This is a genomic window from uncultured Alistipes sp. (assembly GCF_949296715.1).
GTDB lineage: Bacteria > Bacteroidota > Bacteroidia > Bacteroidales > Rikenellaceae > Alistipes.
The window spans coordinates 1-86,969 of record NZ_CASFQD010000059.1; the positions used below are offsets into that span (position 1 = coordinate 1).

Here is an 86,969-nt window from a genome sequence, read left to right on the forward strand (position 1 = left end):
CTCGACGCGGCGGGCCTGCCCCCGACGGGCAGCCCGGCGGGCGGCGTGCCCTTTGAGATCGAACGGGCGCGGGGCGATGCCGACGAGGTGGCCTCGCCCGAACAGCTGAACCTTTTCTGATTGCCTGCGTGCAGGTCTTGCGACGATGGATACGACGGTGAAACCCCTCTTTCTGGTGGGATACATGGGTTGCGGCAAGAGCTCGCTCGGGCGGCGTCTGGCGCGGCGTCTCGGTGTGGAGACGGTCGATACGGATGCGCTCATCGAACGGCTGGAGGGAGCCTCCGTGGCGGATGTCTTCCGCTACGAGGGCGAGGAGCGCTTCCGCGAGCTGGAGCGCGAGGCGCTCGAGCGGATCGTGGCCCGGGGCGAACGGGTCGTGGTGGCGACGGGCGGCGGCCTGCCGACGTGGCGCGACAACATGACCCGCATGAACGCGACCGGCGCGACGGTCTACCTGCGGCGCACGGCCGAACAGATCGCCTCGCGGTTGAGCCCCTACGGACGGCAGAAGCGGCCCCGTCTGCGGGGCCTGTCGGACGCGGAGCTCGTGGCCTTCATGACGCGCGACATGGCCGTGCGCGAATCCTTTTATGCGCAGGCGCAGCTGACGGTCGACTGCGCGGCGATGTCGGACGACGAGGTCGTCGACCATATTCTGAAGTGGTTGGAAGATGGCGAATAATGCTCCCATAGGCATCTACGACTCGGGACTGGGCGGGCTGACCGTCTGGCGCGAGGTGCGGCGTCTCTTGCCGCACGAGACGCTCGTCTACCTGGGCGACGGCAAGAACTGCCCTTACGGCTCGCGGCCGAAGGAGGAGATCCGCGGGCTGGCCGATGCGGCCGTCGGTACGCTGGTCGCCGCGGGCTGCAAGCTGGTCGTCGTGGCCTGCAACACGGCCACGGCCGCCGCGATCGACTTCCTGCGGGCGAAGTATGCGCCGCTGCCGATCGTGGGCATGGAGCCCGCCGTCAAGCCCGCCTGCCTGGCGACCCGCAGCGGGGTGGTGGGGGTGCTGGCCACGGAGCGAAGCCTCGACGGTGACCTCTTCCGCCGCACGGCCGCGCGTTACGGCCGCGGCATCGAGGTGCTGACGGTCCCGGGCCGCGGCTTCGTCGAGCTGGTCGAGCAGAACCGCGAAGAGACCCCCGAAGCCGAGGCGTGCGTGCGCGCGGCCGTCGGGGGGATGCTTGACCGGGGCGTCGACCAGATCGTCCTCGGATGCACGCACTATCCCTTCCTGCTGCCCGTGCTCGACCGCGTGCTTGCCGGGCGCGACGTGACGGTCGTGGACCCCTCGCCGGCCGTGGCGCGCCGCGTGGCGCAGCTGCTCGACGAATACGGCCTGCGGACCGCCGACGAGGGCCCCGGCAGCTGCCATTTCATGACCTTCGCCGACGAGGCATACCGTTTGCGGCTGGAACAGAAAGCGATGGGCTCGCTCGCCTGATTTTGTCGCCCCGATTCGCTCCTTCCGAAGCTGGATTTTCGAAAAAAATTGCGTAACTTCGCTCGGTAAATTTTCCCCTGACGAAACATGGCATCCACGACCAATACATCCTCCCCGAACGGACGGCAGAAGGTCCGGCGCTCCAACGGCGACAGCATCCGCTGGGCGGTCGGTCTGCTGCTGCTCTGCGTGGGCGTATACGCCGCTTCGGCGGTCTTTTTCTCCTTCTTCAGCTGGGCCTCGGACCAGAGCGGCCTGCTGATGAGCACCGAGGAGCGCGCGATGCAGAAGATCGAACCCGAGAACCTCTGCGGCTGGAGCGGCGCGAAGCTCGCCCGCCTGCTGGTGGACAACTCGTTCGGCCTGTTCGGCATCCTCATCCCCGTGATCGTCATCCTGGCCGGCGTGCGGATCATCCGCCGGCAGCCGCTGCGTTTCAACCGCTCGTTCCTGCCGCTGCTGATGGTGACGCTGCTCGGGTCGCTGACCCTCGGTTTCTGCTTCGCCGACCGCTGGAGCCTCTGCTGCTCGACGGGGTGGGGCGGGACGTTCGGCATCGAGACCGCGGCGCTGCTGCGCATGTACATCGGCACGTTCGGCACGCTGATCCTGCTGCTGGGCTGCTGGATTCTTACCGGCGTCTTCATCAACCGCAACTTCATCAATACGGTCAACTCGGCGGGCAACGCCGTCGTCGACCGCAGCGAAAAGATCGTCGAGATCGTCCGCCACAAGGTCGCTCCGGGCCATGCGCCCGACAGCCCCGCCGCCGACCTCGCCGATACGCCCGCGCCGGTACGGACAGCCGCAGCGGACGAGCCTGCTGCCCCCGTGCGCCGCGAGGCGGAGGGGCCGCTGCGTCCCGACACCCCGCCTGCCGAACCCTCGCATCCGGCCCCTGCGCCGCAGTCCGAACACGTGTCGGACCGCCCGGCGGGAAATGTGCGGCGGGGCGAGTCCCGCCTGGCGGAGCCCGATCCCTTCGTGGAACTCACGCCCGACGGACAGCCCGTTGCTCCGGAGCCTGCCGGACCCGAGCCGGTGCCCGCGCCTGCCGTCGATCCGGGACCCTTTACCGAGGTGGACCTCCGGCCTGCGGAAGGTCGCATCGTTATGGGACGCGGGGGGCTGGTCGAGCTCGAACGCCCGGCGCCCCGTCCCGCCGCGGCTCCTGCTCCTACCGGTGATGCGGCCCAGGCGGAGACGGACGACACGGCGGCCCGAACAGCCGAAGAGCGACGCCCGGCAGGCCGGACAGCCGACCCGGATGATCCCTTTACGGAGTTCATTGTCGGCGACAAGGAGCCTGCTGAATCGGCTTCTGCCGCGCCCGCGCCGGTTGAGGCGCAGCCCGCTGCCGCGGAGCCGGAAGGGGTGGTCGTCACGGTCGAGGCCAACGAAGCCCGCCTGGTCGACGAGCGCAAAATCCCGACCGAGAGCTACGACCCGCTCAAGGACCTGGAGAACTACCGCAAGCCGCCCGTGACGCTGCTCGAAGACTACATTTCGGATTCGGAGGTCACCGACGAGGAGATTTTCGACAACAAGACCCGCATCGAGGAGACGCTCAAGAATTTCGGCATTCCGATCGTGCGCATCAAGGCGACCGTGGGCCCGACGGTCACGCTCTACGAGATCGTGCAGGCGCAGGGGGTCAAGATTTCGAAGATCCAGGGCCTGCAGAACGACATCGCCCAGAGCCTCAAGGCCGAGTCGGGCATCCGCATCATCGCGCCGATCCCCGGGCGCGGCACCATCGGCATCGAGGTGCCGAACCGCAACAAGCAGGTCGTGTCGATGTATTCGGCCGTGCGGTCGCTGCGCTTCCAGGAGTCGAAGGCCGAGCTGCCCGTGGTCATGGGCCGCACGATCCAGAACGAGAACTACGTCTTCGACCTGGCGAAGATGCCCCACCTGCTGGTGGCCGGCGCCACGGGACAGGGCAAGTCGGTGGGTCTGAACGCCATCATCACGTCGCTGCTCTACCGCAAGCATCCGGCGCAGCTCAAGTTCGTGATGATTGACCCCAAGATGGTCGAATTCTCGCTTTACGCCCGCATCGAGCGCCACTTCCTGGCCAAGATGGAGTCCGAGGACGAGGCAATCATCACCGACCCGAAGAAGGCGGTCTATACGCTCAACTCGCTCTGCATCGAGATGGATAACCGCCTGGAGATGTGCAAGAACGCCGGGGCGAAGAACATCAAGGAGTACAACGACAAGTTCGTCTCCCGGCGGCTCAACCCGCTCAAGGGACACCGCTACCTGCCCTATATCGTGGTGGTGATCGACGAGTTCGCCGACCTGATCATGATGGCCAAGGAGGTCGAACTGCCCGTGATCCGGCTGGCGCAGAAGGCGCGCGCCGTGGGCATCCACCTCATCATCGCCACGCAGCGTCCGTCGGTCGACGTCATCACGGGCAAGATCAAGGCCAACTTCCCGTCGCGCATCGCCTTCCGCGTCGTGCAGCGCATCGACTCGCAGACGATCATCGACCAGCCCGGAGCCAACCAGCTTATCGGCCGCGGCGACATGCTCATCTCGAAGGACGGCGAGCTGACGCGCGTGCAGTGTGCCCTCGTAGAGACGGCCGAGGTCGAGCGCATCGTGGAGTATATCTCCAAACAGCAGGGCTACACGTCGGCCTACGCCCTGCCCGACTACACGCCCGAGGGCGGCGAAGGTGCCGGATTGGGCAGCGAGGAGGCGTCGGCGCCGATGAAGTACGACTCGCTCTTCGCCGAGATCGCCCGCGAGGCGGTGTCGAGCGGCAGCATCTCGACGTCGATGATCCAGCGCAACTACGAAGTGGGCTTCAACCGCGCGGGCCGCATCATGATGCAGCTCGAACGCGCCGGCATCGTCGGCCGCCAGCAGGGGGCCAAGCCGCGCGACATCCTGTTCCACGACCTGCCGTCGCTCGAGGCGAAGCTGCAGGACCTGGGCGTCTTCTGATAAAACAATGCCGTATGAAACCGCAGATTCTCCTCCTGTCGCTCCTGCTGCTGACCGTCCGGCCTGCCGTGCGGGCGGAGGTGCAGGCTCCCGAATCCCGGGCCGATGCCGCCACGGGTGCCACGCTGGCGACCCAGACCCCGGGCCGGGCCGAAAAACTGCTCGAAGAGCTCGCCGCCGGATTCAAGGCTCTGGGTTCCTATACCGTGACGTTCGAGATCGCGGCCGGGGGGACCGACGACATCGCGGGCAGCTATACGGTCCGCGACGGCGGCTACCTGCTCACGATAGGCGAGGCCGAGGTCTTCTTCGACGGCGGGGTCCGCTACGAGGTGGACCATGCGCGCCGCGAGGTGACGGTCAACTCCGTCGACACGACGAGTCGCAACATCCTCGACAACCCCATCGGGGCGTTCGACTTTCTCGACGGGCTCTACCGCCCGACACTGCTCGGCGAGCGCGACGGCCATGCGGCCGTCCTGCTGACCCCGACCGACGGGGACGCCGCCGCGGGGGCCGTTACCGTGACCCTCTCGCTCAATCCCGTGCGGCCGCTGCGCGTCGCCTACGACTACGACGGCGAGCAGATCACGGTTTCGGTCCTTTCGATCGAACCCTTTGCGGGGACCCTGCGCCGCTTCGATCCGAAGGCCTGCGCAGGCTACGAGATGATTGACTTCCGCTGACGCCCGGGCCGGGATGCAGGCCGGAGGTTCGGCCGCGCTGCCGTCTCTTTTTATGTCGTATTCTCCGGACAGCCCGGCTGTCCCGATTCCGATTTTTTCCGATCCATGCAAAAACTGCTGACTTTCATTTTCTGCCTTCTCTGCGGCGCCGCCCTGGCCGCGCAGCCGCTCGTCTGCACCGAACCCGGTACGGTGCTCGAATATGCCCAGTATGACGAATCGGGACGCCTGACGGGCTACTCGCGGCATACGGTCCTCTCCTGCGGGCCCGACAGCCTCGGCCGCACGCAGGTCGTGACGCGCTGCGAAGCGCTCGATACGCTGCGCAATGCCATGACGATGGAGATCAACGACCGCCGTCAGGCTGTCGTGACGACCGACCGGACCGAGGTCCGCGCATCGGAGATGGTCACGCAGATGGGCGCCATGTTCGAGGAGCTGCTCGCCGCGGCGCTCTCTTCGGAGGAGCGCGGGCAGCTGGACTTTTCCACCGAAGGGGACGAATACACCGTGCCGTTCGCGCTGGAGACGAAGCGGAAACTTCCCGATCTGAAATTCGCCCTGCGCTTTGCGGCCGAGGGACGGTCGTTCCGGATGCGCATCGGGGTCTCCGACCGGCAGGTGCTCGGACGGCGGCGCATTGTGACCCCTGCCGGGGAGTTCGAAGCCGTGGGGCTCTCCGAGAAGATGAGTTTCGGCCTCTTCGTTATCCGGGTCTCGATGCGCCGGCAGACGTGGTATGTCCCGGGATTGGGCGCCGTGCGCGAGGAGGAGCAGACCAAGAGCGGCAAAACCGAAGGGTGGTCGGAGCTTGTCTCCGTCACCCGGCCGTAACCCCCGGTTGTGCCTCCCCGGTCGTGATTCCCGGCAATAAATTCCGGTTGTAATTCCCGGCGCACACCGCGGCACCGATATGGGGACTGTCTCGTCCCGATCCCGATTTATGTCCGCGTCCCCGCCGACACTTTTGCCCGGAGCCCCGCACTTTTCACTTTTACTTTTTACCTTTCACTTTTCACCTTTCACCTGAATTTTCCCCGCCCCTCTGTCGGGAGAAAAAATTTTTGCTGTCAGATCGCCTGAAAAGGGGCAAAAATGGCCGTTCGGCCGACAAAACTTGCACGGGACGGATACTTTTCACCGCCCAAAGTTGTCAGGATCGGAAATAAATCGTATTTTTGTTCGTTAAAAGACGTGTAATTTCGGATTCAAGAATGTTAACGGAAGAAGAAAAGAATGCCGGTTTGGTGGGGCGGATCATCCCCATCAATATCGAAGAGCAGATGAAGTCGGCGTACATCGACTACTCGATGTCGGTGATCGTCTCGCGCGCCTTGCCCGACGTGCGCGACGGCCTGAAACCCGTACACCGCCGTATTCTCTACGATATGAGCGCGGAGCTCAACCTCTACTCCGACAAACCCACCCGTAAGTCGGCACGTATCGTCGGCGACGTGCTCGGTAAGTTCCACCCCCACGGCGACTCGTCGGTCTACGACGCCATGGTGCGTCTGGCCCAGGAGTGGTCGATGCGCTACCCGCTCGTCGACGGCCAGGGCAACTTCGGTTCGATGGACGGCGACTCGCCGGCCGCGATGCGTTATACCGAGGCCCGCATGAAGAAGATCACCGACGAGGTGATGGCCGACATCGACAAGGAGACCGTCGACTGGACGCTCAACTTCGACGATACGATCCCCGAACCGACGGTCCTCCCGACGCGCATCCCGCTGCTGATCGTCAACGGCGCGAGCGGCATTGCCGTCGGCATGGCCACGAACATGGCGCCGCACAACCTCTCGGAGGTGGTCGACGCCTGCTGCGCCTATGTCGACAACCCCGACATCACGGGCGAGGAGCTGCTGCACTACGTCAAGGGCCCCGACTTCCCGACGGGCGGCATCATCTACGGATACGAAGGCGTCAGGGAGGCGATGCTCACGGGCCGCGGCCGCGTGATGATGCGCGCCAAGACCGAGATCGAACATACCCCCTCGGGCCGCGAGTGCATCGTCGTCACGGAGATTCCCTACATGGTCAACAAGGCCGAGATGATCAAGAAGATCGCCGACATGATCAACGAGAAGAAGATCGAGGGCATCTCCTACATCAACGACGAGTCGGACCGCAACGGACTGCGTATCATCATCATCCTCAAGCACGACGCCGTGGCGAGCGTGGTGCTCAACACGCTCTTCAAGAATACGCCGTTGCAGACGTCGTTCGCCGTGAACAACATCGCGCTGGTCAACGGACGCCCGCAGCTGCTGACGATGCGCGACCTGATCCGCCACTTCATTGACCACCGCCACGACGTCGTCGTGCGCCGCACGCGCTTCGACAAGCGCAAGGCCGAGGAGCGGCTGCACATCGTGCTGGGTCTGCTCATCGCGCAGGACAACATCGACGAGATCGTGCACATCATCCGCTCGTCGCAGACGCCCGACCTGGCCAAGCAGGCGATGATCGAGCGCTTCGACCTGACGGACATCCAGGCGTCGGCCATCATCGAGATGCGCCTGCGCGCCCTGACCGGTCTGGAGCGCGGCAAGCTCATCGCCGAGCGCGACGAGCTGACGAAGCTGATCGCCCACCTGACGGAGGTGCTCGAGAACGTCTCGATGCAGATGCAGATCGTCAAGGAGGAGCTGCTCGAGATCAAGGAGAAGTACGGCGACGAGCGCCGCTCGGAGATTGTCTACGCCTCCGAGGAGTTCAATCCCGAGGACTTCTACGCCGACGACGACATGGTCATCACCATCTCGCACATGGGCTACATCAAGCGCACGCCGCTGGCCGAGTACCGCACGCAGAACCGCGGCGGCGTCGGCGCCAAGGGCAGCGCCACGCGCGACGAGGACTTCATCGAGCACATCTACGTCGCCTCGATGCACAATACGATGCTCTTCTTCACGGAGAAGGGCCGCTGCTACTGGCTCAAGGTCTACGACATCCCCGAAGGGGCGCGTTCGTCGAAGGGCCGTGCGATCCAGAACGTCATCCAGATCGAGCCGGACGACAAGGTCCGCGCCTACATCAACGTCAAGCGGCTCAACGACGAGGAGTACGTCAACAACAACTACATCATCATGTGCACGAAGGACGGCACGATCAAGAAGACCCGTCTGGAGGCCTACTCGCGTCCGCGCCAGAACGGCGTGAACGCCATCGTCATCCGCGAGGGCGACCAGCTCATCGAGGCCAAACTCACGAGCGGCGGGGCCGAGGTGATGATCGCGGCGCGCGAGGGCAAGGCGATCCGCTTCAACGAGAATACGGTGCGTCCGATCGGCCGTGTGGGCGCCGGCGTGCGCGGCATCTCGCTCGACGAGGGCGACGAGGTCGTGGGCATGATCTGCGTGGAGCCCGACTCGAAGCAGGACGTGCTTGTGTTGAGCGAGAACGGCTACGGCAAGCGCACCGATCTGGACGAGTACCGCATCACGAACCGCGGCGGCAAGGGCGTCAAGACGATCAACATCACCGAGAAGACCGGCAAGCTCATCTCGATTCAGGCCGTCACGGACGACAACGACCTGATGATCATCAACCGTTCGGGCCTGACGATCCGCACTTCGGTGTCGCAGATCCGTCTGGCGGGCCGTGCCACGCAGGGCGTGCGGATCATCAACCTGCGCGAGGGCGACGCCATCGCTTCGGTGATGGCCGTACCGTCGGCCGGTGACGAGGAGGTGCAGCCGGCGGATGCGGCGGAGACGCCGGAACAGGCCGTGGACAGCGAAAACGGGGCTCCCGAAGCCGGACAGCCCGCGGAAGAATAAAAGTGACAGTCAGTAAAACCTAAAATTATCAGTATCATGAAAAAAATGTTTTTGACGGCTTTTGCGGCGCTGCTCGTGGCAGTTCCCGCCGTGCAGGCCCAGAAGGTGAACAGGGAAGCCCTGCTCTCCAAGATTGAGAAGAGTGACGCCGACATCGCCGATGCGAAGAAGAGCGCCAAGGCCTCGACGTGGATCAACCGCGGCAAGGCATTCTACGATGCGGCTGCCGAGCCTACGAAGAGCCTCTTCATCGGCATGGATGCGGCGATGCTGAAGCTCGCCGTGGGCGATCCGAAGTCGACGGAGCCCGCCAAGATCAACGACGTGAACTATGAAGCGTGGGCATATCCCTACTTCACGGTCTACATCAAGGACGGCAAGGTCGCTACGTGGAAGCAGACCAAGTGGGTGGTGAAGGATGCCCCCGAGAAGGCTATCGAGGCCTACAACAAGGCTTACGAGCTCGACCCCAAGACCGCTTCGAAGGTGAAGGCCGGCCTGCAGCAGGTGAGCGACCTTTGCTCGCAGATCGGTAATGCTGGTCTCGATTCGGGTGACTATGTGGGTGCATCCGATGCCTATGCTACGGCCTACGCCGCACAGCAGAGCCCCGCTTTCGGCGGCGGCGATCCCGCGCTGCTCTACTATGCCGGCTATCTGCGCACGGTCGACGGCTCGACGAATCCCGAGTCGTTCGTGCTGGGCGGCAAGTACCTCAATGAGGCTTTGGAGAAGAACTATGCCGACGAGGAGGGCAACATCTACTACTACTTGTTCCACTGCTACTATGGCCAGAAGGAGGCCGATGCTGCCAATGTGCTGAAGGCCAAGGATGTCCTGCTGAAGGGCATGGAGAAGTTCCCGAAGAACTCGCGCATCCTGGAGGGTCTCATGCAGCTCTACACGACGGAAGAGGGCGTGGGTGATCCCGCCGACCTGGTGTCGATGATCGACAAGGCGCTGGCCGAGCAGCCCGAGAACGTGGACCTCTGGTTCGGTCGCGGCCGTATCTTCTATGCACTGAAGAATCCCGACGAGAGCATCGCCTCGTTCCTCAAGGTTGTCGAGCTGCAGCCCGACCTGTTCGAGGGCAACTATTTCCTCGGTGTATTCTATACGATCAAGGCTGAGAACATGCTCATGGAGCTCAACTCGAAGCAATACAGCAGCCAGGCCGCCTATGAGGAGGACCTGAAGGTTGTGAATGCCGTTTACAAGGAGGCTATTCCCTGGCTGGAGAAGGCTCACGAGCTCAATCCGAAGGATGTCAATGCCCTCGAGCTGCTCAAGTCGCTCTGCTTCCGTCTGCGTGACGACGATCCCGAGCTGAACAACAAGTACGAGATCTACAACGAGCTCTTCAAGCAGGCTCAGGCCCAGTAGGCCCGGCCGGCGGCATGTGCGCACGGTCCGTCGGGACCCGGTGCGCGATGAGAAAACCCCGAAGCGGAGAGCTTCGGGGTTTTTCGTTGGGAGCGGCTGCAGCCCGGGCATGTTGCCGTGACGGCGGGGCGCTCCGATGGGGTGTATGCCTGCTGCCTGGGCGGCGGGTCTGTACGATGGGGCGTTGCCAACTGCCGACGGCGGATTCGCGGCTCCGGGTCAGCGGGCGATGCGGCCCGAGACGGAGCCTTCGGCCAGGGCCGTGACCTCCTCGGCCGTGAACCGGTTGTAGTCGCCCGGCACGGTGTTCTTCAACGCGCAGGCCGCGGCGCCGAAGTCGAGTGCCCGCTGCGGCTCGTCGGGGTGTACGGCCAGCCCGTAGATCAACCCCGCGACAAAGGCGTCGCCCACGCCGACGCAGTCGACCACGTCGTCGATGTCGTAGACGCGCGTGCGCAGCGACTGACCGCCGACGTGAAGCGTGCCCGAGATGGTGTGGTGGTTGGCCGACAGGACGTTGCGCAGGGCGAAGACGCAGGCGCGGCAGCGGGGGAAGCGGTGCATGACCTCGCGGGCCGCGGCTTCGTAGCCCGCCATGTCGGGGGTGTATGCGGCGTCGCGGGCCGTAAAGGCGGGCAGGCGGATGCCCAGCACCTTTTCGTATTCGTCGTCCGTGCCGAAGAGGATGTCGCACGCCTCCATCAGCGGAGGCAGCACCTCCTCGGCGCGTTTGCCGTAGCGCCAGAGGTTCTTGCGGTAGTTGATGTCGCACGAGACGGTGAGGCCCATGCTGCGGGCTGCCGCCACGGCCTCGGCGCAGACGGCCGCCGTCTCGGCCGAAACGGCTGCGGCGATGCCCGACCAGTGGAACCAGTCGGCATCGGCGAAGAGCGCCTGCCAGTCAATCATTCCCGGGCGGAGCGTGTCGAACGACGAGCCGGCCCGGTCGTAGACGACGTGCGACGTGCGCATGGCCACGGCCTCCTCCATGTAGTAGAGCCCGAGCCGGTCGCCGCCCCGCAGGATGTGCTCCGTCCCGACGCCGCAGCTGCGCAGGTCGTCCAGGCAGGCTTCGGCGATACGGTTGTCCGGAAGGCAGGTCACCAGTTCGCTCCGCAGGCCGTAGTTGGCGAGCGATACGGCCACGTTGGCCTCGCTGCCGCCGAAGTTGACGCGCAGCACCTCGGTCTGGTTGAAACGCAGCTTGTCCGGGGGCATGAGCCGCAGCATGATTTCACCGAAAGTTACGATTTTCTCTCTTTTCATCTCTTCCGAATTTTTAAGTCTTCCCGTAATCTGCAATGAAGAAAGCCCGGCGCGAACCGGGCTTTCGTGGGGTTGGTGCGTGGGATTCCGCGATTAGCGGACCGTGACCTGCAGGGGCGTCGTTGCGGCGGCAACCTCTTCGTTGACCTCCTCGAGCCACTCCTCCATGTCCTCGACGCCGCCCTGGCTCCAGCCCGAACCGGCGTAGTAGATGAGCGGCTGGCCCGGCTTCACGCTCTTGACGGCCAGTGCGTGCGAGAGCATGTCGGGCAGAATCTCGGCTCCGGGCAGTACGACGGCCGTGTAGATGTCGCCGTCACGCACGGGGTCCTTCGTGTCGGACGCCGGCTCGCAGAAGGCCACCCAGCCCTCGCCCGTGAGCGTCTGCTTCACGTCGTGGCGCACGAAGCCCGCAGCGACGGGCAGTTCGGTGAACGTGCCCGAGTAGGTGTTCTCCATGCGGTTGAAGCGGCGGTTGGCATCCAGCGAGATGATCTTCGTCGTCGAGACCTCGCTGCCGTTGACCTCGTAGGGGGCGTAGGTCAGCTTCACCGTGGTGCGGATCGGGCCGTTGTCGAGCGTCTCGGCCGTCAGGTAGTTGTGGGGCATCAGCTGCAGCTCGCCGTTCACGAACGGTACGGCCGAACCGCCGCCGAGCGTGCGGCCCACCTTGTAGCAGTCCATGCCGTCGCCGTAGTTGTGGTGGTAGTCACCCTTGGCGTACCACTCGTTGATGACCAGTTTGTCGGTGCACTTCACCCAGATGTCGATGCCGGGCGTTACGAGCTGCTCGGGCGAGGTCTCCAGCGCCGGGCCGTAGAGGCGGTAGGCCACCTTGTTGTTCTCCCAGGCGTAGTCGTCGTAGCGCTCGGGAACCTGGCGTCCGTAGGCCTCGGCGGGGTAGGCCTCGCGCGTGCCCGTGACGATCGTGAAGTGTTCGGTCTGCATCGCGTCGGCGTCGACCTGGAAGATGAGCGACAGCGGCTCCGTGCCGCCGAAGTAGATGACCTGTGAGGGAACCTGCTCCCCCTCGTCGTCGAGTACGACGACGTTTTCGGGCGTCACGCCCTTGAGGGCTTCGATCTGCGACCAGGTGATTTCGACGGTTTCGTCGTCGCGGTCGATCTGCGTTGTGTTGGCGACATCGACCTTCAGGCTTTGCGTGCAGGAGGCCATCAGCACGGCTGCAATCCAGAGAATAGTGTTTTTCATAGATGTGTTGTTAGAAGTTTTTTCCTTTTTATTAGGCAAAATTACGATTTTTTCGTATATTGGTCAACCAAAGTGGCAAATAATCTACTTAATTCGGTAATTTTTTATACTCCGAATGGTGGAAAGTTGCTAATTTTACATTGTCGAAAAGGCCCCGTTCTTGCGGACCCGCCGACTTGAAACGATACGGAACCGAAATTCTGACCAAACAACAAGATGAAACAGTTTAACGACGACAATTTCCTGTTGCAGACCGAGACGGCGCAACGGCTCTACCACGAGCATGCGGCCAAGATGCCGATCATCGACTACCACTGCCACCTGATTCCCGAGTATGTGGCCTCGAACCACCGTTTCGACAACCTGTCGAAAATCTGGCTCGAGGGCGACCACTACAAGTGGCGCGCCATGCGCACGAACGGTGTCGACGAGCGCTACTGCACGGGCAAGGATACGACCGACTGGGAGAAGTTCGAGAAGTGGGCCGAGACGGTGCCCTACACGATGCGCAACCCGCTCTACCACTGGACGCACCTCGAGCTGAAGACCGCCTTCGGCGTGACGAAGCTGCTCAATCCCTCGACCGCGCGCGAGATTTACGACCACTGTACGGCGCTGTTGCAGCAGCCCGAGTACTACGCCCGGGGGCTGATGCAGCACTACAACGTCGAGGTGGTCTGCACGACGGACGACCCGGTCGATTCGCTCGAACACCACCTGAAGGTGCGCGAGGACGGCTTTGCGGTGAAGATGCTCCCGACGTGGCGCCCCGACAAGGCGATGGCCGTGGAGAATCCCGCCGAGTTCCGCGCCTACATCGAGAAGCTGTCGGAGGTTTCGGGCGTCTCGATCTCGAAGTTCGCCGACGTGATCGACGCGTTGCGCGTGCGCCACAAGTTCTTCGAGTCGGTGGGCTGCCGCCTCTCGGACCACGGCATCGAGGAGTTCTATGCCGAGGACTACACGCAGGCCGAGATCGACGCCATCTTTAATAAGGTGTACGGCGGCCAGGCGCTGACGCGCGGCGAGGTGCTCAAGTACAAGACCGCGATGCTCTACGAGTTCGCCGTCATGGACCACGAGACGGGCTGGACGCAGCAGTTCCACTACGGCGCCATCCGCAACAACAATTCGCGCATGTTCGCGCAGCTGGGCCCCGATACGGGCTTCGACTCGATCGGCGACTTCACCGTCGGCAAGCAGATGTCGAAGTTCTTTGACATGCTCGACCGCGAGGACAAGCTCACGCGCACGATCATCTACAACCTCAATCCGCGCGACAACGAGCTCGTCGCCACGATGCTGGGCAACTTCCAGGACGGCCGCTACGGCGCCGGGAAGATCCAGTTCGGCTCGGGCTGGTGGTTCCTCGACCAGAAGGACGGCATGGAGAAGCAGATGAACGCCCTCTCGACGCTGGGGCTGTTGAGCCGCTTCGTGGGCATGCTCACCGATTCGCGCTCGTTCCTCTCGTACCCGCGCCACGAGTACTTCCGCCGCACGTTGTGCAACCTCGTGGGCAACGACATCGAGCAGGGGCTGCTGCCGGCTTCGGAGATCGACTTCATCGGCCGCGAGATCATCGAGGGCATCTCGTACCGCAACGCCAAAAACTATTTCAATTTCTAAATAAACGCATCTGAACCATGAAAATCGTAACATTAGGTGAAATCATGCTGCGTCTCTCGACGCCGGGCAACACCCGTTTCGTACAATCCGACTCGTTCGACGTCGTCTACGGCGGCGGTGAGGCCAACGTGGCCGTATCGTGCGCCAACTACGGACACGAGGCCTACTTCGTGACGAAACTTCCCAAACACGAGATCGGCCAGTCGGCCGTCAATGCACTGCGCAAGTACGGCGTGAAGACCGACTACATCGCCCGCGGCGGCGACCGGGTCGGCATCTACTACCTGGAGACGGGCGCCTCGATGCGTCCCTCGAAGGTGATCTACGACCGGGCCCACTCGGCCATTGCCGAGGCCGATCCGCAGGACTTCGACTTCGATGCCATCATGGAGGGTGCGCAGTGGTTCCACTGGTCGGGCATCACGCCGGCCATCTCGGACAAGGCGGCCGAGCTGACGCGCCTGGCCTGCGAGGCCGCGAAGCGTCACGGCGTGACGGTGTCGGTGGACCTGAACTTCCGCAAGAAGCTCTGGACGAAGGAGAAGGCCCAGTCGATCATGAAGCCGCTGATGCAGTATGTCGACGTCTGCATCGGCAACGAGGAGGACGCCGAGCTGTGCCTGGGCTTCAAGCCCGATGCCGATGTCGAGGGCGGCGAGACGAATGCCGAGGGTTACAAGGGCATTTTCCGCCAGATGGCCGAGACGTTCGGTTTCAAGTATGTGATCTCGACGCTGCGCGAGTCCTTCTCGGCCACGCACAACGGCTGGAAGGCCATGATCTACAACGGCAAGGAGTTCTACGAGTCGAAGCGTTACGACATCAACCCGATCATCGACCGCGTGGGCGGCGGTGACTCCTTCTCGGGCGGCATCATCCACGGCCTGCTGACCAAGCCGACGCAGGGCGAGGCCCTCGAGTTCGCCGTGGCCGCTTCGGCGCTGAAGCACACGATCAACGGCGACTTCAACCTCGTCTCGGTCGAGGAGGTCGAGTCGCTGGCCGGCGGCAACGCCAGCGGCCGCGTGCAGCGTTAGCACACGGAGATTCCCGGCGGCGGGCGGTGTTTTCGGATGCCGCCCCGCTTCCGTTGGATGACGCAGAAAAGAAAAATTCAGATAAAAATACCAATAGATTATGGCTCGTTTCAATAAAATGCAAGTGATGGAGGCCATTGCCAGGACCGGCATGGTTCCCGTATTCTACCATTCGGATGCCGAGGTGGCCAAGCAGGTTGTCAAGGCGTGCTACGAGGGCGGCGTGCGCGCCTTCGAATTCACCAACCGCGGCGATTTCGCCTCGGAGGTCTTCATCGAGGTGATCAAGTTCGCCGCGAAGGAGTGCCCGGAGATGGTGCTGGGCGTCGGTACGATCGTCGATGCACCGACGGCCGCCATGTACATCCAGTACGGCGCCAACTTCGTCGTAGGTCCCTACCTGAACCCCGAGGTGGCGAAGGTCTGCAACCGCCATCTGGTCCCCTATACGCCGGGCTGCGGTTCGGTGACCGAGATCGGTCTGGCCCAGGAGCTGGGCTGCGACCTGACGAAGGTCTTTCCGGCGGGCAACGTCGGCGGTCCGTCGTTCGTCAAGAACGTCAAGGCGCCGCTGCCCTGGTCGAACATCATGGCTACGGGTGCCGTGGAACCCACCGAGGAGAACCTCTCGGCATGGTTCAAGGCCGGTGTCTTCTGCGTGGGCATGGGCTCGCAGCTCTTCCCCAAGGAGGTGGTCGCCGCCAAGGACTGGAAGGCCGTTACCGAGAAGTGCCGCTTCGCACTGGACGTCATCGCCCGCACGAAGAAGTAATGATCACTCACACGAACTAAAACCTAACGTATGACAAATACCTCATCAACCTCTGCAAAACTGATGACCAACTGGCGCTGGTGGATGTGCGTGCTGCTGTTCGTCGCCACCACGGTCAACTACCTGGACCGCCAGGTGCTGTCGCTGACGTGGAAGGACTTTATCGCACCCGAGTTCCACTGGACCGATGCCGACTACGGCACCATCACCGCCGTCTTCTCGCTCGTCTATGCCGTCTGCATGCTCTTCGCCGGCCGCTTCATCGACTGGATGGGCACGAAGAGGGGCTATCTGTGGGCCATCGGCGTCTGGTCGGCCGGCGCCTGCCTCCATGCCGCCTGCGGCTGGGCCACGATGCACATCGAGGGCTTCGAGTCGGTCAAGGCCATGACGTCGGTCGAGGCGGGATCGGCCGTGGCGCTGGCCGTCGCGTCGACGAGTGTCTGGCTCTTCCTTGCGGCGCGCTGCATCCTCGCCCTCGGCGAGGCGGGCAACTTCCCCGCAGCCATCAAGGTGACGGCCGAGTACTTCCCGAAGAAGGACCGCGCCTTCGCCACGTCGATCTTCAACGCCGGTGCGTCGGTGGGCGCGCTGGTCGCTCCGGCCACGATTCCGCTGCTTGCGCAGTACTTCAAGGATCAGGGTGTCGGCGGCGGCTGGGAGATGGCCTTCCTGATCATCGGTGCACTGGGCTTCCTCTGGATGGGCTTCTGGCTCTTCATGTATGAGAAGCCCGAGAAGTCGAAGCATGTCAACGAGGCCGAGCTGGCCTACATCCATCAGGACGACGCCGCGGATGCCGCCGCTTCCGCCGGTGCCAAGACCGAAAAACCCGAGAAGATCATTCCCTTCTGGCAGTGCTTCACCTACCGTCAGACCTGGTCGTTCATCACCGGCAAGTTCTTCACCGACGGCGTGTGGTGGTTCTACCTCTTCTGGGCTCCGGCCTACTTCTCGGACCAGTACGGCTACTCGTCCAGTTCGAGCATGGGCATTGCGCTGATCTTCACGCTCTATGCCATCGTGACCGTGCTGTCGATCTTCGGCGGTTACCTGCCGCGTCTGTTCGTCGACCGCAAGGGCATGAACCCCTATGCCGGACGTATGCTGGCGATGCTGATCTTCGCCTTCCTGCCGCTGCCCGCCCTCTTCGCGCAGAGCGCCGGTACGGTGTCGGTATGGTGGCCCGCGATCATCATCGGTCTGGCCGGTGCCGGACACCAGGCCTGGTCGGCCAACCTCTTCTCGACGATCGGCGACATGTTCCCCAAGTCGGCCATCGCGACGATCACGGGTATCGGCGGCATGGCCGGCGGTGTGGGTTCGTTCCTCATCAACAAGGGGGCCGGTGCGCTCTTCACCCACTCGGAGAAGATGGGCGAGGCCTTCCGCTTCATGGGCTTCGACGGCAAGGAGGCCGGTTACATGATCATCTTCTGCATCTGCGCCGTGGCCTATCTGGTGGCATGGCTCATCATGAAGACGCTTGTTCCGAAGTACAAACCGATCGTATTGGAATAGTCTAAAATTCTGACATACAATGATTAAGCAGTTGAATAAGTCGACCGTCGAAAAGGTCGACCGCCCCGTCCGCATCCTTCAGTTCGGCGAGGGTAACTTTCTCCGCGCCTTCGTGGACTGGCAGATCGACATCGCCAACGAGAAGGGCGTGATGAATTCGGGCGTGGTCATCTGCCAGCCGATCCTCGATCCCGAGCACAAGGTGCTGGGCATGATCGACCTGCTGCACAAGCAGGACAACATGTACCACGTCTACCTCGAGGGCATCGAGAACAAGCAGCCCAAGAAGGACGTGCGGCTGGTGCGGAGCGTCATGGATTCGTTCAATCCCTATGTCGAGTACGAGAAGTACGAGCAGTATTTCCTCTCGCCGGAGCTCAAGGTGACGATCTCGAACACCACCGAGGCGGGCATCCGCTACGAGGAGGGCGACGACCTCGAGGCGCGTCCGCCGAAGTCCTACCCGGCGAAGATGACGGCGCTGCTCTACAAGCGTTTCAAGCACTTCAACGGCGATCCGACGAAGGGTCTGTGCATCATCTGCTGCGAGCTGATCGAGAACAACGGCTCGACGCTGCACGAGTATGTGATCCGCCACGCGATGTACCACGGCCTGGGTGCCGACTTCATCGACTGGGTGGAGCGCAACTGCCACTTCTGCGACACGCTCGTCGACCGCATCGTGCCGGGCTTTCCGCGCGACACGATTGCCGAGATCAAGCAGGAGCTGGGCTATGACGACAACCTCGTCGTGAAGGCCGAGCTGTACCACCTGTGGGCGATCGGCGGCCCGGGTTACAAGGAGGTGATGAAGGAGCTGCCGCTGGACAAGGCGGGCCTGCACGTGATCTTCATGCCGTCGATCAAGCAGTTCCGCGACAAGAAGGTCCGCATCCTGAACGGCTCGCACACGGGCATGGTGCCCATCGCCCTGCAGATGGGCTGCGAGACGGTGATGGACGCCTTCAACACGCCCGACATCGAGAAGTTCGTCAACGACATGGTCGCCGAGGAGGTGATCCCGATGATCGAGGAGGACCAGGAGGAGCTCAAGCAGTTTGCCGCCGGCATTCTGGAGCGCTTCTACAACCCCTTCATCAAGCACATGCTGCGGTCGATCTCGCTCAACTCGCTGTCGAAGTGGGAGGCGCGCAACTACCCGACGGTCAAGGACAACTGGTTCAAGGCGCAGAAGGTGGCCACGCACGAGTGCTTCACCTTTGCGGCGCTGCTGTCGCTCTACGGCCCGAAGAGCGGCTTCGAGCCCGACGACACGAAGGAGTTTGTGGAGTACATCCGCACGAACTGGAACCCGGCCGACCTGGAGGGTACCGTGCGCAGGATCGTCTGCGAGAGCGGCATCTTCACGGTGAACTTCTCGGAGGTTCCGGGCTTCGTTCCGGCCGTTGCCGCCTACCTGGCCGACATCGAGTCGCTGGGCATGGCCGCTGCGCTCAAGAAGTTTCTCAACGCATAGCGCGGGTGCCGTTGCGGCGCCCCGATGAGCGAAACAAGCACATGTTTCAAGACCGGGCGGAGCCTCTCTGCGGACGCTCCGCCCGTTTTTTCAGATCACAAGACGACCATGAAACGATTTTTGAAAATCAATGCCGCGGACAACGTGGCCATCGCGCTGGCCGATGACCTGCATGCCGGCGAGACGCTCGACGTCGACGGCGTGCGCGTGACGCTGCGCGAGGATATCGCCCGCGGACACAAGTTCGCGCTGCGCGATCTGGCCGAAGGGGAGAACGTCGTCAAGTACGGCTATCCGATCGGCCACACGACGGCCGCCGTGTCGCAGGGCGCGTGGATCCACTCGCACAACCTGAAGACCAACCTGCACGACGACCTCAAGTACACCTATGCACCGAAGGTCTACGACATCGACACGCCGAAGAGCGATGCGAAGGTGATGGGCTACCTGCGGCGCAACGGCACGATGGGTATCCGCAACGAGCTGTGGATCGTGCCGTCGGTGGGGTGCGTCAACGGACAGGCGCAGGCCATTGCCGAGCGTGTGCGGCGCGAGTGCGACTGCTCGCACCTGGACGACGTGCGCGTCTATACGCACAACTACGGCTGCTCGCAGCTGGGCGACGACCACGTAAACACGCGGCGGGCCCTCGCGGCGCTGGTCAAGCACCCCAATGCCGGTGCCGTGCTGGTGCTGGGTCTGGGCTGCGAGAACAACCAGGTCTCGGCCCTCAAGGAGGAGATCGGCGCGTGGGACGACGAGCGCGTGAAGTTCCTCATCGCACAGGAGGTCGAGGACGAGATCGAGACCGGTTTCGAGATCTGCCGCGAGCTGGTCGAGCGCACGAAGGCCGACCGGCGTGAGCCGCTGCCGCTCTCGTACCTCAAGGTGGGGTTGAAGTGCGGCGGTTCGGACGGCTTCTCGGGCATCACGGCCAACCCGCTCGTGGGGCTCTTCTCCGACTGGCTCATCGCGCAGGGCGGCACGACCGTCCTGACGGAGGTCCCCGAGATGTTCGGTGCCGAGACGATCCTCATGAACCGGGCGACGGACCGTCCGGTCTTCGACCGGACGGTGCACCTGATCAACGACTTCAAGGGCTACTTCCGCCGCTATGACCAGCCGATCTACGAGAACCCCTCGCCGGGCAACAAGAAGGGCGGCATCACGACGCTCGAGGAGAAGTCGCTCGGATGCGTGCAGAAGGGCGGCGCGCAGCCCGTCGTAGACGTGCTCCGCTATGCGCAGCCGATCGGGCGGCAGGGTCTGAACCTGCTGCAGGCCCCGGGCAACGACCTCGTGGCCGCCTCGGCGCTGGCTCTGTCGGGCTGCCAGCTGGTGCTCTTCACCACGGGACGCGGCACCCCCTTCGGGTCGTTCGTCCCGACGATGAAGATCGCGACCAACTCGCAGCTCGCGCGCTTCAAGTCCAACTGGATCGACTTCAATGCCGGGACGCTCGTCGAGGACGAGGCGCCGCAGGCCGTGCTTGCCCGCCTGATCGACAAGGTGCTGGCCTCGGCCAACGGCGAACACCTGCACCACGAGAAGACCGGCTTCAAGGAGATTGCCATCTTCAAGACGGGCGTGACGCTGTAGTCCGGCCCCGATTTTTGCGGCGGGCGGGCCGGGAGGCATCCCGGTTCCGCACCGCCGTTTTTCGTTGAATACGGTTTTTACCGATTATACCGACAGTCATGAAACGGTTTCTGTTGATTCTTGCCGCGCTCTGCGGCGCATGGCACTCCGCCCGGGCCGCGGAGGAGGTCTATACGGTCGACTGCCGCGGCGGCGGGCAGTTCCGTAGCGTGCAGGAGTGCTTCGACGCCCTGCCGTCGAAACCCGCGGCGTGGCGCACGGTCGTCATCCGCCCGGGTACCTACCGCGAGAAGGTGACGCTCGACGTCTACAAGGACAAGGTGTGCATCGTGGCGGCCGAGGCCGGGACGGTGCGCATCGTCTGGGACGACTACTCGGGCAAGGTGGTCGACGGACGCGAGCTGACGACCTACGACAGCTACACGATGTCGCTCCAGGCCGACGACGTCTTCATGCAGGGCATCACCGTCGAGAACGATGCCGGACGGGTCGGCCAGGCTGTGGCCCTCGAGACGCGCGGCGACCGCATCCACCTCTGTGACTGCGCGCTTGTGGGCGATCAGGATACCTTCTTCACGAAGGGCTACGTCTCGCGCATCTACGTCGAGCGCTGCCACATCGAGGGAACGACCGACTTCATCTTCGGCCCCTCGATCGTGCTTTTCGACGACTGCACGATCCACTGCAAGGCCGACAGCTTCATCACGGCGGCCTCGACCACCGAGCGCAACCTCTATGGCTATGTCTTCCGCCGCTGCCGTGTCACGGCGGCCGAGGGCGTGACGAAGCTCTACCTCGGGCGGCCGTGGAAATCGACGGCCCGCACCGTCTGGATCGACTGCGAACTGCCCGCGGCGATCCGCCCCGAGGGGTGGCGCGACTGGCACGACACGGCGCGCCGCGGCACAGCCTTCTATGCCGAGTACCGCTGCACGGGCCCCGGTGCCGACCGCTCGGGCCGCGTGGCGTGGTCGTGCGCCCTGACCGACGAGGAGGCTGCCGCTTACGTCCCCGAACGCATCTTCGCCAAGAAGACCGGCTCGGAGCAGTTCCGCGACGACTGGCACGTCACACCCGCCTCGAAAAAAGAGGAGCCCGCCTCGAAAGTCGGGCCTGCCTCGAACACCGTCCCCGCATCGAAATAATCCCGTTTCCCGCCATGAAAACCCTGCTGCTGACCTGCGCCGCGCTGCTCGGTGCGGCGACACTGGCGGCCCGGGAGCCGCAGGCCCCCTGGACCGCTGACCTCGGCGACGGCACCTACCGCAATCCGGTGCTGTGGGCCGACTACTCCGATCCGGACGTCATCCGCACGGGCGACGACTACTGGATGACCGCCTCGTCATTCGCCTGCGTGCCGGGGTTGCAAATCCTCCACTCGACGGACCTCGTCAACTGGGAGATCGTCGCCGCGGCGCTGCCGCGCCTCTACGACGGGGCGTTCGACGCCCCGAGCCACGGCAACGGCGTCTGGGCCCCGGCCATCCGCTATCACGAGGGCTTCTACTACATCTACTGGGGCGATCCCGACCGGGGCATCTACATGATCCGCAGCCGTGACCCGCGGGGCGAGTGGTCGGCGCCGCATCTGGTGAAGGCCGCGCGGGGGATGATCGACCCCTGCCCGCTGTGGGACGACGACGGCCGTGCCTACCTCGTGCACGGCTGGGCCGGGTCGCGGGCGGGCTTCAAGAGCGTGTTGAGCGTCTCGGAGATGTCGGCCGACGGCGGGCGTCTGCTCGGCGAGGAGGTGCTCGTCTTCGACGGACACGACGCCAACCCGACGGTCGAGGGCCCGAAGTTCTACAAGCGCGACGGCTGGTACTACATCTTCGCCCCGGCGGGCGGCGTCAAGCCGGGGTGGCAGCTCGTGCTGCGCGCCCGTTCGCCGTTCGGCCCTTACGAGTGGCGCCGGGTGCTGCATCAGGGCGATACTCCGACGCCCGGACCTCATCAGGGCGGCTGGGTCGAGGATGTCGCGGGCCGTTCGTGGTTCCTGCACTTTGTGGACGAGTATGCCTACGGGCGCGTCGTGCACCTCCAGCCCATGACATGGTCCGATGACGGCTGGTGCCTGATCGGTGAGGACAGCAACGGCGACGGCGTGGGCGAGCCCGTTGCGCGGTGGCGGAAACCCGCTTCGCGCATCCCGTCGGCGCTCCGCATGCCCGTCATGAGCGACCGGTTCGACGGCCGCACGCTGGGGTTGCAGTGGCAGTGGGCGGCCAATCCGGCGGCAGGGTGGTATTTCCACCATCCGGCGGCGGGGTGCCTGCGCCTGATGTGCGTGCGGCGTCCCGACGGGTGGCGCAACCTCTGGGACACGCCCAACCTCCTGCTGCAAAAGGTTCCCGGGCCCGACTGCACCTTCACGGCGAAGGTCCGCTTCCGCGGCGCCTACGACGGCGACCGGGCCGGGCTGGTCGTGATGGGGGAGGATTACGCCCTGCTGGGGCTGGAGCGGCGCGACGGGACGACGCTGTTGACGCTCGCGCGCTGTGCGGAGGCCGATGGCGGTGCCGCGGAGCAGTCCGAAGTCTCGGTCGTGGCGCCCGACGGGGAGGTGTGGCTGCGATGTCGCATCGAACGGCAGCGCAACGACGACGGCACGCCCCGCATGTGCTGCCGCTTCTCGTTCAGCCGCGACGGCCGCCGGTTCGATCCCCTCGGCGAACCCTTCGTCGCGCAGGCGGGCCGCTGGATCGGCGCGAAGGTGGGCCTTGTGGCCGAAGCGGCGCAGCAGCGCAACGACGGCGGCTGGCTCGACGTCGACGAGTTTCTGGTAACGGAATAGACGGTGTCGGAGCGGGCCTGCGCCGGAGCGGATGCCCCGGCCGGGCCGAAGCCCGGCGTCGACCGGGACGGTGACGGCAGCACCCGGGTGCGGCGGGTCAGTTGCCCGCCTTGGCGCGGATCGTCCCGAGGCGGTCGGTCATGATGTATTGCAGCACCCCGCGCAGGAACATGTAGAGCGTGAAGGCGAGCCACAGGGCGTTGTTGCCGATTAGCGGGCGCCCGAGCCAGAAGATGGCGAAGTAGGCCGCCGTGGCACCGAACATCGAGTTGCGCATGACGCGCGTCTCGGTGGCGCCCACCATGATGCCGTCCATGATGAAGGGCATGGCCGATGCCACGGGGATGAGGATGACCCACACGACGTAGTGCCCGGCCAGCTCGGTGAGCGCCGCGGCATTGGGCGCCGCGGGGTCCATGAAGAGCCCCACGAGCTCGCGCCACCAGACGAGGTATACCCCCACGAAGAGCAGGGCGATGGCCGTGCCCCAGGCGAGGCAGCGGTGCAGGCAGGCACGCAGCGACGCGCCGTCGCGTGCGCCGATGAAGCGCCCGGTGAGGGCTTCGGCGGCGTAGGCAAAGCCGTCGTTCATGTAGGAGAAGAGCGTGAAGAGCTCCAGCAGCAGCGTGTTGACGGCCAGCAGCGCCGGGTCGTCCATGCGGGCCGACGCCCCCGTGAAGAAGGTGTAGACGGCCACGATGCAGAACGTGCGCAGGATGATGTCGCGGTTGATCCGGAAAAAGGTCTTGAGCGGTGTCATGTCGAGCACCTCGGACCAGTCGACTGCCGTGAGCAGGCGGCGGTAGCGCACGAGAAGCAGCACGGCCGAGAGCACGACGCCCGTCCACTGGGCGATGACCGAGGCGTAGGCGATGCCGACGATGCCCAGGTCGAGCCCGAAGGCGAACCAGAGGCTGCACAGCATGTGGACGATGTTGACCGTGACGGCCGTGCACATGGGGATCACGGCGTTCTGCATGCCCGTGAACCAGCCGTTGAAGCCGAAGAGCAGGATACCCGCCGGCACGGCCCAGATGCGCGTGTAGAAGTACTCGCGGGTCATCTCCGAGCCGTTGAGGGCCCACAGCGCCGCCTCGCCCACGGGGTATTGCAGGACGACCATCACCACACCCATCACCACGGCCACGGCCAGCGCGCGCATCAGCATGTTCGTGCATTCGCGGTAGTTGCCCGCGCCGAAGGCCTGCGCCGTGAGGCCGCTCGTGCCCATGCGCACGAACGAGCAGTTCCAGTAGATGAAGTTGAAGATCGAGACCCCGATGGCCAGCGCGCCGATCGTCGCGGCGGTGTCGGCGCCCCAGTGCCCGGCAATGGCCGTCGAGACGATGCCCATCAGGGGCACGGTGATGTTCGAGACGATGTTCGGCAGCGCAAGGCGCAGTATTTCACGGTTCATGCTCATACGTGACTGCAAAGATAGCATTTTGGGGCGGATTTGTGTCGGCCGGCGTTATTTCCCGATTAATTCCTGCCGGCGATGCGCACAATACGGAAAAATGGATTACCTTTGCCGCGTCATTTGCAATCATATACAGACACCAAGATGAAAGAGATCAAAAACGACACGACCTCCGTGCTTTCGCGCTTCGGCCGCGACAAGCGCACCCGTACCGTGACGGCGACGGCGGAGCGTGTCGAGCGTCGCCCGCGTTTGCAGCGTGAGGCTGCCGATTCGGAGCACCCGAACCATACGGAGCATGCGGAACGCCGCGCTTCGTACAATCCCCACTTTACGGCGGACAACCGTCCCCGCTTCGAGAAGCCGCACCGCGAGGAGGGCGACCGTCCGCACCGCACCTACGGCGAGCACTCTGCACACCGCGACGGCGAGCGCCGCGGACAGGGCGCCTACGGCGACAAGCCCCGCTACGAAGGGGCCCGCGCGCGGCAGGACGAGGAGCGCCCGCGCCGCAGCTACGGCGACAAACCCGCCTACCGCGGCGAGCGTGACGGCGAGGAGCGCGCAGCGAAGCGCTATGGTGCCGAGGGCCGCCGCAGCGGGGAAGGCCGCCCCTACGGCGAGAAGCGCTACGGCGAAAGGAAATACGGCGAGAAGAGGAGCGGCGAGAAGAAGTACGGCGGGAAGCCCGCCTACCGCAAGCGTGCGGAGGCCCCGGCCAATTACCCGAAATACAATCCTGAACGTCAGACGGGCGAAATCCGCCTGAACCGCTTTATCGCGCAGTCGGGCATCTGCTCGCGCCGTGAGGCCGACGACTTCATCACGGCGGGACTGGTCTCGGTCAACGGCGTGATTGTCACCGAACTCGGCACGAAGGTGAAGCCCACCGACGAGGTGAAGTTCAACGACAGCCGCGTGCAGGGCGAGAAGAAGGTCTATCTCGTGCTGAACAAGCCCAAGGGCTATGTCACGTCGCTCGACGACCCGCACGCCGGGAAGACGGTCATGGAGCTGGTCAAGGGGGCCTGCACGGAGCGCATCTACCCGGTGGGACGCCTCGACAAGAACAGCGTGGGGCTGCTGCTCTTCACCAACGACGGCGACCTGACGCGCCAGCTGACGCACCCCTCCTATAAGAAGAAGAAGGTCTACCAGGTGTCGCTCGACAAGCCGCTGACGCGCGCCGACATGGACCGCATCGCCGAGGGCATCACGCTCGGGGACGGCGAGATCTATGCCGACGAAATCTCCTACGTCAAGGAGAACAAGCAGGAGGTGGGCATCGAGATTCACTCGGGCCGCAACCGCATCGTGCGCCGCATCTTCGAGTTCCTGGGCTACAACGTCACGAAGCTCGACCGCGTCTACTATGCGGGCCTGACGAAGAAGAACCTCAAGCGTGGGGCATGGCGTTTCCTCACGCGCGAGGAGGTCGAGCGCCTCAAGTCGGGACAGTACGAATAACCGTCGGTCGGGGCCGGAGAACCTCCCCTTGTCTTGGGGCTTATCCTTGCCGCGGAGGTTTGTCCCGATTGCTCCGGGCCGTATGAAAAAGCGATTCTTCCCACACCGGGAAGAATCGCTTTTTTGTCGGGATAGTGTCGTTGGGTGCGGGCCGCAGCGGGGGGGGAGAACCTGTCGAGGGAGGACCTGCCGGGGACGGTGTTGTTGGGGAAGGTGCTGCCGGGGTGCCTGCCCGCCGGGACCGTGCCTGCCGGGAGTGCCTGCAAGGAAGAGTCCGCGGAAAAGCCTGCCGAGGGCATCTGCCGGGAAAACGTCTGCCGGAAGATATTTGTCCGGGTCCGTCGGAAAAATGCCTGTCGGGGGCATCTGCCGGGAAAAACGTCTGCCGGAAGATACTTGCCCGGGGACCGTCGGGAAAATGCCTGCCGGGAAAATGCCTGCCGGGGGAATGCCCGTCCGGGAAACGTTCGTCGGCCAAACTCCGCAGCGTCCGGCGTCCGGTCTTTCGTCGCCCCCCCCCTCCTGGCTGCTTTACCTTGTGTTTGTCGCCTGCTCCCAGGCCGTCTGCTCGTAGTACTCCTGCAGCCGCAGCGCGGGTTTGCTGGTCGAGACGCCCGAATAACTGGTGATGGGGTTCAGCCGCCCGTTGTAGGCCGAGTAGAACGACGGGGTGTTGAGGCGGCACTCCGCGGGGAAGGCCTCGTCGAAGCGTGTGCCGAATTCCGAGAGCAGGGCCGCATCGGAGCACGACAGCGAGACGTAGTGGCCCAGGTCGTAGAAGATGTGCGACGAGAGCCCCTCGTAGCTCTGCAGCGTGTTGAGGTCGAAATTCTGCCGCGCGGCAGCGTAGAGACGCCGCACGACATCGTCCAGCCCCGGCCGGCCGTCGCGGCCGTCGAGTGCGGCGGTGACGCAGAGCGAGATGCAGCCCGACTGCTCGTTGTAGGGGACGCTCTGCCAGTCGTTCTGGTAGAAGTCCCAGAAGGCGCGGCACACCTGCGTGAGCCGGTCGCCGATGCGCTCCCCGGTGAAGAGGTATGGCACGGTCCGGTCGTAGGGGAACCCGGCGGCCATGATCTCGCACGGCGAAGCAACGATGTAGTCGAAGCCGCCGCGCAGGTCGTAGAGCGTCTCGATGTTGGCCATGAAGCAGGCGTCGAAGATCAGGTAGTCGAACCGGTAGGGCAGCGCCTCGATCGCCGCGGCGAACTCCGCGATGTCGATCTCGTAGCCCGTGTCGCCGAACGAACGGGTCGGCTTCGCATCCGGAAGCGGCCGCCACAGGTTGTCGCTCACGGCCGCTGCGCCCGGCGCCGTGCCGTACTGCACACTCGCCGAGTAGATCGAGCCTGCGGCCTTCGGGACCCAGGCCTTGCCGTGGCAGCCGATGATGAGCCCGTACTCCTCGGCCGGGGCGTATTCGGCCACGTCGGCGAACATCTCCGCCAGCGACTGCGGCGCCGCGGCCGAGAACGACGCATACTCCTTGAGGGTCTCGACGGTGCTGCCGCCCGAGGCGTAGTCGTAGCGGACCTCCTGCAGCAGGGCGGCGTCGTGCCCCTGCGGCTGGTAGCAGACGAGGATGCGGCTGTCGCCCGGCACCTGTGCCGTGACGGCCTTGCGGATGCCGTCGATGTTGGTCTTGTAGTAGGAGAGCAGCGAACGCCCCGGCATGTAGAGCAGCATCGTGCGGGGTGCCGTGGCGGGGCTCTGGCATACCTCGAGGGTGCGCTCCGCACCCGAACTGCCCGTTCCCGTGCGGAAGGTCACCGTGCCGAGCGTGCGGCGCAGGTGCTCCCCGTTCTCCTGCGTGGCGGTCACCGTGACGACGGTCTCGCCCCGGCTGCCCGAGACGGGCGTGATGTCGAAGCCGCTGCCCGCGACGGTCAGCTCCCATGCTCCGTTGGCCGTTACGGTGACGGAGGCTTCGCTCCCGGCGGCCCCCTGAAGCACGACCTCTGCGGCCGAGAGTTCGAGCCGCGACGTCGGGGTCTTCTCCCTGCTGCAGGCGGCTGTCAGCAGCACCGCGCAGAGCAGCAGTGTATGTCGGATCGGTCGGATCATGGTCTTCTATTTATAGGTGCGGGGTTTGAGGTTGTTGAACTGCCACGTGCGGTCGCGCTTGTAGGTGTAGCCTTCGGGCTTGTTCCAGTAGATGCGGCTGAAGTCGAAGTAGAAGCCCTTGCGCTTTTTGCCGTCGACGACGTAGGGAACGGTCAGCGGCACGAACTCCACCGAGCGGCTGACGACGCGCGCCTTGTCGTAGGAGAGCCCGTCGGCCGTGAGCAGGTCGAGCGCATGGTCGAACATCAGGATGTGGCGCGGGGTCTTCTGCGTGAGGCCGTCGCCCGACTGGTTGATCGCCCGCAGCACGCCGTTCATGCGGTTGAAATAGGCGCGTTCCTCGTTCCTGTCGCCCAGCGCCCCGTAGGCGTAGGCCATCAGGTTGAGTATTTTCGGACTGAAAGGGTCGTGCTTGAGTGCCGCACGTCCCGTCTGGACGATCTCCTCCAGCCGCTCCACGGTGGGGTGGTCGGGATCGAGCCCCGAGGCGAGCAGCAGCAGCCGGTCCAGCTCGGGGTTCGTCTGCAGGGGCTTGTACTCCTCCTGATAGGCATAGCCGTAGTAGAGGTAGTGGTAATCCTCGTCCGTGAGGGTTTCGTCCCCGGCGTTGTAGCGCATCATGAGCGACGTGTAGTAGTAGGGCGACGAGGCGTCCATCGTCCGGTCGATGATGTCCTCCTCGTCGGGGACCTTGGCCGCGGCCGTGCGGGGCAGGGCCAGGAGCAGGGCCATCGTGACGAGCAGCATCGTCCGGACGGAGCGCCGCCGTGTGTGCCGGCAGTCGGCGTGGTGGGGGAATCGTATCATGGTCTTTTTTTGCACGAACGTATTTTCAGCGCAAATCGTATTCGGCGATGAGCTTTTCGAACCGTGCACGCAGGGCTGCCGTGCCCGGCACGAGCGGCAGGCGCATCGTGTCGCCGATGAGCCCCATGACCGAAAGAGCGCACTTCACGCCGACGGGATTGCCCTCGGCGAAGAGCGCTTCGACAGCCTCCTTCAGCGAGCGGTACTCTTCGTCGGCGCGGTCGAACTCCCCCTTTTTCGCGAGGTTCACGCACTGCATGAACCTCCGCGGGAAGGCGTTGGCCGCCACGGAGATCACGCCGTCGCCGCCGCGCCGCATCAGCGGAATGGTCATGGCATCGTCGCCCGAGAGGACGAGGAACCCTTCGGGACGGTTGTCCAGGATGCGCTGCATCTGTTCGATGTCGCCCGACGCCTCCTTGATGCCGATGACGTTCGGCACCTCGCGCGCCAGGCGCAGCGTCGTCTCGGCCGTCATGTTGACGCCCGAGCGGCCCGGGATATTGTAGAGGATCACCGGCAGGGGCGAGTGCTCCGAGACGGTGCGGAAATGCTGGTAGAGTCCCTCCTGCGACGGTTTGTTGTAGTAGGGCGTGACGCTCAGGATGGCGTCGGCGCCCCGCAGGTCGAATTCGCGCAGCTGGTCCAGCACCTCCGAGGTGGAGTTGCCGCCGCAGCCCATCACCAGAGGCACGCGCCCGGCGATCTGGTTGGTGATGAACATGGCGATAACGGCGCGCTCGGGCATGTAGAGCGTCGGGGTCTCGGCCGTGGTGCCCAGGGCGACGATGTAGTCCACACCGCCGTCGATGACGTAGTCGATCATGCGGGCCAGTGCCTTGTAGTCGACCCGGCCGTCGGGTGTGAAGGGGGTAATCATGGCGGCGCCTGCGCCTGCGAGTTTGGATTGCAGCATATATGTCGTTGTTTGTTTATATTATATGTATCCGTATGCAAAAATAGCAAAAACTTTGCAGGATCGGGCCCGAACCGCAAAAAAGCGGCTCCGGATCGTGCGAACCCGGCAGCGGGACCGGCCTGTCAGAAGAGGCTTCCCTGTGTGGCGCCGCCGTCACGACCCTGCGTCTGCTCCGCGGCGGCGGATGCGGTGTCCGGCGTGCCGTTGTCGTGTTCCTGCGTCTGCTCCGCGGCGGCGGATGCGGTGCCCGGTGTGTCGCCGTCCGGCGTGGGCAGCTCGTCGCGGACGGGCTGCCGGCCGGCGGTGTCCTCGCCGATCATCTCCATGAACTCCTCCTCGGAGAGGATGCGGATGCCCAGCTTTTCGGCCTTCTTCAGCTTCGCGGGGCCCATGTTCTCGCCCGCCAGCAGGTAGTCGGCATTGCCCGAGACGGCGGCGAGGTTGCGCCCTCCGTGCAGTTCGATCAGCTCCTTCAGCTCGTCGCGGCTGTGGGCGGTGAACTTCCCGGAGATGACGATCGACTTGCCGGCGAGCGAGTCCGAGGCCCGCTGCCGTTCGGCCGATTCGAACTGCACGCCTGCGGCCCGCAGCCGTTCGATGATGCGCAGGTTGCGCTCGTCGGCGAAGTAGTCGAGGATCGCGTCGGCGATCTTCCCGCCGACCTCGTCGGCCTGGGTCAGCTCCTCGTGCGTGGCCTGCATCACGGCCTCCAGCGAACGGAAGTGCTCGGCCAGGTATTTGGCCGTCGTTTCGCCCACGAAGCGGATGCCCAGGGCGAAGAGCACGCGGTGGAACGGCACCTGGGTCGAGCGGCGGATCGACGCGATGATGTTCTCGGCCGACTTCTCGCCCAGGCGCGGCAGCGGCGCCAGCTGCTCGGCCCTGAGGTCGTAGAGGTCGGCGGCGTCGTGCAGCAGGCGGTTGTCGTAGAGCAGTTCGACGGTCTCCTCGCCCAGCGACTCGATGTCCATCGCCTTGCGGCGGATGAAGTGCAGGATGCGCCCGAGAATCTGCGGGCGGCAGCCGCTCTGGTTCGGGCAGTAGTGCTTGGCCTCGCCCTCGTAGCGCACCAGCGGCGTGCCGCACTCGGGGCAGCGGGTGATGTAGCGGAACGGCACGCTGTCGGCCGGACGCTCCGAGAGCTCCACGCCCGTGATCTTGGGGATGATTTCGCCGCCCTTTTCGACGTAGACCATGTCGCCCGGGCGGATGTCCAGCAGGGCCATTTGCTCGGCGTTGTGGAGCGTGGCGCGCCGCACGGTGGTGCCGGCCAGCAGCACCGGCGCAAGGTTCGCCACGGGGGTGATCGCTCCGGTGCGCCCGACCTGGAAGGAGATGCTCTCGAGGCGCGTGAGCGCCTGCTCGGCCTTGAACTTGTAGGCTACGGCCCAGCGCGGCGCCTTGGCCGTGAAGCCGATGCGGCGGCGCACGGCGAAGTCGTTGACCTTGATGACCACGCCGTCGGTCGGGAAGGGCAGCTCGCGGCGCGCCGTGTCCCAGTAGGCGATGAAGTCGTCGATCTCGGCGCGCGTGTGGCAGATGCGCATCTTGCCGGAAACCTTGAATCCCCACGTGCGGGCCTTCGCGAGGCTCTCCCAGTGGGTCGTGAAGGGCAGGTCGTCGCCCGCCAGCTGGTAGAGCGTGCAGTCCAGCCCGCGGCGCGCCACGACCGCCGAGGCCTGCTGCTTGAGCGTGCCTGCCGCGGCGTTGCGCGGGTTGGCCAGCAGCGGCTCGCCCGCGGCCTCGCGCTCGGCGTTGAGGCGGTCGAACGAGGCGTAGGGCATGAGTATCTCGCCCCGGATTTCGAAGTAGTCGGGCCAGTCGTCGCCGTGCAGCACGAGCGGGACGCTGCGCACCGTGCGGACGTTGGCCGTCACGTCGTCGCCCGCCGTGCCGTCGCCGCGCGTCACGGCGCGCAGCAGCCGTCCGTGTTCGTAGGTGAGCGAGATGGCCGTGCCGTCGAACTTCAGCTCGCAGACGAACTCCGTGGGACCGGCTTCGCGCTCGATGCGGTCGATGAACTCGTGCAGCTCGTCGAGCGAGTAGGTGTTTCCGAGCGAGAGCATCGGGAAGCGGTGGCGCACCGTGCGGAACTCCGACGTGAGGTCGCTGCCCACGCGCTGCGTGGGCGAATTGGGGTCGGCGCATTCGGGGTGGGCCAGTTCGAGCTCCTGCAGTTCGCGCATCATCGCGTCGAACTCGAAGTCGGAGATCTCGGGCGCGTTCTCGACGTAGTATTTGTGGTTGTGGTATTCGAGCTGGCGGCGCAGCTCCTCGATCCGTTGCTGGTACATGGTCATATACAGTGGCTTGGCATCCCTCTTCCGGTACGCCGGGCTTCCGGAATTGCCCGTGCGGCGCATGCTGCGGAGCCGTGTCCCGGCCCGGAAAACGGGTGCATACGTTGTGTAAAGGTACATATTTTATGCGGAACGGCGGTGCAAAACAAAAAAAATGCAAAAAAAAATTGGAGATGTGGTGCGGTATGCAAATTTTATTTATACTTGCAGAAAATTTCGAAGCACTACTATGGCTAAACAGAATACGACGAAGAAACATATCGTAACGAGCTTCCATAATCTGACGCCTGACCTGCAGGAAGCGGTCCGGGCCCTGTATCCGTTGGGATTCACCGATGCGATGATGCGCATCGACAAACCCAACGGCGATTTTTTCTATGCCGTGCCGTTCGACACGGACGAGGTGGCCTACCTGGTGAAGATCGACGTGAAGATCGACGACAACGCCCAGGACGACGATACGCCCGATTACTACGACGACGAGATCAAGGGGGCCGACGAGCTGCAGGGCGCCGATGACGACGCTTCGGGCGACGCGATGGAGCCCACCGACGACGACGTCGACATCTGATGCCGCCCATGCCCGGCCGACCCCGCATCTTCCGGTTCGGCGCGCTCCGCATGGCGCCGTGGCTGCTGTCGGCCGCGGTTCTTGCGGCCTGCGGCCTGGTCGACGACAGCCGCGAGGAGCAGAGCAGATACCAGTACATTGTCTTTTCCGACAAGGCTTTCGAGAGTTACTGCCTCGAGACGTGGGATTTGAACGGCGACGGCCGCATCTCGCGCTACGAGGCGCAGCGCGTGCGCCGCATCGACTGCCCGGACCGCGGCATCGCGTCGCTCTTCGAGATCGGGGAGTTCGGGAACCTCGAACGTCTCGACTGTTCGCGCAACGCCATCGCCACGCTCGACGTCTCGCCGCTCGCGCGGCTCGAGGAGCTCGACTGCTCGCAGAACCGCCTTACGTCGCTCGATTTGGGCAGCCTGCGCGGACTCGTGCGGCTCGACTGTGCCGGCAACCGGCTTGCGTCGCTCGATCCTGGGAGCTGCACTTCGCTGGCGGAGTTCGACGGCCGCGACAACCGCTATCCGACACTCGACGTGAGCGGCTGCTCGTCGTCGCTTGCGGCCGACCTGACCCAAAATCCGCAGCTTACGCTCGTCTACGCCCGCCCGGGGCAAAGCGTCCGCGCCGAGGGCGCGACCGAGGTGGTTTACCGCTGATCCCTTCCGCCGCGAAGTTCCGGCCGGTCCGTTTCTGTCGGGCCGGTTTCGTTTTTTTTGCCGCCCGGGATGCCGCCGTTTCTGTCGGGCGGTTCCGTTTTTTGCCGCCCGGGATGCTGCCGTTTCTGTCGGGCGGTTCCGTTTTTGCCGCCCGGGTGCCGCCGTTTTCGTCGGCCCGGTCTTGTTTTTTGCCGCCCGGGATGCTGCCGTTTCTGTCGGGCCGGTTTCGTTTTTTTGCCGTCCGGGATGTCGCCGTTTCTGTCGGGCCTGCTCCGTTTTTTTGCCGCCCGGGATGCCGCCGTTTCTGTCGGGCCTGCTCCGTTTTTTTGCCGCCCGGGATGCCGCCGTTTCTGTCGGGCCGGCTCCGTTTTTTTTCGCCCGGGATGCCGCCGTTTCTGTCGGGCCGGCTTCGTTTTTTTGCCGCCCGGGATGCCGACGGCGCATTCCCGCCGTCCGGCGAAGGATGTTGCGTCGCCGGGAGTGTTCATTTTCGATTCTTTGTTGAAAAGTCCCCGGGGCGAATTTGGGGATTACGCCAAATTTTTTGTACCTTTGGATGCAAAAAATGTCTTTTGCAGCATTAAACAAACCGGATACAATGAAAAAAGTAGACGTGATCCTCGGCCTGCAGTGGGGTGACGAGGGCAAGGGAAAGGTCGTGGATGTATTGACGCCCCGCTACGAGGTCGTCGCACGTTTTCAGGGCGGTCCCAATGCCGGTCACACGCTGGAGTTCAACGGCGAGAAATACGTGCTCCGCTCGATCCCCTCGGGAATTTTCCAGGGCGGCAAGACCAACATCATCGGCAACGGCGTCGTGCTGGATGCCATTCTCTTCCGCGCCGAGGCCGAAGAGCTGGCCCGCAGCGGCCACGACCTGACGCGGCAGCTCTGCATCTCGAAGAAGGCCCACCTGATCCTCCCGACGCACCGCATCCTCGATGCGGCCTACGAGGCGGCGAAGGGCAGCGCCAAGATCGGCACCACGGGCAAGGGCATCGGTCCGACCTACACGGACAAGGTGAGCCGCAACGGCATGCGCGTGGGCGACCTGCTCGATCCCGATTTCCGCAATATCTACGCGGCGGCGAAGGCCCGCCACGAGACGATTCTGCGCGGGCTCGGCTACGAATACGACATCACCGAGCTGGAGAAGCAGTGGTTCGAGGCCGTGGAGTACCTCAAGCGCTTCCGCATCGTCGACAGCGAATATTTCATCAACGAGGCGCTCCGCGACGACCGGAGCATCCTGGCCGAAGGGGCCCAGGGCACGCTGCTCGACGTCGACTTCGGGTCGTATCCCTTCGTCACGTCGTCGAACACCGTCTGCGCGGGTGTCTGCGTGGGCCTGGGCGTGGCGCCGAACCGCATCGGCGAGGTCTACGGCATCTTCAAGGCCTACTGTACGCGCGTGGGCAGCGGTCCGTTCCCCACGGAGCTCTTCGACGAGACGGGCGACCGCCTCTGCTCGCTCGGCCACGAGTTCGGCGCCGTCACGGGACGCCGCCGCCGCTGCGGCTGGCTCGACCTGGTGGCGCTGAAGTATTCGATCATGATCAACGGCGTCACGCAGCTCATCATGATGAAGTCCGACGTGATGAACGACTTTGACACGATCCGCGTGGCCACGGCCTACGAGATCGGCGGCGAGCGCACCACGCACTTCCCCTATACGATCACCGGCGACCTGCGTCCGGTCTACACCGACTTCGAGGGGTGGCGCTGCGACCTGCGCCACTGCCGTACCTACGATGAGTTCCCCGCCGCGTTCAAGCGTTACGTGGAGTTCATTGAGCGCGAAACGGGTGTGCCGGTGAAGATCATCTCCGTCGGCCCGGACCGCGGCGAGACGATCGTGCGGTAGGGCATGCGTCCGCCGCAAAACGAAGCATGTAATCTGTAACCTTATACAACAGTAATGAAAGAAAACCTTAAAATTGTCGTATTGGCCAAGCAGGTGCCCGACACCCGCAACGTGGGCAAGGACGCGATGACGCCGGAAGGAACCGTCAACCGCGCGGCGCTGCCGGCCATCTTCAATCCCGAAGACCTCAATGCCCTTGAGATGGCGCTCGCGCTCAAGGACCGCGTCGCGGGCGCGACGGTGCACATCCTGACGATGGGCCCGCAGCGCGCCGCCGACATCATCCGCGACGCGATGTTCCGCGGCGCCGACGGCGGCTACCTGCTCTCGGGCCGCGAATTCGCCGGTTCGGATACGCTGGCAACCTCCTATGCGCTCTCGTGCGCACTGAAAAAGATCGCTCCCGACGTGATCTTCGCGGGCCGTCAGGCCATCGACGGCGACACGGCGCAGGTAGGCCCGCAGGTGGCCGAGAAACTCGGGCTGCCGCAGGTGACCTATGCCGAGCAGATCGTCGAGATACGCCCCGCATCGCTTGTCATCCGTCGTCGCCTGGCCAACGGCGTCGAGACGGTCGAGTGCCCCGTTCCGGCCGTCATCACGGTCAACGCCTCGGCTCCGGCCTGCCGTCCGCGCAACGCCAAGCGCGTGATGACCTACAAGTGCGCGCTGGCCAAGTCGGAGGTCGCCGCAGCGCCCGATTCGGAGGCTGCACGCCGCGTGGCCGCGAAACCCTATCTGCAGATCGTCGAGTGGGCTGCCGCGGAGGTCGATCCCGATCCCGCACAGCTGGGCCTGCAGGGCTCGCCCACGAAGGTCAAGAAGATCGAGAACGTCGTCTTCGCCGCCAAGGAGGCCAAGCGCCTGACGGCCGACGACGCGCAGATCGATTCCCTGATGAAAGAACTCATTGCGAGCCACACGCTCGGTTAATAGCCTTTGAATCCCGTTATGAACAACATATTCGTATATATCGAGCTCGAGGGCGGCAAGATCGCCGACGTAAGCCTCGAGCTGTTGACCAAGGGCCGCGAGCTGGCTGCGAAGCTGGGCGTGAAGCTCGAAGCCGTGGCGCTGGGTCACAACCTTTCCGGCATAGAAAAAGAGCTGGCCAAGTACGGTGCCGACACGGTGTGGGTGGCCGACGACGAAATCTTCGCGCCGTTCCGCACGCTGCCCCACACGGCCGTGCTGTGCGGCCTGATCGAGCAGGAGAAGCCGCAGATCGCCCTGTTCGGCGCCACGCCCGTGGGCCGCGACTTCGCACCGCGCGTCTCCTCGGCGCTGCACAGCGGTCTGACGGCCGACTGTACGCAGCTCGAGATCGGCGACCACAAGGACGCCAAGACCGGCAAGGAGTACACCGACCTGCTCTACCAGATCCGTCCCGCCTTCGGCGGCAACATCATCGCCACGATCGTCAACCCGGACCACCGTCCGCAGATGGCCACCGTGCGTGAGGGCGTCATGCGCAAGGAGTGCGCCGCGCAGCCCGCAGCGGGCGAGGTGAAGGCGATCGACTGGCGCAGGTTCGTCAAGGATACGGACCTCGTGGTGAAGATCGTCGACCGCGAGATCGCCGAGAGCAAGATCGACATCAAGGGCGCGAGCGTCATCGTGGCCGGCGGCTACGGCATGGGCTCGAAGGAGAACTTCAAACTGGTGCACGAACTGGCCGACGTGCTGGGCGCCGAGGTGGGTGCGAGCCGTGCGGCCGTTGATGCGGGCTTCACGGAGCATGCGCGCCAGGTCGGACAAACCGGTGTCACGGTGCGCCCGAAACTCTACATCGCCTGCGGCATTTCGGGCCAGATTCAGCACACGGCCGGCATGGAGGAGTCCGCGATGATCATTTCGATCAACACCGACCCCGATGCGCCGATCAACAAGATCGCCGACTACGCCATCACGGGTGACGTGAACGAGGTAATTCCCAAGATGATCAAGTACTACAAACAAAATTCGAAGTAATGGCTAATTTCTTTTCAGATAACAAGGATTTGCAGTTCCACCTCGGGCATCCCGCGATGCGCAAGATCGTGGAGCTGAAGGAGCGCGGCTTCGCCGAGAAGGACCTCTACGACCATGCGCCGCAGAATTTCGAGGACGCGATGGACTCCTACCGCCGGGTGCTTGAGATCGCGGGCGAAGTCTGCGGCGACGTCATTGCCCCGAATGCCGAAGGCGTGGACCACGAGGGCCCGCGCGTGGTGAACGACCACGTGGAGTATGCCTCGGGTACGGTTCAGAACCTCAAGGCGATCGTCGATGCCGGATTGAGCGGCCTGACGCTCCCGCGCAAGTACGACGGCCTGAACTTCCCGCTCGTCTGCTTCGTCATGGCCAACGAGATGGTGGCCCGTGCCGATGCGGGCTTCGAGAACATCTGGGGCCTGCAGGACTGCGCCGAGACGCTCAACGAATTCGCCTCGGAGGAGCTCAAGCAGCTGTTCCTGCCCCGCGTGTCGGCGGGTGCGACGTGCGCCATGGACCTCACGGAGCCCGATGCCGGTTCGGACCTCGGTGCCGTGATGCTGAAGGCCACCTGGTCGGAGGAGCGGCAGACGTGGCTGCTCAACGGCGTCAAGCGCTTCATCACCAACGGTGACGGCGACATCTCGCTCGTGCTGGCCCGCACGGAGGAGGGAACGACCGATGCGCGCGGCCTGTCGATGCTCGTGCACGACAAGCGCGACGGCGGCGTCAAGGTGCGCCGCATCGAGAACAAGCTCGGCATCAAGGGCTCGCCGACGTGCGAGCTGGTCTTCACGAACGCCCCGGCCCGGCTGGTCGGCGACCGCAAGATGGGTCTTATCAAGTACGTGATGTCGCTGATGAACGCCGCCCGTCTGGGTATCGGCGCGCAGTCGGTGGGTCTGTGCGAGGCTGCCTACCGCGAGGCGCTGAAGTATGCCCACGAGCGCGAGCAGTTCGGCAAGCCGATCGTGCAGTTCGCCGCCGTGTCGGAGATGCTCTCGAACATGAAGGCCAAGCTGCAGGGCGCCCGCGCGCTGCTCTACGAGACCACGCGCTTCGTCGAGATTTACAAGCAGTACGGCCACATCGCCCAGGAGCGTTCGCTCGAGGGTGAGGAGCGCCAGGAGATGAAGTTCTACAACCGCCTGGCCGACGGCTTCACGCCCCTGGTGAAGCTCTTTGCATCGGAGTACGCCAACCAGCTGGCCTACGACGCCATCCAGATCCACGGCGGTTCGGGCTTCATGAAGGACTACCCCTGCGAGCGGCTCTACCGCGACGCCCGCATCATGAACATCTACGAGGGCACCTCGCAGCTGCAGGTCGTGGCGGCGATCAACGCCGTGACGAAGGGCACGTTCATGGAGCAGATCGGACGCTATGCCGAGGCGGAGTATGCCGAGCCGATGCAGCCCGTCGTGGCGAAGCTCCAGGAGCTGACCGCGAAGCTCGCGGAGATGATCGCGCATGTCGAGGCCGGCGAGAAGGAGAAGGCCGGGTTCAAGGATTTCCATGCCCGCCGTCTGGTCGAGACCTCGGGTCATATCATCATCACCTACCTGCTGGCGCGTCAGGCCGGCGAGTGCGCCGAGTACGAGGCGTCGGCCCGCATCTTCTGCAAGCTGGCCGAGGGCAAGATCGCCGAGGCGTACAACTACGTGATGAACTCCACGACCGAAGATGTCGACCTGTTCCGCCAGGTGATCCGCACGGAGGAGTGCTGATCCCGCCGGATTTCCGAAAAAAGGGCCTGCTTCACATGAAGCGGGCCCTTTTTCGTTGCGGGTGTCGGGACCGGACGGCGCTCCGGTGGGGGAGGCTGCCACTCCTCGTGGGGAAGGTCAGGCCTTGACGGCTTCGTGTACCGCGGCGCGCGGAGCGTCGAAGAGGTTGAGGCCGAGCTGTGCGGCGATGTCGGCCAGCGCCCGCTGGGCCTTCACGGAGTTGCCCGCCGAATCGAGCGGCGGAGCGAAGGCCGCCACGCCCATGACGCCCGGCACGACGCCCATGATGCCGCCGCCGACCCCCGTCTTGGCCGGGAGCCCCGTCGTGAAGAGCCAGTCGCCCGTATGCTCGTAGAAGCCGACGGTGGCCATCATGGCGGTGATCTTCGGCGTCAGCTCCGCGCGGAAGACCTCCTCGCCCGTCACCGGGTTGCGTCCTCCGGCGGCGATCGTCGCCGCAAGGGTTGCCAGCTCTTTGGCCGTGATGCCGATCGAGCACTGCCGTGTGTAGAGGTCGAGCGACAGGTCGGGGTCGTCGTAGATGCGGTTGTAGTTCTTAAGCAGCCAGGCAATCGAGCGGTTGTTGAAGTTGGTCTCCGACTCCGAACGGTAGAGTTCGTCGATCACCCCGACCTGCGCACCGCAGAGCGCCTCGACGAAGCGGAGGATCGACTGCCACTTGCCGTCGCGGTCGCCCACGGGCTTGATCAGCGAGCAGGCCGAGATGGCCCCGGCGTTGACCAGCGGCGTCGAGGGGTGGTCGTTTTCGAGCAGGATGGCGATGATCGAGTTGAATGGCAGCCCCGTGGCGTCGGCGCCGATGCGGTCGAGCACCTCCTGCGCTCCGTACTGCTGCATGGCCAGCAGCGCCGTCGGGACCTTCGAGACCGATTCGATGCCGAAGCGGTACTCCGTGTCGCCCACGGCGACGACGGTGCCGTCGGTCAGGCAGGCCGCGATGCCGAAGAGCGTCGAGGGGACGTTGGCCAGGTAGGGGATGTAGTCGGCGTTCTTGCCGCCGGTCGTGTTCTTGACTCGGTCGTAGGCCCCGCGCAGGGCCTGTGCGACGTGCTGTCTGTCGATTTTCGGTGTCATGGTTGTCGGTTTGTTTGTTATTTGGTCGGTTGTTTCTCTTTTCCCGGATTCCCGGCGGAAGCGGGCTTCGGTTGTGCTTTCCTCGGAGCGGCGGCCGGGGCTGCCGATGGGGCCGGCGAAGCAGGGGCTGCCGGAGCGGTTCGTGCGGACGAAGTTGTCGGGGCTGTCGGGGCAGCCGGGGCCTCCCAGTGGAAGGGGGCGAACTCGGCGGCGGCCTGCGGGTCTCGCCACGAGGGCTTGCGCATGGCATAGATGATGAACGGGATGCCGACCACGATCACACAGCCGATGATGAGCACCGAGAACCAGACGGTGCTGCTGCCCGTGGCGATCTGTCCGGGCGGCACGAAACTCAACACGAAGGCCAGCAGCGAGCCGCTGAAGCCCATCGCGCCGAGCAGCCACATCACGCCGTTGCCGCTGCCCTTGCCCAGGCGGAAGGGTCGCGGTGCGGACTTCATCCTGTAGCGCAGGACGATCGCCGCGGCGAACATGAGCATGTACATGATCAGGTAGAGCAGCACGGTGAGCTGCGAGAGGATCTGGTAGAAGGACTGCACCGAGGGCATGACGACGAAGAGCAGCGCCAGCAGCGTCACGATGCCGCCCTGGATGAGCAGGATGTTGCGCTGCACGCCGATGCGGTTGGTCTTCTGGAAGAAGGGCGGCAGGTAGCCCGCCTTGCCCACGGCGAAGATACCCTTCGAGGGGCCGGCCACCCAGGTGAGCACGCCGGCCAGCACGCCGAACATCAGCGCCACGGCGATGACGGGCCCGGCCCACGAGACATGCAGGTAGCGGAAGTAGTTGTCGAAGCCGATGAGCAGCGACTGCGTGAGGCTGATGTCCTTGGCCGGGATGATGAATCCGAGCGAGAAGGTGCCCAGCACGAAGATGCAGACCGTCACGAGCGATCCGATGATGATCGCCCGGGGGTAGTTGCGCGAGGGGTTCTTCACCTCCATGACGTGGATGCCCATCATCTCCATGCCGGCGTAGAAGAGGAAGATGCTGCTCGCCAGCACGAGGTTGTCGAGCTTGCTCAGGTCGGGGAAAAAGCCCTGCGACATGTCCATGTTGTTGTGGCCCCCGGTGGCGATGTAGACGGCGCCGAGCACGATGAGCAGCCCGGCGGGGATGATCGTGCCGATCATGCCGCCCCACTTGCTGATCTTGCCGACCCAGTCGAGCCCCTTCAGTGCGATGAAGGTGGCGATCCAGTAGATGGCCAGCACCATGACCAGCGTGAAGACCTTGTTCGAGGCCAGCGCCATGTCGTGCGGTTCGTTCGTGCCGATGAAGGCGATCGACACGGCACCGAAGGTCAGCACCGTGGGGTACCAGATTGTCGACTCGATCCATTGCAGCCAGATGGCCAGGAAGCCCGTGCGGGCGCCGAAGGCCTCGCCGACCCAGCGGAAGACGCCGCCCTGCTTGTCGGAGAACATCGCCGCGAGCTCGGCGGCGACCATGGCCGTCGGGATGAGGAAGACGATGGCGGCGAACAGGTAGTAGAAGGCCGACGAAGGCCCGTAGACCGCCTCGGCGGGCAATCCGCGCAGGCTCACGACCGCCGTCACGTTCATGATGGCGAGTGTCATGACACTCAACTTGAAACCCGTACTTGCGGTGGTTTTCTTTACATCCATAGTGTTTGATTTTTTGTTTTGACCTCCCGAACGGTGCAACTACCGTGCAAATCCGTCACGGGATGCGTTTCGGGCTTCGCCGATGCGGAAATCTTCCCGAAAAAACGTATCTTTGCCTTCGGACACAAAAACTCATGCAGATGTACCGTACATTGCTTCTGATTCTTGCGGCCGTCGGCCTTGCGGCATGCGGCGGCCGCACGTCCCGCCGCCCCGCCGCGCATGCGGCGGCCGAAACGCCGGCCGTCTTCCTCCCGGCAATCGCCCCCGCCGAACTCTCCCCCGAGGAGCGGGTCGAATGGCTCCGCTGGCACTACTGGGACAACTTCGACTTCGCCGACACGACCTTCCTGCGGCGTGCCGACACGTTGCAGATGGTCGAGGCTTACGCCCGCTACGTGCAGCTGCTCTTCGCGGCCCCGACCGACGGTGCGCCGGTGGATTCGCTCATGCGCCGCGCCTCCGCGTCGCGCCCCATGCTCGACTACTTCGTCCTGCTGGCCGGTTACGTGCTGCACGACCCCAACTCGCCGCTGCGCAACGACGAGTTCTACATCCCCGTGCTGCGGGCGCAGCTCTCCAGCCCGTGGTACGACGAATACGAACGGCTGGCCCCGGAATACAACCTGAACCTCGCGTCGCAGAACCGCATCGGCCATCCGGCCAACGACTTCCGCTACACGCTCGCGTCGGGGGCCACGGGCACGCTCTACGGCATCCGTGCGGAGTACGTGCTGCTGTTCATCAACAACCCTGGCTGCCCGATGTGCCGCGAAATCCGCGAGGCGGTGTCGTCGTCGCCGATGCTCACGGAGATGATTGAGCGGGGGCGGCTGCGGGTGCTGGCGCTCTATCCCGACGAGGAGCTCGACGAGTGGCGCGCCTACCACGACGAGATTCCTCCGAGCTGGATCAACGCCTACGACGACGGCTGCGTGCTGCGCGAAAAGGGGTTGTACGACCTGTCGGCCATTCCGTCGCTCTACCTGTTCGATGCGCAGAAGCGCGTGCTGGTGAAGGATGCGACGGACGTGGCGCTCATCGAGGAGGTGATCGACCGCCGCGGATAGGGGACCGGTATAGGCGCAGCCTATCGTCGCATAAAAAAAGACAATCGTTTTTTTATGCGAACTTCGCGGCGAATCGTTATCTTTGCAACGTAGAAAAACGAATTATCAACCACACACAAAACATTACAAGATTATGGCAAAGAAATGGCGTTGTACCGTATGCGGGTACATTCATGAAGGTCCCGAGGCTCCCGAGCAGTGCCCGATGTGCAAGGTAGGCAAGGAGAAGTTCGTAGAAGTCGTAGAGCAGGAGGGTGACCTCGATTTCGTCACGGTTCACAAGATCGGCGACGGCAAGGGCGCCAGCAAGGAGCTCTGGGAGGGTCTGCAGAACCACTTTATGGGCGAGTGCACCGAGGTGGGCATGTACCTGGCCATGAGCCGTCAGGCCGACCGCGAGGGCTATCCCGAGATCGCCGAGGCCTACAAGCGCTACGCCTGGGAGGAGGCCGAGCACGCCTCGAAGTTCGCCGAGCTGATCGGTGAGGTCGTATGGGACACGAAGACCAACCTCTACAAGCGCATGAACGCCGAGTGCGGTGCCTGCGAGGACAAGATGCGCCTGGCCCGCCTGGCCAAGGAGGAGAACCTCGACGCCGTGCACGACACCGTACACGAGATGGCCAAGGACGAGGCACGCCACGGCAAGGGCTTCGAAGGCCTCTACAAGCGTTACTTCGGCAAATAATCGCCCGCAAGGAACATCGTATGACAAGGAGCGGCCCCGCATGCGCGGGGCCGCTTTTTTTCGTGGCGAAACTTTTTTTTTGGGGGGGGGAATTTTTATCTATCTTTGCCGCCGGTACGGACCCCGTACCGTGTGCAGTCTGATAAAATAAAAAACAATGTGATGATGAAAAAGCTGTTTTTGCCGATTCTGCTTTCGGCGTGTGTATTGGGTGCAGTCTCCTGCTCCAAGGACGAAATTCCCGGCGATCCCGACGGAACCGCCATCCTGAACATGTACAACGAGGAGAACGGACGGACGCTCCTCTCCGATTCGGATATCTATATCGACAATGCCGGGAACTTCGTGAGCCCGTCCAGCTGCCAGCTCTTCATGGTGGGCCGCCTGTCGGGACTGGGTGCCGTCAAGGCCTCGACGCTGACGAACCCCGCGCCGCAGGTCGCCGTGAAACCCGGATACGGCTACGTGGCCGTGCGGGGCGCTGCCGTGCGGCGCTTCCCGTCGCAGGCCACGGCCATGTCGCTCGATCCCGATCTGGGTGTCAACTACCTGAAATTCTATGTAACGGAGCTGCTCGAGGATGCCTCGGAAAACAGTTTGGGCGCCGTCGTGAAGTTCACCGTCGCCCGGCCCCGGAACTATTGGCTGCCCGAGTGGGGCTCGACGCCCTACGTGCTGGACTGCACGTCGAAGGGGCTCGGGGATACCGTCTCCGTCACGCTGCCCGGGGATGATTTCGAGGCCGACTTCGACGGGCAGGGTTACCTCTCGTGCGAGAAACAGGGCCGCCGGCTGGTCTTCAGGCTGCTTGACTGGCCCGTCCGCGGAGGCGGCTATACCCACCAGGCAACCCTGCGGCTGCGTGTCGGCGAGAGCTATACGGAGGTTCGCGCAGAATTCCGCTATTGACGTCCCGCATGCGGCCCGCGTCGCTGCGGAGAAGACGGAAAAAGCGTCCGGAGCAGGTTGCGCTCCGGACGCTTTTCACTTGTTGCCGACCCTGTGATGCCGTCTTACTCCTTCGGACACTCCCCGCGGCGCGGCTCGGTGCGGCGTGTCTCTCCACGGTCTGTCTCCGTGCGGCGCGGCTCCTGCGGTCGCGGCCGGAGACTGAACAGGGCCAGCAGCGGCAGGGCCTTCGCGGTGATCCAGCGGTAGCCCTCGCGGGCCGTGCGGGCCACTTCGTAGACGGTTTCGAGCCGCTCCCCGATGCGGGCGAGCGGTTCGCGCAGCGCCGCGAGCCACACCACCACGGCCAGCAGAAGGCAGGCGCCGCCGACGATGAGCGCCGCCGCGGCCATCGAGCCGGTGAGCGTCGCGAGCCAGAAGACCAGCGCCGCGAGCAGCAGCACCAGGCACGTCGCGGCCAGCAGCACGAAGAGGAGCAGCGCGACGACGAAACGGCCCGGCGCGGGCTCTGCGCGCGCCGGTTGCGGGGGTGTCATTTCTCCTCGCATCGGCAGCGGGCCTCCTCAATCATCTCCTCGACCTGCCCGACCTTGTCGCGGAGTTTTTCGACCTCGTTGTCAAGCAGGTCGCGGATTTGGCGGCGCAGGTCGGCGCCCGACTGCGGTGTGAAGAGCATCGTGAGGGCCGAGCCGAGAATCATGCCGCCCACGAGCGAGGCAATGACGATACCTGTGTTTTTCATACGCGTGATACTTTTTGAATGTACGGAAACGGCTTGCAAAGTCCGGGCCAAAGCATTATCTTTGGTCGCATGATCGAAGAGCTCCGGACCACCGTTTCCTTCACCGGACACCGCACCTATCGGGGCGAGGCGGATGCCTTGCTGCGCGATACGGTGCGGCAACTCTACGCGCGGGGGATGCGGACCTTTCTTTCGGGCATGGCGCTGGGCTTCGACCTTGCGGCCGCCGAGGCCGTGCTGGCGTGCCGGGCGGAGTGCGCGGAGCTGCGGCTGGTGGCCGTCATTCCGTTCGAGGGGCAGGAGCTGCACTATCCGGAGGCGGAGCGGCAGCGCTTCCGGCGGATTGTCGCGGCGGCGGACGAGACGGTGACCCTTGCGCGCGGGTACCACCGCGGCTGCTACGCCGTGCGGAACAACTACCTGGTTGACCGGGCCGCGCTGCTGGTCGCGTGGTACGACGGTTCGGAGGGCGGCACGCAGTACACCGTGCGGCGGGCTCTCACGCACGACCGCGAGGTGTGGAACCTCCATCTTGCGGCGCGGGTCTCCGTACAGCCGTATCCCGGGCTTTTCTGACTGGAGGGCGTGCCTGTTTGGCCGGCAATACTCCGGGTGCAAACGGACAGGGACACGATAAAATTCGTATCTTTGCCCTAACGGACAAATCAAATACGGAAAATCATGGCAGAAAAATCCCTTTACCCGTTTCGGGTCGAACCCCAGGAGGTCGACTTCACGCTGCGTGCGACGATCGCGTCGCTGGGTTCGGTGATTCTCAATGTGGCGGGCATCGACGCCCACGGCAAGGGCTTCGGTGTCGACGCCCTGAATGCCGACAACCATTCGTGGGTCCTCTCGCGCATGGCCGTCGAGTTCGACAGCCGCCCCGTACAGTATACCGACTACACCGTGGCGACGTGGATCAGCGACTACGGCCGTGTCCTCTCGACGCGTAACTTCACGCTGACGGATGCCGCCGGGCATGAATTCGGCCGCGCCGTCTCGCAGTGGGCCATGATCGACCTGCGGAGCCGTGCGGCCGTCGACCTCTCATGGGTCGGTCAGGCCCATGCCGAGGCCATCGTCGCGGCCCCGTCGCCCGCCGAGAAGCCCCGCAAGATCCGTTCGGTGGCGCCGACGCAGAGCATGGAGCACCGGGTCGTCTACAGCGACATCGACTTCAACCGCCATGTCAATACGATGCGCTACATCGAGATGATGTGCGACATGCTGCCGCTGGAACTGATCTCGTCGGAGGCACCCGTGCGGCTCGACATCCATTTCCTCAAGGAGTGCCGCTACGGGCAGACGCTTACCGTCGGCTGCGAGCTGCACGAACGCTCGGCGCTCTTCGAGGTGTGCGGCGAGCCGGGCGTGGCGGCCGTGCGTGCCGGGTTTGAGTGGCGGTAGGCGATGCGATCGGCCTGTGCGCCGGGTTTGAGTGGCGGTAGGCGATGCGATCGGCCTGTGCGCCGGGTTCGGGTGGCGGTAGGCGATGCGAACGGCCGTGCGTGCCGGATTCGGGTGGCGGTAGGCGATGCGATCGGCCGTGCGTGCCGGGTTTGAGTGGCGGTAGGCGAAGCAGTCGGTCTGTGCGCCGGGGCCCGGGTGCCGCAATCCGGCATCCTGTCGGCAGTGGGGCGGCGTCCGCCTGTAAAATATATCGGGATTCCGGCTTCGGGTCCCGATTTTTCGTCTTCTTTGTAAAAGACAGGAGGCGGTTCGGCACAGCCAAACCAAAAAACTTCGTTTTCGTTTGCCTCTGCACTCGTCTTTCGCTATCTTTGTCGATATGAAGATCACGATTCTGGGACCCGCCCATCCCTACCGGGGCGGATTGGCTTCGATCATGGAGATTATGGCCCGCACGTTCCAGCGGCGCGGCGCGGAGGTCGACATCCGCACCTTCACGCTGCAATACCCTGCGCTGCTGTTCCCGGGCAAGAGCCAGACGCTCACGACCTCTGCGCCCGCCGACCTGCGCATCTGCCGCTGTGTCAATACGGTCAACCCCTTCAACTGGCTGCGCATCGGCCGCCTCATCCGGCGCGAGCGGCCCGATTTCGTGCTGATGAAGTACTGGACACCCTTCATGGCGCCCTGCTTCGGGACGATTGCGCGCCTGGCCCGCCGCAACGGACATACGAAGGTCATCTGCCAAATCGACAACGTCGAGCCGCACGAACACCACTTCATCGACCGGCCCTTCAACCTTTACTTCCTGCGTGCGGTCGACGGCTTCGTCTACATGTCCGAGCAGGTGCACCGCGAACTGGAGGCCTATATCGACGCGCCGGCGCTCTTCTCGCCGCACCCGCTCTTCGAGAACTTCGGCGAGCGTGTCGACCGTTCGGAGGCGTGCGTGCGGCTGGGGCTCGACCCCGCCTGCCGCTATGTGCTCTTCTTCGGGCTGGTGCGCGACTACAAGGGGCTGGACCTGCTGCTCGACGCCTGGGCGCAGCTGAAACGCGCGGGCCGCACGCAGGGCCGCCGGCTGATTGTCGCGGGCGAGTTCTACACCTCGAAGGAGCCCTACCTGCGGCAGATTGCCGCAAACGGCCTGGTGGACGAGGTGATCCTCCACGACTACTTCATCCCCGACGAACGGGTCAAATACTACTTCTCGGCGGCCGATTTTGTCGTGCAGCCCTACAAGACGGCGACGCAAAGCGGCGTGACGCAGATTGCCTACCAGTTCTGCGTGCCGATGGTCGTCACGCGTGTCGGGGGGCTGGCCGAGATTGTGCCCGACGGCCGCGTGGGGTATGTCTGCGAGCCGACGGCGGAGGGGGTGGCCGATGCCGTCGTGCGGATGTATGCCGACGGGGTGCTCGAGCGCTTCCGCGAAAACTGCGTCGAGGAGCGCCGCCGTTTCTCGTGGGAGGAGATGTGCACCCGCATCGAGGAGGTCTACCGCCTGGCCGCGGAGCGGTCGCGATAGGGGGCGGCAGCGTGTCGACAGCCGATTGCCGACTGCCTTTTCCGGCCGTCTTTTCCTCCCGCCGACCGCTGCCCCGTTCCCTGACCGTCAGTCGTCAGTCTGTTTGCTGCCCGTCGGCTGTCAATCCTGTTTGCCGAAGCCCTGCCGCTGCCTGCCAGCCGCCAGTTCCGGTTGCTGCCCGTCGGCCGCCTGCTGTCAATTCCATTTGCCAACCGCCGACCCCATTTACTGACTGCCGGGTGCTGCCCGGCCGGGCGTGCCGCTCCGGACCGTATGCCGGTGCGCTGTTCCGGCCGCATTTCCGAACCTTCCCGATGAATAATTTTTTGCCGTGCGAAGTCCCGCTTTGCGGGATTTTTCCTATCTTTATATCCATGTTTCGGACCTTAAAAACTCAAAACCTGTAATATGACGAACACTCCGATGATTTTCTGGGTCGTACCCGTCGCTTCCGTCGTCGCGCTGGCCTTTGCCTGGGCCTTCTACCGCCTGATGAAGCGCGAGGACGAGGGTACGCCGCGCATGCGCGAGATCGCCGCGCACGTGCGCATGGGCGCCATGGCCTACCTGCGGCAGCAGTACAAGGTCGTGGGGCTCGTTTTCGTGGTTCTGGCACTCTTCTTCGCCTACCTGGCCTACGGGGCGGGCGTGCAGAACGGATGGGTGCCCTTCGCCTTCCTCACGGGCGGCTTCTTCTCGGGCCTGGCCGGATACTTCGGCATGAAGACCGCAACCTACGCCTCGGCCCGCACGGCCAATGCCGCGCGGCAGTCGCTTGACCGCGGCCTGAAGGTCGCCTTCCGCAGCGGCGCTGTGATGGGTCTCGTGGTCGTGGGCCTCGGCCTGCTCGATATCTCGTTCTGGTATATGATCCTGAACCACTTTGTTGAGGCAACGGGTCCGCAGAAGCTCGTGGCCATCACCACGACGATGCTGACCTTCGGCATGGGTGCCTCGACGCAGGCGCTCTTCGCGCGTGTCGGCGGCGGCATCTACACGAAGGCGGCCGACGTGGGCGCCGACCTTGTGGGCAAGGTCGAAGCCGGCATTCCGGAGGACGACCCGCGCAACCCGGCGACCATCGCCGACAACGTGGGCGACAACGTGGGCGACGTGGCCGGCATGGGTGCCGACCTCTATGAGAGCTACTGCGGCTCGGTGCTGGCGACGGCGGCCCTCGGTGCCGCGGCCTTCGCCACGACGGGCGGCGAGACGATGCAGCTCAAGGCCGTGCTGGCGCCGATGCTGATTGCCGCCGTGGGCATCGTCCTCTCGATTATCGGCATCTTCCTCGTGCGCACGAAGGAGGGGGCGTCGATGCGGGAGCTGCTGCGCTCGCTCGGGCGCGGCGTGAATGTCAGCTCGGCGCTCATCGCCGTGGCGACGTTCGGCATCCTCTACCTGCTTGACATCCAGAACTGGGTCGGCCTCTCGTGCTCGGTCATCACGGGCCTCGTGGCCGGCATCATCATCGGCCAGGCAACCGAATACTACACGTCGCACTCCTACAAGCCGACGCAGAAGATCGCCGGCAGCGCGCAGACGGGTCCCGCCACGGTCATCATCGCCGGCGTGGGCTCGGGCATGATCTCGACGGCGATTCCCGTCGTGACAATCGGCGTGGCGATTATCCTGGCCTACCTCTGCGCCATCGGCTTCGACATGGAGCAGATGCTTGCGCCGCAGAACATGTCGCTGGGCCTCTACGGCATCGGCATCGCGGCCGTGGGCATGCTCTCGACGCTGGGCATCACGCTGGCGACCGACGCCTACGGACCCATTGCCGACAATGCGGGCGGCAACGCCGAGATGAGCGGCCTGGGTGCCGAGGTGCGCAAGCGCACCGATGCGCTCGACGCGCTGGGCAACACGACGGCCGCCACGGGCAAGGGCTTCGCCATCGGTTCGGCGGCCCTGACGGCGCTGGCGCTGCTGGCCTCCTACATCGAGGAGATACGCATCGGCCTGCTGCACAACGGCATTGAGGTGCTTGCGATGCCGAACGGCACGGAGCAGCTCGTGCAGAGCGCCTCGATCCTCGATTTCATGGAGTACTACCGCATCTCGCTGATGAACCCCACGGTGCTCATCGGCATCTTCATCGGTGCGATGATGTCGTTTCTCTTCTGCGGTCTGACGATGAATGCCGTGGGACGCGCCGCCGAGAGCATGGTGCAGGAGGTGCGGCGCCAGTTCCGCGAGATCAAGGGCATCCTCACGGGCGAGGGTACGCCCGACTATGCGCGCTGCGTGGCCATCTCGACGCGCGGAGCACAGCGTGAGATGCTCTTCCCGAGTCTGCTGGCGATCATCGTGCCGGTGGTCGTGGGCCTTGTCTTCGGCGTGGCGGGCGTCATGGGCCTGCTTGTCGGCGGCCTGAGCTCGGGCTTCGTGCTGGCGGTCTTCATGGCCAATGCCGGCGGTGCGTGGGACAACGCCAAGAAGATGATCGAGGAGGGACACTACGGAGGCAAGGGCTCCGAGTGCCACAAGGCAACGGTCGTGGGCGATACGGTGGGCGATCCGTTCAAGGATACGTCGGGCCCGTCGCTCAACATCCTCGTCAAGCTCATGTCGATGGTCGCCATCGTCATGGCCGGTCTGACCGTGGCTTTCCACCTCTTCTGATCGGATTACCTATTATTATAGTTTATAGGGCCTCGCCTTCCGGACGGGGCCCTTTTTTGGAAATCATGTCGAACCGAACTTTCTGAATCCATGCGAAAGATTCTTTTGCCGCTGCTGTTGCTGGGCGTCTCGTGCGGCAGCGATGTCGTGTACCGCACCGCAAGTTACGAGCTGTTGCGCGACGGGGTGGTGCAGGCACAATATACGGCCCGCGTGCTCTCCGATACGGAGATCGTCTCCGACTTCACGGGTGCCGCGCCGGGCGCCGACAGCGTGGCCGAACAGCGCTGGCGGCTCGGGACCGATATCTCGGCCTATCCCCGGTTGAGCGGGGGCCTGCCCGTCGAACGGGTCATGTACAACCTTTCGCTCGACGAGGTGAACCGTGCCGTCGAGCCCGATTCGACGCTCCGCACTGGCCGGAACTGGAGCGGCGTGTGGACGCGCGACGTGAGCTACAGCATCCTGCTGGCCATGGCGCACGTGCAGCCCGAGGTGGCGAAAAAGAGCCTGATGCGCAAGGTCGACCCTCTGGGCCGCATCGTGCAGGATACGGGTACGGGCGGTGCCTGGCCCGTCTCGTCGGACCGCATGATCTGGGCCGTGGCGGCCTACGAGGTCTACAAGGTCACGGGTGACGAAGCGTGGCTCGATACGGTCTGGCCCGTGATCCGCCGTTCGGTGGAGGACGACATGCAGGTGGTCTACGATCCCGTCACGCAGCTCGTGCGCGGCGAGAGCTCCTTCCTCGACTGGCGCGAGCAGGAGTATCCGCGCTGGATGCAGCCGGCGGACATCTATGCCAGCGAGAACCTCGGGACCTGCGCCGTGCACTGCCGCGCCTGCGAGGTGCTCGCCGAGATCGCGGCCCGGCGGGGTGAGGCGGAGCTTGCCGCGAGGTACGCCCGCCATGCCGCACTGCTGCGCGAAGGGATCAACGCCCGGCTCTGGATCGAGGAGCGGGGCTACTACGGGCAGTTCCTCTACGGACGCGACACGCTGCTGCTGTCGCCCCGCAGCGAGACGCTCGGCGAGGCGCTCTGCATCCTGTGGGACATCGCCCCGGCCGAGCGTGCCGCACGCATCGTCGAGCAGGTCCCGTCGCTCGATTTCGGCACGCCGTGTTTCTTCCCGGGCATTCCCGACGTGCCGCCCTACCACAACGATGCCGTGTGGCCCTTCGTGCAGGCCTACTGGACGCTGGCGGCGGCCCGCACGGGCAACGAACCCAACGTCCTCCACGGCATCGGCGCCATCTGGCGGGCCGCGCTGCTCTTCCTGACCAATCAGGAGAACTTCGTCAGCTGGTCCGGCGACCGCCACGGCACGCAGATCAACTCGGCGAACATGCTGTGGAGCCTTTCGGGCAACCTCGCCCTTACGTACCGCCTGCTCTTCGGCATCGGCTTCGAGGCCGACGGGCTGCGCTTCGCCCCCTTCGTTCCCGAGGCGCTCGACGCGCCGCGGCGTCTGGAGAATTTCCGCTACCGCGAGGCGCTGCTCGATATCTCGCTGTCGGGCTGGGGCAACCGCATCGCCTCGTTCCGCGTGGACGGCGTCGAGCAGGAGCCCTTCCTGGCGGATACCCTCCGCGGACGGCACGCCGTCGAGATACGCCTGGCATCGGAGCCGCTGCCCGCAGGCCGGATCAACCTGACCGAAAACCTGTACTCGCCCCGCACTCCCGAGGCGGACTTCGGCATCGACCGTCTGCTCTGGGAGCCCGAGGAGGACTGCACCTACCGCATCTACCGCGACGGGGCGCCTGTCGGTGAGACCTCCGACGCCGTGTTCCCGCTGCCCGACGACGCGACCGGGAGCTGGCAGGTGACGGCCCTTTCGGCCGAAGGGGTCGAGTCGTTCGCCAGCGAGCCCGTCGCGAGCTACCGCACGACGCGCCTTTACGAGGCGGAGGACTATGCCCCGGCTGCCGCCTGTCCCTACGAGGGGTATTCGGGCCGCGGGTTCGTCGAGATCGCCCGGACGGTCAACCGGCGGATCGAGATTCCGATCCGGATCGGGGAGCCGGGAGAGTACGTCCTTGCGTGGCGCTATGCCAACGGCAACGGCGCGGTGGAGACGCACAACCGCTGTGCGCTGCGCACGATGCGTGTGGACGGTGCGCATGCCCGCTGCGTGGTCTTCCCGCAGCGCGGCGAAGGGGCCTGGGACGAATGGGGCCTGACGAACCGTGTCCGCATGGCCCTCACGCCGGGCCGTCATGTCGTGACGCTGGAGTTCTGTCCGTGGAACGAGAACATGCACATGGAGGTCAATCAGGCGATGGTGGACTGCCTGGTGGTCTCGCGCGCCGACTGATTCTTCGGCCGGTGAGCGGGAGGTCCGGAACCGTTCCGGACCTCCCGCGCCGTATCCGGACGGGAGGGGACCGGCTTTTTTTGCCGTCCGCACCGGAGAAATGTCGGGCGAAAAGCGTATCTTTGCCGCATGAAAAATATCGTTTTCGACCTCGGCGGCGTCCTTTTCGCCCGCGACAAGCACAAGTGCACACCCGAATTCATCGACTTTTTCCGCTTCATCCGCACCGACCCGATGCCCGACTTCTGGGTCGAGTACGACCGCGGTACGCTGACGCTCGATCAGGTGATCGACGCCCTGTGCGCCCTGCACGGATGCACGCCTGACGTGGCCCGGGCCCATGTGCGGGAGGCGATCGACCGGCAGGAGCCCGTGCGGGCGACCGAACGGCTCGTCGGCGAGCTGAAGCGGGCAGGATACCGCCTCTACGTGCTGTCGAACATGTCGCGCGAGTTCATCGACTTCCTGCGGCGCGCCGACGTCTACGCGCTCTTCGACGGCGAGGTCGTCTCGTGCGAGGAGGGTACGGTCAAGCCCGAGCCGCGCATCTACCGCATCCTGCTCGACCGTTACGGGCTCACCCCGGCCGATACGCTCTTCATCGACGACCGCACGGCCAACATCGCCGCGGCACGCGAGGCCGGCATCGACGGCTTCCTGTTCGATGCGCACGATCCCGAGGCTTCGTGCGAAGCCCTGCGGCAGCGCCTGCTCTGACGACGCACGGTGCCGTGCGGGCCTGCTCTGCCCGGCGGCCGTCCGCCTTTTTTCCGCCTTCATGCTCCGCGGCATCCGTTTGCGGCACGCTCCTTGCGCTGCAGGCGGCGTATGGCTTCGATCCGTGAACGATACTGGCGCTATTCGCTCGTCGCCCTCATCCTCGGCATGGGGGTGACGGTCTTCGTCGAGCTGATTCCCTTTCTGGGCGGCCTGCTGGGTGCCGCGACGATCTACGTGCTGCTGCGCGGGCAGATGGTCCGCCTCACCGAACACCGGCACTGGCGGCGCAGTGCGGCGGCGTGGCTGCTGCTGGGCGAGGCCGTTCTCTGTTTCCTCATCCCGATCAGCGGCATCGTGTGGCTCGTCGTCGGCAAGGTGCAGGACGTGACGCTCGACCCGCAGTCGCTCGTCGCGTCGGTCCGGCATGTCGCCGGCGTGATCCGCATCCATACGGGCTACGACCTCTGGCAGGAGAGCAACCTGCGCGAGCTGCTGGGGTATCTGCCGAAGGTAGGGCAGCAGCTCGTCGAGGCAATCGGCAGCTTTGCCGTCAATGTCGTCGTGCTGCTCTTCGTGCTCTACTTCCTGCTCGTCGGCGGCTGCCGCATGGAGGCCTACGTCCGCGAAATGCTCCCCTTCAGCCGCAGCGAGGGGAGCGACGTGCTGCGCGAAATCCACCGCATCGTCCGCTCGAACGCCATCGTCATCCCGCTGCTGGCCCTCGCGCAGGGATTTGTTGCCTGGGTGGGCTACGTGATCTTCGGTGTGCACGGGACGCTGATATGGGGCGTGCTGACGGGCTTCGCCACGGTGATCCCGATCGTCGGCACGGCGCTCGTGTGGGTGCCCCTGGCCCTCTACATGGGGCTGGCGGGGCAGTGGGGAGAGGCCGTCGGGCTGCTGCTCTACGGCGTGCTGGTCGTCACGCAGGTCGACAACATCCTGCGCATGGTCCTGCAGAAGAAACTCGACAACACGCATCCGCTCGTCACGATCTTCGGCGTCATCATCGGACTGTCGCTCTTCGGCTTCATCGGCCTGATCTTCGGGCCGCTCCTGCTGGCGATGCTCGTCTTTTGCGTCGACCTCTTCAAGCGCAAGTACCTCGACGTCGCGCCCGGCCGCGAACTTTTCGATCCGGACGGTGCTCCGGAGCGTTGAAACACCGCGTGAGGAGCTGTGATTTACGGAAAGTAAGTTCCGGTGGTGATTTTTTGCAAATTTTTTCGCAAAATTGTTGGAAATCCGAATTGTTTATTATCTTTGTTATCGGAATAACAGTAACGCAGTAAAACCCTTAAATTTCCTATACAATGGCGAGAAATCTCAAGATCAGAGACCTTACGTTGCGCGACGGACAGCAGTCCTCGTTCGCAACCCGCATGAACCAGGCACAAATCGACCGTTGCCTGCCTTATTACAAGGATGCGAATTTCTATGCGATGGAGGTGTGGGGCGGAGCCGTGCCCGACTCGGTGATGCGCTACCTGAACGAGAACCCCTGGACCCGTCTGGAGAGCATTCACAAGGCGGTGGGCAACGTCTCGAAGCTCACGGCCCTGTCGCGCGGCCGCAACCTGTTCGGCTATTCGCCCTACACGGATGAGATCATCGACGGCTTCTGCCGCAACGCCATCGAGAGCGGTCTGGGCATCATGCGTATCTTCGACGCCCTGAACGACGTGGACAACGTGAAGTCGACGGTCAAGTACGTGAAGCAGTACGGCGGCATCGCCGACTGCGCCGTCTGCTATACGGTCGACCCGAAATACCCCGAACCGACCTTCATGCAGCGCCTGATGGGCAAGAAGAAGCACGAGCAGGTCTTCACCGACGCCTACTTCCTCGACAAGGCCCGCCAGATGGCGGCCCTCGGCGCCGACATGATTACGATCAAGGACATGTCGGGCCTGATTCCGCCGCGCCGCGTGGCCACGCTCGTCAAGCTCTTCAAGCAGCACCTCTCGATTCCGGTCGACTTCCACACCCACTGTACGCCGGGCTACGGTCTGGCTTCGGTGCTCGCGGCCATCGTGGCGGGCGTCGACATCGTCGACACCAACTGCTGGTATTTCGGCGGCGGCACGGGCGCCCCGGCCATCGAGCTGGTCTACGTCTTCTGCAAGAAGCTCGGCATCGACATCGGCGTCAACATGGAGGCCGTGGCGAAGATCAACACGCAGCTGCGTGAGATCCGCAAGGAGCTGAACATGTCGGTATTCGGCGTGGAGAAGCCCGAACCCAAGCCGTTCAACCCGCTGACGGACAAGCTGCCCGCCGAGATCGACGCGCTGTTCGACGCCGCCATCAAGGCTGCGCAGAACGACGACGAGGAGGCGACGATCGCCGCCTGCCGCAAGATCGAGGCCCACTTCGGCTTCCCGGCACCGAACGAACTGGTGCAGAAGGCCGAAATCCCGGGCGGCATGTACTCGAACATGGTGGCCCAGCTCAAGCAGCTCAAGTCGGAGGAGATTCTGCCCCGCGCCATGGAGCTCATCCCGTCGGTGCGTCTGGCTGCGGGTCTGCCGCCTCTGGTGACCCCGACGTCGCAGATCGTCGGCGCACAGGCCGTGAACTGCGCCCTCGACGAGAAGGCCGGACGTCCGATGTACACCAACAAGTCGTCGCAGTTCGTCGGTCTGGTGAAGGGCGAGTACGGCAAGACGCCCGTGAAGATCGATCCGGAGTTCCGCTTCAAGATCTGCGGCGTGCGTGAGGAGACGCCCTACGATACGTCGAAATACCAGATGCAGCCCAACCCCGAACTTCCGGAGGCCGGAGGCGTGAAGCTCGCCGCCAACGAGAAGGAGGTGCTGCTGCTCGAGCTCTTCCCGCTCGTGGCCAAGACCTTCCTGACCGAACAGAAGAAGAAGGCCTACGAGGCTGCGAAGCCCGCCGCTCCGAAGGCCGAGGAGAAGCCCGTCGAGGAGAAGAAGCAGGCCGTCATCACGGGCAACACCGTGACGGCTCCGCTGCCGGGCCGCATCATCGAGATCAAGGTGAAGGTCGGCGACGAGGTCAAGGCCGGACAGGAGGTCGTCGTGCTCGAAGCCATGAAGATGGAGAATGCCGTCTCGACCGACTATTCGGGCAAGGTGAAGCAGGTCCTCGTGCAGGCGGGCGACACCGTGGCGACGGATGCCGTGCTGCTCGAGATCGAGTAACCGTCCGACTGCCGGTTTGCAAAGCACCCGCAGTGCCTCGTGGCGCTGCGGGTGCTTTCGTGTGCGGGGGTGCCGGGCGGAAGGCACGACAGCCCCCCCCTGGCCGGGAAGTTTCGCTGCCGGTACCGGGTTTCGGCTGCGGCCGAGAGCGTGCGGATGGCGGACTACCGGGCCGTGCCGCGCAGGGTTTTCAGGTAGGCGAGCAGGATGACGTTCATCATCAGGGCGTAGACGATCGCCGGGATGGCCATTTGCGGAGAGTCGAAGATCAGCGGCGACGAGGCGATGGCGATGGCCTGTGCGGCGTTCTGCATGCCGACCTCGATGACGATCGTGCGCCGGGCTTTGCGTCCGGTCCGCAGCATGCGCGAGAGGAGCGCCCCGCCGAGCATGGCAAGCAGGATCAGCGCTGCGGCGGCCATGCCGAGACGGCCCAGGTGCCGGAGAATCGTGTCGGCGTATTGCAGGAAGAAGAGCGCCGCGAGCAGCATCAGGGCCGGGAAGGCGATGCGTCCCAGCAGGGCGTGGAGCCGCTCGGCCCGCTGCGGGCAGCGGTGGCGGTAGAGTGCGCCGGCAGCCATCGGCAGGAACTGCAGGACGATGTTCTGCAGGAAGAGCCGCCCGGTGGGCAGGTGGATGGCCATGTCGGAGTGGGTGGCGGCGAAGCGCGTGGCAAGGCTCATGACGGCGGGGATGGTGAAGAGCGTGATGATGCTGCTCAAGGCCGTCAGCGTCACCGAGAGGGCGACGTCGCCCTTGGCCAGCATCGAAAAGACGTTCGACGAACTGCCGCCCGGGCAGCAGGCGATGAGCATCAGTCCCAGAAAGAAGAGCGGCGGCAGGCGGAAGGCAAGGGCCACGCCGAAGGCGATGAGCGGCAGCAGCAGAAGCTGTCCGGCAAGCCCTGCGGCAACGGCTCCCGGGCGGCGGACGACGCGGCGGAAGGAGGCGCGGTCGAGCTCCATGCCGAGTTGGAACATCAGCAGCGTGAGGATGGGCAGTACGATCCAGATGGTGTTCACGGCCGGGTCAGATTTTGCGGGGATAGCGCAGCAGGATGGCCAGGATGGCGCCGCAGCCCATGACGAAGGGGTAGTAGAGGTAGCGGATGATCTCCAGCGGCGAGAGCCCCGTGAGGCTGGCGGCCATGAGCAGCTGTGCGCCGTAGGGGAGCAGCCCCTGCGTGAAGCACGAGAAGGTGTCGAGCAGGCTGGCGCTGCGCCGGCGGTCGATGCCGAAGCGGTCGGCGATCTTGCGGGCGATGGGACCCACGGTCAGGATGGCAATCGTGTTGTTGGCCGTGCAGAGGTTCGAGAGGCAGACGAGCCCCGCGATGGTCCCCTCGGCGCCGCGTCGTCCCCGGATGTGGCGCGTCATGCGGTCGATCAGGTAGTCGATGCCGCCGTTCAGGCGGATCAGTTCGAGCAGCCCGCCAGCCAGCATCGTGATGATGATGAGCTCGCCCATGCCCGTGATGCCTTCGCCCATGCTGCCGCACCAGCCCAGCGTGCCGAAACTGCCCGTTGCGATGCCGATCACCCCCGTCGCGAGGATGCCCAGCAGCAGGACCTTCATGACGTTCATGCCGCCGACGGCCGTCACGAGAACGAGCAGGTAGGGCAGCACCTTGATCCACTCGATGCGTTCGGGCGCTGCGATCTGCGGGGCTTGGCTCCCCGTGAAGAGGTAGATGCCCAGCGTCACGAGGGCCGCGGGGGCGACGATGCGGATGTTGACGCGGAACTTGTCGCGCAGGTCGCATTCCTGCGTGCGCGTGGCTGCGATGGTCGTGTCGGAGATGAACGAGAGGTTGTCGCCGAAGAAGGCGCCGCCGACTACGATGCCCATGAGCCACGCCTCGTTCATCGTGGTCTGCTCGGCCAGCCCTGCGGCGACAGGGCCCAGGGCGACGATCGTCCCGACGGAGGTCCCGACGGAGAGCGACACGAAACAGGCCGCAAGAAAGAGCCCCGCGGGGAGGAGCGTGCCCGGCAGCAGATGGAGCGTGAGGTTCACCGTGGCATCCACGGCGCCCATGCTGCGGGCCGACTCGGCGAAGGCCCCGGCAAGGATGAAGATCCAGATCATGAGCAGGATGTTGCTGTTCGCGGCTCCGGCCGAGAAGTGCTCGATGCGTTCGGCGAAGGGCAGCCGGCGCGTCGTCGCAACGGCATAGACCGCGGCGGCGAGGAACGCCACGCTGATGGGCATGCGGTAGAAGTCGCCCGTTATGAGCGATGCGGCGAGGTAGGTGGCCAGGAAGACCAGCAGGGGCGTGAGGGCCAGCAGGCTCCCGTGGCGGGTATGTTTTTCGGTCATGGCAGTGACTCTTTGACGGTTCCGGGCCGCAAAGATAGTGCAAGCCGCGCAGAGAACCAAACCCGCGGCAGCCGATCTGCCTTTGTCGGGACGCCGTTGTCGGAGTGCCGGGGCACGGCGCCGGGGGAGGACCATTATCGGAGTATTGGGGTACCATTGTCGGGGTGCCGGGCCCGCTGCCGTTCGGCGGCCGGGCTGCAGTCAGCGATCGGTCTGCGGTCGGACTGCGGACTGTGGTGGATGTTCCGCCGTTCCATGGGCGGATGCCGTCGATTTGCCGTTGTCCCACGGTCGGCCCGGGATCGCGGAGGAGGGGCCTGCTCTCCGATTTTCCGGGCCGGGGTGTTGCACAACCCGCGGCGAAGCGTTATCTTCGCGGTATGGAATCCTTGGACAGAGCGCCGGAGGAGGGTCGGACCTTTCACATCCGGAACATGGTGTGCGACCGTTGCATACTGGTCGTGCGCGACCTCTTCACGCGGCTGGGGCTGGAGCCCGAGTGCGTCGAACTGGGGTACGTGCGAACCGCCGTGCGTCCCGATGCCGCGACGCTGGAGCGGCTGGACGAGGCGCTGCGGGCCGTGGGCTTCGAGCGGCTGGACGATGGCCGCCGCCAGCTGGCCGAGCGGATCCGTACCGAGATCATCCGTCTGGTACACCGAGACGACGTGCCGCTGCGCGTCAACCTCTCGGAATATCTCTCCGAGACGCTGCACCACGAATACAGCGTGTTGAGCAAGCTCTTTTCCGAGGAGACCGGCACGACCGTCGAACGCTGCTACATCGCGCAGCGCATCGAGCGGGTCAAGGAGCTGCTCTCCTACGGCGAGCTTTCGCTCAGCGAGATTGCCGACCGCATGAACTACTCCAGCGTCGCCCACCTGAGCGCCCAGTTCAAGCAGGTTACAGGCCTGACGCCGAGCCGTTACCGGCAGCTGGCGCAGCCTCCGCGCCGACCGCTCGACAAACTCTGACCCCCCCCCTCGGGCCAGCCGCTGCTCCTTTGTCGTCTCTGTCCGCCGTCTTTACCCCCCCCCGTTTCTGCCCGTCGTCTCTGCCCGCTGTTTCTGCCCGTCACCGTGTAAATCTGTAAATCCCGCCCACGATTCTGTAACGTCGGGACGGGGCGTCGTCCGTATCTTTGCACAAACTAGTGACGAAACGAAGATCATGGAACGGAATGAGACACAAACGGGCCTGTTCCCGGTGACGGGCATGCACTGCGCCGCCTGTGTGGCGCGTGTCGAGAAGGCCTTGCGGTATTGTGAGGGGGTGCGCGAAGTCGGGGTGAATCCCGCGACGGCCACGGCCCGCGTGGTTTACGATCCGCAGTGCTGTACGGCCGACGGTTTGCGGAGCGCCGTGCAGGCGGCGGGTTACGACCTGCTGACCGGCGGCGGGGACGAGGCCGCGGATGAAGCTGACCGCCGGGCCGCGGCCGATTACCGGCTGTTGCGGCGGCAGGCGCTGCTGGCCGTTGCGCTGGCGCTGCCCGTGGCCGTGCTTGGCATGTGGTTCCAGTCGGTGGGCTGGGTGCGCTGGGTGCTGTGGCTGCTCGCTTCGGTGACGCTGTTTGTCTGCGGGCGGAGCTTCTTTGTCTCGGCGTGGCGGCAGCTGCGCCACGGGGCAGCCAACATGGATACGCTCGTTGCCGTCAGCACGGGCGTGTCGTATCTCTTCAGCCTCTTCAACCTGCTCTTTCCCCGCGTGTGGGAGAGCCGCGGCATGGAGGCGCACCTCTATTTCGAGTCGGCAAGCGTCGTCATTGCCTTCGTGCTGCTGGGCCGGCTGCTCGAAGCCCGGGCCAAGGGCCGGACGACGGAGGCGCTGCGCAAGCTGATGCGCCTGCAGCCGCAGGAGGTTTCGCTCGTGGAGCCCGACGGCACAATTCGCCGGGTCCGGATCGGCGAGGTGCGCCCGGGTGACCGGCTGCTGGTGCGTCCCGGCGAGCGGATTCCCGTCGACGGCGAGGTCTGCGAGGGCAGCTCCCCGGTCGACGAGAGCCTCTTCAGCGGGGAGCCGCTCCCCGTGCTCAAGCAGCCCGGGGCGGAGCTCTTCGCCGGGACGGTCAACCTGCGCGGGGCGCTGCACATGCGGGCGACCCGCGTGGGCGACGGGACGATGCTTGCCCACATCATCCGGCAGGTGCAGGAGGCGCAGGGTAGCAAGGCGCCCGTGCAGCGGCTCGTGGACCGCGTGGCTGCGGTCTTCGTCCCGGTGGTCATGACGCTGGCCGCGGTGGCATTTGTTGCGTGGTGGGCGGCCGATCCGGCCGACGGCTTCACACGCGGGGTGCTGGCACTGGTTACGGTGCTCGTCGTTGCGTGCCCCTGTGCGCTGGGGCTGGCAACCCCTACGGCCATCGTGGTGGGAATCGGCAAGGGGGCCGAGAACGGCATCCTGATCCGCAATGCCGAGAGTTTGGAGGCGGCGGCCCGCGTGGATGTCGTCGTGCTCGACAAGACCGGCACGCTCACGGAGGGGCGTCCCGAGGTGACCGACCTGATCTGGTGCGGGGACGGCGACCGCCGTGCGGCCTGCTTCAGCGCCCTGGAGCGCTGTTCGACCCATCCGCTGGCTGCGGCCGTGGCGGAGCGGCTCGGCGGACAGCCGCACCCGGAGGTGAGCGACTTTGCGGAGCGGCCCGGTGAGGGGGTCAGCGGCCGGATCGACGGCGAGACCTACCATGCCGGCAATGCGGCTCTGCTGGCGGCTGCGGGCGTGGCGGTCGATGCCAATGCCGCGGCTGCGGCCAACTGGCTCGCCGCGCAGGCGAAGAGCGTCGTCTACTTTGCCGACAGCCGGCGGGTGCTGGCCGTGGCGGGTGTTGCCGACCGGCTCAAGCGCGAGAGTCCGGCGGCGGTTCAGGCCCTCCGGGCACGCGGCATCGACGTCTGGATGGTGACGGGCGATGCGGAGGCTCCGGCGCGTGAAATAGCCCGGCAGGCGGGCATCGAGTCCTTCCGTGCGGGGGTGCTGCCGCAGGGCAAGCGGGATTTCGTGCGGCAGCTGCAGGCCGACGGACATCGCGTGGCGATGGTCGGCGATGGCATCAACGACAGCGCGGCCCTTGCGCAGGCCGACTTCAGCGTTGCCATGGGGCGGGGGAGCGACATCGCGATGGATGCGGCGATGGTGACGATCGTGGGCTCCGATCCGACGAAGATCGCCGAGGCGATCCGCCTTTCGCGGCTCACGCTGCGGACGATCCGTCAGAATCTCGTCTGGGCCTTTCTCTACAACGTGATCGCCATTCCCGTGGCGGCCGGGGTCTTCGAGCCCCTGTTCGGTTTCGGACTGAACCCGATGCTGGCGGGTCTGGCCATGGCATTGAGCAGCCTCTGTGTCGTCGGGAACAGCCTGCGCCTGAAGCGGGCCGTGCTCACGGAGCGCCCGATGCGGCGGATGGCTGCGGAGCATCCTCATACTGAACATACTGAATCTGTTTCTGAAAACAATACAACCATGAAAAAGTATCGTGTGGAAGGCATGATGTGCGACCATTGCCGCGCTCATGTGGAAAAGGCCCTCAATGCGTTGGAGGGTGTATCGGCTCATGTGACGCTCGATCCGGCGGTTGCCGTCGTCGAGTTCTCCGGTCGGGAGTATTCGTTTGCCGAGCTGCAGGCGGCTGTCGCGGCGGCAGGGTATACGCTCCGCGAGATGTAACGGCGGCGCCTGTCCGGCGGAGGAGCCCGCCCCGCCGGGGTGTTCCGTGCGTTTCTCCCCGGAACATCATGATGAAACCTCTCTGAAGGGGCTTTTCGGCGAAGTTCGGCGTAAAAGGTCCTCTTTGGGGTGTCTCTCCGGCGGAGGAGGCAACGGACGGAGCCGGACCGCATGCGTGCCCTCGGGCAGTCTGCGCGGCGGTCGGACGGACTGCGTGCCGGGAAGAGTCGGAACAGGTGCCGGGAAGAGTCGGACCGCGTGCCGGGCGGCGGATGGTGCGCGGAGGGTCGGAAAAGGCGGAGCCGACGGGGATTCGGACGGCGGAAGTGTCGGGAAAAGTCTTATCTTTGTATTCCGAACACGCCGCATCCCCATGACGAAACCCCTGCTGTGTCTGTTGCTGCTGCTGCCGTGCCTGGCGGCGGCCCAGTCCTTCGACGACGGGTATTATCCCTTCGCCGTGCGGGAGGAGCCGCAGCCGATGATCGAGACCGACACGACGCTCTTCTACCGCGCCGTGCAGGCCGCGGAGGATGCCTATGGCCGGATCACCGATTTCAACCTCCCGCAGGTGAGCCTGCGGCGCCGCGGGCAGGAGTTCCGCGACGAGCGCATCGAACTCGACGGCATCGTCGTCTCGTGGCGCCATACGGCGGCCCTGCGGCTGCTGGGTGCTGCGGAGGAGCACACGGCGGGCATTGCGGCGGAGAGCGATGCGCCGGGAGCGGCGGGCGGGGTGCGCCGCTTTGTCTTCACACCGGACGAGGCGCTCACGCCGCACCTGGCGTCGGTGCGTCTGACCGACCGCAACTACCGTGTGGGGGCGAAGGTCTCCTCGTCGCTCGACGTGGGGCGTGGCTGGCGGTTGCGCGTTGCGGCCGATGCCCGCACGGGGCGCGACATGCACGTTGAAGGGGTCTTCACGAATGCCCTGACGGCGGGATTCCACCTCTCGAAACGCTTTGCGGGCGGGTCGGAGTTGTCGCTGCTGGCCGTCGTGCCGCCCTCGGTGCGGGGCACGCGGTTGAGCTCCGTCGGGGAGGCCTTCACGCTGACGGGCGATCCGCTCTACAACCCCGCCTGGGGCTTCCAGCAGGGGCGTGTGCGCAATTCGCGCGTGCGGCGCGAGTGTGTGCCGCTCGGCGTTGCCTCCTGGCGCATGCCCTTGACGGCGAAGACGTCGCTCGCCCTGACCCTCGGCGGCGAGGCGGGCCTGCGCAGGTACAGTGCATTGGGATGGTACGACGCCCGCACGCCCATGCCCGACAACTACCGCTACCTGCCCTCCTATACGGGTGACCGGGAGAGCGAGCAGGCGTGGCGCTCGCGCGATGCCCGCTACACGCAGGTGCGCTGGGACGAGCTGATCGCCCAGAACCGCCTGGCGGGCGGCGAGGCGGTCTATGCGCTCGAGGACCGGGTCGAGCGCATCGGCGACGTGCAGGCCGATGCGGCCTTCGTCACGGAGCTCGACGGGCGGCTGACGCTCCGCTACGGCGGCTGGGTGCGCCGCACGTCGACGCGCCACTACAAGCAGATGCGCGACCTGTTGGGGGCCGATTATCTCGTGGACATCGACCAGTACCTCGTCGACGACGACACCTACGGCAACCTGCTGCAGAACGACCTGCGCCATCCCGACCGGCGGATCGGCCGCGGCGACCGCTTCGGTTACGACTACACCTTCGTCGTGCGCGAGGCGGGTGTGCGTCTGCAGGCCGCCTACCGCTCCGACCGCCTGCGGGCCGATGCGGCCCTCGTGCTGTCGGACGGCGTGATCTTCCGCCGGGGCCACTACGAGAAGGAGCTCTTCCCCGGGTCGCTCTCCTGCGGTGCCTCTCGGCGGCTGCACTTCACACCCTATACGCTGCGGCTCTCGGCCGGCTGGGCCTTCACGCCGCGGCACTACCTCTCGGCCGCGCTGCTCGCCGCCGCCCGCATGCCCGAGGCGGAGGCGCTCTTCTTCCAGCCCCAGTACAACAACCGCACGGTGGATGACCCGGCGGCGGAGAAGAACTACGCCGCAGAGCTTGCTTACCGCATGACGGGCCCCGTTGTCGGGCTGGAGGTGACGGCCTATGCCACGCTGCGGCTCGATGCCGCGCAGACGCAGCGTTACTACGACGACATGGCGGGGCTCTACTGCGACATGTCCGTGAGCGGCATCGGGTGGCGGGCCCTCGGTGTGGAGGCTGCGGCCGATATCCGGCTGTCGCAGCGCTGGAGCCTGGCGCTGGCCGCGTCGGTGCAGCGCAGCGAGTATGTCCGCGATCCGCTGGTCACGGTGCTCTCCGATGCCGACAACACGGTGGTCGACATGCGGGCCGTGAGCCGCATGGGCGGTTGCGTGCCGGGCGGCGCGCCCCGCGCGACGGCCTGTGCCGAGCTGGCCTACTTCGGTCCGAAAGGGTGGGGATGCCGCCTTTCGGCGGGATATGTCGGCGGACGGTATGCCGAGCCCTCCTTCCTGCGGCGCACGGACCGCATCGCCTCCCAGGGCGGCACGTCGCCCGAACTCTTCGACGCTTTCGTGCGGCAGGAGCGGCTGGACGACGCCCTGACACTCGGCGCCTCGCTCTTCAAGAGCTTCTATTTCGACCGTTCGCGCCTGGTCGCCGCCCTGATGCTGCGCAACCTGCTCGGCGACAACGATATGGTATACAGCGCCTACGAGGCGCAGCGCGTGCGCCGCATCGCGGCCGGTGACCAGACCCTCTGGCAGCCCCACGCCACGCGCCTGACCTACGCCCTGCCGCGGTCGTTTTACGTTACGGTTTCGTACCGTTTTTAACGGATATTGTAAAAAATTGTCGGAATTTTTTGGATTTCGATGCAAAATTTGTAATTTGGAGAGGTAAAAACCTTAAAACTTTCAAAAGTCTATGATTATCGGTATTCCCAAAGAGATCAAGAACAACGAGAACCGCGTTGCTCTGACCCCCGCCGGCGCCCAGGAACTTACGCGGCGCGGACACAAGGTGTATGTGCAGGCTACGGCCGGTGTGAACAGCGGCTTTACCGATGATGCCTACAAGACGGTCGGGGCGGAGATCCTGTCCACGATCGAGGAGGTCTACGCCACGGCCGAGATGATTATCAAGGTCAAGGAGCCGATCGCTCCCGAATACAAGCTCATCCGGGCCGGACAGCTCGTCTTCACCTACTTCCACTTCGCCAGCAGCGAGCCCCTGACCCGTGCGATGATCGACAGCGGTGCGGTGTGCTGTGCCTACGAGACCGTCGAACGGGCCGACCGTTCGCTGCCGCTGCTCATCCCGATGTCGGAGGTGGCGGGGCGCATGGCCACGCAGGAGGGACGTTACTTCCTCGAGAAGCCCCGCGGCGGCAAGGGCGTGCTGCTGGGCGGCGTGCCGGGCGTGAAGCCCGCCAAGGTCTTCGTCATCGGCGCGGGTGTCGTCGGTACGGCGGCGGCGCGCACGGCGGCCGGAACGGGTGCCGACGTGACGATCTGCGACATTTCACTGCAACGCCTGACCTATCTGGCCGACGTGATGCCCAAGAACGTCAAGACGCTCATGTCCTCGGAATACAACATCCGCGAGGAGCTCAAGCACGCCGATCTGGTGATCGGTTCGGTGCTGATTCCCGGCGCGAAGGCCCCGAAGCTCGTGACGCGCGACATGCTCAAGCTCATGGAGCCCGGCACGGTGATGGTCGACGTGGCCATCGACCAGGGCGGCTGCTTCGAGACGTCGCGTCCCACGACGCACGAGGACCCCGTTTACTACGTCGACGGCATTCTCCACTACTGCGTGGCCAACATTCCGGGTGCCGTGCCGCGCACCTCAACGCTGGCCCTGACGAACGCCACGCTTCCCTATGCGATCCAGCTGGCCGACAAGGGGTGGCGGCGCGCAGCGCAGGAGAACCCCGAGCTGGCGCTGGGCCTGAACATCGTCGAGGGCAAGGTCGTCTACAAGCCCGTGGCCGAGGCCTGGGGACTGGATTACGAGCCGCTGGCGCTCTGACGCGGCGCTCAAGCAACGGGGAGAGAGGGGGACGGTCGGTTGCGCCGTCTTCCTCTCTTCGCATGCGGCGCATCCGGTGGGGCATGCGGCCGGGTCTGTCCGCGCCCTGTCTGGACCCAGCCCTTGTTTGTCTGCGCCCTGTCCGTGTTGTCCGGGCCTGTTGCCGCTGTCCGCGACCCGTTATCCTCCATCCGCCACTTGAATGCCGGGGCGGGGAGCTGCGGCGGGGCACCGGCAAATAAATTTGCCGCGACGGCTGCTTTGCACTATCTTTGTACCCAAAACCGATGTTATGGCAGGTTCGAACTTTGTAGACTACGTGAAGATATTTGCCCGCTCGGGCCACGGCGGCGCCGGCTCGGCGCATTTCCGCCGCGAGAAATTCGTGGCCTTCGGCGGCCCGGACGGCGGCGACGGCGGCAAGGGCGGCAGCATCGTCCTGCAGGGCGACAAGCAGTACTGGACGCTCATCCACCTCAAGTACCAGCGCCACCAGTTCGCCGAGGACGGCGAGAACGGCTCCGGGGCCCGCTCCTCGGGCAAGGATGCGCGCGACATCGTCATCCCGGTGCCGCTGGGCACCGTGGCGCGCCGCGTCGTCGAGACCGAGGAGGGCACGACGACGGAGTTCGTCGGCGAGGTGACCGAGGACGGCGAGCAGCTCGTGCTGCTGAAGGGCGGACGCGGAGGACTGGGCAACTGGCACTTCAAGAGCGCTACGAACCAGACGCCGCGCTATGCGCAGCCGGGCGAGGAGGGCGACGAAGGGGCCTTCATCCTCGAACTGAAGGTGCTGGCCGACGTCGGGCTCGTGGGATTCCCCAACGCCGGGAAATCGACGCTGCTCTCGGTCGTGTCGGCCGCCAAGCCCAAGATTGCCAACTACGCCTTCACGACGCTCGAACCCAACCTGGGTATCGTCGAGGTGCGCGACCACAAGTCGTTCGTCATGGCCGACATCCCGGGCATCATCGAGGGGGCGCACGAGGGTCGCGGCCTCGGCACGCGCTTCCTGCGCCACATCGAGCGCAACTCGGTGCTGCTTTTCATGATTCCGGCCGACAGCGACGACATCCGCCGCGACTACGACATCCTGCTGGGCGAGCTGACGCAGTACAACCCCGAGCTGCTCGACAAGCAGCGGCTGCTGGCCGTCACGAAGTGCGACATGCTCGACGAGGAGCTCATCGCCGAGATGCGTGCCCACCTGCCCGAGGGCGTGCCCGCGCTCTTCATCTCGTCGGTCTCGGGGCTGAATATCCAGCAGCTCAAGGATATGCTCTGGGAGGCGCTGCAGCGCTGACGAACAGCACGCCGCAGTCGGTGACGCGGAGCGTGAACTTTCCGTTGAAACAGTCGACAATACCGCATAGCGAGCCCGTGCCGGAAGGTACGGGCTCGTCGGCATAGGTGCAGGTCGAGGCGGCGCGCACGGTGAATGTGTTGCCGTCGGTGTCGACGATGCGGTGCTCGGTTGTCGTGTGGCGACCCGTTTCGGGATCGACGGCGCACCACGTGCCGCCGTCGGGGAAGCATACGCCGTCGAGACGGACGTAGCGGTCGATGTCCGCCGTGCCGATTTCAGGGATGGTGCGCAGCTGCGGCTCCGGACGGGAGCCGTCGGGCGGCGAGACCGTCAGGTAGCGGGACAGGTCCGCGGCGGCGATGCGCCCCGGACCGTCGTCCGTCGGCGTCGTCCCGAGGACGAGTTTGCCGCCGTATTCGCAGAGCGTCAGCCCGTTGCAGCGCACGGTCAGCACGTAGCCGAACGGGTAGTCGTAGAAGAGGTCCGTGGCGTCGACGGCGAGGCTGATGCCGCCGTAGGCATCCTCGAGGACGAGTGTCTTGTAGAACTCCCCGAAGCAGTCGTTGCCCGTGATGCGGCCGCGGATGTTGATCTCCTGCCGGACGGCAGTGGCGCCGCTTCGGTCCGCAAGGGCCTTGAGCCGGGTGATGGAGACCGTCTCGTCGTCGGAAGGGCCGCCGTAGCGGGGTGCGGTGGCCCGGTCGTACCCCGCGCCGAAGAGCAGGAGCAGGCAGGTCATTCCGGCGCGCAGCAGCGCGGTGCGTGCCCGTGCCGTTGTCCGGTCATTGCAGCAGGTCCTCTTCATGGCGCGGTTTGAGCAGGTAGTGCCCGGCATCGTCGCGTTGCAGGATGCCCGTGATCGACCCGGGGCCCGTCGGGACCTTCCGGTCGGCAAAGCGGGCGTAGGGGCGGACATAGGTGCGGATTTCGGCTCCCGTATCGTCGCGGAAACGCTTTTCTCCGCTCCACGAACCTTCGATGACCTCTTCGGGCGCATAGCGCAGACCGTCGATGCGGACAAGGCTTCCGCAGCGGGCGGGTGTCAGTTCGGCGATCGTGAGCCGGGTGGGGAGGACTGCTTGCAGTGCTTCATCGTGCCGCTCGACATGGGCGTCGAGCGCGGGTTTCGAGCCGATGTAGTCGGTCGTGTAGCCGCTGCCCGGAGCGGGCTCGCGGCCGACCTGCACGACGCCGCGGCTGCGGCCCGCAGCCAGCCCCTCGAGGTGCAGCGTCACGCGGCATCCCACCGGGAAGTCGTTGTGCAGCTGGTCGATACCGGCCATTACCTCCAGTCCGGCACCCGCCTCCTCGATGCAGAACGTGCGGTAGAAGTTGCCCGCCTCGTCGCTGGTTGTCACTACGCCCTCCAGCACCACGTCGCCCGTGATGGCCGGGGTCTGGCCGACGAGTGCTTCGTTGAAGCGGGCGATCGTCGTCGTGACGGCCGCCGGTTGCGACGGCTTCCCCTCCGTGCGGAAATGCGAGTCGTAGCAGCCGCCGAGCAGCAGTGCCGCGGCGCAGAGTATCGGCCCCGCGTGCGACATCACGGCTCGATGCGCGAATCCTTCAGCCCGAGGAAGTAGAGGATGCCGTCCAGGCCGATCGTCGAGATCGACTGCCGGGCCGTGGCCTTGACCTTGGGCTTGGCGTGGAAGGCGATGCCCAGACCCGCGAGGTTGAGCATCGGCAGGTCGTTCGCTCCGTCGCCGACGGCCACCGACTGCGCGATGTTGATCGACTCGAACTGGCACAGCAGCCGCAGCAGTTCGGCCTTGCGGCGTCCGTCGACGATCTCGCCGACGTAGCGGCCCGTGAGGTGGCCGTCCTCGATCTCGAGTTCGTTGGCGTAGACGTAGTCGAAGCCGTATTTCTGGCGGAGGTAGTTGCCGAAGTAGGTGAAGCCGCCCGAGAGGATCGCCGTCTTGTAGCCCACGCGCTTGAGGATGGTCATCATGCGCTCGAGCCCCTCGGTGATGGGCAGGTTGCGGGCGATGTCCTCCATGACCGAGACGTCGAGTCCCTTGAGCAGGGCGACGCGCTGCGTGAAGCTCTCGCGGAAGTCGATCTCGCCGCGCATGGCGCTGGCCGTGATCTCGCGGACCTTGTCGCCGACACCGGCCCGTTCGGCCAGTTCGTCGATCACCTCCGTCTCGATGAGTGTCGAGTCCATGTCGAAGCAGATCAGACGGCGGCTGCGGCGGTAGATGTCGTCCTTCTGGAAGGAGACGTCGAGCCCGATCTCGGAGAGGTTCATGAAGCCCTCCTGCATGGTGCTGCGGTCGGCGTCGGAGAGCGATCCGCGCACCGAGAGCTCGATGCACGACTTGGCGGCGCGGTTGTCCTCGCTGAGGGGCATGCGGCCCGTGAGGCGCCGGATGGCGTCGATGTTCAGCCCGTGCTGCGCCACGACCTTCGTCACCTCGGCGATGTGGCGCGCCGTGACGGTGCGTCCGAGCAGCGTGATGATGTAGCGGTTCTTGCCCTGGCGTGCGACCCAGTCGTTGTATTTGTGTTCGGGAATCGGCGTGAAGCGGATCATCACGCCCAGCTCCGAAGCCTTGAAAAGCAGCTCCTTCATGATGTTTCCCGACTTGTCGGGCGTGGTCAGGATCAGGATGCCGAGCGTCAGCGACTGGTGGATGTTGGCCTGTCCGATATCGAGAATGAAGGCGTCGTAGCGTGCGAGAATCTCCGTGAGCGACGAGGTCATGCCGGGCTTGTCCTCGCCCGAGATGTTTATCTGGATGATTTCGACGTTGTTTTGCATCATAAGGTCATTTTTGAGGATTAGTTCGACAGAATCGTTAACAAAGTTAATAAAGTTCTCCGTTTTTTGCGTATTTTTGCCCCACAAACTTTTGGAGACCGAAGAAATATGTGGACATTCCTTGCCGCCGAAACGGCCGAGCCGCTTATCCTGCCCGACAGCGTGCAGAAGGCAAACCTCGCGAAGGCCGTCGAGAAGATAGCCAGTCTCGACTACCACGAGCTGCTGCAGACGATGCTCTCGGAGTCGGTCTGGGTCATCATCAAGATACTGATCGCCCTGGCGATCTACTTCATCGGCCGCTGGATCGTGCACCGCGTCGTGCGGCTCATCGACGTGGCCATGGAGCACCGCAAGGTCGACGTTTCGCTGCGGTCGTTCACACGCAACACCGTGCGGGTGATCTTCTCGCTGATCCTCGTGCTGATCGTCGTGCAGACGCTCGGCGTGAACGTCACGTCGCTCATCGCCGTCTTCTCGGCCGCGACGCTGGCCATCGGTATGGCCTTGAGCGGTACGGCGCAGAACTTCGCTGGCGGCGTGATGATCCTCGTGATGAAACCCTACCGCGTGGGCGACTACATCTCGGCCCAGGGACAGTCGGGTACGGTGCGCGAGATCAAGCTCTTCTCGACGGTCATCACGACCTCGGACAACCAAACGATCTACATCCCGAACAACGCCATCGCCACGGCCATCATCGACAACTATTCGACGGCCGAGCAGCGGCGTGTCGACTGGACCGTGGGCATCTCCTACGGCGACGACGTGGATGTGGCGCGGCGCGTGATCCTCGGGATGCTGGCCGCCGACGCGCGCATCCTGAAGGAGCCTGCCGCCGTGGTGCGCGTGGCGGCGCTGGCCGACAGCTCGGTGAACCTCACCGTGCGGGCCTGGGTGGCGAACGCCGACTACTGGGATGTCTTCTTCGAGTACAACGAACGCTTCTACAAGGAGCTGCCCGCCGCGGGCATCAGCTTCCCCTTCCCGCAGATGGACGTACACGTCAAAAACGACTGACAACACACAAAAACAAGCAATAGAAAACTATGGAATTGAGAGAAATTCTGGCCATTTCGGGCCAACCCGGACTTTATAGGTACGTGGCGCAGTCGACGCGCGGCGTGATTGTGGAATCGCTGCTCGACGGCCGCCGCATGAATGCCTCGGCTTCGTCGAAGGTGAGCGCGCTCTCCGAGATTTCGATGTTCACCGAGGGCGACGACATCGCGCTGGCCGACGTCTTCACGCGCATCTACGCCCACACGGGCGGCAAGGAGGCAATCAGCCCCAAGGAGACGCCCGAACGGCTGAAGGAGGCCTTTGCCGAGGTGCTGCCCGAGTACGACCGCGACCGCGTGCACGTCTCGGACATCAAAAAGTGCTTCTCGTGGTACAACATCCTCATCGGAGCCGGATTCACCGAGTTCAAGCTCCCGTCGGAGGAGGAGGCCGCGGAGTCCGAAAAGGAGTAGCCCGTCCGATCCGGGTCCCGGCACGGTCCGGGACCTTTTCGTATATGCACGCCTGACAGGAAGTCAAACCGAAAACCGCAGGGTTTTCACAACACATGGATGTTATGGAGAAGAAGATGAAAGTTTTGGCGCTGGTCGCCCACGACAACATGAAACGCGACCTGGCGGAGTGGGTGGACTGGAACAGCAGCAAGTTGAGCCGCCACCATCTGGTCTGCACGGGAACGACGGGCAAGATGGTCGAGAAGACGCTGCGCGACCACCGGGAGAAGAACAATCCGGAGCAGGACGGCACAGAGGAGACTGCGCCCGATTTGCAGGTCACGCTGCTCAAGTCGGGCCCGCTGGGCGGTGACCAGCAGCTCGGGTCGATGATTGCCGACGGACGCATCAGCGCCCTGATCTTTTTCTGGGACCCCATGTCGGCCCAGCCGCACGACGTCGACGTCAAGGCGCTGCTGCGCCTGGCGACGCTCTACAACGTGCCGACGGCCGTAAACCGCTCGACGGCCGATTTCCTGATCTCTTCGCCGCTGTTCGAGGACGACGACTACCGGCCCGTGGTCAAGGACTACAGGGAGTATATCGAGCGGGTGCTGAAATAGCCCCTCCTGCAGCGGGACCGAACGGGAAGGCCGCACCGGATTGTCCGGTGCGGCCTTTTGTTGTGTGTGGTTTGTCCCGACCGGCGGGATAAAACCGGTGCAGCGGGCGGGCCGGCAGGAGCGTGACGGCATGACGATTGTCGGGACGGGACGGCACGTTGCGCGGGCCATGCGGGCGGACCGGCGCCCTCCGGCAGGTATCCGCCGGGATCAGCGGCCGTTGCGGGTGCGGATGATTGCCAGCAGGCGGTCCAGCTGCCCGTCGCGGCCGGTGAGGTACTCCGCGGCGATGCACGGAACGGGAATGTCGGGCTGCACGACCCCGTCGACGGCGCGCGTGCATTCGTCGATGCGCACCATCGAGACGGCACCCTGATAGAGGGCCGTCGGCATGAGGAAGCCTCCGTCGAGCACCTCGCCGTACTTGAGCGCATTGTGCCGCAGCGGTTCGCCGGCCAGTTCGGCGGCGCCGTGGTACTGGAGCATGTTGACGAACGACGCGGCGATCGACCCCGTGTCGCGCCCCACGAGCACGTAGTAGCGCAGCCCTCCGACATACATCTTCGGAACGGTCGGGAACGAGCGGACGTACTCCTCCTCGGGCAGCGGCACGGTCTGTCCGAGCATCTCCTCGGTGAGAAATCCGTAACAGGGCATCGACTTCCTCGAAGCCTTGACCCATTGCCCTGTGCAGTATTCCACGACCGGTTTGTCGATGAAGATCGAGAGCAGCCGGTCGAAGTTGTGTCCGTTGCCGCCGGGGTTGCGCCTCAAATCGAGGATTACGTCGGTGATGCCCTGCCGGCGGAAGTCGAGGAGCGTGCGGTGGAGGATGCGGATCAGGCGGTTGTTGTTGGGGAAAAATTCGGGGATGGCGATGTAGCCGCAGCCCGCTTCGGGCCAGGTGCGGATGTTGCGGTCGATCTCCTCGGCGCGCGACAGCTCGAACAGCGTCCCGGCAGCCGGCATGCCGGCCGTTTCAAGGACCATCGGCCGGCCGTCGCGCAGCAGCTCGATGCGGAAGCGGTCGACGACCTGGCTGTAGAAATAGCGCCCCATGAGCGAGATCGGATACATGTGGCGGTCGTCGTAGCTGTACTTGAGGTATTCGGCGGCCGCAACGCCGTTGATGGCCGTCACCTGGTCGCCGCGCCGGAATGCCGGGTCGAGCGAGCGGTCGACGATGAGTGTGTCGTTGATCTGCAGCAGGTTGAATCCCGGTGTGGGCAGTGTCCGCTCGATGCGCCGCTGCTCGCGGCGGGTGAAGGATTCCGCGTCGCCGATGGGTGGCAGCAAAATCCGGTAGTGTGGGTCTTCGTAATGGAGACGGTCTAGGTAGGGGCGCAGCACGTAGAAAAACTCCGAGGAGAGCAGCGAATCCTTGCCCAGCGAATCGCAGCGGGCGTCGATCTCGGCACGGATCTGCGCCATCTCGTCCTCCGTAAAGAGCGAATCGAGCCCCGGATGGTTGCTGACCTGGAAGAGCCGTCGGCCTTTGCCGATCAGCGAGCGGGGCATGTTGATGTCGATCAGGGCATAGATTCGGTTGGGGACACGCACCTCGAAACTCTTGCCGGCCCGGCGGATGCTGTCGAGCTCCTGTCGGGTGGGGTTCGTGGGCGCTGCGGTTGGTGCCGGAGTGTCGGGAGCTGCTGTGGGCGCAGGGGAGTCGGACGTGGCGGTTGGTGCCGGAGTGTCGGGAGCTGCTGTGGGCGCCGGAGAGTCGGACGTGGCGGTTGGCGTCGGAGTGTCGGGCGCTGCCGGAAGCAGCAGCGGAAAGAGCACTGCCGCAAGGAGCAGTGCCCGCAGTAGTGGGGTTCGGTTCATCGGTCTGAAGGTTGGGTTCTCCCTTCAAACGGATATCGGGTGGCGGATCGTATGCCGCCGGGCTGCTTTTTGCGGATAGGGTTGCGCACGGGGCCTGCCGCACGGGCCGCCGTGTCAGAGGTCGTGCGACAGCGGGGCGGGGACGGCACCGCTCATGTCGTAGTCGCCCCAGCGTTCGGCCACGTAGTCGAGCGTCGCGAAGAGCTCGTCGACGTCGAGCGTCGTGACCAGCTTCAGACGCGTCTCCCTGAAGTTGGGCAGCCCCTTGAAGTAGTTGGTCAGGTGGCGCCGCATCTCGAGGATGCCGACATGCTCGCCCTTGATCTCGAGCGACTTGTGCAGGTGTTCGCGGGCGATGGCGACACGCTCCGTGACGGAGGGTTGCGGCAGCACCTCGCCCGTTGCGAGGAAGTGCTTGACCTCGCGGAAGATCCACGGACGCCCGTAGGTCGCGCGGCCGATCATCACGCCGTCCACGCCGTAGCGGTCGAACATCGCGGCGGCCTTCGGCCCCGAGTCGACATCGCCGTTGCCGATGATCGGAATGTGGATGGCGGGGTTGTTCTTCACCTCGCCGATGAGCGTCCAGTCGGCCTCGCCGCGGTACATCTGGGCCCGCGTGCGGCCGTGGATCGTGAGCGCCGCGATGCCGACGTCCTGCAGGCGCAGGGCGATCTCCATGATGTTCTTCGACTCGTCGTCCCAGCCCAGCCGCGTCTTGACCGTCACGGGCTTGTGCACGGCGCGGACGATCTGTCGCGTCATCTCGACCATGAGCGGCACGTCGCGCATCATGCCCGACCCGGCGCCGCGCCCGGCGATCTTCTTTACCGGGCAGCCGAAGTTGATGTCGATGATGTCGGGCCCGGCCGCCTCGGCCATGCGCGCCGCCTCGACCATCGGCTCGATCAGGTGGCCGTAGATCTGAATGCCCACGGGGCGCTCGGCATCGTCGATCGCAAGCTTCTTGAGCGACTTGGCGGCGTCGCGGATCAGCCCGTCCGAGGAGATGAACTCCGTGTAGACGACATCCGCGCCGAAGCGCTTGCACATGTAGCGGAACGAAGGGTCCGTGACGTCCTCCATGGGCGCCAGCAGCAGGGGCTTCTCCCCGAGGTCCAGATCGGCTATCTTCATTTTTCAGTCTTTTCCAGCGGGGTGACCAGCAGTTTGTCGATGCGGGCGCCGTCCATGTCGACGACCTCGATGCGGTAGCCGTTCCACTCGAAGTGCTCGCCCGACTGCGGGATGTGGTCCAGCTGGTCGAGCACCAGCCCGCTGATCGTGTTGTAGGCCGTGCAGGAGTGCTCCTCCTCGATGCCGAGGCTGACCAGGAAGTCGTAGAACGGGCACTGCCCGTCGACGAGCAGGCCGCCGTCGTCGCGGCGGATGATGTCGGGCTCCTCCGAGCGGTCGGGAATCTCGCCCACGAGCGCCTCGAAGATGTCCTTGAAGGTGATGATGCCGCGCGTCACGCCGAACTCGTCGCAGACGATGCCGTAGCCGAGCTGCTCGCTGCGCAGCTGCTCGAGCACGTCGTAGACCTCGAATCCCTCGTGAAAGAACTTCACGGGCGAGAGGTAGTCGCGCAGGTTGAAATCCTTGTCGCCGATGTGGCTGAAGAGGTCCTTCAGGTAGACCACGCCGAGCAGCTTGTCGAGGCTGCCGTCCCCCACGGGGTAGCGGTTGTGGGGCTTCTCGTCGACGATAGCGCGTATCTGGGCCGGGCTCATCGAGATGTCGAGCCAGACCATTTCGCTGCGGTAGGTCATGATCGACTCGACGGTGCGGTCGCCCAGCGAGAAGACGCGCCCGACGATCTTCTGCTCGACCTCCTGCACCTCGCCGTCCTCGGCGCCTTCGCGGATGATCGAGCGGATCTCCTCCTCGGTGACCTTGCTTTCGGCCTTCTTCAGCCCCAGCAGCCGCGATACGCCGGCCGTGCTGTGCGAGAGCAGCCACACGAAGGGCGAGGCCAGCTGCGAGAGCACGCCCATGGGCCGCGACATGAAGATGGCGATCTTCTCGGCGCCGCTCATGCCGATGCGCTTGGGCACCAATTCGCCGAAGATGAGCGTCAGGTAGGTCACGACGATGACGATCGTCACCTGCGCGACGACGGTCGCCGTGCGCAGCGGAATGCCCAGTGCGGAGAGCTTCGCGCCGAACGATGCGGCGAGCGTGTCGCCCGAGTAGATACCCGTGAGGATGCCGATCAGGGTGATGCCGATCTGGATGGTCGAGAGAAACTTGTCGGGGTCCTGGATGAGCTGCTGGGCCCGCCGTGCCCCGGCGTTGCCCTGGCGGGCGAGCATCTCGAGGTTCGAGCGGCGCGCCGAGATGAGCGCGATCTCGGACATGGCGAAGAGGCCGTTGAGCAGGATCAGCAGCAGAATGATGACTATTTCCATGTATCGTGTTGTTCGGTAAAGTTGTGCGAAGATAGCGATTTTTCCCGATAATCCGGTGGCTGTGTTGATTATTCGCCGAAAAACGCTAAATTTGCACGCAAATTCTTTCAAGACATGACAAATACGGAGACCTTTATTTCGGATGCGGTCCGCCGGTCGGTGGAGGCGCTCTACGGCACGCTGGACGGCGAGCAGTTGCAGATTCAGAAGACCCGCAGGGAGTTTGAGGGCGACTATACCCTCGTGACCTTCCCGCTGCTGCGACGAAGCCGCAAGTCCCCCGAGGCCACGGCGACCGAGATCGGCGAATACATGACGGCCCACGTGCCCGAGATCAAGTCCTTCAACGTGATAAAAGGCTTTCTGAACCTCTCGCTCGACGTCTCGTTCTGGGGCGAGCGCTTCGCGGAGATCGTCGCCGACGAGGCCTTCGGACAGGCGCCGGCAACGGGCCGCACGGTGATGATCGAATACTCGTCGCCCAACACGAACAAGCCGCTGCACCTGGGCCACATCCGCAACAACCTGCTGGGATACTCCGTGGCGCAGATTCTTGCGGCGAACGGCCACACGGTCATCAAGGCCAACCTGGTGAACGACCGCGGCATCCACATCTGCAAGTCGATGCTGGCGTGGAAGCTCTACGGCAACGGCGAAACCCCCGCGTCGACGGGCATGAAGGGCGACCACCTCGTGGGCAAGTACTACGTCGAGTTCGACAAGCACTACAAGGCGCAGATCAGGGAGCTCGAGGCGCAGGGCATGAGCGAGGAGGAGGCCAAGAAGCAGGCCCCGATCATGCGCGAGGCGCAGGAGATGCTGCGCAAGTGGGAGGCGAAGGACCCCGAGGTCTACGCCCTCTGGGAGACGATGAACGGCTGGGTCTACGAGGGCTTCGACGTGACGTACAAGGCGCTGGGCGTCGATTTCGACAAGGTATATTACGAGTCGCAGACCTACCTGCTGGGCAAGTCGCTCGTCGAGGAGGGGCTCCGCAAGGGGGTCTTCTACCGCCGCGACGACAACTCGGTGTGGATCGACCTCCAGGGCGACGGGCTCGATGAGAAACTGCTGCTGCGCGGCGACGGCACGTCGGTCTACATGACGCAGGACCTCGGCACGGCCTACCGCCGCTTCGAGGACAACAAGCTCGACGACATGATCTACGTCGTGGGCAACGAGCAGAACTACCACTTCCAGGTGCTGAAGCTCGTGCTCAAGAAGCTGGGCTACGCCGAGTGGAGCGACCACATCACGCACCTCTCCTACGGCATGGTCGAGCTGCCCGAGGGCAAGATGAAGTCGCGCGAGGGCACGGTGGTCGATGCCGACGACCTGATTGCCGACATGGTTGCGACGGCCCGCGAGATGTCCGCCGAGCTGGGCAAGCTGGACGGATGCAGCGAAGAGGAGGCCTCGGCCGTCTCGACGATGGTGGGTCTCGGCGCGCTGAAGTACTTTATCCTGAAGGTCGATCCCAAGAAGACGATGCTCTTCGACCCGCGCGAGTCGATCGACTTCAACGGCAATACGGGCCCCTTCATCCAGTATACGCACGCGCGCATCCGCTCGATCCTGCGCAAGGCCGCCGAGGCCGGCATCGCCCCGGCTGCGGGTTACGATGCCGCGACGCCGCTGCTTCCGGAGGAGATCGAGCTGATCCGCCTGCTGACCGAATACCCGGCGACGGTGAAGGTCGCGGGCGACAACTTCGCTCCGTCGATCATCGGCGCCTATGTCTACGAACTGGCCAAGCAGTTCAACGCCTACTACCACGACCATTCGATCCTGCGCGAGGAGAATGCCGCCGTGCGGGCGCTGCGCCTGCAGCTGGCCGCACAGGTCGCCCGCATCATCAAGCGCGGCATGCGCCTGCTGGGCATCGACGTCCCCGAGCGGATGTAACGATCCGGCCGGATGCGATACGGAGCCGTCCCGACACCCGGGGTGGCTCTTTTTCAATCGTGGTACGAACTTTGCGAGAGTCGGACAAACAATCAACCAACACTGTTTTAGCGTGAAAACTATTGTTACAACTCTTGCTCTCGCATTGTGTGCCGCCACCGGGGTGACGGCGCAGACGAAAAGTGCGGCGCCGGCTCCCGGTGCCGATTCCGTTCTGCTGTCGGAGACGACCGACGGCGATTACATCGTGCGCCGGTACCTGGTCCGCAGCTCCGGCGATGCCGACTTTACGATGCATTACCGGATCAGCCTGGCGACGCTCGACACGTCGCTCGGCGGCAATCCGAAACAGCTGGGCGACCTGAATGCCTTTTTGAGCGGGCTGGTCGGCGACACGCTCCGCAAGGTGCAGTCGGTCACCGTCACGGGCTATTCGTCGCCCGACGGCCCCGTGCAGCTCAACGAGAAGCTGGCGGCGCAGCGCGCCCGGGATTTCATGGCCTATGCCGACGGCAAGTACGGCCTGTCGAAGAAGTACACGGTCAAGGTAAACTCCGTGGCCGAGGACTGGAAGATGTGCCGCACGCTGGTGGCCCAGTCGCAGATTCCCGACCGCGCGGCCGTGCTGCAGATCATCGACGGGACGCAGACCCCCGAGCAGAAGGAGCTGGCGCTCGAGAAGCTGCCTGCGGCGTGGAGCTACATGAAGGCGAACATCCTGCCGCCGCTGCGGCGCGTCGAGGTGATGATCGTCTATGCCGACGGCAACATCGTCGAGCAGCGCACGCTGAAGCCGAAACCGGCTCCGGCACCTGCTCCCGAGTCGTATGAGGTGGTCGACGAGACCATTACGGGCGTGATCGTCGAGATGCCCGAGTCGAAGAAGGAGATGCGTGAGGAGCACCGCGCCGCGGCCCGCGAGGCGCATCAGGATGCCACGATGACCCGGCGCGAGGCGCGCGAGGCGGCCCGTATCGCGAAGCGCGACGCCCGCGAGGCGAAGAAGATCGAGCGCCGGACTGCCCGTGCGGCCGAGAAGATGGCCCGAAAGGAGGCCAAGGCCGCCAAGAAGGGCGCCAAGGCGATGCAGAAGAACGAAAAGGACCTCGAAAAGATGTAGCCTTGCGCCCCTGCGTGCCGCCGCTTCGGCCTTGCGTGCCGCCGCTCCGGCCTTGCGTGCCGCCGTTCCGGCCTTGTGCGCCGCCGTTCCGGCCTTGCGTGCCGCTGCTTCGGACCGGCGGCAGAGAGCCGGTGCCGCAGAGAGCCGACGCAGGTGAAGAAAGGGCCCTCCGCTGATGCGGAAGGCCCTTTTTCGTGCCGTTGTGCCGGGGCGAGGATACCTCGTATAGGCTGCCGCCCTGCTTGACGGGCCGCAGCCGTGTCAGGCGCGGACGAAGCTCTTGTCGGCCCACTTCATGCCGTACCAGCGGCGGATGAAGATGACGCCGCGGATGTTCTCGTCGAGCGAGAAGGCCGCCCACATGCCGCAGAGCGCCAGCCCCCAGTGTACGCCGAAGAGGTAGCCGACCCCCACGGCGATGCTCCACATGACGACGAGCCCCACGTAGAAGGGGTAGTTGACGTCGCCGACGGCCCGCAGGGCGTTCGTGGCGAAGATGTTGATCGGGCGTCCGATCTCCAGCACGACGTCGATCATCAGCACGAGCGTGCCCATGTGGATGATGTGTTCGTTCTGCGTGAGGAATCCGAGGATCGCGGGGCCCGCCAGCGCAATGGCCGTCGAGAGCAGCAGGGTGATGCCGACGGCCCGTTTCATGACGTACTTGCCCAGGATGAAGGCCGCGTGGGGCCGCTGCTGCCCGACCAGATGGCCGATGCAGATGGCGCCGCCCTGCGCGATGGCGATGCAGAAGAGGTAGGCGAACATGATGATGTTGACGCAGTAGGTGCGCGCGGCCAGCGCCTCGGCCCCCAACATGTTGATGAAGAAGGTGATGACCACCTGCGAGGAACTGTACGAGAGCTGCTCGCCGGCCGAGGGGAGGCCGACCTTGAGCAGGTTGCGCAGCTCCTGCACGGGGAAGGGGCGGAACCAGGCGAGCGGGAAGCGGCGGATGTGCTTGCGCAGCAGGATAACGAAGAGCAGCACCATGGCCACGCCGCGGCTGAAGGCCGTCGAGATGGCCGCGCCCTCGACCCCGAGTTCGGGCATGCCCAGCTTGCCGAAGATGAGCGAGTAGTTGCCGATGATGTTGAGGAGGTTGACCACGACGGTCACCAGCATCGGGTAGATGGCCTTGTCGGCGCTGCGCAGCGCCGCCGAGAGGGTCATCGAAATGGCTTGGAAGAAGGCGAAGGCCCCGACGATGCGCATGTAGTCCACGCCGTCGGCCAGCAGTTCCGGCCCGAGGCCCATCCAGCGCAGGATCGTGTGGCACCCGAAGTAGAGCAGGGCGCTCACGGCCAGTCCGACGACGAGGTTGACCATGAGGGAGATGCCCACGACCTGCGTCACCTTCCTGTCGAGCCGCGCGCCGATGTACTGCGAGCATAGCACCGAGGTGCCCAGGTTGATGACCTCGAAGACGAGGAACGTGAGCATGATGATCTGGTTGACGACGCCGACGGCGGCGACGCTGTTGTCCGAGTGGCGGCTCAACATGACCGTGTCGACGGCGCCGAGCATCATGATGAGCAGCGTCTCGACGAAGATCGGGGCTGCGAGCCGCAGCAACTGCTGTTTGAGCGGAGACGGCTGTTTGCGGCTCCGCGTGAAGAACCGATTGAACATGTAACCCAATTAACCTAAACCGGGCGCAAAAATAATAAATATCGCATGGATTTGTCAATCCGAAACCTTTTATTATCTTTGCAGGAGTGTAGAAACAGGCTCCGGCCCTGACGCCTGACGCCTGCCGGAAGGAGTGCGGCGGCAGGGTGGAGCGGAGCGACAAGGTATTGACAAACATAAACTTAAAAACAAAAAAGGAATATGGCAAATCTGAGACAGCTCAAGAAAGAGATCGACTACATCCTTGAGGAGGTGGTTTTCGACTGCGATATGGCGATGTGTTTCCAGCCTTCGAAGGAAAAGGAGATTTTCGAGGTGATGCAGGAGGCCGTTTCGGTACGCAACAACCTCTATTCCAAAGCGATGAATCCTGCCGAGCCGCACAACCGCTCGCTCGTGCGCAAGCACTATGCCGCGCTGCGTGCCGAGATGAACGACGCTTACGGTGCACTGTTCGAGAAGTTGAGCGCGATCAACGGCAAGAAGTAGGGTAGCGCGGCGCCGCGGTGGGGGGTGTGCCTCCCGTCGCCACCGTAAAACCGGAATGCAAACGCACGCAATGGGGGCGAGCCCTCCGTTGCGTGCGTTTTTTATGCTCTGTTGTGCTGCTTCCGCGGCAGCCGACCTATGGGTATCCTTTGTTGCGGGCGTTGTTTTATGCCCTGTTGCGTCGCTTCCGCGGCAGCCGGCGACGATCCCGAGATGGTGGACCCGCCCGGCGACAGGCTATTCGTGGTCCGTGCAGCCGTCGCCCGGGTGGTGTTCGAGCACCGTGTGGGGGATGTGGCCGTGCGACAGGAGCTGGATGGGGCAGTCGTAGTTGCGCAGCTGCTCCTCGGTGAGGATGTTCGAGCGGTGCCGGTGCACGTGGCGGTTGACGCAGACGATCTCCTTCACGACGCTCGTGATCGTGCCCAGATCGTGCGAAACCATCATGATGGCCATGCGGCGGTTCAGCTCGCGCAGTGTCTGGTAGAGCTCCTTCTCGAAGCGATTGTCCACAAAGTTCGTCGGCTCGTCGAGGATCAGCAGCCGCGGCTCCGAGATTACGGCGCGGCATAGCAGCGCCCGCTGCATCTGCCCGCCCGAGACTTCGCCGATGGGGTGGTGCGCCTCCTCCTCGAGCCCTGCCGTTTCGAGCAGCTGCAACGCCTTGCGCCGGTCCTCGCGCGTGTAGCGCGTGCGGAAGCCGCGCAGCCCCTGCAATCCCGAGAGGGTAACCTCGAGCAGCGAGATCGGAAAGGCGCGGTCGAAGTCCGAAATCTGCGGCATGTAGCCGATCAGGCGCTCCCTGCCGCGGAAGAGCTCCGGGGCGTAGTCGATGCGTCCGCTGTGGGGCACGGTGCCCAAAATGGCCCGCACGAGCGTGGTCTTGCCGCCGCCGTTGGGGCCGATGACGCCGAGGAAATCCTCCTCGGCGATCTCCAGATCGACGTGTTGCAGCGCCTCATATCCGTCGTAGGTGACGCTGACATCGTGCAGGGTGACGAGATTCATTGTGCGACGATCAGATCGGTTAGCGAGTCGATATTGGCAATGACATCCTCCTTCAGCGGGTCGATTGCGACGCTCTGCGCCCCGATGTCACCGGCGATCACCTCGACCGTCGAGGCCGGGAACTGGCTCTGGTAGAATATCGTGCGCACGCCGTCGCGCCGTGCCTGCTCGATGAGGCGGGCGAGTGCCCGGGCCGACGGCTCCTTGCCTTCGTCCTCGATGGCTACCTGCCGCAGCCCGTAGTCGCGGGCGTAGTAGGTGAGGGCGGGGTGGTAGATGATGAAGTAGCTGACGCCGCTTGCGGCGATCTTTTCGGCCGTGCGGGCATCGAGTGCCGCCAGCTGCTCCTGTAGCCGGGCGTGGTTCTCGGTGTATTTCACCGAGTCGGGCCATAACGCATGAATGGCCTCGTAGGCGTTGGCGGCCATGCGTTGCAGCGCCCGCGGTGAGGTCCAGATGTGGGGGTCGATGCCGTGGGCATGGCTGTGTCCGTGTGCCGGTTCGGCCGGGGTGCCGGATGCGTGGCTGTCGGCGTGTACGGTGCTCTCCCTCTCCTCTGTGCCGGATTCGGCCTGGCTGCCTTGCGCGGCCTTTTTGCCGTGAGCATGCGAGCAGCTGCCGGCGATCAGTTCGATGCCGCGGCTTAAGTCGATCACCTTTTCCTGTGCTTCAAGTTTGCCTAACAGCGTGGTTTCGAAGTCGATCAACCCGACGTTGAAGATCAGCTGCGCACGGTTCAGATCGACATACTGGCGCGGTGTGGGCTCGAAGGTCTCGGGACTGGCTCCCGCGGGTACGAGCGCGCGCACGTCGAAGTCGTTGCCGACGATGCCGCCGACAAGGCTCTTCAGCGGCAGAATGGAGACGTAGAGTGTGTTGCTGTCTGTTTTCGGGGCTTCGGCACAGCCGAAAAGCAGGAGAATTGCAGCAATTGTAGTCAGAAACTTTTTCATGCTTCGGGCATTTTGGCCGTAAAGATACAAAAAATTCCCTGCTGCTTTTCCTCTTTCCCGTTTTACCCCGTTAATCGGCTTTTTATCGGTAATTGAGTGGGGTTGTCTGCGCCTGTTTACCTCTTTTCTACTCTCCCGCCTTGTGCGGAGCTGACAGCATGCAGCATCAGCCAGGGCTCTGCGAACAGGTTGATAATCGTGTGTGCCGCGATAGCGGGTAGCACATTGCGATCCCCGACAACGTAAACAAGAGCCAGTAGAAAGCCCAAAATCATCGTGGATATTGCTGAACCTGTCCCAATGCGATGATTCCCGCTGAACAAACCCCATGAGAAATGAACTATACCGAATGTAATTCCGGATATTGCGATTTGCAGTGCGGTATCGAATCCGTTGTTATCAAGCCATTCCATTAGTAATTTTCGAAAAACGGTTTCCTCCACGATACTGCCTGTGATTGCTGCGTATACGGCTATCCATTTGAGTGAACTTCTGAAGCGGAAAAGGTTATTGCGTACCGACGGTATCATTCGTGCGGTGTAGATAATATAGCCGATGGCAGTGGCTACCGCCAGAAGCCAGGCATAAGGAATATTGAGTGCCGTGTGGTTGATTCCTATGTATCTGATAAAGCCGACCGGATTATTGATACCCCAAAGAAGTATAAAAAAGGTCATGAATATCGATATTCCGATTAATATCATGCCTGTTAGTCTCTTTGTTTTTTGTTCATTTATGTCCTTCATTTTCGTCCTGTTTTGTGTTATGCATATGTACTGATTATTTCGGGTATTTGCAAATATAAATAAGTTTATGATGTAAACCAAATATTCAGGGCCATTATTATCGAAATATAGGATATCTTGTTTCCTTGATATAATTTAACATAATGTAAATATTAATTCATATCTTTGTGGAAAGGTTGAGCCACAATATGATGTGAAAATCCTGCACTCACATATCGTAAGATAAGATAGGTAACATATGTATATTTCACTCAAAAACAGATAATTGCAATGCTCTCGGATCGTCAGAAAGCGATACTTTTTGAAACAAAGATCGTCTCCAAACCACGCTACGTGCGGGTTCCTTTACAGATGTATAAAGGAGTGCGCGAACTCAAAACCGATGTATACTTCCCGCGCCTGCTCCAGCAATACAAACAAAATATTGAACTGATGCAACGACTTCTGCCCGGTGAACGCATATGCCACCTTCGGGCCGACGTCCACGGCATCAAGGATTGGCAGCGCGCCTACGAACGATTTACCTGCGCCTTTCGCTCCCTCAACGCCTCGCGGATCATCCGCCGCATGCACATTACCGGCTTCCGGATCGTCGACATCGTGGGCGCTGAAAAGCCCTACGTGATGCGGTCGGATACCTTCGTTTACGGCGTCGATTCCGCTTGTGTCGTCCTCGATTCGCTCCTGCGGTCGCTCGGCTCCTCCGCTCGCGGAATCTGCACCCTCTGCTACGTCGGAACCGTCCGCGAGGTGCAAGCCGCCCGCGCATCGTTCGTGCATAATCCGGCCTTCTCCCGGCGGTGGATTCTCTCCTCGATCGGCACCCCCTTCGATGGGGTCTACAAACTGCGCCTGCAAGCCGATTTGCACGAACTCGCTACCGCGGTCAACCTTGCCCTCTCGGTCGCTCCCTCCTCGATCGTGTCGGCAGATTTCGGCATCGCGGGCATCCGCCTCGACTTCGACGACATCCCCGATCACATCCTCCGCCAGCGGTTCGGTGAGACCGACTTCTCGGTTCTCCTCTCCGGGCGTCGTTTGCGGCGATTTCAGCGCATGGGAAACTTAACACGGGTGTGGGCATGACTGTACGGGAATTATTCGCATGGGCGGCCCGTGAACGGGTCCTCGATGCACAGATACGCATATGCGACGGCATGGCCGTATCGTATTATCCGGAACTGTCCAGCGTGAAGCGCGGACGGTATGAGACAGTAATTGATGTGTCGGCGCTTGAGCCGGTCGAATTTGACGAGTTGAACGCATGGGCCGTAATGATCGAATCGGACGCCGAACGGGTGCGATGAAGCCCGCCGCCACGGGCACAACGTGGGGCGGCCCGTGGCGTCGTCCTTCCGGGATTTCACGCCCCTGCGGCCTCGCTCGCCACGGCCAAGCCGGGCATCGGCGCCGGGCGGCCCGCAGACGGTCGCCGCAGGCGCATTTCGTGATGGTGCGGGCCGCTATTCCGGCGCTCCCTCGGC

Annotated in this window: 69 protein-coding genes; 45 read left to right on the top strand and 24 right to left on the bottom strand. The window is 64.3% G+C overall.

The window, feature by feature from the left end; all coding sequences use genetic code 11:
- Positions 1 to 157 precede the first annotated feature (157 nt).
- From Q1Y33_RS09315 to Q1Y33_RS09345, 7 genes are all read left to right on the top strand, one after another.
- On the top strand, positions 158 to 685 hold the full coding sequence (locus Q1Y33_RS09315) for a shikimate kinase (protein ID WP_300799619.1): 528 nt from the start codon (positions 158 to 160) through the stop codon (positions 683 to 685).
- A complete protein-coding gene (gene murI / locus Q1Y33_RS09320; protein ID WP_300799513.1) occupies positions 675 to 1,454 on the top strand; it encodes a glutamate racemase in 780 nt (259 codons plus the stop codon). The genes Q1Y33_RS09315 and murI overlap by 11 nt, the downstream gene beginning before the upstream one ends.
- A gap of 87 nt (positions 1,455 to 1,541) precedes the next feature.
- On the top strand, positions 1,542 to 4,412 hold the full coding sequence (locus Q1Y33_RS09325) for a DNA translocase FtsK 4TM domain-containing protein (protein ID WP_300799515.1): 2,871 nt from the start codon (positions 1,542 to 1,544) through the stop codon (positions 4,410 to 4,412).
- A gap of 14 nt (positions 4,413 to 4,426) precedes the next feature.
- Positions 4,427 to 5,098, top strand: coding sequence for a hypothetical protein (locus Q1Y33_RS09330; protein ID WP_300799516.1), 672 nt, complete (start codon positions 4,427 to 4,429; stop codon positions 5,096 to 5,098).
- Between the two features lie 105 nt (positions 5,099 to 5,203).
- Positions 5,204 to 5,932, top strand: coding sequence for a hypothetical protein (locus Q1Y33_RS09335; RefSeq protein ID WP_300799518.1), 729 nt, complete (start codon positions 5,204 to 5,206; stop codon positions 5,930 to 5,932).
- A 380-nt stretch (positions 5,933 to 6,312) separates the two neighbouring features.
- Complete coding sequence (gene gyrA / locus Q1Y33_RS09340; RefSeq protein WP_300799519.1) at positions 6,313 to 8,880, top strand: DNA gyrase subunit A; 2,568 nt, start codon at positions 6,313 to 6,315, stop codon at positions 8,878 to 8,880.
- Between the two features lie 36 nt (positions 8,881 to 8,916).
- Positions 8,917 to 10,263 carry a tetratricopeptide repeat protein gene (locus Q1Y33_RS09345; RefSeq protein WP_300799520.1) on the top strand — a complete coding sequence of 449 codons (1,347 nt, stop codon included), beginning with the start codon at positions 8,917 to 8,919 and terminating at the stop codon, positions 10,261 to 10,263.
- 219 nt (positions 10,264 to 10,482) lie between these two features.
- Here the strand turns inward: Q1Y33_RS09345 and Q1Y33_RS09350 are convergent, their stop codons facing one another.
- Together Q1Y33_RS09350 and Q1Y33_RS09355 are read right to left on the bottom strand one after the other, a co-directional pair.
- Positions 10,483 to 11,529: a sugar kinase gene (locus Q1Y33_RS09350; RefSeq protein WP_300799522.1), complete on the bottom strand. Its 1,047-nt coding sequence runs from the start codon at positions 11,527 to 11,529 to the stop codon at positions 10,483 to 10,485.
- A 93-nt stretch (positions 11,530 to 11,622) separates the two neighbouring features.
- Positions 11,623 to 12,741, bottom strand: a complete 1,119-nt coding sequence (locus Q1Y33_RS09355; RefSeq protein ID WP_300799523.1) for a DUF4861 family protein — start codon at positions 12,739 to 12,741, stop codon at positions 11,623 to 11,625.
- Between the two features lie 216 nt (positions 12,742 to 12,957).
- Between Q1Y33_RS09355 and uxaC the strand changes: the two genes are divergently transcribed.
- The 8 genes from uxaC (at position 12,958) to Q1Y33_RS09395 (ending at position 23,570) form a co-directional block, all read left to right on the top strand.
- Positions 12,958 to 14,370 carry a glucuronate isomerase gene (gene uxaC, locus Q1Y33_RS09360; protein ID WP_300799525.1) on the top strand — a complete coding sequence of 471 codons (1,413 nt, stop codon included), beginning with the start codon at positions 12,958 to 12,960 and terminating at the stop codon, positions 14,368 to 14,370.
- 17 nt (positions 14,371 to 14,387) lie between these two features.
- Positions 14,388 to 15,407, top strand: coding sequence for a sugar kinase (locus Q1Y33_RS09365; RefSeq protein WP_300799527.1), 1,020 nt, complete (start codon positions 14,388 to 14,390; stop codon positions 15,405 to 15,407).
- A gap of 100 nt (positions 15,408 to 15,507) precedes the next feature.
- The gene (locus Q1Y33_RS09370) at positions 15,508 to 16,179 is read left to right on the top strand and encodes a bifunctional 4-hydroxy-2-oxoglutarate aldolase/2-dehydro-3-deoxy-phosphogluconate aldolase (protein WP_300799528.1); all 672 of its coding nucleotides are present in this window, start codon (positions 15,508 to 15,510) and stop codon (positions 16,177 to 16,179) included.
- Between the two features lie 30 nt (positions 16,180 to 16,209).
- Positions 16,210 to 17,700, top strand: a complete 1,491-nt coding sequence (locus Q1Y33_RS09375; protein WP_300799530.1) for an MFS transporter — start codon at positions 16,210 to 16,212, stop codon at positions 17,698 to 17,700.
- 19 nt (positions 17,701 to 17,719) lie between these two features.
- On the top strand, positions 17,720 to 19,177 hold the full coding sequence (locus tag Q1Y33_RS09380) for a tagaturonate reductase (protein ID WP_300799531.1): 1,458 nt from the start codon (positions 17,720 to 17,722) through the stop codon (positions 19,175 to 19,177).
- A gap of 108 nt (positions 19,178 to 19,285) precedes the next feature.
- Positions 19,286 to 20,776 (top strand): altronate dehydratase family protein, encoded by a 1,491-nt coding sequence (locus Q1Y33_RS09385; protein ID WP_300799532.1) that lies wholly within the window; start codon positions 19,286 to 19,288, stop codon positions 20,774 to 20,776.
- Positions 20,777 to 20,874: 98 nt separating this feature from the next.
- Positions 20,875 to 21,921, top strand: a complete 1,047-nt coding sequence (locus tag Q1Y33_RS09390; protein WP_300799534.1) for a pectinesterase family protein — start codon at positions 20,875 to 20,877, stop codon at positions 21,919 to 21,921.
- 14 nt (positions 21,922 to 21,935) lie between these two features.
- On the top strand, positions 21,936 to 23,570 hold the full coding sequence (locus Q1Y33_RS09395; RefSeq protein ID WP_300799535.1) for a glycoside hydrolase 43 family protein: 1,635 nt from the start codon (positions 21,936 to 21,938) through the stop codon (positions 23,568 to 23,570).
- A gap of 97 nt (positions 23,571 to 23,667) precedes the next feature.
- On the opposite strand, the gene Q1Y33_RS09400 is transcribed toward Q1Y33_RS09395, so the two are convergent.
- Entirely contained in the window at positions 23,668 to 24,993 is a 1,326-nt protein-coding gene (locus tag Q1Y33_RS09400) for an MATE family efflux transporter (RefSeq protein WP_300799537.1), read from the bottom strand.
- A gap of 141 nt (positions 24,994 to 25,134) precedes the next feature.
- Here Q1Y33_RS09400 and Q1Y33_RS09405 point away from each other — a divergent pair, with 141 nt between their 5' ends.
- The gene (locus Q1Y33_RS09405; protein ID WP_300799538.1) at positions 25,135 to 26,457 is read left to right on the top strand and encodes a pseudouridine synthase; all 1,323 of its coding nucleotides are present in this window, start codon (positions 25,135 to 25,137) and stop codon (positions 26,455 to 26,457) included.
- A 531-nt stretch (positions 26,458 to 26,988) separates the two neighbouring features.
- On the opposite strand, the gene Q1Y33_RS09410 is transcribed toward Q1Y33_RS09405, so the two are convergent.
- The 4 genes from Q1Y33_RS09410 to ligA all read right to left on the bottom strand — a co-directional run bounded on the left by Q1Y33_RS09410 (position 26,989) and on the right by ligA (position 32,541).
- Positions 26,989 to 28,521, bottom strand: a complete 1,533-nt coding sequence (locus Q1Y33_RS09410; protein ID WP_300799540.1) for a clostripain-related cysteine peptidase — start codon at positions 28,519 to 28,521, stop codon at positions 26,989 to 26,991.
- A gap of 6 nt (positions 28,522 to 28,527) precedes the next feature.
- On the bottom strand, positions 28,528 to 29,328 hold the full coding sequence (locus Q1Y33_RS09415) for a DUF4919 domain-containing protein (protein ID WP_300799541.1): 801 nt from the start codon (positions 29,326 to 29,328) through the stop codon (positions 28,528 to 28,530).
- A 25-nt stretch (positions 29,329 to 29,353) separates the two neighbouring features.
- Positions 29,354 to 30,244 (bottom strand): 4-hydroxy-tetrahydrodipicolinate synthase, encoded by an 891-nt coding sequence (gene dapA / locus Q1Y33_RS09420; protein WP_300799543.1) that lies wholly within the window; start codon positions 30,242 to 30,244, stop codon positions 29,354 to 29,356.
- A gap of 125 nt (positions 30,245 to 30,369) precedes the next feature.
- Positions 30,370 to 32,541 carry an NAD-dependent DNA ligase LigA gene (ligA, locus tag Q1Y33_RS09425; RefSeq protein WP_300799620.1) on the bottom strand — a complete coding sequence of 724 codons (2,172 nt, stop codon included), beginning with the start codon at positions 32,539 to 32,541 and terminating at the stop codon, positions 30,370 to 30,372.
- A gap of 235 nt (positions 32,542 to 32,776) precedes the next feature.
- Between ligA and Q1Y33_RS09430 the strand changes: the two genes are divergently transcribed.
- Both Q1Y33_RS09430 and Q1Y33_RS09435 read left to right on the top strand, forming a co-directional pair.
- On the top strand, positions 32,777 to 33,118 hold the full coding sequence (locus Q1Y33_RS09430) for a hypothetical protein (RefSeq protein WP_300799545.1): 342 nt from the start codon (positions 32,777 to 32,779) through the stop codon (positions 33,116 to 33,118).
- 8 nt (positions 33,119 to 33,126) lie between these two features.
- The gene (locus Q1Y33_RS09435; protein WP_300799547.1) at positions 33,127 to 33,771 is read left to right on the top strand and encodes a leucine-rich repeat domain-containing protein; all 645 of its coding nucleotides are present in this window, start codon (positions 33,127 to 33,129) and stop codon (positions 33,769 to 33,771) included.
- On the opposite strand, the gene Q1Y33_RS09440 is transcribed toward Q1Y33_RS09435, so the two are convergent.
- Positions 33,762 to 34,259 carry a hypothetical protein gene (locus Q1Y33_RS09440; protein ID WP_300799549.1) on the bottom strand — a complete coding sequence of 166 codons (498 nt, stop codon included), beginning with the start codon at positions 34,257 to 34,259 and terminating at the stop codon, positions 33,762 to 33,764. The genes Q1Y33_RS09435 and Q1Y33_RS09440 overlap by 10 nt on opposite strands.
- Positions 34,260 to 34,369: 110 nt before the next feature.
- Here Q1Y33_RS09440 and Q1Y33_RS09445 point away from each other — a divergent pair, with 110 nt between their 5' ends.
- Genes Q1Y33_RS09445 through Q1Y33_RS09460 form a run of 4 tightly spaced genes read left to right on the top strand, consistent with a single transcriptional unit; the run spans position 34,370 to position 39,336 of the window.
- The gene (locus Q1Y33_RS09445; RefSeq protein WP_300799551.1) at positions 34,370 to 35,635 is read left to right on the top strand and encodes an adenylosuccinate synthase; all 1,266 of its coding nucleotides are present in this window, start codon (positions 34,370 to 34,372) and stop codon (positions 35,633 to 35,635) included.
- Positions 35,636 to 35,689: 54 nt separating this feature from the next.
- Complete coding sequence (locus Q1Y33_RS09450; protein WP_300799552.1) at positions 35,690 to 36,568, top strand: electron transfer flavoprotein subunit beta/FixA family protein; 879 nt, start codon at positions 35,690 to 35,692, stop codon at positions 36,566 to 36,568.
- Positions 36,569 to 36,586: 18 nt separating this feature from the next.
- Positions 36,587 to 37,606 carry an electron transfer flavoprotein subunit alpha/FixB family protein gene (locus tag Q1Y33_RS09455; protein WP_300799553.1) on the top strand — a complete coding sequence of 340 codons (1,020 nt, stop codon included), beginning with the start codon at positions 36,587 to 36,589 and terminating at the stop codon, positions 37,604 to 37,606.
- On the top strand, positions 37,606 to 39,336 hold the full coding sequence (locus Q1Y33_RS09460; RefSeq protein WP_300799555.1) for an acyl-CoA dehydrogenase family protein: 1,731 nt from the start codon (positions 37,606 to 37,608) through the stop codon (positions 39,334 to 39,336). The genes Q1Y33_RS09455 and Q1Y33_RS09460 overlap by 1 nt, the downstream gene beginning before the upstream one ends.
- Positions 39,337 to 39,453: 117 nt before the next feature.
- Here the strand turns inward: Q1Y33_RS09460 and glsA are convergent, their stop codons facing one another.
- Positions 39,454 to 40,431, bottom strand: coding sequence for a glutaminase A (gene glsA / locus Q1Y33_RS09465; protein WP_300799557.1), 978 nt, complete (start codon positions 40,429 to 40,431; stop codon positions 39,454 to 39,456).
- 17 nt (positions 40,432 to 40,448) lie between these two features.
- Complete coding sequence (gadC, locus tag Q1Y33_RS09470; protein WP_300799559.1) at positions 40,449 to 42,080, bottom strand: putative glutamine/gamma-aminobutyrate antiporter GadC; 1,632 nt, start codon at positions 42,078 to 42,080, stop codon at positions 40,449 to 40,451.
- A gap of 140 nt (positions 42,081 to 42,220) precedes the next feature.
- Between gadC and Q1Y33_RS09475 the strand changes: the two genes are divergently transcribed.
- The 3 genes from Q1Y33_RS09475 to Q1Y33_RS09485 all read left to right on the top strand — a co-directional run bounded on the left by Q1Y33_RS09475 (position 42,221) and on the right by Q1Y33_RS09485 (position 44,747).
- Positions 42,221 to 43,150, top strand: a complete 930-nt coding sequence (locus tag Q1Y33_RS09475; RefSeq protein ID WP_300799561.1) for a DUF5106 domain-containing protein — start codon at positions 42,221 to 42,223, stop codon at positions 43,148 to 43,150.
- A 133-nt stretch (positions 43,151 to 43,283) separates the two neighbouring features.
- A complete protein-coding gene (locus tag Q1Y33_RS09480; RefSeq protein ID WP_300799563.1) occupies positions 43,284 to 43,838 on the top strand; it encodes an NADH peroxidase in 555 nt (184 codons plus the stop codon).
- 165 nt (positions 43,839 to 44,003) lie between these two features.
- Positions 44,004 to 44,747: a DUF5036 family protein gene (locus Q1Y33_RS09485; protein ID WP_300799564.1), complete on the top strand. Its 744-nt coding sequence runs from the start codon at positions 44,004 to 44,006 to the stop codon at positions 44,745 to 44,747.
- Positions 44,748 to 44,851: 104 nt separating this feature from the next.
- Here Q1Y33_RS09485 and Q1Y33_RS09490 read toward each other — a convergent pair whose 3' ends face one another.
- Together Q1Y33_RS09490 and Q1Y33_RS09495 are read right to left on the bottom strand one after the other, a co-directional pair.
- On the bottom strand, positions 44,852 to 45,283 hold the full coding sequence (locus Q1Y33_RS09490) for a hypothetical protein (protein ID WP_300799565.1): 432 nt from the start codon (positions 45,281 to 45,283) through the stop codon (positions 44,852 to 44,854).
- Positions 45,280 to 45,489: a YtxH domain-containing protein gene (locus tag Q1Y33_RS09495; RefSeq protein ID WP_295906562.1), complete on the bottom strand. Its 210-nt coding sequence runs from the start codon at positions 45,487 to 45,489 to the stop codon at positions 45,280 to 45,282. Before Q1Y33_RS09495 ends, Q1Y33_RS09490 begins: the two co-directional genes overlap by 4 nt.
- Before the next feature lie 69 nt (positions 45,490 to 45,558).
- Here Q1Y33_RS09495 and Q1Y33_RS09500 point away from each other — a divergent pair, with 69 nt between their 5' ends.
- The 8 genes from Q1Y33_RS09500 to Q1Y33_RS09535 all read left to right on the top strand — a co-directional run bounded on the left by Q1Y33_RS09500 (position 45,559) and on the right by Q1Y33_RS09535 (position 57,264).
- Entirely contained in the window at positions 45,559 to 46,065 is a 507-nt protein-coding gene (locus Q1Y33_RS09500) for an SLOG family protein (protein WP_300799568.1), read from the top strand.
- 105 nt (positions 46,066 to 46,170) lie between these two features.
- Positions 46,171 to 46,899, top strand: a complete 729-nt coding sequence (locus Q1Y33_RS09505) for an acyl-ACP thioesterase domain-containing protein (protein ID WP_300799570.1) — start codon at positions 46,171 to 46,173, stop codon at positions 46,897 to 46,899.
- A 382-nt stretch (positions 46,900 to 47,281) separates the two neighbouring features.
- Positions 47,282 to 48,430, top strand: coding sequence for a glycosyltransferase (locus Q1Y33_RS09510; protein ID WP_300799572.1), 1,149 nt, complete (start codon positions 47,282 to 47,284; stop codon positions 48,428 to 48,430).
- Between the two features lie 408 nt (positions 48,431 to 48,838).
- On the top strand, positions 48,839 to 51,058 hold the full coding sequence (locus tag Q1Y33_RS09515) for a sodium-translocating pyrophosphatase (RefSeq protein ID WP_300799574.1): 2,220 nt from the start codon (positions 48,839 to 48,841) through the stop codon (positions 51,056 to 51,058).
- Positions 51,059 to 51,148: 90 nt separating this feature from the next.
- Positions 51,149 to 53,377, top strand: a complete 2,229-nt coding sequence (locus Q1Y33_RS09520) for a hypothetical protein (protein ID WP_300799576.1) — start codon at positions 51,149 to 51,151, stop codon at positions 53,375 to 53,377.
- Between the two features lie 129 nt (positions 53,378 to 53,506).
- On the top strand, positions 53,507 to 54,094 hold the full coding sequence (locus Q1Y33_RS09525; protein ID WP_300799578.1) for an HAD family phosphatase: 588 nt from the start codon (positions 53,507 to 53,509) through the stop codon (positions 54,092 to 54,094).
- Between the two features lie 111 nt (positions 54,095 to 54,205).
- Complete coding sequence (locus tag Q1Y33_RS09530) at positions 54,206 to 55,258, top strand: AI-2E family transporter (RefSeq protein ID WP_300799580.1); 1,053 nt, start codon at positions 54,206 to 54,208, stop codon at positions 55,256 to 55,258.
- A 152-nt stretch (positions 55,259 to 55,410) separates the two neighbouring features.
- Complete coding sequence (locus Q1Y33_RS09535; RefSeq protein WP_300799582.1) at positions 55,411 to 57,264, top strand: biotin/lipoyl-containing protein; 1,854 nt, start codon at positions 55,411 to 55,413, stop codon at positions 57,262 to 57,264.
- Positions 57,265 to 57,428: 164 nt separating this feature from the next.
- Here the strand turns inward: Q1Y33_RS09535 and Q1Y33_RS09540 are convergent, their stop codons facing one another.
- On the bottom strand, positions 57,429 to 58,286 hold the full coding sequence (locus Q1Y33_RS09540; protein ID WP_300799584.1) for a bile acid:sodium symporter: 858 nt from the start codon (positions 58,284 to 58,286) through the stop codon (positions 57,429 to 57,431).
- A 7-nt stretch (positions 58,287 to 58,293) separates the two neighbouring features.
- Positions 58,294 to 59,583 (bottom strand): Na+/H+ antiporter NhaC family protein, encoded by a 1,290-nt coding sequence (locus tag Q1Y33_RS09545; protein ID WP_300799586.1) that lies wholly within the window; start codon positions 59,581 to 59,583, stop codon positions 58,294 to 58,296.
- A gap of 434 nt (positions 59,584 to 60,017) precedes the next feature.
- Here Q1Y33_RS09545 and Q1Y33_RS09550 point away from each other — a divergent pair, with 434 nt between their 5' ends.
- The 5 genes from Q1Y33_RS09550 to obgE all read left to right on the top strand — a co-directional run bounded on the left by Q1Y33_RS09550 (position 60,018) and on the right by obgE (position 68,544).
- Complete coding sequence (locus Q1Y33_RS09550; RefSeq protein ID WP_300799588.1) at positions 60,018 to 60,557, top strand: helix-turn-helix transcriptional regulator; 540 nt, start codon at positions 60,018 to 60,020, stop codon at positions 60,555 to 60,557.
- A 196-nt stretch (positions 60,558 to 60,753) separates the two neighbouring features.
- Complete coding sequence (locus Q1Y33_RS09555) at positions 60,754 to 63,252, top strand: heavy metal translocating P-type ATPase (RefSeq protein ID WP_300799590.1); 2,499 nt, start codon at positions 60,754 to 60,756, stop codon at positions 63,250 to 63,252.
- A gap of 373 nt (positions 63,253 to 63,625) precedes the next feature.
- Positions 63,626 to 66,043 (top strand): TonB-dependent receptor, encoded by a 2,418-nt coding sequence (locus Q1Y33_RS09560; protein WP_300799592.1) that lies wholly within the window; start codon positions 63,626 to 63,628, stop codon positions 66,041 to 66,043.
- A 91-nt stretch (positions 66,044 to 66,134) separates the two neighbouring features.
- Complete coding sequence (ald, locus tag Q1Y33_RS09565; protein ID WP_300799594.1) at positions 66,135 to 67,241, top strand: alanine dehydrogenase; 1,107 nt, start codon at positions 66,135 to 66,137, stop codon at positions 67,239 to 67,241.
- 292 nt (positions 67,242 to 67,533) lie between these two features.
- Positions 67,534 to 68,544: a GTPase ObgE gene (gene obgE, locus Q1Y33_RS09570; RefSeq protein ID WP_300799595.1), complete on the top strand. Its 1,011-nt coding sequence runs from the start codon at positions 67,534 to 67,536 to the stop codon at positions 68,542 to 68,544.
- Here the strand turns inward: obgE and Q1Y33_RS09575 are convergent.
- Genes Q1Y33_RS09575 through serB form a run of 3 tightly spaced genes read right to left on the bottom strand, consistent with a single transcriptional unit; the run spans position 68,510 to position 71,314 of the window.
- On the bottom strand, positions 68,510 to 69,352 hold the full coding sequence (locus Q1Y33_RS09575) for a DUF5689 domain-containing protein (RefSeq protein WP_300799597.1): 843 nt from the start codon (positions 69,350 to 69,352) through the stop codon (positions 68,510 to 68,512). The two genes, obgE and Q1Y33_RS09575, sit on opposite strands and share 35 nt — an antisense overlap.
- A complete protein-coding gene (locus Q1Y33_RS09580) occupies positions 69,330 to 70,091 on the bottom strand; it encodes a DUF5689 domain-containing protein (RefSeq protein WP_300799622.1) in 762 nt (253 codons plus the stop codon). The genes Q1Y33_RS09575 and Q1Y33_RS09580 overlap by 23 nt, the downstream gene beginning before the upstream one ends.
- Positions 70,091 to 71,314: a phosphoserine phosphatase SerB gene (serB, locus tag Q1Y33_RS09585; RefSeq protein WP_300799623.1), complete on the bottom strand. Its 1,224-nt coding sequence runs from the start codon at positions 71,312 to 71,314 to the stop codon at positions 70,091 to 70,093. Before serB ends, Q1Y33_RS09580 begins: the two co-directional genes overlap by 1 nt.
- Before the next feature lie 108 nt (positions 71,315 to 71,422).
- Between serB and Q1Y33_RS09590 the strand changes: the two genes are divergently transcribed.
- From Q1Y33_RS09590 to Q1Y33_RS09600, 3 genes are all read left to right on the top strand, one after another.
- Positions 71,423 to 72,334: a mechanosensitive ion channel domain-containing protein gene (locus Q1Y33_RS09590; RefSeq protein ID WP_300799599.1), complete on the top strand. Its 912-nt coding sequence runs from the start codon at positions 71,423 to 71,425 to the stop codon at positions 72,332 to 72,334.
- A gap of 29 nt (positions 72,335 to 72,363) precedes the next feature.
- Positions 72,364 to 72,789, top strand: a complete 426-nt coding sequence (locus Q1Y33_RS09595) for a DUF5606 domain-containing protein (RefSeq protein WP_300799600.1) — start codon at positions 72,364 to 72,366, stop codon at positions 72,787 to 72,789.
- 104 nt (positions 72,790 to 72,893) lie between these two features.
- Positions 72,894 to 73,394 carry a methylglyoxal synthase gene (locus Q1Y33_RS09600; RefSeq protein ID WP_300799601.1) on the top strand — a complete coding sequence of 167 codons (501 nt, stop codon included), beginning with the start codon at positions 72,894 to 72,896 and terminating at the stop codon, positions 73,392 to 73,394.
- 210 nt (positions 73,395 to 73,604) lie between these two features.
- Here the strand turns inward: Q1Y33_RS09600 and Q1Y33_RS09605 are convergent, their stop codons facing one another.
- The 3 genes from Q1Y33_RS09605 to Q1Y33_RS09615 all read right to left on the bottom strand — a co-directional run bounded on the left by Q1Y33_RS09605 (position 73,605) and on the right by Q1Y33_RS09615 (position 77,632).
- Positions 73,605 to 75,221, bottom strand: coding sequence for a S41 family peptidase (locus Q1Y33_RS09605; RefSeq protein ID WP_300799602.1), 1,617 nt, complete (start codon positions 75,219 to 75,221; stop codon positions 73,605 to 73,607).
- Between the two features lie 114 nt (positions 75,222 to 75,335).
- Entirely contained in the window at positions 75,336 to 76,358 is a 1,023-nt protein-coding gene (dusB, locus tag Q1Y33_RS09610; RefSeq protein WP_300799603.1) for a tRNA dihydrouridine synthase DusB, read from the bottom strand.
- Complete coding sequence (locus Q1Y33_RS09615) at positions 76,355 to 77,632, bottom strand: hemolysin family protein (protein WP_300799604.1); 1,278 nt, start codon at positions 77,630 to 77,632, stop codon at positions 76,355 to 76,357. The genes dusB and Q1Y33_RS09615 overlap by 4 nt, the downstream gene beginning before the upstream one ends.
- A gap of 114 nt (positions 77,633 to 77,746) precedes the next feature.
- On the opposite strand from Q1Y33_RS09615, the gene argS reads away from it, so the two are divergent.
- Together argS and Q1Y33_RS09625 are read left to right on the top strand one after the other, a co-directional pair.
- Positions 77,747 to 79,537: an arginine--tRNA ligase gene (argS, locus tag Q1Y33_RS09620; RefSeq protein ID WP_300799606.1), complete on the top strand. Its 1,791-nt coding sequence runs from the start codon at positions 77,747 to 77,749 to the stop codon at positions 79,535 to 79,537.
- Between the two features lie 112 nt (positions 79,538 to 79,649).
- Positions 79,650 to 80,657, top strand: coding sequence for a hypothetical protein (locus Q1Y33_RS09625; protein ID WP_300799607.1), 1,008 nt, complete (start codon positions 79,650 to 79,652; stop codon positions 80,655 to 80,657).
- Positions 80,658 to 80,918: 261 nt separating this feature from the next.
- Here Q1Y33_RS09625 and Q1Y33_RS09630 read toward each other — a convergent pair whose 3' ends face one another.
- On the bottom strand, positions 80,919 to 82,289 hold the full coding sequence (locus Q1Y33_RS09630; protein WP_300799608.1) for an MATE family efflux transporter: 1,371 nt from the start codon (positions 82,287 to 82,289) through the stop codon (positions 80,919 to 80,921).
- A gap of 201 nt (positions 82,290 to 82,490) precedes the next feature.
- Here Q1Y33_RS09630 and Q1Y33_RS09635 point away from each other — a divergent pair, with 201 nt between their 5' ends.
- A complete protein-coding gene (locus Q1Y33_RS09635) occupies positions 82,491 to 82,778 on the top strand; it encodes a hypothetical protein (protein ID WP_300799610.1) in 288 nt (95 codons plus the stop codon).
- Between the two features lie 237 nt (positions 82,779 to 83,015).
- Here Q1Y33_RS09635 and Q1Y33_RS09640 read toward each other — a convergent pair whose 3' ends face one another.
- From Q1Y33_RS09640 to Q1Y33_RS09650, 3 genes are all read right to left on the bottom strand, one after another.
- Positions 83,016 to 83,786: an ABC transporter ATP-binding protein gene (locus Q1Y33_RS09640; RefSeq protein ID WP_300799612.1), complete on the bottom strand. Its 771-nt coding sequence runs from the start codon at positions 83,784 to 83,786 to the stop codon at positions 83,016 to 83,018.
- Entirely contained in the window at positions 83,783 to 84,739 is a 957-nt protein-coding gene (locus Q1Y33_RS09645; RefSeq protein WP_300799613.1) for a zinc ABC transporter substrate-binding protein, read from the bottom strand. The genes Q1Y33_RS09640 and Q1Y33_RS09645 overlap by 4 nt, the downstream gene beginning before the upstream one ends.
- Positions 84,740 to 84,855: 116 nt before the next feature.
- Positions 84,856 to 85,485 carry a CPBP family intramembrane glutamic endopeptidase gene (locus Q1Y33_RS09650; protein ID WP_300799615.1) on the bottom strand — a complete coding sequence of 210 codons (630 nt, stop codon included), beginning with the start codon at positions 85,483 to 85,485 and terminating at the stop codon, positions 84,856 to 84,858.
- Between the two features lie 270 nt (positions 85,486 to 85,755).
- On the opposite strand from Q1Y33_RS09650, the gene Q1Y33_RS09655 reads away from it, so the two are divergent.
- On the top strand, positions 85,756 to 86,571 hold the full coding sequence (locus Q1Y33_RS09655) for a hypothetical protein (RefSeq protein ID WP_300799617.1): 816 nt from the start codon (positions 85,756 to 85,758) through the stop codon (positions 86,569 to 86,571).
- Positions 86,572 to 86,969 lie beyond the last annotated feature (398 nt).

Bases quoted from the DNA above. Each gene is read 5' to 3' on its own strand.
- murI (WP_300799513.1), top strand. From the start codon at position 675: ATGGCGAATAATGCTCCCATAGGCATCTACGACTCGGGACTGGGCGGG.
- Q1Y33_RS09325 (WP_300799515.1), top strand. From the start codon at position 1,542: ATGGCATCCACGACCAATACATCCTCCCCGAACGGACGGCAGAAGGTC.
- Q1Y33_RS09330 (WP_300799516.1), top strand. From the start codon at position 4,427: ATGAAACCGCAGATTCTCCTCCTGTCGCTCCTGCTGCTGACCGTCCGG.
- Q1Y33_RS09335 (WP_300799518.1), top strand. From the start codon at position 5,204: ATGCAAAAACTGCTGACTTTCATTTTCTGCCTTCTCTGCGGCGCCGCC.
- gyrA (WP_300799519.1), top strand. From the start codon at position 6,313: ATGTTAACGGAAGAAGAAAAGAATGCCGGTTTGGTGGGGCGGATCATC.
- Q1Y33_RS09345 (WP_300799520.1), top strand. From the start codon at position 8,917: ATGAAAAAAATGTTTTTGACGGCTTTTGCGGCGCTGCTCGTGGCAGTT.
- Q1Y33_RS09350 (WP_300799522.1), bottom strand. From the start codon at position 11,529: ATGAAAAGAGAGAAAATCGTAACTTTCGGTGAAATCATGCTGCGGCTC.
- Q1Y33_RS09355 (WP_300799523.1), bottom strand. From the start codon at position 12,741: ATGAAAAACACTATTCTCTGGATTGCAGCCGTGCTGATGGCCTCCTGC.
- uxaC (WP_300799525.1), top strand. From the start codon at position 12,958: ATGAAACAGTTTAACGACGACAATTTCCTGTTGCAGACCGAGACGGCG.
- Q1Y33_RS09365 (WP_300799527.1), top strand. From the start codon at position 14,388: ATGAAAATCGTAACATTAGGTGAAATCATGCTGCGTCTCTCGACGCCG.
- Q1Y33_RS09370 (WP_300799528.1), top strand. From the start codon at position 15,508: ATGGCTCGTTTCAATAAAATGCAAGTGATGGAGGCCATTGCCAGGACC.
- Q1Y33_RS09375 (WP_300799530.1), top strand. From the start codon at position 16,210: ATGACAAATACCTCATCAACCTCTGCAAAACTGATGACCAACTGGCGC.
- Q1Y33_RS09380 (WP_300799531.1), top strand. From the start codon at position 17,720: ATGATTAAGCAGTTGAATAAGTCGACCGTCGAAAAGGTCGACCGCCCC.
- Q1Y33_RS09385 (WP_300799532.1), top strand. From the start codon at position 19,286: ATGAAACGATTTTTGAAAATCAATGCCGCGGACAACGTGGCCATCGCG.
- Q1Y33_RS09390 (WP_300799534.1), top strand. From the start codon at position 20,875: ATGAAACGGTTTCTGTTGATTCTTGCCGCGCTCTGCGGCGCATGGCAC.
- Q1Y33_RS09395 (WP_300799535.1), top strand. From the start codon at position 21,936: ATGAAAACCCTGCTGCTGACCTGCGCCGCGCTGCTCGGTGCGGCGACA.
- Q1Y33_RS09400 (WP_300799537.1), bottom strand. From the start codon at position 24,993: ATGAGCATGAACCGTGAAATACTGCGCCTTGCGCTGCCGAACATCGTC.
- Q1Y33_RS09405 (WP_300799538.1), top strand. From the start codon at position 25,135: ATGAAAGAGATCAAAAACGACACGACCTCCGTGCTTTCGCGCTTCGGC.
- Q1Y33_RS09410 (WP_300799540.1), bottom strand. From the start codon at position 28,521: ATGATCCGACCGATCCGACATACACTGCTGCTCTGCGCGGTGCTGCTG.
- Q1Y33_RS09415 (WP_300799541.1), bottom strand. From the start codon at position 29,328: ATGATACGATTCCCCCACCACGCCGACTGCCGGCACACACGGCGGCGC.
- dapA (WP_300799543.1), bottom strand. From the start codon at position 30,244: ATGCTGCAATCCAAACTCGCAGGCGCAGGCGCCGCCATGATTACCCCC.
- ligA (WP_300799620.1), bottom strand. From the start codon at position 32,541: ATGTACCAGCAACGGATCGAGGAGCTGCGCCGCCAGCTCGAATACCAC.
- Q1Y33_RS09430 (WP_300799545.1), top strand. From the start codon at position 32,777: ATGGCTAAACAGAATACGACGAAGAAACATATCGTAACGAGCTTCCAT.
- Q1Y33_RS09435 (WP_300799547.1), top strand. From the start codon at position 33,127: ATGCCCGGCCGACCCCGCATCTTCCGGTTCGGCGCGCTCCGCATGGCG.
- Q1Y33_RS09440 (WP_300799549.1), bottom strand. From the start codon at position 34,259: ATGAACACTCCCGGCGACGCAACATCCTTCGCCGGACGGCGGGAATGC.
- Q1Y33_RS09445 (WP_300799551.1), top strand. From the start codon at position 34,370: ATGAAAAAAGTAGACGTGATCCTCGGCCTGCAGTGGGGTGACGAGGGC.
- Q1Y33_RS09450 (WP_300799552.1), top strand. From the start codon at position 35,690: ATGAAAGAAAACCTTAAAATTGTCGTATTGGCCAAGCAGGTGCCCGAC.
- Q1Y33_RS09455 (WP_300799553.1), top strand. From the start codon at position 36,587: ATGAACAACATATTCGTATATATCGAGCTCGAGGGCGGCAAGATCGCC.
- Q1Y33_RS09460 (WP_300799555.1), top strand. From the start codon at position 37,606: ATGGCTAATTTCTTTTCAGATAACAAGGATTTGCAGTTCCACCTCGGG.
- glsA (WP_300799557.1), bottom strand. From the start codon at position 40,431: ATGACACCGAAAATCGACAGACAGCACGTCGCACAGGCCCTGCGCGGG.
- gadC (WP_300799559.1), bottom strand. From the start codon at position 42,080: ATGGATGTAAAGAAAACCACCGCAAGTACGGGTTTCAAGTTGAGTGTC.
- Q1Y33_RS09475 (WP_300799561.1), top strand. From the start codon at position 42,221: ATGTACCGTACATTGCTTCTGATTCTTGCGGCCGTCGGCCTTGCGGCA.
- Q1Y33_RS09480 (WP_300799563.1), top strand. From the start codon at position 43,284: ATGGCAAAGAAATGGCGTTGTACCGTATGCGGGTACATTCATGAAGGT.
- Q1Y33_RS09485 (WP_300799564.1), top strand. From the start codon at position 44,004: ATGAAAAAGCTGTTTTTGCCGATTCTGCTTTCGGCGTGTGTATTGGGT.
- Q1Y33_RS09490 (WP_300799565.1), bottom strand. From the start codon at position 45,283: ATGACACCCCCGCAACCGGCGCGCGCAGAGCCCGCGCCGGGCCGTTTC.
- Q1Y33_RS09495 (WP_295906562.1), bottom strand. From the start codon at position 45,489: ATGAAAAACACAGGTATCGTCATTGCCTCGCTCGTGGGCGGCATGATT.
- Q1Y33_RS09500 (WP_300799568.1), top strand. From the start codon at position 45,559: ATGATCGAAGAGCTCCGGACCACCGTTTCCTTCACCGGACACCGCACC.
- Q1Y33_RS09505 (WP_300799570.1), top strand. From the start codon at position 46,171: ATGGCAGAAAAATCCCTTTACCCGTTTCGGGTCGAACCCCAGGAGGTC.
- Q1Y33_RS09510 (WP_300799572.1), top strand. From the start codon at position 47,282: ATGAAGATCACGATTCTGGGACCCGCCCATCCCTACCGGGGCGGATTG.
- Q1Y33_RS09515 (WP_300799574.1), top strand. From the start codon at position 48,839: ATGACGAACACTCCGATGATTTTCTGGGTCGTACCCGTCGCTTCCGTC.
- Q1Y33_RS09520 (WP_300799576.1), top strand. From the start codon at position 51,149: ATGCGAAAGATTCTTTTGCCGCTGCTGTTGCTGGGCGTCTCGTGCGGC.
- Q1Y33_RS09525 (WP_300799578.1), top strand. From the start codon at position 53,507: ATGAAAAATATCGTTTTCGACCTCGGCGGCGTCCTTTTCGCCCGCGAC.
- Q1Y33_RS09530 (WP_300799580.1), top strand. From the start codon at position 54,206: ATGGCTTCGATCCGTGAACGATACTGGCGCTATTCGCTCGTCGCCCTC.
- Q1Y33_RS09535 (WP_300799582.1), top strand. From the start codon at position 55,411: ATGGCGAGAAATCTCAAGATCAGAGACCTTACGTTGCGCGACGGACAG.
- Q1Y33_RS09545 (WP_300799586.1), bottom strand. From the start codon at position 59,583: ATGACCGAAAAACATACCCGCCACGGGAGCCTGCTGGCCCTCACGCCC.
- Q1Y33_RS09550 (WP_300799588.1), top strand. From the start codon at position 60,018: ATGGTGTGCGACCGTTGCATACTGGTCGTGCGCGACCTCTTCACGCGG.
- Q1Y33_RS09555 (WP_300799590.1), top strand. From the start codon at position 60,754: ATGGAACGGAATGAGACACAAACGGGCCTGTTCCCGGTGACGGGCATG.
- Q1Y33_RS09560 (WP_300799592.1), top strand. From the start codon at position 63,626: ATGACGAAACCCCTGCTGTGTCTGTTGCTGCTGCTGCCGTGCCTGGCG.
- ald (WP_300799594.1), top strand. From the start codon at position 66,135: ATGATTATCGGTATTCCCAAAGAGATCAAGAACAACGAGAACCGCGTT.
- obgE (WP_300799595.1), top strand. From the start codon at position 67,534: ATGGCAGGTTCGAACTTTGTAGACTACGTGAAGATATTTGCCCGCTCG.
- Q1Y33_RS09575 (WP_300799597.1), bottom strand. From the start codon at position 69,352: ATGAAGAGGACCTGCTGCAATGACCGGACAACGGCACGGGCACGCACC.
- Q1Y33_RS09580 (WP_300799622.1), bottom strand. From the start codon at position 70,091: ATGTCGCACGCGGGGCCGATACTCTGCGCCGCGGCACTGCTGCTCGGC.
- serB (WP_300799623.1), bottom strand. From the start codon at position 71,314: ATGCAAAACAACGTCGAAATCATCCAGATAAACATCTCGGGCGAGGAC.
- Q1Y33_RS09590 (WP_300799599.1), top strand. From the start codon at position 71,423: ATGTGGACATTCCTTGCCGCCGAAACGGCCGAGCCGCTTATCCTGCCC.
- Q1Y33_RS09595 (WP_300799600.1), top strand. From the start codon at position 72,364: ATGGAATTGAGAGAAATTCTGGCCATTTCGGGCCAACCCGGACTTTAT.
- Q1Y33_RS09600 (WP_300799601.1), top strand. From the start codon at position 72,894: ATGGAGAAGAAGATGAAAGTTTTGGCGCTGGTCGCCCACGACAACATG.
- Q1Y33_RS09605 (WP_300799602.1), bottom strand. From the start codon at position 75,221: ATGAACCGAACCCCACTACTGCGGGCACTGCTCCTTGCGGCAGTGCTC.
- dusB (WP_300799603.1), bottom strand. From the start codon at position 76,358: ATGAAGATAGCCGATCTGGACCTCGGGGAGAAGCCCCTGCTGCTGGCG.
- Q1Y33_RS09615 (WP_300799604.1), bottom strand. From the start codon at position 77,632: ATGGAAATAGTCATCATTCTGCTGCTGATCCTGCTCAACGGCCTCTTC.
- argS (WP_300799606.1), top strand. From the start codon at position 77,747: ATGACAAATACGGAGACCTTTATTTCGGATGCGGTCCGCCGGTCGGTG.
- Q1Y33_RS09630 (WP_300799608.1), bottom strand. From the start codon at position 82,289: ATGTTCAATCGGTTCTTCACGCGGAGCCGCAAACAGCCGTCTCCGCTC.
- Q1Y33_RS09635 (WP_300799610.1), top strand. From the start codon at position 82,491: ATGGCAAATCTGAGACAGCTCAAGAAAGAGATCGACTACATCCTTGAG.
- Q1Y33_RS09640 (WP_300799612.1), bottom strand. From the start codon at position 83,786: ATGAATCTCGTCACCCTGCACGATGTCAGCGTCACCTACGACGGATAT.
- Q1Y33_RS09645 (WP_300799613.1), bottom strand. From the start codon at position 84,739: ATGAAAAAGTTTCTGACTACAATTGCTGCAATTCTCCTGCTTTTCGGC.
- Q1Y33_RS09650 (WP_300799615.1), bottom strand. From the start codon at position 85,485: ATGAAGGACATAAATGAACAAAAAACAAAGAGACTAACAGGCATGATA.
- Q1Y33_RS09655 (WP_300799617.1), top strand. From the start codon at position 85,756: ATGCTCTCGGATCGTCAGAAAGCGATACTTTTTGAAACAAAGATCGTC.